Genomic DNA, 112,618 nt, shown 5'->3' on the forward strand with positions numbered 1-112,618 from the left:
GGTTTCGCCCAGCGCACGGGTCAACAGCTGCAGCAGGCGCAGGTGTTCGTCGGAGCGGGCGGCAATACCAATGGCCAGGTAGACCATTTGCCCGTCACCCCAGTCTACCCCCTCGGGAAACTGCAGCAGCCGCACGCCGGTGGCATACACCAGATCGCGTGTTTGCGGCGTACCATGAGGAATGGCGATGCCCTGGCCAAGGAACGTGGAGCCTTGTGCCTCCCGGGCCTGCAGCCCTTGCAGGTAACCCTCGGCGACCAGGCCGTCCGCAACCAGTCGATCCGCCAGAAGGCGCAATGCCTCGTCCTTGTCGGCGGCCTTCTGGCCCATGGCTATCTGCTCATTGGCGAGCTCGAGCATGACCTTCTCCTTTTGCAGTTCCCGTTCGGGTACTGGAGTATTGTTGTGAAATTCACATAAAGGGCCAGTTCAGCAGCCTTGCACGGGTGGCAGCCGAGGCAGAAAAATCGGCGGCTGAAACGTTTAATCTGACCAGACGGCCACGTTACTCGATAATCTGCCCAGTAAAAAGCCCCATCCTGTCGGACAATTGCGACAATGGTCGTCTGCGCGTGATGCCTGTACCGGGTCAAACTACCCGGTCCGGCCTTACAGCCAGCCCCGGTAATAACAAGGAAAATTCGGTGAAACTCAGCGATATCGCCCGTCTGGCCGGTGTGTCCGTGACCACTGCCAGCTACGTCATCAATGGCAAGGCAGAACAGCAGCGCATCAGTAACAGTACTGTCGAGCGGGTACGCGCGGTGGTCGAAGCCCACGGCTTCACCCCCAACCCGCAGGCAGCTGGGCTGCGCAGCCGGCATACCCGCACCCTGGGCTTCATTCTCCCGGATCTGGAGAACCCCAGCTACGCCCGCATTGCCAAGCAACTGGAGCAAGGCGCCCGCGCTCGCGGCTACCAGCTGCTGATCGCCAGCAGCGACGACCAGCCAGACAGCGAGCGCCAACTGCAGCAGCTGTTCCGTGCGCGCCGCTGCGATGCGCTGTTCGTTGCCAGTTGCCTGCCGCCAGAAGATGACAGCTACCGCGAGCTGCAGGACAAAGGCCTGCCGGTGATAGCCATCGACCGCCGTCTGGACCCCGCACACTTCTGCTCGGTGATCAGCGACGACCGCGATGCCAGCCGCCAGCTGGCCGCCAGCCTGCTCAGCGCGGCACCACGTAGCATAGCCCTGATAGGCGCGCGCCCCGAGCTGTCGGTTAGCCAGGCGCGTGCCGGCGGATTCGACGAAGCCCTGCAAGGCTATACCGGCGAAGTGCGCCGCTATCAGGGCGAAGCGTTCAGCCGCGAGTGCGGCCAACGCCTGATGCAGCAACTGATCGACGACCTGGGTGGCCTGCCTGATGCTCTGGTGACCACGTCGTACGTGCTGTTGCAGGGCGTGTTCGACACCCTACAGGCACGCCCGGTCGACTCGCGCCAATTGCAACTGGGTACCTTTGGCGACAACCAGTTGCTCGATTTCCTGCCGCTGCCAGTCAATGCCATGGCCCAGCAGCACGGCCAGATTGCCGCCACCGCGCTTGAACTGGCACTGGCCGCCATCGAGGAAAAACGCTATGAACCCGGCGTGCATGCTGTTGGCCGCACCTTCAAGCAACGCATCTCAGCGGCCTGAACATGCGCCTGATCGACACCCACACCCACCTGGACTTCCCCGACTTCGACGCCGACCGCCCGCGCCTGCTGGCCAACGCGGCGGCGCGTGGGCTGGAGCGGATGGTGGTGCTGGGGGTGTACCAGGCGAATTTCCAACGGGTGTGGGAACTGGCCTGCACCGAGCCGCGCCTGTTCGCCGCGCTTGGCCTGCACCCGGTCTACCTCGACCAGCATCGACCTGAGCACCTGCTGCAACTGCGCGAGTGGCTGGAGCGCCTGCGCGACAACCCGCGGCTATGTGCCGTGGGTGAGTTTGGCCTGGACTATTACCTCACAGACCTGGACAAGCCCCGCCAGCAGGTGCTGTTCGAAGCGCAACTGCAGATGGCTTGCGACTTCGAACTACCGGCCCTGTTGCACGTGCGCCGCAGCCATGCTCAGGTGATTGCCACGCTCAAGCGCTACAAGCCTGCGCGGGCGGGGGTGATTCATGCGTTTGCCGGCAGCTACGAAGAGGCCCGCGAGTACATCAAGCTGGGGTTCATGCTGGGGTTGGGCGGTGCGGCTACCTGGCCGCAGGCACTGCGGCTGCGCAAGACCCTGGCGCGGCTGCCACTGGACAGCGTGGTGCTGGAGACTGATGCACCGGACATGGCACCGGTGATGTACCCGGGGGTACGCAACAGCCCGGAGCATCTGCCGGACATTGCCGCGGCACTGGCGCAAGTGATGGGACTGGATGTCGAGGTGCTGGCACAGGCCAGCACCCGCAATGCTTGCGCGTTGTTTGGCTGGTGAAACTCAGGTGAACGGGATTCCCGTGGGATGCGCCTGGTCCCGATTCAGACCAGCACGGTCCACAGCGCGAACCCTGCATACCACAGCACTGCACAGCGCAACAGCAGTTCCCACAGGCTGTCCAACCGCCCCAGCCCGCGCTGGCTGTCCTCTTCCTCGGGAATGTCATCGGCAATGCGCCCGACCCGAGCCACCAGGTGCCCGGCACTGATGTGCCAGTTGAGCACCTCGTGCAGCATCACCCTTGTAACCGCAAGGAAGTTGCCCACCAGGGCAAAGCTCAACGCCAGCCCCCGCACCGGCAACCAGTCCATGATGTGCCGCAACTGCTCGGCACGCACCTTCAGCGCCGGCTGCCTGCTGTGTTCACCACACAGCGCCAACAGTCGATAAGCCAGCGCAGCGCCAGGGCCCAGTACGAAATACCAGAAGATCACCGCGAAAAAGCCCTGGTACACCTGCCACAGCAAATTACCCTGCACCCGCACCAGCAGGGTGTGCGGTTCATCGGCCACCAGGCCCAGGTCGCGCTCGGCCACGTGCAGCGCCGCCTGATCGTCCCCCCGCCGCCAGGCGTCACGAAACGGCCCCAGCGATGCCTTGGCATCGCCGCGGCCCAGGCTGTAGATCAGCACAAGCAGGTGCACCGGCAAAGCCAGCAAGCCATAGGCCACTGGCTCCAGCACATGCAGCAACAACACAAGCAACGCTACCGGTGCCAACACCAGGATGGCCAACGTCCACCATGGGTGCACCTTGCCGCTGCGCTCCAGACGCACCAATTCGCCAATAAAGAACCCGTCGCGCTGCACCTGATGACGCAGCGCCGAAAACTTCTCGACCCACAGCGCCAGCACCAACACCAGAAAACTCATGCCTTGTCCTCGTTGTGCTGCAGCGCCTGGCGGTAGCGCGGCCAGTCGAAGGCCGGGCCGGGGTCGGTCTTGCGCTGCGGGGCAATGTCGCTGTGGCCCTGAATGCGGTTCAGGTCGATGGCCGGCCAGGCACTGCGGATGTGCCGGGTGAGTTGCTCCAGCACCGCATACTGGGCATCGGTATAGGGCAGGTCGTCGGTGCCTTCCAGTTCGATGCCGATGGAAAAGTCGTTACAGCCTTCGCGCCCGTCAAAGCTCGACACCCCCGCATGCCAGGCACGGTCATGCAACGACACGAACTGAGTCACCGCGCCGTCACGCTCGACGAACAGGTGCGCTGACACGGTCAGGTGGTTGATGCTGGCAAAATACGGATGTTCATCAGGGGCCAGGCGGTTCTGGAAGAATTGCTGCACCTTGCCCGTGCCGAAACAGGCCGGGGGCAGGCTGATGTTGTGAATCACCAGCAGGGAAATCGATTCGCCTTCGGGGCGCGCATTGAAGTTCGGCGAGGGGCAATGGGTGATTCCGATTCCGTGGAACCAGCCAGTGGCACGGTCCAATTGCATGGGGCAGATCCTGAAAAACGCCGTGAACATGCCCACAGTATGCCCTGCGGCCAACGCCGTGTGCATGTGAATGATTGTAATGCGTCAGCCTATTGCGCCTGCCCTTGCCGCAAGCTCTCAAGAACCGCCTCCAGCGCCCGTTCGAATAACAGGCGGTCATCCAGCACGCGCACTTCATGCCGCTGCAGTGCCTGGGCCAGGCTGGCGCTGCTCCACTCGCGCACTTTCATGCCGGTGCGGTTGGCAAACACCAGCCTATCGCTGCTTTCAATGCGCGCGACCAGCTTGCAGCGCAGTGGCCCATCCTCATCGAGAACCTCGACCCAGGTGCCGATACGCAAGCGTTGCGCCTGGCGCAGCGCTGCAGCCTGCTCATCGGCAGCGTGCAGGGGCACGCAGGCGGGCTCTTCGGCAATCGCCAGCACAATCTCTTCGGCCACCCGCACATCGCCCAAGAATTGACCTTCCCCTCCCGGCATTTCGTCTTTACCTGCGCAGGCGCGCAGGTGCAACTGTTCCAGTTGCAGGAAGAACTCGCGGGTCGCCACCGCGTCCAGGGCTACGCTGGCCAGGCCATCGCGCAGCGCCTTGAGCAGGGCTGGCACCTGCTGCAGCAAGGCTTGCGGCTCATGTGGCGGGGTAATGCTGGCCAGCAGCATGTCCATCGTCTGCAATGCGCCGCGCCAGGCCGCAGAGGCCTCGCCCTGTTTCAACCAAGCCAGCAGCAGTACCTGGCTCCAGGCCTGCACCAGCATTTGTACCACCACCTGCGGCAACACCCGGCCTCGCAGGCGCTGGTTGAGCACGTGCTGCACCTGCTGTCTGGCCTGCAGTGCCCGGGCACGGCCTTCTTCGGCGTCGCGAGTGCGTTGTTCGAGCAACTCGTTGCGTCGCCGTTCGTCCTGATTGAATGCGAGGAAGTCGTCGAGCAACTCGGCGAACAGGCTTGCATCGTCGGCAAAATCATTGAGCAGGCGCTGAACGACACGCTCTACCCGCAAATGCAAGCTGTCACGCCGGCCTTCGCTGCCGCACTCCCAGCCAATCGCGGCGCCGGCGATTTCGTTGAGCAGCCGACGCGCCGGGTGGTTACCTCGGCTGAACAGCCCCTTGTCCAGTAATGCCACCTTGAGCAGGGGAATATGAAGGCGCGTAATCAACGACCGCAGGCTGGCCGGCAGGTTGTCGTCGTTGTGGATGAACGCGAACAGCAGGCCAACCAGGTTGATCATGTCTTCGTCATCCACTTCAAGACGCCGACGCGTGCCGCTGCGCACACTCACCCGCAACAGCAGTTGCTCAAGCTGCTGGCCGAGCTCGAAGTCATCGGCCTCGTGGGTGGCGGGCACGTAGCGCTGCAAATGCGAAAGTAGCCGGAGCAGGTCGGCGGTACTGATCGGCTGGGCGGCAGCCACCGCGTGCAAGCGCGGCGCGAACTGCCCGCGCACCGGCGCTAGCAGTACCTGTAACGAGGCAAACAACGCCTGCCCTGCGGCATCCGCCCCCACGTCCTGGCCGAGATTCGCCGGTCCTGGGCGCGCACGCATGCGCCGGTCTTCGGCACGCCGGCGCGGCGCCGGTTGCAGTTCGGGCAGTACGCCGGCAGCGGCCAGCAACTGGTTGGCTTCGCCATAGATCACATCGACATCGCGCAGCACATAACGCTCGAACAGCTTCAGCAGCACCAGCTTGACCCGCAGGCCAACGCCCAGATTACGCCCGGCATCGAGGAAGTAACGACACAGCGCGGCTGGCCCCAACGGGTTGTGCTGCTCGTACAGGGGGCGGTCGAGCAGCGCCTGCAGGCGCAAACCCAGTTGCTGCAGGGCAATGCCATCGCGTGACAGCACCCGCGCCACCATGCCCTCGATGGCGGCGGCCCGCTCCATTTGAGCCTTGCTACGCGGGGGGCCCGGCTGGGCCAGGTTTGCCAGCAAGTCGACCTGGCCGGTTCGGAGGAAAGCATCCTGGAACGTATCCAGAAAACCACGCTCAATGCTCTTGCGCTTCAGGCGCAGGTCACGCATGGCCTCGAAGTACAGGTTCTGGTCACCGCGGTCCAAGGCCTTGTCGGCCATTTCGAAGAGCGTGTCATCGGCATTGTCGAACAGATCCTGCAGGCCCTGACGCAACTGCAACGCGGCCTTGTCGCGCACCTGCAGCAGCACGACCGGAAGGCAAGGCAGAGGCGTAAGCCCCCCTCGGTCGATGGCTGCCGCCAGGGGCACCACCTTGCCTTCCTTTTGCATCCTGGACTCCTTGCAGGGTGTCTTGCCCGAAAGGGCTGAAAATCGTCAAAGCCATGGCGCCAAATACCAGTCGCCATTATCGGTAAAAAACCGTATGCCTGCCAGCGCCGTTTCGCTGACTGGCTAATGACCCTGATCTGCTCGGATTACTCATGACGCCCGACCAAAGGTCAGCACCACGGCGGCTGTACACACCGGCCCCCTGCCCTATAATCGCGGGCACCTAGCTTGTGGAGCCGACCATGCCGAACCTACGCCTTGCCGACCTGACCGCTGAAATTGAAGCCAACGTGCGCCGCGCGCTGTTGGAGGACATCGGCAGTGGCGATATCACCGCGCAACTGATCCCGGCCGAGCGCCTGGCCAAGGCGACCATCATCACCCGCGAAGACTGCGTGGTCGCCGGTACCGCCTGGGTCGATGCCGTGTTCCGCCAGCTCGACCCGCGCGTTGCAGTGCACTGGCAGGTGGCCGACGGAGAGCAGGCTACTGCCAATCAGCCGTTGTTCCACCTGGAAGGCCCGGCCCGTTCGCTGCTCAGTGGTGAGCGCAGCGCACTGAACTTCCTGCAGATGCTTTCGGGGGTTGCTACCCGTGCGCGCTTCCTTGCCGACCTGGTAGCAGGCACCCAGGTGCGCCTGCTGGACACCCGCAAAACCCTGCCCGGCCTTCGCCTGGCGCAAAAGTACGCGGTTACCTGCGGTGGATGCGACAACCACCGCATAGGCCTGTACGACGCCTTCCTGATCAAGGAAAACCACATCGCCGCCAGCGGCGGCGTAGCCGAGGCCGTGGCCGCAGCGCACCGCATTGCGCCGGGCAAGCCGGTTGAAATCGAGGTCGAAAGCCTGGATGAACTGCGCCAGGCGCTGGCCGCTGGCGCGGACATCATCATGCTCGACGAGTTGAACCTGGACGAGATGCGCGAAGCCGTGCGCATTACCGCTGGCAAAGCCAAGCTTGAAGCCAGCGGCGGCGTAAACGAAACGACCTTGCGGATGATTGCCGAGACAGGGGTGGACTACATCTCGATTGGCGCCATGACCAAGGATGTGAAAGCGGTGGACCTGTCGATGCGACTGAGCCTGTGAACTGATTGCAGGCAATAAAAAACCGGCGCTTGGCCGGTTTTTTATTGGGGGCGCTTTGCACCCCACTCACAGTTGCAACAGGCTGCATATCCTTGCAGGCGCAACCTTGTGCTGCGAATGAGCCGCAAAGCAGCCCCGGTTTTCAGATCAGAACGAGGCGTTGGCCAAACCGTCCAGGTAGCGCTCGACATCCAGCGCCGCCATGCAGCCCGCACCGGCCGAAGTGATGGCTTGGCGGTAAACGTGGTCAGCCACGTCGCCAGCGGCAAACACACCCTCGACGTTGGTCGCGGTGGCATTGCCTTCGCGGCCGCCGTTGACCACCAGGTAGCCGTCTTTCAAGGTCAGCTGGCCTTCGAACAGCGAAGTGTTCGGGGTGTGGCCAATGGCGATGAACACGCCGTCGACCTTGATTTCGTCGCTGCTGCCGTCGTTGTTCTTCAGACGCGCACCGGTTACGCCCATGTTGTCACCCAGCACTTCGTCCAGGGTGGCGTTGAGCTTGAGCTCGATCTTGCCTTCGGCCACACGGGCGTTCAGCTTGTCGACCAGGATCTTCTCGGCGCGGAAGGTTTCGCGACGGTGTACCAGGGTCACTTTGCTGGCGATGTTGGCCAGGTAGAGTGCCTCTTCCACAGCCGTGTTGCCACCACCGACCACGGCGACCGGCTTGTTGCGGTAGAAGAAACCGTCACAGGTGGCACAGGCCGAAACACCCTTGCCCATGAAGGTCTCTTCCGACGGCAGGCCCAGGTAGCGAGCGCTGGCTCCGGTGGCGATGATCAACGCATCACAGGTGTACTTGCCGCTGTCACCCTGCAGGGTGAACGGCTTGTTGGCCAGGTCGACCGCGTTGATGTGGTCGAAGACGATTTCGGTTTCAAAACGCTCGGCGTGCTCTTGCATACGCTGCATCAGGGCCGGGCCGGTCAGGCCGTGGGGGTCGCCCGGCCAGTTGTCGACTTCGGTGGTGGTGGTCAGCTGGCCACCAGCCTGCATGCCGGTGATCAGCAGCGGCTTGAGGTTGGCACGGGCGGCATACACCGCAGCGCTGTAACCGGCAGGGCCGGAACCGAGAATGATGACGCGCGAATGACGTACTTCAGACATGTCGAACTCCTGTCGAGCGGGCTGCAGGGCCGGCATCGGTGTACCGGCTGCGCCAGCCAAGAAATTAAAAAGGACCCACGCAGCGCTTGGGGAAGGCTAAAACGCGCAGGTCCGCAAAGCGAAAAGTTGAGCGCACTGTAGCGAGGTCGCAAAGATTAAGGAAATATCCTTAGACAATCCACCTCATAGGCATCGCCTATGCTGCGATTTCATCGATAAACACGCGCCGGGCGCTTTTGTTACATCCCGTTTCCCGCCCACTGCGTGCCTTTCGTCGGCGCGGCAAACTCGGTAAGGTCAGCGCGTTTTCCTTCTCTGCGGAGTATCTAGATGCAAGCCCCTGTCCTCTCTGGCCCCCAATACTTGCGCGAAGGCCTGAAACTGGTGCTGAGCCCCAACCTGCGGTTGTTCGTGCTGCTGCCACTGGCGGTCAACCTGTTGCTGTTCGGTGGCCTGATCTACTTCGCCGGCCACCAGTTCGGCCTGTGGCTCGATGCCCTGATGCCCACGCTGCCTGACTGGCTGAGCTTCCTCAGCTACATCCTCTGGCCGCTGTTCGTTGCCTTGCTGGTGCTGATGGTGTTCTTCACCTTCACCCTGGTGGCCAATATCATTGCCGCGCCGTTCAACGGCTTTCTGGCGGAAAAGGTCGAGGTGGTAGTGCGTGGCGAAGACACCTTCCCAGCCTTCAGCTGGGGCGAGCTGGCAGCCATGGTACCGCGCACCCTCAGCCGCGAAATGCGCAAGCTGGGCTACTTCCTGCCACGCGCCATCGGCCTGTTCGTCCTGTCGCTGATCCCGGTGGTCAACGTGGTGGCTGCGCCGCTGTGGCTGATCTTCGGCGTGTGGATGATGGCCATCCAGTACATCGACTACCCGGCGGACAACAACAAGATGAGCTGGCAGGACATGCTTGCCTGGTTGCGGCAGAAGCGCTGGCAGAGCCTGGGCTTCGGCGGCATAACCTACCTGGCGCTGATGATTCCAGGCGTGAACGTGCTGATGATGCCGGCGGCGGTGGCCGGGGCTACGTTGTTCTGGGTGCGGGAGCGGAGCTGATTCCTGGGCCGTGTGCGATCTGTGCATTGGCGCTGAAATCTGGGGCCGCTCTGCGGCCCTATCGCGACAGAAGGCCCACACAAAAAAGCAGAACGTGCCTGGCCTGGGTTTCACCGCCCCAACCGGCTGAAAAACTGCCCCACCACATCCACAACCGGCTGCGCCCCGTCCTGAATCCCTATAATCACGCTACCCGTCTCGTCGGCCAGCACCAGCCCTTGCTCAGCCTGGCGGTTGACTGCGGCATTAATCTGGCTGCTCGGAGAAGGAGTAAGGTTGAAGATCTGTCAATTGCGCCAGAAAGATCAAGTGTTCAACAGCGCTGACCTTTTTAAGATGTTGCAGGGAGTCAGCCCCGCCCAGCATGAGCGCGGGGAAAAAGCCGTACATCTCGTCATGTTTAAGTCTACCCAGTTTTTCCTTGGCGGGATTGAAGAGACCATTGAAATCCATTGCCTCCACTTCTCTTGACAAAATAAAGCCTTGAAGCTCAGTAATTAGTTGTTCCTTTGTGAATTCAGTTCGATAAAATATGTACTGAGAGCCAACGCTTGTTATCTCCAATGAAAAGCCAGTTTTCTCTCCCCAAAGATACAAGTCTCCGAAGGCACTTCTCGCAACCAAATGATAGTTGTCGTGCGAAGCAAGTGCCGTGCCTGCAATCCAGCAGGAAACTACGGCGTCATATTCTTGCGGATCGACTAGCCAGAATATGCCCTCACCGTAGCCCCCCCACCCATGCTCGGACCAATATTCCAAAAGCTTGGGAGGAAGCTTGTCTCTGTATCTTTCGATTGTGGAGCCAGGTACTTCCCGGCGGTCAATCGGCGGACCGAAATTCTCAATCAAATTGGCAAATACTTTATCCATTTCAACCTTCTCACCTTAGCACTTATGTAATTTGACATTCATGCGGATTGAGCCTCTGGACTCCAGGGGTACCCTTTCGGCCGCTTTCTTTAAGTTGGGTATCCTGGTTTTCCATTGGGCGCCTATCACTGAGTTTACCTGGCGATCCCCAAAGTCCGATATGACGTCTCTACCTCCGGCGACGAGATCCGGATTGTGCAGTGCCGCTGTAATTGACATCCGGTTTCTGGCTTTTTCTATTGCAACCCGTTGCGCTTCAAATGGGCCCATGGTTTTCCTGAGCTCTTTTTCAATTTTTTCCTTGATAAATTCTTGCTCCTTTTTTCTCGCTCTCTGGGCGAGCCCTTTATTGCGCTGATTTGGGTTTTCAACTTTCTCCAAAAATGCTTCAACGGTCATCCAGTTGAGCCCGTCTTCCTGGCCATTCAACTGTCGTTTGAATTCGCCTATTTTGTATTCCGGTACCTTATCAGCTTTGAAACATTCAACGTTATGCAATGCCATCGCGCCCGGATGGGGCTTCGTTGGTGCTTTCCTGGGCTGATTCGGGCTAACGGGCTGCGGATCATCCATCGCCCCCTTGCGCCGCTCCGGCACCTGCAGATCCGGCCGTTTCTTCAACCCCTCTTCATGCTGGAGCATCCATTGCCCCAGCCGCGCGCCTTTGCGGCTGGCCGCCATTTCCTGGGCCAGCACCCGGGCATCGCCGCGCCCGCGGGTGAGGTACGACACGATTGCCCCCAACAACAGCACCACGACTTCCACATGGCCTTGGGCAATCTGATGCGTGGCCCGGGATATCGCATAGGGGTCGTCCCGGCAGAACGGGCCGGTGCCTTCATGGCCGCAGGTGCCTTCCCAGGCGAAGCGGATGCCATCGACGTAGTACTCGCCGATCCGCGGCAAGCCGTCGATGAAGAATTCGGCAATGGAAGCCAGCCCCAGCGCACCGAGGATCCAGCCGCTGACCTTGAGGCCCATGGCCGCGCCTGCGCCGGCGAACGGAATGGTTCCGGCGCCGCCGGCGAATGCGCCTACCCCCGCGCCAAGCAGGCCACCGGTAATGGTGCTGCCGGCGACGATCATCGCCATCTGCTGCACGACCCTCAGCAGTTCGTCGACGATGCTGTTGATGTCGAGGTCGGCGAAGCGCTGGCGCAGCATGTGCGCCGCCTGCCATTCGGCGTGGTAGAAGGCTGTGCGGACAGCTTCGATCCGGCGCAGGTTGAGGCCCAGTGAGGCGACCTCTTCATTGAGGCTGGTGCGGAGCTGGCCACCGCTTTGGTAGCCCACCATGGCGATGACACGTGACTCGATCTCGTGCCAGGAGGGCACGAGGTAATCCAGGTACATGAGGTGTCTCCCTGACAACGTGTGCAGGGGGAAATCCCATCATGGATTCGGATCGGAGGTTTCTGAGTCAGTTGTAGGAAAATGCGACTTCGTTTCCGGCATGCTCGGCGAAGTTCAGCTGTTCAGTTGTTGCTGTGGGTAAGGCTGGAAATTTTTATCGTTCTTGAGATCGAGCGCCGCGCAGGCGAAGCTCGATCCCAAGGCCATTACAAACCCCAAGCCATATCAAAGACTCAGCCGGCTGGAAAACTGCCCCACTACGTCCACTACCCGCTTCGCCCCGTCCTGGATCTCGACAATCACGCTGCCCGTCTCATCCGCCAGCGCCAGCCCCTGTTCGGCCTGGCGCTTGCTGGTGTCGATGATCGACACCGCCGCCTGCGCCAGTTGTTCGTTCTGCTGTACCACCCGGGCGATTTCTTCGGTGGCGGTGCTGGTGCGGGAGGCCAGTTGGCGCACTTCGTCGGCAACGACGGCAAAGCCCCGCCCTTGCTCCCCCGCGCGGGCAGCTTCGATGGCCGCGTTAAGGGCCAGCAGGTTGGTCTGCCCGGCAATGTCGCTGATGGTCTTGATGATCGAACCGATCACCCGCGACTGGGTATCCAGCGCCTGGATGCCGTCGGCGGCCTCTTGCATCGAAGCCTCCAGGCCACGCATTACGGTGACAGTCTGGGTGACCACTTCGGTGGCCTTGCGAGCACTGACATCGGTACCCAGCGAGGTGTTGTAGGCGACATCTGCCGCCTCAGCCACTGCCAGTTCCTGATTGACCTGATCGGTGATCACGGTGGCGAACTTGACCACCTTGTACAGCACATCGTGGGCATCGAAGATCGGGTTGTACGAGGCCTCCAGCCAGATCACCCGGCCATGGGCATCGATGCGCTTGAAGCGCTCGGCAACATATTCGCCACGGCGCAGCCTGTCCCAGAACGCTTGGTAGCCGGCCGAGTTGACCTCCTGCGGTTCGCAGAACATGCGGTGGTGCTTACCGCGAATCTGCTCCAGGCGATAGCCGACAGTGGCCAGGAAACGTTCGTTGGCAGTGAGAATGATGCCGTCAAGGTCGAACTCGATCACCGCAGTAGAGCGCATCAGCGCCTTGATCAGGCTTTCGTGCTCGCGTGAGGTCTCGATGGTTCGGGTGAGGTCGCTGGAATGCAGGGTGAAGTACTTGATGCGCCCCTCGCTGTTCTTCACCGGCTGCAGGATCGAGCGCAGCCAGGCTTCCTGACCATTGCCGCGCATAAGACGAAACGCACCGTTCAGGTGTTCGCCACGGCTGATCGCACTTTTCATGCGCTGGTAGAAGTCCAGCGACTTTACGTGGGCGGGGACGATGTCCTCGATATTGCGTCCAAGCAATTGTTCGGCACGGTAGAGCATCTCGCTCTCGAAGTTGCCGTTGACCATCTCGATCCGTCCCTGAGGGTCGAGCTGCAGCACCAGCATCTCGCTGTCGAGACTACTCTTGACCTGTTCGATGGACATCAGGTCTTCGCGCAGTTGCCGGATTTCTTGCTTGAGCTTGTTGTTGAACATCACCGCTCTCCTGGAGCGCATCACGTAGTCGAATGCATCTTCATCGGCTGCCGGCGACACCTTCTTGAGTGCTGTGCGAGGAAATATTCATAGCGGCAAAAATGCCGGCGATCAGGCGTCACATTTACGTCATAAGGCAGTCACATTAGCGCAACCCGGTAGGCGGAAACTTTTTGTCATGAATACACCCGCCCTACGCATCACCTTGGTCAGCGAAACCTTCCCACCCGAGATCAACGGCGTGGCCAACACCCTTGGCCGCCTCAGCGAAGGGTTGCGCCAGCGCGGCCATGAGGTCGAGGTGGTGCGCCCGCGCCAGGCCGGCGAAGGGCACGTGCACAACGACCCGCAGCTGATGCTGTGCCGTGGCTGGGCGCTGCCTGGCTACCCGGGTTTGCAGTGGGGCGAGGTGTCGATGCACAAGCTGTTGCGCCGCTGGCGCCGGCAGCGCCCGGATGTACTGTATATCGCCACCGAGGGGCCGCTGGGGCTCAGCGCCCTACGCGCGGCCCGACGCCTGGGGGTGGCAGTGGTCAGTGGCTTTCACACCAACTTCCCGCAGTATTCCGGCCAGTACGGCCTTGGCCTGCTGGCGCGCCTGCTCACCCACTACTTGCGCTGGTTCCATCGGCGCACGGCAATCACCTTGGTGCCGAGTGCCAGCCAGCGCCTGGAGCTTGAGCGTCGCGGTTTCGAACGCTTGGAGCTGCTGGCCCGAGGGGTCGATGCCTGCCTGTTCAATCCGGCCCGACGCAGCCAGGCCTTGCGCGAAAGCTGGGGGTTAGGCCCGGAGGATATCGCCGTATTGCATGTCGGGCGGCTGGCGGCGGAAAAGAACCTTGGCTTGCTACGGCCTTGCCTTGAGGCGTTACGCAAGACGTATCCACAGAAGCGCCTGCGCCTGATCATGGTCGGCGACGGGCCTCAGCGCGCCAGTCTTGAACACCAGGTTGCAGACGCCGTGTTTTGCGGGGTCCAGCGCGGTGAACGACTGGCCGAGCACTATGCCAGCGGCGACCTGTTCCTGTTCCCGAGCCTGACCGAGACCTTTGGCAATGTAGTGCTCGAAGCCATGGCCTCAGGGTTGGCGGTGGTTGCTTATGACCAGGCAGCCGCAGCGCAGCATATTCGCCATGGCCACAATGGCGCGCTGGCCATGCCAGGGGACCAGGCGGCGTTTGTCGATGCAGCGTGCTGGTTGCTGGAAGAAGTGGAGACGTTGCGCAGGGTGCGCCTGAATGCGCGACAGCATGCCAGCCGCCAGGGCTGGCCTGCGATTGTCGAGCAGTTCGAGGGGTATCTGAACAGCGCCTGCCGGCAACCTGGTGCTGCGGCTGGGCGTTCTGCGCAATTTTTGCAGCGCCTGTGAGATCGAGCGCCGCCCGCGCGGCGCTCGATCTCACAGGCGCTGCAAAAACATCGCGACAGGCACCCTTCAGGCCAGGGCTTTCTCGATGGCCTGCACCACCGCTGGGTCATCCGGCGCAGTGCGCGGCGAGAAACGCGCCAGCACACGGCCATCCTTGCCCACCAGAAACTTCTCGAAATTCCAGGTAATGTCACCGGGGAACTCGGCCCCCTCACCTGCCAGCAGGCGGTACAACGAATGGCGCTGCGGCCCGTTGACCTCTAGCTTGCCCCCCAGCGGGAAACTCACCCCGTAGTTGAGGCTGCAGAAGTCCTGGATTTCCTTTTCGGTGCCCGGCTCCTGCCCGGCAAACTGGTTGCACGGCAGGCCAAGCACATTGAAGCCCTTGTCCTTGTAGATCTGGTAGAGGTTTTCCAGAGCCTTGTATTGCGGCGTCAGGCCACATTTGGAGGCAACGTTGACCACTAGCACCACTTGGCCCTTGAAGGGTGCGAGGGGCAGCTCTCCGCCGTTCAGCGCTTCCAGTTTCAGGTCGTGAAATGCACTCATGTTGAAATCCCCTCTCAGGTTCCCGGTTGCCGTGCAGGCGAATTTCGCCCACTAAAAAGGCGCTCGTCCAAACCGTTCACCTCCCGTAGGAAGGCAAATCGGCTTGCCCGAGCGCCTGGCGACTTTCTGAGCTTAGCGCAGAAAATCAGTGGTGATGGCCACCTTCACCGTGGATGTGACGGTGAGCGATTTCTTCGTCGCTGGCGTCACGCACGTTCACAACCTTGACCTGGAAGGTCAGGCGCTGACCGGCCAGCGGGTGGTTGCCATCAACGGTAACGTCGTCGCCGTCGATGTCGCGGATGGTGACGATCTGCATCTGGCCGTCCGGTGCCGAAGCGTGGAACTGCATGCCCACTTCCAGCTCGTCGACACCTTCGAACAGGCTACGGTTCAGGGTGCTGACCAGTTCGGCCAGGTACTCGCCGTAGGCCTCTTCAGGTTCGATGGAAACGTTCAGCTCGTCACCAGCCTGCTTGCCTTCCAGGGCTTTTTCCAGGCCCGGGATGATGTTGCCGGCACCGTGCAGGTAAACCAGCGGCGCGCCACCGGCGGAGCTGTCGATGGTCTCCCCGGCGTCGTTGGTCAGGGTATAGTCGATGGAGACAGCCTTGTTGGCGGCGATCAGCATGGGGCAAGACCTTTTGCAAAAGAATGTAGAGCGTACAAGTGTAACCAAGCCATCGCCCGATTGCGAACGAACTGCAGACGAGCAACGGCCCACCAGTCGGATCGATGGCTTTCATCAAGACGCAGAAGGCCACTGGGTGGTGCAACTTTCGTGCGGCCATACCCAGCACCTTCGCCACCAGCCGCCGTGGCAGGCACGCCCTTGGGTGCTCGACCCGGCACAACGTGCGCAACACATCGGCCAGCCTTTCGCTTGCGGCTGGTGCGCACAAGGGGCCGATAGCGCTACCCTTGACCGTTAATTTCTTGCACCGCTTATTTCGAGAAGCACGCATGCAGACATTTTTCATTGCGCCGACCGACTTCGGTGTCGGCCTGACTTCAATCAGCCTGGGCCTGGTGCGCACCCTGGAGCGTGCCGGCCTGAAGGTCGGCTTCTTCAAGCCTATCGCTCAGCCCCACCCGGGTGACACCGGCCCCGAGCGCTCCACCGAACTGGTTGCCCGCACCCACGGCATCAAGCCACCGGTCCCACTGAGCCTGGCCCACGTCGAGCGCATGCTCGGCGATGGCCAACTGGACGAGTTGCTTGAAGAAATCATCCGCCTCTACCAGCAAGCCTGCGTCGGCAACGACGTGGTCGTGGTCGAGGGAATGGTGCCCACACGCCACGCCAGCTATGCAGCGCGGGTCAACCTGCACCTGGCCAAGAGCCTGGATGCCGAGGTGATCCTGGTATCGGCCCCGGAAAACGAAGTGCTCAGCGAGCTGTCTGGGCGGGTCGAACTGCAGGCCCAACTGTTCGGCGGCCCACGCGACCCGAAAGTGCTCGGGGTCATCCTCAACAAGGTACGTACCGACGAGAGCATGGCGGACTTCGCCACCCGCCTGCGCGAGCACTCGCCATTGCTGCGCGGTAATGACTTCCGCCTGCTTGGCTGCATACCCTACCAACCCGAGCTGAACGCACCGCGAACCCGCGATGTGGCCGAGCTGCTTGGCGCCCAGGTGCTCAATGCCGGCGACTACGAGCAGCGGCGCATGAGCAAGATCATCATCTGTGCACGCACGGTGGCCAACACGGTCCCGCTACTGACCTCGGGTACCCTGGTGGTAACCCCGGGCGACCGCGACGACATCATCCTCGCTGTCAGCCTGGCAGCGATCAATGGCGTGCCACTGGCCGGTTTGCTGCTGACCAGCGACAGCAAGCCTGACGAGCGTATCCTTGGCCTGTGCCGCGGTGCACTGCAGGCCGGCCTGCCGATCCTATCGGTCAGCACCGGCTCGTACGACACCGCCAACCAGCTCAACTCGCTGAACCGCGAAATCCCGGTGGACGACCGCGAGCGTGCCGAGTTCATCACTGACTTCGTCGCCAGCCACCTCGACGCGGCCTGGCTGCACCAACGCTGCGGCACGCCGCGTGAACTGCGCCTGTCGCCGGCGGTGTTCCGCTACCAGCTGATCCAGCGTGCGCAGCAAGCCAACAAACGCATCGTCCTGCCAGAAGGCGCCGAGCCACTGCTGGTGCAGGCTGCAGCCATCTGCCAGGCCCGCGGCATCGCCCGCTGCGTGCTGCTGGCCAAACCCGAAGACGTCGACGCCGTGGCCCGCGCCCAGGGCATCACGTTACCGCCGGGGCTGGAGATTCTCGACCCCGAACTGATTCGCGGGCGCTACGTGGAACCCATGGTCGAGCTGCGCAAAAGCAAGAACCTCAACGCGCCGATGGCCGAGCAGCAACTGGAAGACCCCGTGGTGATCGGCACCATGATGCTGGCCCTGGACGAAGTGGACGGCCTGGTCTCGGGCCTGGTGCACTCCACGGCCAACACCATCCGCCCGGCCCTGCAACTGATCAAGACCGCACCCGGCTCGAGCCTGGTATCTTCAGTGTTCTTCATGCTGTTCCCCGAGCAGGTGCTGGTGTACGGCGACTGCGTGATGAACCCGCACCCAAGCGCTGCCGAGCTGGCGGAGATTGCCCAACAGAGTGCTGCCTCGGCGCAGGCCTTCGGCATCGCGCCACGGGTGGCGATGATCAGTTATTCAAGCGATTCGGCCAGCGATGAAGAAGTCGAGAAAGTGCGCGAAGCGACACGCCTGGCACAGGACGCGGCGCAGGAGCTACTGATCGATGGGCCGTTGCAGTATGACGCAGCGGCCAACCCGGCGATCGCTCGAGAGCTGGCGCCGGCTAGCCCGGTGGCCGGGCGCGCCACGGTGTTCGTGTTCCCCGATTTGAATACCGGCAATACCACGCACAAGGCGGTACAGCGCAGTGCCGACGGGGTCAGCCTGGGGCCGATGCTGCAGGGTTTGCGCAAGCCGGTGAACGACTTGCCGCGAGGGGCGCAGGTTGACGACATCGTGCATACCATTGCCCTGACGGCGATTCAGGCCAGCGTGGCGCGCTAAAAGCAGAGGCTTCTTTGCAAGCCTTGTGGGAGCGGGACTACCCGCCCCCACAGCGCCGCAAAGCGGCCCTTAAGGTCGATCAGGGATACTGCTGAACCTGACCTTGCTGCTCATACTGCTGACCCGGAATCGGCTTCAGGTTCACTTCCACACGGCGGTTCTGCGCACGACCATTGGCGTCAGCGTTGCTGGCGATCGGCTGGTCCGGGCCCATGCCACGAACAGAGATACGCGAAGCATCCACACCCTGCGAAGTCAGGTAGGTGCTGACCGCCTGCGCACGGCGCTGGGACAGGTCCATGTTGTGCTGGCGGCTGCCCGTGCTGTCGGTGAAGCCGACCACTTCGATGGTGTTCTGGTTGAACTGCTTGAACGAGCCAGCCAGGTTGTTCAGCGGCGAGTAGAAGCTTGGGGCGATGTTGGCCGAGTCGGTGGCGAAGGTGATGTTGCCCGGCATGATCAGCTTGATCTGGTCACCCTGACGCTGCACTTCCACACCCGTGTTGGCCATCTGCGCGCGCAGCTCGGCTTCCTGCTTGTCGGCGTAGTAGCCATAACCGGCTGCAGCAGCACCCACTGCGGCAGCACCGATCAGTGCACCCTTGCCACGGTTGTTGTGGTCGATCGCAGCACCGGCGATGGCACCGGCCAGCGCCCCCAGGCCGCCGTACTTGGCGGTCTTGCTCATCCCTGTGGAGCCCTGCGCCTGACCCTGGTTGTCGTAAGGATTCTGGCCGGCGCAGCCGGTCATCAGTGCTGCGGCGGTTGCGACGATAATCAGACGACGCATGGTGAACATGGACAAGCTCCTACTGAAATTCATAAATGCGGCAGATCTCGAAGGGATCTATGCCAGCCTTGGATTGCATCGGCAACGAAAAATTCCATGAAAGTGCCTTCATGTGCCATCAGGCACGCACGAACGGGTTTTCGCGCATCTCGTCGCCCAGACGGGTGTCGGGCCCGTGGCCGGTCACCACGATGGCCTCTTCGTCCAGCCGGTACAGCCGCTCCTTGATGGAGCGCACGATTGCCCGCTGGTCGCCCCCCCACAAATCAGTGCGGCCAATACCCCGACGGAACAGGGTGTCACCGGCAATCAACAATTTGGCATCGGCAAACCAGAAGCTCATCGAGCCCGGGGTATGGCCAGGCGTATGCAGCGCCACACCGCAGCCGCAGGCGAGTTCTTCGTCATCGCCCAACCAGCGGTCCGGTGCCGGTACCGGGGTGTAAGGTACACCGAACGTCTGGCACTGCATCTCGAGGTTGTCCCACAGCACCTGGTCGTCCTTGTGCAGGTGCAGCGTAGCACCCGTCAGCTCCTTGAGCTTGCCTGACGCGAGGAAGTGGTCGAAGTGCGCATGGGTGTGGATGATGCTCACCAGCGTCAGGCCGTGGGCCTGCAGGCGGGCAAGGATCTTGTCCACATCACCACCCGGGTCGACGACAATGGCTTTCTTGGTCAGAGGGTCGCCGATCAGCGTGCAGTTGCACTGCAAGGGGCCGACGGGGAAGGTTTCGCGGATGAGAGCTGACGATGGGATCTGCATTGTGAATACGGGAACCGGTTAATCGAATAGGGTTTGCACACGCGCCAGTGCATCCAGGATGACAACTTCAGGCACCGACTCTATGCGCTTGGCAAATCGTGCTTCAAGGTCGACTGTGCGCACCTGGTTGCAAAGCATCACCCCCTGAGTCTGCGTGCCCGCACCGCTGAGCGTGACAGCGAAACCCGCATGCCTCGCGAAATCCCCACCTTGAGTGATCGGGATGATTACAGCCAGGCCTGAAGCATTGAACGCAGCCGGAGTAAGTACCAGTGCAGGCGGCCGGAGCCCTGCTGTTCCCGGCCGACTGTTGGGTCCAGGTTGACGCGAACAATATCACCCCTGGCGAATTTCAACCGTTTCACACTTCACGTCCCACTGAACGCATGGTATTCCAGTCGGCCATGTCCTCTGGCTCCGGTGCACTCAGGTCACATTGGGCCATCAGTTCCTCAAGCGTGTATTTGGGTTTCGACCTGACGGGTTTGAGCACCATCGTCTCACCCGTTGTGTCAAGGCTCAGGGTGGAGCCGACACCGAGACGCATCTGCTTGAGTACTGCGGCGGGCAGGCGGATCGCGGCGCTGTTACCCCACTGTTGAATCTTGATCTGCATGAGTATCTCCCAAGGTAGATACATAGTAGAAACCCTCCAAATGATTGCAAGCGAAATGTAGAAACGTCGTATCTACACTGTCATCTGCCCTGACCGGACAAAAGCCCTGCAATCTCAAGAAGGAAATGCCCTACATCACCTTGGGAAGCCACTCTCCAACTGCAAAAATTTCAAACGTAGATTCAGCCGGACCTCAAGGCAAAAACAACCTGAACAACCCACCCCCAAGCGCCCCGCCGTTGGAGATCTCGATCCGCCCGCGCACCCCGCCGCTTTCATGCAACGCGGCGATCCGCGCCGCAAAATACAGCCCAAGGCCGGTACTGCCGCTGGTCGAGTCGATGCCCTGGATATACTCCTCCTGGCGCTCGAGCATGTGCTTTGGATAACCCGGGCCGTCATCGTTGACGCAAATGGCCAACTGGTTATCGGCCTCTTCGATGGTGATCAGCAAGGCGTGCCCGGCAAAGCGGGTGGCGTTGGTGATGACGTTGGAGATCACCGAGGCCACCAGTTCGCGGTCGAAGAAACCCAGCGGGTTATCGGTGTCGATACGCCAGGTGGCGAGAATGTCGTTGTGCTTGAGCACTTCCTCGTGCGCCGCCAGCTGGGCTTCGATGAAATCATCCAGCTCATGGTAGTCCGGGCATACCGGCAACTGGTTCACACCCAGTTTGTACAAGCCCAGCAACTGCACGAGCATGCCGTTGAGGTGACGAAACTCATGCTCCATGATCCCCTGTTCGGCACCGCCACGCAGTTCCTCTGGCAAGCGCTCAACCCACTGGCTGTGGGACTGGATCAGCGCCGACAACGAACTTTTGAGGTCGTGCACGGTGGAGGCGATCACCGTGGAAAAATCCAGCCCCTGATTGTCTTGATTCATGCGCCGAACACTCGGATGTGCAGTTTGCGGTAACGGTCATAGCGATTATCGCTGGCAGGGATACCGGCCACGCTGGTCAAGGCATCGCGGCACTCCTGCATGATCGCAGGCTGAGGGTTGTCACCGCCAATGCGCAGCAGCGCCTGGGCGGTGTTGAGGGCGATGCTGATGTTCTTCGGCTGTAAACCCAATGCCTTTCGGAACAGCTGCAATGCCTCGCCAAGCTGCCCTCCCTGGTAACTGCGCACACCCTGACGATTGAGGGTGACCGCTTCGGTAATGGCGTTGAGCACGCTGGGGTCATCCGTCAGCTTGCCCACTTTCTCCATGACCTTGGGGTCATCGCCATAACTTTCCACACAGTTCTTCAGCACGCCGATGGCGGCGGCTTCCTGCCCCATCGCCTGCAGTTGCGCAGCGACAGTAAGGGCCGAATCGACCGAGAAGAACTGGTTCATCTTGTCCAGGCGCTGAATCGCCTGTTCTGTCAGCTTGCCGGCCGTTTCCGGGTCGCCGGCCTGCTGCAGGCTGGCAGCCTTCATCATCCGCGCACGCACCTGCAGGCCTTGGTCCTCGGGGTTCTCCTTGGCCACTTCACTGAGCGTGGTGTTGATCTCGACCCGGGTACGGGCGTCCAGGCCGAAGCCTGCATTCTTGCTCATCAACGCCTGCACCAGGCCAAGGTTGTTTTCGGCATCCTTGTAACGCGAACTCTGCCCCTGGTTCACCGCATGACGGAACGCTTTCGATGCGCTCTCGAAGTCTTCGTTCTCCAGCGCCAGCTTGCCCAGCGTCGACTGCCGACGCACCGACAATGGCGACAAGCGTACGGCTTCTTCAAGCAAATTCTGCGCGCGCCGGGTATCGCCCTGAGCCACCAGCACCTCGGCCATGCCATCGTAAAGGCCTGGCATGATCGGGAACGCCTTGAGCGCCTGCTCGTATACACCCTGGGCCTGGGCATTCTGACCACGCTTGTGCATCAGTGCGCCCAATGCAGCGTACACCCACGGCTGCGGGCGGCTGGCCAGGATGGCCTTGAGGAATTTTTCCAGTTCCTCGAAACGGTTGAGGTTGCGCAGGGCATCGGCCCGGTAGCGCAAGCACAATGGCGCCAGGCGCGGATCCTTCTTGCACAGCTCGGCGCAGGCCGCCAGTACTTCGGCCGGGCGGTTGCGGTCCAGCGCCTGCAGGATCGGTTTTAGCAGCGTCTTGCGCTGGAACAGTTTCTCGACGCGCTGGGCCAGGCCAACCCGGTTGAACGGTTTGGTCAGGTAGGCATCGGGCTCGTGCTCGATGGCGCTGAGAACAATCGCCTGACTGCTCTCGGCGGTGACCATGATGAACACGCACTCATGGCTGATGTGCTTGTCGATGATCAGGTCTTCAAGCACCTGTTGCCCGTTCTTCTTGCCATCGCCCAGGTGGAAGTCCTGCAGGATGAAGTCATAGCGCTTCTGCGCGCACATGCGCAGCGCCTGCTCGCCGCTGTCAGCGGTGTCCACGTCGCGCACGCCCAACTCGCGCAGCATGGAACGGGTCGACGTACGAAAGTCGGTAAAGTCGTCGACGATCAGAAAGCTCTTTTGCCCGTACTGCAGCATCAACACGACCTGCCTTGGAATGATTGAAAAATCGCGCGAGGCGATGCCACCGATAGCTGTATCGGCAGCTGGTCGGGAAAGATGAGGGTAGAGCATTGCCGGCCACGAATCATGGCGTCAGGCCATCACTTTAACGAGCAATGACCTACAGGGCCAGTATCACGCCAGCAACCCCAGGGATTTGGCCTTGGCCACCGCCTGGGTGCGCCGCTCCACGCCCAACTTGCTGTTGATGTGGCTGGCGTGGGTCTTCACCGTGTGCAGGGAAATGAACAGCCGCTCGCTGATCTGCTGATTGGAACAGCCCTGGGCAATCAGTTCGAGCACGGCCAACTCGCGACCACTCAGCGCTTCGCCATTGCCCGTACTGGCGATTGGCACTGGCGGCAGCTGCTTGAGCAGTTCAGCCTGAACCGGGCAAGTGGCACCTGCCTGCAGTTGTTCATGAAGCCATTGCGGGTGCTTTTCCAGAAGTGGCTGCATCGGCTGTATCACGCCGCCGTGAGCCGCCTCCAGCAAGCCAGGCAACAACTGCGCGGCCTGCCCTTCCTTGCCTTCGTCCAGCAACAGGGAAAGCCATTGGCACAGAGCGCTGACGGCGAGCATCATGCCGCCACTGGCCCGGCCGCGCTCTACCAGGCAGGCCAGGCGTTGCACGGCATCGTCACTACGCAACTGGATGCGATCGAGCAATGCCTGCTGCAGCGCAATGTGCAACGGCAGCAGCGGATGGAATTCCGGTGGCATCGCCGGCTGCTCGCCGCCATAGGTCTGACCCAGGCGCTGCAGCCAGGACTCCGCGAGGTCGATCCGCCCCTGGGCCAGCCACAGTTCGCATTTGACCAGGGTAATCATGGCCAGGTAGTAGACCGGGGGCACATCCCAGATATGCATCAAGCGTTCGGCCTCGGCCAGTTCGGCAAAGGCCTCGGCAAAGTGACCCTCCCGGCCATCGAGCGTGGCAATCACGCAATGGCCGATGAGCACACTGATGTCCCGGCACGCTCGCGCCTCGCCCAGCCCCGCGCGCAAACGCGCCCGGCCCTGAGCCGGCTGCAGGCGCGAGACCAGCAGGTAACCTTCGTAAAGCGTCAGCCGCGCACGCACGGCATACAGCCGCTGCGCCGAAAGCCCTTGCAGACGTTGCAACCCTTGTCGCACTTCGTCCAGTGCGCGCAGCACCTCGCCACGGGCATGCAGCACCCGCGCCCGGTCGTAATGAGCCAGCGCCTCGAACAAGGGGTTGCCAACCCGTTGGGCCAGCTCCAGGGCTTCACGGTTCCAGCCCCGGGCACGCCAGAAGTCACCATCGGCAATGGCCAGGTTGGACAGGGTCGACAAGCACACCAGGCGTTGGCCATATCGCTTGCTCGGCAGGCTCTGTAGTGCTTCGCCGCAATAGGCCAAGGTGCGCTCGCGGTCGCCACGGCCGCGGGCAATGACCCCACTGAGTGCCAACCATTGGGCCAGCATCGACTTCTGCGCAGTCGCCGAAGGCGCGGGCAGAAAGCGACTGAGGTAGCCGGCCAGTTCTTCGGCAGCATCCAGCTGGCAAGCCAGGCCCAACGCCCAGCTGTACAGCACGATAAGCCGCGGCGTACTGATCAACAGACTGTCGGGCAGGTCCATCTTCCAGCGCAGCAACATGCCGACGTTCTGCTCGGCCAGCAATTGCTCCTCGGACAGGCTCTGCACGAGGTCGGCGGCAACATCGAGGTGGCCTGCACGCAAAGCCTGCTCCACCGCCTCGTCCAGCAGGTCTTGGGCTTCAAACCAGCGGCAGGCCCGCAAATGCAGAGCGACCTGCGATTCGCTGGCCTGACGACTGCGCAGCAGGTCGGAGAACAAATGGTGATAGCGGAACCAGTGCCCATGCTCGTCCAGCGGCACAAGGAACACCTGATGCGCCTGCAGGAAGCTCAGGACGGCGGCACTGTCGTGGCAGCCACGCATCGCATCGCAAAGCGGAGCGCAGAAACGCTCCTGGCAGGCGGTTTCGTACAAGAAAGCCTGCACGTCTGCGGGTAGCCTGTCGATGACTTCTTCAAGCAGGTAGTCGCGGATCAGGCCCTCGCCACCATGCAGCGCCTGGGGCAAGGCTTGCTCGTCAGCGCTGTCGCTGGCAGCCAGCTGCCAGAAACGCAACCCGGCCACCCAGCCGTCGCTGCGCTGGATCAGGTTGTCCAGCGCCTGGCCGCGCAGGCCGGTAGGCTGGCGACCGATCACTGCCAGTGCCTCATCCGCGGTGAGGCGCAGGTCCTGTTCGTTAAGCTCGACCAACTGCCGGGACAGGCGCAGGCGCGCCAGGTGCCAGTCTGGCCGTTGGCGGCTGGTCACCAGCAACACCAGGCCGGGGGGCAGGTGATTGAGGAAGAACTGCAGGCAACGGTCGAGCACCGGCCCCTGGGCCAGGTGATAGTCGTCCAGCACCAGCAGCAGCGGCGTATCAGCTTGCAGGTACAGCGCCAGCTCGTCGAGCAGGCCGTCGAGCCACTCTTCAAAGGCAAACGGCTGATGGCGCTGGCGCATTTTCAGCAGGCCCATGGCCTGGCCGCCCAGTGCCGGACAGTATTGCTGCAGGCCTTCAAGCAAGCGCTCAAGGAAGCGGCCGGGGTCGGCATCCCGCTGGCTCAGGCCCAGCCACAGGCTGCGCCAGTGCTCGGGCAGCGTTTCGCAAAACTCGATGGCCAGGGAGCTTTTGCCGAAACCCGCCGGCGCATTGACCAGCAGCAGCCGCCCGCCCAAGCCGGCCTCCAGCCGCTGGCACAAACGCAGGCGCGGTACATGGCCGTCCGGCAGCGGCGGCCGGAAGAAACGCCCGTCCCGCAGGCCAAGGGCCTGACTTGCGAATCCATGGGTACGGGACAGATCTGTCATGGCCGGCTCATTCTGGTTGGAAGACAACGGCGGTATGGATGTTTGCGAGACTAGCCGTTAACGCTGCGCATTTGAAGATAATGGGCGCAATTGGCGTGGAAAAGACTGCGACAAAAAGCAACATGACTGATGGACAGGGGCTGGGACGGGGGGTTTGGGGAGGTATTCAGGAGGTTTATTGCCTTGTCCGGCCTCTTCGCGGGTAAACCCGCTCCTACAGGGCGGAACCTGTAGGAGCGGGTTTACCCGCGAAGAGGCCGCTTCAGGAAATAGAAACGCCCCGGCGAGCCGGGGCGTTCTGGGGATCACACGGCGTTCAGTGATCTCAGCTTAGCGAATACCCGACTGACGCAGCGCCGCTGGCTGGAAGTCGGCCTTGCTGGCACTGAAGCCGAAGTCGTAGGCGCGTTTCTCTTCGTTCTTCATGCCCAGGGCCAGGTAACGACCGGACTGCAGGTCGTAAATGGCTTCCAGGGTGTACCAAGGTACTTCCACATTGTAATAAGGCTGGGCGTGAGCCTCGGACACACGCCACAGTTGGCCACGGCCGTCGTACTGGTCGATCACTGCAGCCTGCCAGGTGTCCTCATCGATATAGAAGTCACGCTTGGCGTAGATGTGCCGCTGGCCCGGCTTGAGGGTTGCAACTACGTGCCAGACGCGGCGCAGCTCGTAACGGGCCAAGTCCTGGTTGATGTGCCCGGCCTTGATGATGTCGGCGTACTTGAGCTTCGGATCATCCAGTTTGAAGGCGTTCGATGCGATGTACAGCTCCTTCTTGCCTTCCAGTTTCCAGTCATAACGATCGGGTGCACCGTTGAACATGTCCAGGTTGTCCGACGTACGCAGGCCGTCGGCGGCGGTGCCCGGGCCGTCATACGACACTTGCGGTGCCATGCGCACACGGCGTTGGCCTGCGTTGTAGATCCACGCCTTGCGCGGCTCCTTCACCTGGTCAAGGGTTTCGTGCACCAGCAGCACAGTCCCGGCCAGGCGCGCAGGCGCAGTAACTTCCTGCTTGAAGTAGAACAGGATGTTGCCTGGGTTGTTCGGGTCGTAGTCCTTCATCTTGTCGCGGAAGACGAACTGGTCGGAGAAGTACACGGGGTTGAACGAGCCGCTCTGCTGCGGCGTGGCCTGGGTCACCAGGCGGCTGACACTGCCGCCGCGGTAGCGGGTGATGTGGTTCCAGATCACCTCCAGGCCGCTTTTCGGGATAGGGAACGGCACTGCCGTGCGGAAGTTGCTCAGGCCGTTGCCGCCTTCCACCAGGGTGGTTTTGGTGGCGTTTTCCTTGATGGCTGCGAACACATCGGCAGGGACGGTTGCGCCGCGATGGGTCTTGAACACCGGGATCTTGTAGGTGTTCGGGTAGCGCTTGAACATGGCCAACTGGCCGGGAGAGAGCTTGTCCTTGTACTGGTCGGCATTCTGCGCAGTGATGGTGAACAGCGGCTTTTCGCTGCCGTACGGGTCGGACAGGAAGCCCTTGCCGTCGACGCTGCCTGCCGTCTTCGACAGCGGCTCCCAAGGGCCGATGGAGCCGTCGGCGTTGCCGGCCTTCTCGGCACCCATCGGGGTCAGGGTGCTGCCCAGCTTGGCCGCCTCGTCGGCGGATACCGCAGCCATGACGCTGGTCGCCAGCAGGGACAGGCCCAGTACACCGGCTTGCAGCAGACTTCTGGTCTTGTTCATGTCGTGTCGTCCTGGATCTGTATGCTTAGAAGTTCACGCCGAAGCTGAGGGCGACGAAGTCGCGGTCATCCACGGTGCTGTACTTGCCATCGAAGAAGTTGGTGTACGAGAGGCTCGCCGTGTAGGTTTGCTGATACTCGGCATCCAGGCCCAGGCTGACAGCCTTGCGGCCTTCCTCGAAGTTGGCGCCAGGGCCCGGCGAGTAACCGGACACGTCATGCGACCAGGCCACGCTCGGCTTCAGGTTGATACCTGCGAAAACGTCGTTGTAGTCCCAGATGACACGGGCGCGGTAACCCCAGGAAGTGCTGGTGGTGTAGCCGTCGTTCTCGCATTTGCGGTTCAGGTTGGCGGTGGACGCCCCCGCACCGGCGCCGGCGATGGTGCTGCCATTGAGCGCCTGGCAGGTATCGGCGCCACCGGTGGATGGCAACGGACCTGGGCCGAACACCGGGTCGCGACCGTAGCGGGTATCGTGGGCATTCTCCAGGCCGCCGACATGGGTAACACCCACTTCACCGACGACAGTCATCCGGCTGGCACCCATCACCTGATCGAAGAAGTGGGTCAGGGTGGTCTGGAACTGAGTGATCTCCTTGCGGCGATACCCGTGAAGGTCCTGCCCTGGCGTACCGGTCAGCAGCGATGCGTTGCTCAACGCGCCGCCAATTGGACGGACACCGGCGAACAGGATATCCGTGGTATTGAGCTGCACTGGCGCATTGGGGCGGTAGCTGACTTCGCCGCTCCAGGCGGTGCCAGTGGGTAACGTGGTGGAGAAGCTCAAGCCATAAAGGCGGATATCCTCGGGGTATTCCACAAAGTACTCGGAATTACCCGCCACGATCAAAGGTGCCAATGCGCGCAACTGTGCAGGCAGGGCGCTCAGCCCGGCGAACACGGACGGCGGGGCCCCTGTGGCACTGAAGATGGGAGCACGGCTGTGGTAATTCATGAAGTAGGCGCCGAACTCGGTGTCCAACGGTTCGAACATATAGCGCAAGGCCACACCGAACTGGCCGCTGTCACGCGCATCACGGTCGGCACCACGGCGCACCATCACACCCTCTTCGTTGATGTTCACGCCCTGCGTGGCGAGGAACTGCTGCGCAGCGCCCGGCACCGTGCGGCTGCTATTGAGCACACGCAAGTTGTCGGTACAGCCGTCGGCAATGATGTCCGGCTGGGAGAAGAAGGTACCGCAGTTGTCGACGACCGTCTGGTCCCACTCGAGCTGGTAAAAGGCCTCGGCCGACAGGTTGTCGGTCAGGCTCTGCGAGATGTAGAACATGTTGACGGGAATCAGGCCTTCCTTGATCTCGGCCCCGGGACGGCGGAACGCCGACACGTCGATGGGGTTGATCGCGTTGATGCCGCCGCCGATGAAGGTACTTTCGCCCCAGCTCACCACCTGCTTGCCGAAACGCACCGAGCCAGGCTGATCGCCGATGGCGTAGTTGTGATAGACAAAGGCGTCGAGCAGCTCGGCGCCGGACGACTTGGCGCCTTCCTTGCGGTTGGAGTCGCTGATGTCCTTGAACTCGCGGTTTTCGTCCTTCAGTTCGAAGTCGTACCAGTACTTGCCGCGGACGAACACACCGGTGTCGCCGTACTTGAGCTCCAGGTCATGAATGCCTTTGAAGATCTTGGAGAAGGTTTCGCCCTTCTTGAAGTTCAGGTGGCCATCGTCGGATGTCTGTGACAGGCCCTTGCCGCCGTTGTTCACCCCTATCAGGTTCTTGTTGGGGTTGGCCGTCGACCAGCTGGCGCCGATGGAGAGCGACGAGTCGAACTGGCCTTCGATTTCACCAATGTTGAAACTGACAGCGAAAGCAGGACTTGCGAGCGTGGAAGCAAGGCTGACGGCCAAGGGCAGCTTGGCCCGGCGCCAGAACAGGTTTGCAGATTTCATCGACGCTACTCCATGTACTTTTTTGTTATGGCAGTGAGTCCTTTCAAGAACGGCCCGAGCGACCGGATGACAGGTTTTCACCTGCCGGCGACACAGCTTGCGCATGTCGCCCTCCCCCATTCCTGAAAATCCCCTGGCCCCGACTATAGCCAGCAGGCACAGGCGCTTGATCCCTCTAAAGTGTGATTTGCGCTCCATGCCACCATCACGCTGCAGTTTTGTCTCGGTTGCGGGCTGGCACTGCTCAAGGATGGCGCATTTCTGTCGTTTGGCAAGACGGCGGGCTCTCTAACATGCGGGTCGCGCTCTTACGTACGCGACCCGCACAACGATTACAACGTGGAAAGAAACGTGCTGTTGCTGGCCTGCCACTGGACGATGTCCTGGCGGATGCGTTTCTTGTCGAGCTTGCCGACACTGGTCTTGGGAATTTCAGTAACAACGGCGATCTGGCTTGGAATCGCCCACTTGTTGATATGACCTTGTTCCACGAACGGCTTGAGGTGTTCCTTCAGCGCCTTGGCGTCAATCTCGTGGCCGTCACGTACCACCAGCAGGGCAAACGGGCGCTCCCCCCACTGCGGGTCGGCCACCCCCACCACCGCCACTTCGCGCACGGCCGGGTGGCGGCTGATCAGGTCTTCCAGGTCGAGCGAGGAAACCCACTCGCCACCGGTCTTGATCACATCCTTGATGCGGTCGCGGATGTCGATGTAACCCATACCGTCTAGGGTGGCGACGTCACCGGTGTGCAGCCAGCCGCCCTGCCACAGCTCCTCGCTCTTCTCCGGCTCCTTGAAGTAGCCCATGGTCAGCCAAGGCGCTCGCAGTACCAGCTCGCCCTGGGTTTCACCATCGGCGGGCAGGAAGTTGCCTTCACCGTCGACGATGGCCGCTTCGACCAACGGCACCGGCACACCGGCCTTGATACGGTAGGTGACGCGCTCATCCTCGCTGCCGGCCTGCAGTTCATCGTTCAGGTGTGCGGCGGAGATCAGCGGGCAGGTTTCCGACATGCCATACGCGGCGGTCAGCTGGATGCCGCGCGCCAGGGCGGCCTGGTACAGCGAACGGTTGAGCGAGCTGCCGCCGATGATGATCTTCCAGCCGCCGAAGTTCTGCCCCTGGGCGTTCGGGCAGTTGAGCAGCATCTGCAGGATGGTCGGTACGCAGTGGGAGAAGGTGACCTTCTCTTCATGCCAAAGCTTGACCAGCATGTCCGGCTCGTAGCGCCCCGGGTACACCTGCTTCATACCGAGCATGGTGGCAGCGTAGGGGATGCCCCAGGCATGCACGTGGAACATCGGGGTGATGGGCATGTACACATCGTTGCTGCCCAGCAGGCGCACGCTATCGATACTGCCGGTGACCGAGGCCTCGGCCAGTGTGTGCAGTACCAATTGGCGGTGGGTGAAGTACACGCCCTTCGGGTTGCCGGTGGTGCCAGTGGTGTAGAAGGTAGTGGCCACCGAGTTCTCGTCGAAGTCCGGGAAGTCGTAGCGCGGGCTGGCAGCAGCCAGCAGTTGCTCATACTCGCCGACCAGGTCGGGCAGTTCGGCAGTCTTGTCCGGGCCATCGGTCAGCAGCAAGGTCTTGTCGACAGTGGTCAGCTGCCCGGCGATGGCCTGGTACAGGCCGACGAAGTCGCTGTTGACCAGCACCACGCGGTCTTCGGCATGGTTCATGGTGTAGAGGATCTGCTCGGGCGACAGGCGCACGTTGATGGTGTGCACCACAGCGCCGATCATCGGAATGGCGAACATGCATTCCAGGTAGCGATGGCTGTCCCAGTCCATCACCGCCACGGTGTCACCGGCCTTCACCCCAGCCTCGGTCAGCACATTGGCCAGGCGGGCAATGCGCTCGTTGAGCTGTGGATATGTCAGCCGCAACTGATCGCGGTAGACGATTTCGCGGGTCTTTTCATAGCGGCTGCCGGACATCAACAGGCGCTTGATCAGCAATGGATAGGCATAGGCGCCCTCGGCGGGCTTGATGATGCGTGTCTGCAACATGGGGATCCCTTTTCTGAAAAGCGGGCCGGACAAGTCTGGGTTTACTGTAGTTCGCCAATGTGACGGCCAAATCAGCCGAAGGAATGATTTGCGTGGCAGAGGTATGAGTGGCGGGCGTTGACGGGCGGCAAGGTTGAGCTAGACACTGCGGCGGCGGCTTCAGGTTTGCGCCGAAGCTGAGGGCCTCTTCGCGGGTAAGCCCGCTCCTGCAAGGGTTGTGGTGACCTTGTGGGCGCGGGCGTGCCCGCGAATGGCCACAACGCCCTTATCCCTCCCTGCCACCGGAGATCTTCATGTCCAGCCCGCGTCGCGCCGTGTTTCTCGATCACCAGTCCCTGGACCTTGGCGACCTCGACCTTTCGCCCCTGAAGCAGCAGTTCGACGCGTTCGAACTGTTCGCCGCCACCCGCCCGGAACAGGTTGCGGAACGCCTGCAGGGCGCCATGGCAGTGGTTAGCAACAAGGTCATGCTCGACGCCGCAACCCTGGCCGCCAACCCGCAACTGAAGCTGATCCTGGTGGCCGCCACCGGCACCAACAATGTCGACCTGGCTGCCGCCCGCGCCCAGGGCATCACGGTGTGCAACTGCCAGGGCTACGGCACGCCGTCTGTCGCCCAGCATACCCTGGCCCTGCTGTTGGCCCTGGCCACCCGGCTGTGCGACTACAACCAGGCGGTGGCCGATGGCCAGTGGGCCAAGGCCAGCCAGTTCTGCCTGCTGGACTTTCCTATCGTCGAACTGGAGGGCAAAACCCTCGGCCTGCTCGGCCACGGCGAACTGGGCGGCGCAGTGGCGAGGCTGGCCGAAGCCTTCGGTATGCGGGTACTGAGCGGGCAGATCCCTGGCCGACCGGAGCGCGCCGACCGGTTGCCGCTGGACGAGTTGCTGCCGCAAGTCGACGCCCTGACCCTGCACTGCCCGCTGAACGAGCACACCCGGCATATGCTCGGTGCCCGCGAACTGGCCCTGCTCAAGCCCAACGCGCTGGTGGTCAACACCGCCCGTGGTGGCCTGATCGACGAACAGGCGTTGGCCGATGCCCTGCGCGGTGGTCACCTGGGCGGCGCGGCCACCGACGTGCTGAGCGTGGAGCCGCCGGTCAACGGCAACCCGCTGCTGGAGCCCGGCATCCCGTGCCTGATCATCACCCCGCACAGCGCCTGGGGTGCCGTGGAGTCGCGCCAGCGCATCGTCGGCCAGCTCAGCGAGAACGCCCAGGCTTTCTTCGCCGGGCAGCCACGCCGTGTGGTCAGCTGAGCCTGGCGCCCGCCTCTGCTACACTGCGCCACTTTTTTCCAGGAGACGTCGTCCATGGACCCGCGCAGTGAAGTGTTGCTCCGTCAGGCTGAGCTGTTTCAGGGGCCGCTGCTGGTCGCCGGCGCCCCCGCCGACGACCTGCTCGGCCAGTTGCCTCAGGCCCAGGCCTGGACCTGGCATGCCGGTGATCAGGCCATGCTCGAAAGCCGCTTCGCAGGCCGCAGCCATTACGGCGTCGAGGCCCCTGAAGCAGCATTCGACAGCGCCGTGCTGTTCCTGCCCAAATCCCGCGAGCTGGCCGCCTACCTGCTCAACGCCCTGGCGTCGCGACTGGCTGGCCGCGAGCTGTACCTGGTCGGCGAGAAGCGCGGTGGCATCGAGGGCGCGGCCAAGCAGCTGCAGGCCTTTGGCAAGCCACGCAAACTCGACAGCGCCCGGCACTGCCAGCTGTGGCAAGTGACCATCGACCAGGCGCCGCAGGCAAAACCGCTGGAAAGCCTGGCCGAGCGCTTCGAGCTGGCCCTGGAAGACGGCCCGCTGCAGGTGGTCAGCCTGCCTGGGGTATTCAGCCATGGCCGACTCGACCGAGGTACCGCCCTGCTCCTGAAGCATCTTGACGGCCTGCCCGGTGGCCACATGCTGGACTTTGGCTGCGGTGCCGGGGTACTGGGTGCCACGCTCAAACGCCGTTACCCACAAAGCCGGGTGACCTTGCTGGACGTGGATGCCTTCGCCGTGGCCGCCAGCCGCCTGACGCTGGCGGCCAACGGCCTGGAAGGCGAAGTGATCAGCGGCGATGGCATCGACGCAGCCCCTACTGAACTGAGCCTTATCCTGAGCAACCCACCGTTCCACACCGGCGTACATACCAACTACCAGGCTTCGGAAAACTTGCTGAAAAAATCCGCCATTCATCTGCGAAAAGGTGGCGAAATGCGCTTGGTCGCCAACAGTTTCCTGCGCTACCAGCCACTCATCGAAGGGGCATTGGGCAACTGCCAGGTACGTGACGAGGCCGATGGTTTCCGCATCTACCAGGCAACTCGCGGATAAAAAACAGCGCTTGCCGAAAACGTTTTGCCTAGGCAGAATCCGCACCGTCCTAGGGGAGTAGTCTCCCGCGAGCACCCAGCTCGCCCGGTACGCGTCAACATACTTGGTCCACAGACCATGGCGCGTGCGACCCACCATGCACGCCTGCATGGCGAGATCCGCATAGACGGATCGAGGGTTTGACAAGACCTATGACACGCACACCTTACCCGGGGCGGGGAGGCTGTACGTGTCATAGCCGTGTCGACCCGCCCCCGTAGGAATCCTGATGCTGGAATCACTGCTGGTCCCCACCGCTATCGTTGCCCTGGCCGAGATCGGTGACAAGACGCAACTACTCGCACTCATTCTCGCTGCCCGCTTCCGCAAACCCTGGCCGATCATCGCCGGCATCATCGCCGCCACCCTGGCCAACCATGCCGCAGCCGGTGCCGTGGGGGCGTGGGTCGGCAGCTTCTTCAGCGATTCGGCCCTGCACTGGATCCTGGCTGCGAGCTTTACCGCCACCGCACTGTGGACGCTGGTACCGGACAAGATGGATGACGACGAGAACCCGGCTCGCCGTTTCGGGCCGTTCCTGACGACGCTGATTGCGTTCTTCCTGGCCGAAATCGGTGACAAGACCCAGGTCGCCACCGTGATGCTGGCTGCACAGTACCCGCACCTGATCATGGTCATTATCGGCACTACCCTGGGCATGCTGATTGCCAACGTGCCGGTGGTACTGGCGGGTAACTTCGCGGCTGACAAACTGCCGTTGACGCTGATTCGTCGCCTGGCGGCAACGGCGTTCTTCGTGCTGGCGATCGTGGCCGTCTATTCGGCGATGAAGGCCAGTGGCTGGATTGGGTAAAGGGAAAAGCTGGGGCTGCCATGCAGCCCCAGGATTCAGGCATTCACGGCTTGGCTGCAGCCTGATACAGCGGCATCACCTTCGGAATCGCCGCCTGCAGCGAAGCAATGCGGCTCTCGGACGCCGGGTGAGTACTCATGAACTCAGGCGGTGCACCTTCGGAAGCCTTGCTCATCTTGTTCCACAAGGTGATCGCGGCATTCGGGTCGTAGCCTGCACGGGCCGACAGCTCCAGGCCAATCAGGTCGGCCTCGTTCTCGTTGGCCCGGCTGTTGGGCAAGGTCATGGCGTAGTTCACCACCGTGTCGGCCATGGCCATGCTGCCCTGGCCGAGGCCGAAGATGGCACCGGCACCCTGGCGGGCCATTTCCACACCGTATGCCTTGGACATGGCCTCGCGGCTGTGCTCGCGCAAGGCGTGGGCAATCTCGTGCCCCACCACTGCGGCAATTTCCGCATCGGTGAGCTTGAGCTGATCGATCAGCCCGGTGTAGACGATGATCTTGCCGCCCGGACCGCAGTTGGCGTTCAGTTCGTCACTCTTGATCACGTTGACTTGCCAGTCCCACTGCGCGGCATCCGGGCGGAATTTGGGTGCCTGGGCGATCAGGCGGCTGGCAATTGCCTGCACACGCCTGGCATCGGCACTGGACTTGTCGAGCACACCCTTGCTCGATGCTTCACCCAGGGTCTGCTGATACGACTGGGCGTACATCTTGTTGACCTCATCGGTCGAGAGCATGCTGAACATGTATTGCTGGCGCTCGACGCCAACAGCACCACCGCTGGTGGTATTCACCGCCTGGCAGCCGGCCAGCAGAATGCCAGCGCTCAGCAGGCTGACGACAAAAGACTTACGCATGAAAACACTCCCTTTTTACATGCGCCGTATCCTAGGCCGAGTCGCCAGTGGCTGCCATAGCCGCAGGGAAGATTTTCGTCGCTGTAACGGCCTCTTCGCGGGCAAGCCCGCTCCTACACGGGTAACACGACCGTTGGTAGGAGCGGGCTTGCCCGCGAAAGGGCCGGCGCAGGCACCCCATCAATCCCGCTTCGGCTCATTGCCGAAAATGGCCGCCTTGGCCGCTGGGAAGATTTTCGTCGCCTGTACCGCTCCCTTCGCGGGCAAGCCCGCCCGTACAGGGGAACACGACCGTTGTAGGAGCGGGCTTGCCCGCGAAAGGGCCGGCGCAGACAATCAAGCCGGGGTCAGGCACTCCGGCGCATCCAGCTTCGGGTCATTGACGAAATTGGCCAAGGCCCGCTCACGCAACGTCGCCGGCGGGCTGGCCAGCAGCTCGTGCAAGCGGGTTACCGGCGTGTCCGGGTCAAGCCAGGCCGCCTGCCCCGCCTCGTCGAGGATGAGCGGCCGACGCTGGTTCATGGCGGCCTGGGTCACCACCGCGCAACTCAGCCAAACCTGATCCTGCACCGGATAGGCCTCCCACACCGCCGCAAAGTAGAGCGCCGCGCCCTCCCCCGGGGTCAACCAGTACGGGCGTTTGCGCACGCTGCCACGCCATTCGTAAAAGCCGTTGGCCGGCATCAGGCAGCGGCGCTGGCGAAATGCATCGCGAAACATCGGCTGCTCGGCAAGCGTTTCGGCGCGGGCATGGGCAGGGGTACGGGACAGGTCGGTGAGCCAGGCCGGGGTCAACCCCCAGCGCGCCTTGGCCAGTTGCTGCTGGCCGTCAAGCTGACGCTGGATCAGCACCGACGCCCCAGGCGATATATTCCATTGGGCCGGCTGGCCGACGGGAAAACCTGGCAGACTGGCAAGGGCCTGGGGCCAGCGAAACAGGGCATAACGTCCACACATGGGCGAATTCAGAACCTAGCAGATCAAGGTACCGGGGACATTCTCCGGTTCGTCGCCAACCAGTGGCTGGGCGTCATTGTACGCATCGATCAGCTGTCGTGCGCATTCGGCCTGCTCATCAGACACGACGAGCCCCAGCAGTCCCTGCAAGGGCAGCTCGCCGGCGGCACCGACCAGGTCACGGCCGACCACATGTACCTCGATCCCCTCGCTGGCAAGCATGCCTGCCAGCATTTCCGCTTCGAGCAGGCCTTCCGGTTCGTAGATGCGCTGCATCAGGTATCGTCCTCGCGTCGGACTTCGAGCATCCATTCGTCACCGTGCACCTGCAGAATGCACACCACAGGCTGGCAGCACACCTGGCAATCCTCGGTATAAACCTGATCACCAGCAGACAGATCGACGGTAGTTTCCACACGTTCGCCACAATAAGGGCAATCATAGAAGTCGGTTTCCAGCATCGCGGCCTCCGCAGTGACTTATGCGTATAATTGCCGGTCTGTTTACAGGGTCTGTGTGCGTCCGAGCCGTTTTTCGGAGCCCGTCCCTACCTTATTACCCTAGCCGTTTCCAACAAGAGAGCATGATGGGCGAATTCGATGCCATCCGACCGTATGACGACGCTGAGGTCCCTGCCGTTCTGGCACGCCTGCTCAGCGACCCGGCATTCCTCGATATCCTCACCCACTTCCGCTTTCCGCGTGCGGCCGGTGCTCTCGGCTGGTTGCTCAAGCCCTTGATCGCACGCCGCCTGCGCAAGGAATTCGCCGGCGTTACCTGTGTCTCGACCTTGCAGGACAAAGTCGAGTACTACGTCGACCAGACCATCGATCGCGCCACCGACGGCGTCACCTACTCGGGTGTGGAACAGCTAAAGGCCGGCACCGCCTACCTGTTCCTGGCCAACCACCGTGACATCGTCATGGACCCGGCCTTCGTCAACTACGCGGTGTACCACGCCGGCCTGCCCACGCCGCGTATCGCCATTGGCGACAACCTGCTGCAGAAACCCTTTGTCAGCGACATGATGCGCCTGAACAAGAGCTTCATCGTGCACCGTTCGATCAGCGGGCGGCGTGAAAAACTGGCTGCTTACCAACTGCTGTCGGCCTACATCAACCACTCGATCCGCAACGATGCCACCTCGATCTGGATCGCCCAGGCCGAAGGTCGGGCCAAGGACGGTGACGACCGTACCGACTCGGCGATTCTCAAGATGTTCCACATGAGCCGCAAGGACGAACCGTTCGGTGCAGTGATCCAGAGCCTGAACCTGACCCCGGTATCGATCAGCTACGAATACGACCCGTGCGACCAGGCCAAGGCCCGCGAGCTGTACATCCGCGCCACCACCGGCACCTACCAGAAGGCGCCCGGCGAAGATGACAACAGCATCGCCAAAGGCATCACCGGCTACAAGGGCCGCGTGCACATCAACTTTGCGCCGCCGGTAACCGAGTACCACGAAGACACCAAGCAGCTGGCGGCGGAGATCGACCGGCAGATCCTGGGGGGCTACCGACTGTTTCCGGTGCATTACCTGGCGTATGCGATGTGGGAGGGCAAGGACGAAGCCCTGCAGGTGCCAAGCGCCGAGAAGGTGTTCCCCGCGGATGAACTGGCCAAGGCCAAGGAAGAATGGCAACGGCGTCTGGATGCCTGCCCGCAAGAGCAGCGGCCGTACCTGGTGTTGCAGTATGCGACGCCAGTGCGCAACCAGTATCAGGTCAGGCAGCAGGCACCTGTAGCCTGATCAGGTTTGGGGCTGCGTTGCAGCCCCGATGCTTCTCAGATCCAGGTGCTGAACCAGGACAGCAGCAGTGCCATCGCCAGGCACGAAAAGCCAAGAATGTAGAAGTATTTCGGCACACGAAGGTCGAAAGCGTTCACTACCCCCTCGTCTGCCGCCATGTACTCGCGGGTTTCGGCCTCGCGCCGTCGCGCGCTGTGCAGCAGCAAACCGCCCGGGCAGGTCAGCAGCAGCGCTAGCAGGTTGATCAGCTTGGTGGGATGGGCGGCCAGGAACCCCCAGAGCACTTGCAAGGACATCACGCAACCTCGATGTGAGCAATGGCAAACGCCAGCATTCTACCCAAGTCGCACCTTGGCACCCGGTCTTGGCGACAAACTGTCATTAAATTTCATCTGTCATCCGCTCGTCATCAATACAGGCGACCCTGTCGGCCTTTTGATGACCCGGAGCTTTTTCATGTTGCACGCCGAAAACCAGGACCGCCTTTACCTCGTTGCCCAGAGTGATGAGCAACAGGCGCTGATCGATGGTTTTGCGATCAATGTGCAGGACCGCCAGTGGCTGGTCTACTGTGCGCTTGGCGGGCATGTACATGAGGACTTGCCCGAAGTGGATGCAGGCACAGGGTTCAGCTTGCTGGATTTCCACATAGAAGCTGCGTGAATCTGTGCTGACCAGACAGCAGAAACCCGCTGCCTGTCACTCAGGCAGCGGGTTTCTGGCATAACCTGAAGCTTACTGACCCAGCACCTGCCCGATGCTCGGGTCCTTGAACAGGCGGGTCAGGGCATCGCTCAGCACATCCCCCACCAGCTGGTTATTGGTGTCCTGATTCGGCGCCATGCCGAAACGCTGGTCCAGCGAAGCGCCATAACGGCCGCTGTAACGGCGGCCACCATTGGTCACATCAGCACGGAAAGTGACGCCGATGGTGGCCTCGGTCACGTAAAGGTTGTCTTTCGGCGACTGGTACTTCAGCTCGGCCAGGGTCACGGTCAGCTGCGGTGCATTGCCGGCGTTCGGGGTCGGGGTGAAGCCGAGCAGGCGCACAGCGGCTTCAGCCTGGGCCTGCAGCTTGGGTACCACGTCATTACCGCTGACGCTGATGGTGCTGGTCTCGGGGTACATGCCACCGCGGGTACCCAGAGACTGCGAAGGCCGGCCATCGACTACCCGGACCACCACCGGCTGGCCATGGCCGACCGGGGCCAGTTGGGCCTTGAGCGTGGGTTGCGGGTTGAGTTGTTGCGGGCTGTGGGCACAACCGACAAGGCTAAGGCTGGCCACGGCGATCAAACCGAACAACAGACGTTGCAACATGCGCGTTTCTCCAGAAAATGCGGCAAAGGCCCACAGTATACCTAGCCAGGCACAGACCAGTCATCGGCCCGGCCCGCTTGTCACAATCGTTTCATGGCCACTCCCTTATCCTTGCGCCAAGCCCTAACGCAAAGGACTCGCCGCCATGACCTCGCTCTGGACTCAGCTCTTCCAACGGCCGCGCCACAACGCTTATGCCCGCCTTGACGCTGATGGCAAATGCCTGGCGTTCAAGCAATGCAGCCAGGCACCAAGCGGCCTCGACTGGGTGCAGATCCGCGAAATTCAGCTGGCCTGGCTGGGCCGCGAGCTGCCCATCGAAGCCCGGGTTTGCGCCCGCGCAAACCGCCGTTGGCACCAGCGCCTCCTCGCTGCCTGACAAACGCTGCAATAAAAACCACGAATGGCGACATTTCTGCCCGCGACATCGCTATAATCTCCCCCCGATTATAAGGACGTCTCCTGATCGGGCCCCGCACTCGCCGATTGACCCCGGCAACTTCACCGCTTCGCCCACAGAGAGCCTTCCACTCAGGTCTTGCATCGGCTGTCGTGCCTGTTTTTCCGGCCCTTCACACTGCATGAACCTGCGGGTTGCCATCGCGCAGTCCCCTTTTGAGGTTCACGTCTCCAAAAGAGCGTGAAAAAACGGTTTTCACAACTTCACAAGAGTGTGGCGAGCAAATGAACAGTCTGGCATGTGCAAAAGCGGCAGATGTGTCCCGAACAGCCCTGAACAGGCGGCAGATGCGCTCATCCCGTATGAGTGTCTGAACCGTTCCATAACGCACGCACGACACCTTGACCATAAGTCGAATTGCCGCACCTGTGGCAAACGGCGTTCAATACACGAACCCGAAGACTGATTGGCGGTGTCCGCGGAAGTTGCAAGAACTGCGAAAAGTCGGACATGGCGACCCTGGCAACCCCAGGTCCTATGCTGTCAATTAGGTAGCTGTAGATTGTGGAGACGCGTTAAATGGCGCAGAACGAATCGGTTGATGTGGTACTGGTAGGCGCGGGCATCATGAGTGCCACCCTGGCCGTACTGCTCAAGGAGCTTGACCCGACCCTGAAGCTTGAGGTCGTCGAGGCGATGGACTCCGGGGCCGCGGAAAGCTCCAACCCCTGGAACAACGCAGGCACCGGCCACGCCGGCCTGTGCGAGCTGAACTACACGCCGCAGGCCGCCGATGGCAGCATCGACATCAAGAAGGCCGTGCACATCAACACCCAGTTCGAGGTTTCGCGCCAGTTCTGGGCCTACCTGAGCAAGAAGGGCAACTTCGGCTCGGCGCGTGCCTTCATCAACCCTGTCCCACACCTGAGTTATGTCGAGGGTGACAAGGGTGTTTCCTTCCTCAAGAAGCGCTTCGAGCTGCTCAAGCAGCACCACGCCTTCGCCGAGATGGAATACACCGAAGACAAGGCCGTGATGAACGACTGGATGCCGCTGATGATGCCTGGCCGCCCGGCCGACCAGCACATCGCTGCTACCCGCGTGGCCAAAGGCACCGACGTGAACTTCGGCGCACTGACCAACAAGCTGCTCAAGCTGCTGGGCGACTCGCCGGACGCGCAAGTCAAGTACAGCAAGAAGGTTGTCGGCCTGCGCCGTAACGGCAGCGGCTGGACCGTGAGCATCAAGGACGTCAACAGCGGCGGCAGCCGTGAAGTCGACGCCCGCTTCGTCTTCCTCGGCGCCGGCGGCGCGGCCCTGCCGCTGCTGCAGTTGTCCGGCATCCCGGAAAGCAAAGGTTTCGGCGGCTTCCCTGTCAGCGGCCAGTGGCTGCGTTGCGACAACCCGGAAATCGTCAAGCAGCACCAGGCCAAGGTCTACAGCCAGGCCGCTGTCGGCGCCCCGCCGATGTCGGTACCGCACCTGGACACCCGCGTCGTGGACGGCAAGACTTCACTGCTGTTCGGCCCGTATGCCGGTTTCACTACCAAGTTCCTCAAGCACGGCTCGCTGATGGACCTGCCGCTGTCGGTGCGCATGGGCAACATCGGCCCGATGCTGGCTGTGGCCCGCGACAACATGGACCTGACCAAGTATCTGGTCAGCGAAGTGATGCAGTCGATGGAGCAGCGTCTGGAAGCCCTGCGTCGTTTCTATCCGCAGGCCAAGGCCGAAGACTGGCGCCTGGAAGTGGCTGGTCAGCGCGTGCAGATCATCAAGAAAGACCCGAAAAAAGGCGGCGTACTGCAGTTCGGTACCGAGCTGGTCTCGGCCCAGGACGGCAGCCTGGCAGCACTGCTCGGCGCATCGCCGGGTGCCTCGGTGACCGTGTCGATCATGCTGGAACTGATCGAGCGCTGCTTCCCCGAGCAGGCCAAGGGTGCCTGGGCTGCCAAGCTCAAGGAAATCTTCCCGGCTCGCGAGAAGACCCTGGCAACCGATGCTGCGCTGTACCACAAGATCAGTGCCGATAACGACGCGGCCCTGGACCTGGCAGAAAGCAGCCCGGCGGCCAAGCATTACGCCTGAACCACCTGCTAACGAAAAAACGCCCCTCGGGGCGTTTTTTTGTGCCTGGAGACCTATCAGCCTGTGCCGGCCTCTTCGCGGGCTTGCCCGCTCCCACAGGTTCGGCGCTGCCCTCATCCCTGTGGGAGCGGGCGAGCCCGCGAAAGGGCCAGCACAGGTTGAAGATCAACCGCGGGCTTTATCGATGATCTCGATGTACTCAGGTGCATTGCGCTGGTCGGCAATCTGCTCGACGAAGGTTTTGCCGTGCTCGTCCTTGCCATCCAGGTCCAGGCCAGCTTCGACGAAGAAACCTACAAAGCGCTCGAAGTCGTCGACACGCAGGCCGCGGTAGGCCTTGACCAGCTTGTGCAGTGACGGCGAAGTCACACCATCGGCCGGCTCGAACTGAAGGAACGACTTGATGTAGTCGTCGCTGATTTCGTCACCGATTACCTGTTTCTTGTCTTTACGCATTGCCGACTCCAACTGGACCATCACGGAATTTCGAAGGCCGGCAGTTTACCCCCCGCAGGCTGCGTGCCTCAACGCGTACGTACCGTCCCGGTGTGCAGGTCGGCCCAGATGTGGCCGTTGCCGTAAGTCAGAAACTGCACGTACAAGGTTTCGTTACGCAGCAGGTCCATGACCACCCGGTAGTTGCTGATCGGGTAATTAAGGCTCAAGGTGCGGGTTTTAGCGTCATACACAGGCTTTTTCAGGCTTTTGGCCGCTTCACCATCGAACGTCAGCAGCACCTGGGCAATGGTCGCCCCCTTGCTCAGCGGCTTGCCCTTCAGGCGCACCTGCAACGACGATGTGATCGGGATCGGCTGCTGATCGGACTGGCGCTGAGCCCCTACGACCACGGAATAGTCAGTCACTTGCAGCAATTGCTGGCTGGTCGGCGCTTCCTGGCGCAGGGACTGGTCATCAGGAGGCAGGAACTGGCTGTGCAGCGGTGCGGCAGCGAGCGGCAGGCTGACCGCCAGCAGGAGGGGAAGAATCGCACGCATGTGAGGCTCCTTGTATGAAGGAGCACTCTAGCACGCCGGGTACAGCCGATATCAATCGAACTGCGCGCGCATCCAGGCCTGGTAATCGGCCACACCAGCTTCACCCTCGCGCGGCGCCCAGTGTGCGTGTTCGCCCTCGCCCACCGGTCGGTATGGCCCAGCCTTGCACTCGAACAGCATACTGTCCGGCTCCAGCACCACCAAACCATGGTAGGTACCAGGCGCCAGATCTACACCCAAGCAGTCACCACCGGCCTGCAGCACCCGCGTGTCAGTTACCGCGCCCTGTTCATCGAAGATCAGCAGGCCAAGGCGCCCCTTGAGCACTATCAAGGTTTCAGCCTTGTCGGCGCTCAAATGGCGATGCGGCGGAATGTAGGTGCTCGGTTGCAGCCCGACGACCATGCGGTGGCAGGGCTCTTCCATTTCGTGAAAGTTATGGTGCTGCCGCCCACGCGGGTTGCCAGCAGCCTTTTCGGCCAGCCCGGCGAACAGCGATTGGTCGATGAACGCAGGCTGGCGCACGGTTACAGCCCCTTTACGGCGAAGATGCCGTTAGCGTTGCGCCAGTAACCTTTGTAGTCCATGCCGTAACCGAAGATATAGCGATCAACACAAGGCAGGCCCACGTAGTTGGCCTTGAGGTCAGGGCTTGCCTTGCGGTCGTGGTCCTTGTCGATCAGCACAGCGGTGTACACCGAGCGGGCGCCGGCATGCTTGCAAAACTCGATGATGGCGCTGAGGGTGTGCCCTTCGTCGAGGATATCGTCGACGATCAACACGTCACGGTCGATGAACGACACTTCCGGCTTGGCCTTCCAGAAAAGCTCGCCGCCGCTGGTCTGATTGCGGTAGCGGGTAGCGTGCAGGTACGAGGCTTCCAGCGGGAACTGCAGGTGGGTCAGCAGTTTGCCGGAGAAGATCAGGCCGCCGTTCATCACGCAGAACACAACCGGGTTCTTGTCATGCAGGTCCTTGCAGATCTGCTCGCCGACTTTGGCGATGGCCGCTTCGACTTCGGCTTCGGTGTACAGGCAGTCAGCTTCACGCATGACTTGACGGATATGCTCGAGATCGGCGGACATGGCGCTCTCCGGGGGGGCATTTTGGAAAAGCGGGCAAAGGTACGCATCCGCTCGTCACAGATCAAGCATTTATGGACTAACGTCCAGAATGACCAGACGACAGCACAGGCTGAATAGATTAATCTAGCGCGGTTTTTTTGCCCGCCTTTCGGAGCCCCCCTATGCCCACTCGTGAGATCCGCCATCCGCTGATCCGCCACAAGCTCGGCCTGATGCGCCGTGCCGATATCAGCACCAAAAATTTTCGCGAACTCGCCCAGGAAGTCGGCGCGCTCCTGACGTATGAAGCCACCCAGGACCTGCCCCTCGAAACCTACGAGATCGACGGCTGGTGTGGCAAGGTCTCGGTTGAAAAAATCGCCGGCAAGAAGATCACTGTAGTACCGATCCTGCGCGCCGGCATCGGCATGCTCGACGGCGTGCTCAGCCTGATCCCGGGTGCCAAGGTCAGCGCCGTCGGCGTTGCCCGTAACGAAGAAACCCTCGAAGCCCACACCTACCTGGAAAAGCTCGCGCCGGACATCAACCAGCGCCTGGCCCTGATCATCGATCCGATGCTGGCCACCGGCGGCTCGATGGTTGCCACCATCGACCTGCTGAAAAAGGCCGGCTGTAAAGAGATTCGCGCCATGGTCCTGGTCGCCGCGCCAGAAGGCATCGAGGTGGTGGAAAAAGCCCACCCGGACGTGAAGATCTACACCGCCTCGATCGACCAGCGCCTGAACGAACACGGCTACATCGTGCCTGGCCTGGGCGATGCCGGTGACAAGATCTTCGGCACCAAGCAAAAGGACGCCTGACCATGCAGGACGGCTTCAACGACCCGCTCTGGCGCCAGGTCGTTTCGGGCGCGCAGATGCTCTTCGTGGCATTCGGCGCGCTGGTGCTGATGCCCCTGATCACCGGCCTCGACCCGAACGTCGCGCTGTTCACCGCCGGCATCGGCACGCTGCTATTCCAGCTGGTCACCGGTCGTCAGGTACCGGTGTTCCTGGCCTCGAGCTTTGCCTTCATCACGCCGATCATCCTCGCCAAAGGCCAGTTCGGCCTTGCCGAGACGATGGGTGGCGTAATGGCTGCCGGCTTCGTGTACACCTTCATGGGGCTGATGGTCAAAGTCAAAGGCACCGGTTTCATCGACCGCATGCTGCCGCCGGTGGTGATCGGCCCGGTGATCATCTCCATCGGCCTGGCCATGGCACCGATCGCCGCCAACATGGCGATGGGCAAAGGTGGGGACGGTACAGCGCTGATGCCGTACAAGACGGCCATGCTGATCTCGATGCCTGCGCTGCTGACAACCCTGATCGTTGCCGTATTTGGCAAGGGCATTTTCCGCCTGGTTCCCATCATTTCCGGTGTGTTGGTGGGCTTTGCCCTGTCGTTCGCCTTTGGCGTGGTCGACACCGCCAGGATCGCTGCCGCACCGTGGCTGGAAATCCCCAATTTCACCGCCCCTGCGTTCAACTGGCAGGCCATTCTGTTCATCGTCCCGGTTGCGCTGGCGCCGGCGATCGAGCATATCGGCGGGGTGATCGCAGTGGGCAGCGTGACCGGCCGTGACTACCTGAAAAAGCCTGGCCTGCATCGGACGTTGCTGGGCGACGGCCTGGCTACCACTGCAGCCGGCCTGTTCGGCGGCCCGCCCAACACCACCTACGCCGAAGTGACCGGCGCGGTGATGCTGACCAAGAACTACAACCCGAAGATCATGACCTGGGCGGCGGTCTTCGCCATTACCCTGGCGTTCATCGGCAAGTTCGGCGCGCTGCTGCAAAGCATCCCGGTGCCGGTGATGGGCGGCATCTTGTGCCTGCTGTTCGGCTCGATTGCAGCGGTGGGCATGAACACCATGATCCGCCACCAGATCGACCTGGCCGAAGCACGCAACCTGGTGATCGTCTCGGTGACACTGGTGTTCGGTATCGGCGGCGTGCTGATCGGCAGCGGTGACGGCCCGGATGACTGGGGCCTGAAGGGCATCGCCCTGTGCGCCATTGTAGCTATTGCCCTGAACCTGATTCTGCCGGGCAATGATGGCTGGAAGCACAAGAAGCTGGATGTATAACCGGTCGGAAGGGGCCGCAACACGGCCCCTTCGATTCAGGCCTTTTCACACATATCAGCCAACACCCTGACCCACGCCGGGTGATCATTCAGGCACGGCACCAGCACCAGTTCCTGGCCACCAGCCTCGACAAACTGCTCGCTGCCACGCATGCCAATCTCTTCCAGTGTCTCGATGCAATCCGCCACAAACGCCGGGCACATCACCAGCAGCTTCTTCACACCGGCCTTGGCCAGCTCATCCAACCGCGTCTCGGTGTAGGGTTCGATCCACTTGTCCCGCCCCAGCCGCGACTGGAACGATACCGACCATTTGCCATCAGGAATGCCCATGCTCTGCGCAAAGGCCTTGGCCGTAGCCAGGCATTGCCCGCGATAGCAAACCGAACGTACTTCGGCGGGTGCACCGTGGCAGCAATCGGCAGCACGCAGGTCGTGCTTGACCCCCTTCGGAAACAGCTTCTTCAGGTGCCGTTCCGGCAAGCCATGGAAGCTCAGTAGCAGGTGGTCGTAACCCTGCTCCAGGTACGGCCGGGCGCTGGCTGCCAGCGCCTCGATGTACGCCGGGTGCTCGTAGAACGGCTGCAGCACGCGCATCTGCAACGGTAACTGGCGCTCGCTGACCGTCTGTTTCGCCTGCTCGACCACAGTGGTTACCGTACTGTCGGCGAACTGCGGATAAAGCGGTGCCAAAGTCACCTTGCGCACACCTTGGGCGGCCAGCCGCGCCAACACCTCAGGCAAGGCCGGCTGGCCGTAGCGCATGGCAATTTCCACCGGGCCATGGGGCCAGTGCTCGACCATCGCTGCCTGCAGGCGACGGGTCAGCACAACCAGAGGCGAGCCCTCCTCCCACCAGATCGAAGCGTAGGCGTGTGCCGACTGCTCCGGGCGCTTGACCAGGATCAGTGACACCAGCAAGCGCCGCACCGGCCACGGCAGGTCGACCACGTACGGGTCCATGAGGAACTGGTTGAGGTAGCGGCGCACATCGGCCACCGAGGTGGAGGCCGGGGAACCCAGGTTGACCAGCAGCAGGGCGTGATCGGTCATGCAGCGTCCTATGTCAGAGGCGACTGGACAGGTTGTCCAGCGCCGATTGCAGATCGTTGAAGCGGAAGGTGAAGCCGGCTTCCAGCAAGCGTACCGGGCGCGCCCGCTGGCCTCCCAGCAGCAAGGTCGACATCTCGCCAAGGCCCGCCTTGAGCAACAATGCCGGCACTGGCAACAGCGCCGGCCGATGCAGGGCGCGGCCCAGTCGCCTGGCAAACTCACGGTTGCGCACAGGCTCCGGGGCACAGGCATTATAAGGACCGCTGGCATCCTTGTGCTGCAAGAGAAAATCAATCAGGGCGACCTGGTCATCTATATGAACCCAGGGCATCCACTGCCGCCCGTTGCCCAAAGGTCCGCCCAGCCCCAGCTTGAAAGGCATGCGCAGGCGCGACAAAAAGCCGCCGTCGCTGGCCAGCACCAGGCCGGTACGTACCAGTACCACGCGGATCCCCTGTGCTTGCGAACGCTGGGCGGTCTCTTCCCAGGCAATACACAACTGGCTGGCGAAATCTGCGCGCACTGGGGGTGAAGCCTCGGTCAGTTCACGCTCGCCACCGTCTCCGTACCAACCTACCGCAGAGCCGGAGATCAACACGTGCGGGCGCTGCTCACGGGTGCCCAGCCAAGCCAGTAATTGCTCGGTAAGGGTGACACGGCTGGCCCACAACAAGTTGCGCCGGGCGGCTGTCCAGGGCCTGTCGGCAATTGGCGCACCCGCAAGGTTGACCACCGCATCAAGATGATCGTTGGCCTCCAGCTGCTCCAGGCGCGCGATACCACGTACGCCGCTACCGCAGATTTTCGCCACCTGTTCAGGACGCCTGCTCCAAACCGTAAGCCGATGCCCTTGGCCCAGCCAGTACTGGCACAGATGCTTGCCAATCAAACCGGTGCCACCTGTCAGCAATATATGCATGGCTGTGTCCTCGCAGAATGCGGCGGTGGTCTATTTTTAACATCAAGGCACTTTTTTGACCCGACGCTCTCGTATAAACATAGGCCAACCTGCCCGCCAACACGGAATAACCTTATACAGAATTATTGCATTGTACAGGTTTGCCTGACAGCGTAGTCTGCTCACAGCAAGGTTTGAAGAGGCCATCATGACAGTACCTATCGCCATCATCGGGGCCGGCATTGCCGGTTTGTCAGCCGCCCAGGCCTTGCAGAAGGCCGGGCAATCCGTGCACTTGTTCGACAAAGGCCACGGCAGTGGCGGGCGCATGGCCAGCAAGCGCAGCGAGGCCGGCGCGCTCGACCTGGGCGCACAGTACTTTACTGCCCGTGACCGACGTTTTGTCGATCAGGTGCAGCAATGGGTGGCTGCCGGCTGGGCCGAGCAGTGGAAGCCCCAACTGTACAACTACCGTGATGACGAACTCACGCCCTCCCCCGATGAGCAAACGCGCTGGGTAGGCGTGCCACGCATGAGCGCCATCACCCGAGGCTTGCTCAAGGACGTCACCGTCAACTTCGGCTGCCGCATAGCGGAAGTGTTTCGCGGCAAGCAGTACTGGCACCTGCAGGACACCGAAGGTTGCAGCCACGGCCCCTACAGCCGTGTGGTCATCGCCGTCCCGGCACCGCAGGCCACGCCACTTCTGGCCGCTACACCAAAGCTGGCTGCGGTGGCCGCTGGGGTGCAAATGGAACCTACCTGGGCCGTCGCCCTCGCCTTCGAGGCACCACTGGATACACCGATGCAAGGCTGCTTCGTGCAGGACAGCCCGCTGGGCTGGCTGGCCCGCAATCGCAGCAAGCCTGGCCGCGACGAGCACCTGGACACCTGGGTACTCCACGCCACGTCAGACTGGAGCCGGCAGCACATCGACCTGCCGAAGGAAGAAGTCATCGAGCAGTTGTGGGGCGAATTCGCCGAACTGGTCGGCTGCGTGGTACCGCCGCCTACCTTCGCCCTCGCCCACCGCTGGCTCTATGCCCGCCCCAGCAGCAACCATGAGTGGGGGGCACTGGCCGATGCTGACCAGGGCTTGTACGCCTGTGGGGACTGGTGCCTGTCCGGGCGTGTCGAGGGCGCATGGCTCAGTGGCCAGGAAGCAGCGCGGCGCTTGCTCGAACACCTTGAGTGATGCAGAACTGTACAAAAATACTAGTTTGCATAACTTCAGCGCTGTGCTGAAATAAACCTGTACAAGTTTTTAGTCGCGTACAGGTTTATTTTCGGAGGCAGCCATGCACGACCCTTCAGCCCACAGCAAGCCGCGTATCGCCATCAGCGCCTGCCTGACCGGGCACAGCGTGCGCTATAACGGCGGCCACAAGGCCTCCGACCTGTGCCGTAAACAGCTGGAGCATCACTTCGACTGGTTACCCGTGTGTCCGGAAGTGGCAATCGGCCTGGGCGTTCCGCGCGACCCGATTCGGCTGGTCGGCAACCCCGAGCAGCCCGAAGTGGTCGGCACCCGTGACCCCGGCAAAGACCTGACCGACCCGCTGCGCACCTATGGCGAGCAGATGGCCGACGAACTTGACGACATCTGTGGCTACATCTTCATGCAGAAGTCTCCTTCTTGCGGCCTGGAACGGGTAAAGGTTTATCAGGACAATGGCCACCCGGCCGTGCATGGCGGCCGTGGTGTCTATGCCCAGGCCTTCTGCGCGCTGCGCCCGGACCTGCCAGTAGAGGAAGAAGGCCGCCTGCATGACCCCGTGCTGCGCGAAAACTTCATAAGCCGCGTTTACGCCTACGCCGACTGGCAGCGCCTGCTGGCCGAAGGCCTGAACCGTGGTGCTCTGGTGCGCTTTCATTCGCGCTACAAGTATTTGCTGATGGCCAACAACCCTCAGGCCTATCGCACCCTCGGCCGCCTGCTTGGCAGCATGAGCAAGGATGACGAACCACAGAGCATCGGCCCGCGCTATTTCAGCCAGCTGATGCAGGCTCTGCGCCGCTGCGCCAGCCGCGGCACCCACAGCAACGTGCTGCAGCACCTGAGCGGTTACTTCAAGGATGCCCTGACGCAGCAGGACAAGGCTGAGTTGCAGGCAGTCATCGGCCAATACCAACAAGGCGTGGTACCACTGGTAGTGCCACTGACCTTGCTCAAACACCATTTGCGCAAGCACCCAGACCCCTACCTGCAGCAACAAGCCTACCTGCAGCCTCACCCCGAGAGCCTGGGCTTGCGCAATGCGGTCTGAGGACTTGCTGCCCATCGGCGAACTGGCTCGTCGCACTGGCGTGAACCCGGTCACCCTGCGCGCCTGGGAACGGCGTTATGGGTTGCTCAAACCACAGCGCACCGCCAAGGGGCATCGCCTGTACCCACTTGAGCAGGTCGAACGCGTCGAGGCCGTCCTGGCCTGGCTGCAGCGTGGCGCGTCGGTCGGCCAAGTCCGCGAGTTGCTCGACAAACCCACCAGCACCCCACCGAAGGGTGACTGGCAAGCCCGGCAATTCCAGCTGATCGAAGCCATCGCCAGCCTTTCACAGCGCGCCCTCGACCAGCAACTCAACCAGGCCATGGCGCTGTACCCGGCAGTCACCCTGTGCGAGCAATTGCTGCTGCCGCTACTCGACATGCTCGACCTGCGCTGGCGCAATTACTTCAACGCTCGGCTGGAGCAGGTGTTTTTTCACAGTTGGCTGCGCAGCAAGCTCGGTGCCCGCGTGTACCACGACAACCAGCTGCTGCAAGGTCCTGCAGTATTGCTGGCCGAAGACAGCGAACGCACCTTCAGCCCAGGCCTATGGTTGTGCGCCTGGCTGCTTACCAGCAACGGCTTCCCGGTGGAGGTGCTCGAGCAGCCCGTCGCAGGCTCGCAATTGCTAAGCGCCGTCAATGCCCTGAAACCACGCGCCTTGCTCCTGCACCTGGGGCCACGCATCGACGACAAGGCGTTGCAGCGCACCCTGCAAGGCTTGCCGGTCCCCAAACTACTGGGCGGTACCACGCTAGCGCTGCATGAAGCCCGCCTGAAGGCTTTTGAGCTGCCCGACCTTTTCCTGTTCGACACCCCGCAGGCGGCATTGCACGCGCTTCAAGCCCATGATCGACAGCCTGTAGAGATAAATCCCCCATGCACCTGACCTGGCTGCGCAGCGACCTGCGTATCGATGACAACACTGCACTCAGCGCCTCCACCGAGCGCGGCCCGACCATCGCCCTGTGGCTGGTCAGCCCCGGACAATGGCAAGCCCATGATGATGCCGACTGCAAAGTCGACTTCTGGCTGCGTAACCTGCATGACCTGCGCCAATCACTGGAAAAGCTGAACATACCCCTGCTGATCCGTAGAATTGAGACTTGGGACCAGGCGCCACAGGCGGTGCTCGATGTCTGCCGCCAACATCAGGTGCAAAGCGTGCACTGGAACGAGGAGTACGGCATCAATGAGCAGCGCCGGGATGATGCCACCCGGGCACTGCTGGAAAAGTCGAGCATCCAGGCGCACAGTTACCTCGACCAGCTGTTCTTCCGTCCGGGCACCCTACTGACTCGCAGTGGCGATTACTTCCAGGTGTTCAGCCAGTTCAAGAAAACCTGCCTGGAGCATCTGCACCGCAGCCTGCCGGCCCTGGCACGACGGGTGAAGCGCCAGGCACCGTTGAACATCGACAGCGACCCGGTCCCGCAATATGTAGAGGGCTTCGGAAAAACCACGCACGCACTGCGCGACCACTGGCCAGCCGGTGAAGCTGAGGCACAGTCCCGTCTGTCACGCTTCCTCGACGAAACCATCGACGACTACCACCACTTGCGCGACATACCTGCCAAGCCCGGCACCAGCCAGCTTTCCCCCTACCTGGCCGCCGGCGTGATTTCGCCCCGCCAATGCTTGCACGGTGCACTGGCCGGCAACCGGGGCGAGTTCGACAGTGGCAGCACGGGCGTGCAAACCTGGATCAACGAGCTACTCTGGCGCGAGTTCTACAAGCACATCCTGAGCGGTTATCCACAGGTCTCGCGCCATCGTGCCTTCCGCGCCCAGACCGAAGCCCTGCCCTGGCGTGACGCTCCGGCAGACCTGGAGGCCTGGGAGCAGGGCCGCACCGGCTTCCCGATCATCGATGCCGCCATGCGCCAACTGCTGCACACCGGGTGGATGCACAACCGCTTGCGCATGGTCGTGGCCATGTTCCTCAGCAAGAACTTGCTGATTGACTGGCGCAAAGGCGAGCGGCACTTCATGCGCCACCTGATAGACGGCGACCTGGCCGCCAACAACGGGGGTTGGCAGTGGAGTGCGTCCACCGGCACCGACGCGGTGCCCTATTTCCGCATCTTCAATCCGGTTTCACAGTCGCAGCGCTTCGATCCACAGGGGCAGTTCATTCGGCACTGGGTACCGGAACTACGGGAGCTCGATGAAAAAGCCATCCATCACCCCATTAAATCGACGGACCTTTTCGGTAATACTTCGTACCTAAGTCCAATCGTAGATCTCAGCAGCAGTCGCCAGCGGGCCCTGGAAGCATTCAAAGGGCTGCCACGCCGGCAGAATCAGGGGATAACGTCTTGATTAACTCGCGTAGTTTTTGGGTTACAGGCGCAAGCAACGGACTTGGCTTGGCTTTGGTGGAGCGGATGCTCGATGAAGGACATCGCGTTGCCGCGAGTGGCAAGGATAGCGATGCACTGGATGATTTGGGGTCACGCTACGGCAGCCGATTGTTGCGTTTGCCGTGGCAGTTGCATGAAGAACAACACGTCACCGATGCGTGCCAACAGATTTGCCATGCCTGGTGTTCGCTGGACGGGCTGATCCTCAACACCGGCACCACCGATTACCTGCCAGACAATGTCAGTGACAGTGAGCTGATCGAAGCGATCGTCACCACCAACCAGCTGGCCGCAGAGCATTGCCTGAGCAAAGCGCTGCCGTTGCTGGCAAAGGGGCAGTCGCCCCAGGTGATGGCGCTTTTCAATCGCTATTCGGCATTGCAACTGTTTGCACCGACACAGGTGACTGCGGGCTGGAACAACTTGCCGCAATGGCTGCGTGAGCAGCGCAAGGCCCTTGAGGAGCAAGGGGTAGCACTGACCATTGTTGGGCCACAATCGCTGAAGGTAACGGTAACGTCGGCACAGGCGATACCGGAGGCGTGGACGCCCGGCAGTGCCGCTGAGGAGTTATTGCGGCGGTGGCCTCAGCGAGAGCCGGAACTGATTCTGGAGACTCTGGACGTCAGTAGCCTGTGGCCGCTGACGCGCTAACACCTGAAATCAGCACTACCGTCTTCGCGGGCATTGCCCGCGAAGGGGTGAATGCTGGTGAACTCAGAGCGCCATTCGGTAATGCAGGCTGTAGCTTTCTACGCCATCATTGGGCTCTTTGATGCCGGCGTTCGAGTAGTGAATCGCCCGCACCCCAATCTCATGCCCGCCGGCAAAGCGCAAACCAAAGCCGATGCGGTCCTCGAACTGGAAAGCCGAACCCAGCTCGTTGCTTTCCAGCTCGGTGCTGGAGAATGCCGCCACCCCGATCCCCGCTTCGATGTAAGGCTTCACCGACTCCCCGGCAAATTCATAGACGAACACTGGTGCGAAGGACAGGCTGTGATTGCTCGCGGTCTCGTCGCCATCCCAGTAGGTGTAGGCCCCATCCCAATAGCCGGTCAGCCGACCAACGCTGGTCTGCCACCAGCTCGCGTCCCAGTTCGATTGCAACCCCAGACGATATACCATGGTCGAATCACCGGTCTGCCCCACCGAAAACGAAGCGTCGGCAGCTTGTGCCGACATCGCTTGCCCCATAACAAAGGCAGCAGCCGCTGCCAAACCGAGCAGTTTCCTCATAAGAAACATCCTTCCTGATGCTGTTGTTAGTGTCCGCCTCATCTCAGGCAAAGCGGTAGAAAGCAGAAGTGGAACGATAGTTCAGCCGTTCTTCACGTTTTTTTCACAACGCAAAGCTTTGCACATCGTCGGACTTATGCCACAGCACAGGTAGGATTTTTCTTAAGGTTTCGGGATCAGCGCTTGTCCAGAAGCGTGCAGCGCCGGCTGGGCCTTCGGCCAACAGATCATTGCCACCCAGCAGTCGTCGCAATTGACGCGCCACGGCCGCACCGGTGTCGATAATCGCCACGTCGTCCGGCACCATGCCGGACAGCAATGGGCGAAGGAAAGGGTAATGGGTGCAGCCGAGAATCAGCGTATCGCACCCTGCTGCCAGCAGCGGCTGCACGTAACCTTGCAGCATCTGGCGCAACGCCGGACTTGCAAGGTCACCGGTTTCGATCAGCTCGACCAGCCCCGGGCAAGGCTGGGTAATAACCTGTACGTCGTTGGCGAAGCGGTCGAGCAAGGCTGCGAACTTGGCACTCTGCAGGGTACCGGTAGTGGCCAGCACACCGACCACGCCCGAGCGGGTGGCGGCCGCAGCAGGCTTCACGGCCGGCTCCATGCCCACCAACGGCCAGGTCGGATACAGCTCACGCAGGTCGGCCACTGCCGCAACCGTGGCGGTGTTGCAGGCCAACACCATGGCCTTTGCGCCTTGCTCATGGAAGAACCCGGCAATGTGCCGGCAGCGCTCGCGGATATAGTCCGGCGACTTCTCACCGTAGGGTATATGCCCGCAATCGGCCACATACAGTAACGTCTCATTTGGCAGCAGGCGCTGGATCTCGGCGAGCACCGACAAACCGCCAACCCCCGAGTCCATGACGCCGACCGGCGCCGAGCGCTCAGCCATCGCGCTTGCCACAAACTGTGCAAGCCGGGTCGCGCTTGACACGAAGCTCGCGGATACGGGTACCTAGGGCATCAATCAACAGCAAGCGGCCGACCAACGGTTCACCGAAGCCCGCCAGCAGCTTCATCGCCTCCAGCGCCTGCAGGCTACCCACCAGTCCAACCAGCGGGCCAATGACGCCTGCTTCGCTGCAAGTCAGTTCAGCTTCGCTACCATGCCCGTAAAGGCAGTGATAGCACGGGCTGTAGTCGCGCCGCGGGTCGAACACCGACAGTTGACCTTCCAGACGGATTGCCGCACCGCTGACCAGTGGCTTGCTGGCGGCGACACAGGCAGCGTTGACCGCTTCGCGGGTAGAGAAATTGTCGGAGCAGTCCAGCACCAGGTCGACCGCCGCCACCGCAGCCGCCAGCGAGTCCTCGTCCAATGCCTGGCGGTGAGCAACCAGGCTGACTTCCGGGTTGATTGCCTGCAAGCGCTGCAAGGCCGAGTCGACCTTGCTCATGCCGACGCTGGCACTGTCGTGGATTACCTGGCGTTGCAGGTTGGTCAGGTCGACGGTGTCGAAGTCGGCCAGGTGCAGCTCACCCACTCCGGCCGCAGCCAGATAAAGAGCAACTGGCGAGCCCAGGCCACCTAGCCCGACAATCAGCGCTTTGCTCTGCTTGAGCCGCAGCTGGCCATCAATGTCGATCTGAGCCAGCAGCACCTGGCGGCTGTAACGTAGCAGTTCCTGATCACTCAGCATGGCAGTCGCCCCAGGGTAATGCGTTCATGGCCGCCCAGGTCCGTGCGGCTGGCCACCTCGATAAAGCCATGTTCAGCCAGCAGAGCGCGTACCGCTGCCGCCTGATCGTAGCCATGTTCCAGCAGTAGCCAGCCACCAGGCAACAGGTGCGCTGGGGCCTGGGTAGCGATCACACGAAGGTCGTCCAGGCCATCGGCACCGGCCACCAGTGCACTGCTGGGTTCGAAGCGCACGTCTCCGGTCGCCAGGTGCGGGTCTTCAGCAGCGATGTAGGGCGGGTTGCTGACGATGAGGTCGAAACGCTCCCCGGCCAGGCTGTCGAACCAGTGGCTTAGCCGTACCCGAGCGTTGTCCAGACCCAACCGCTGGCGGTTGCGCTCGGCGAGGGCAGCAGCCTCCTCCACACGGTCAACCGCTGTCACCTGCCAGGCCGGGCGCTCGCTGGCCAGCGCCAGAGCGATGGCACCCGTTCCCGTACCCAGGTCGAGAACCTTGGCTGGCGAAGCGGGTTGCAGCTCAAGAGCCGTCTCGACCAGTAGCTCGGTATCCGGCCGCGGGATCAGGGTATGCGGCGCAACCTCCAGGTCGATCTTCCAGAAGCCCTGCAGCCCAAGGATATAGGCCACTGGCTCGCCGCCACGGCGGCGCTGCAGGTAGCTGGCATAGGTCTCGGCATCTTCGCTGCTGACGATACGCTCAGGCCAGGTGCGCAGGTAGCTGCGCGACTTACCGATGGCCGCAGCCAGCAGCAACTCGGCATCCAGGCGCTCAGTGGGCGATTCGGGCAACTGCGCGTTGCGCAACAGGCTGGCGATGACAGTCATCAGTCCCCCAAGGCGGCCAGTTGATCGGCCTGGTATTCGGCCAGCAGCGGTTCGATCACCGCGTCTACGCCACCGCTGAGGATGTCGTCCAGCGAATACAAGGTCAGGTTGATGCGGTGATCGGTCACCCGGCCCTGTGGGTAATTGTAGGTGCGGATGCGCTCGGAGCGGTCACCGGAGCCCACCAGCAACTTGCGCTCACTGGCAATGGCGTTCTGCGCGGCGCTGGTCTGCATGTCGTTCAGCTTGGCCGACAGCCAGGACATGGCACGGGCGCGGTTCTTGTGCTGCGAGCGCTCCTCCTGGCATTCGACCACGATACCGGTGGGCAAGTGGGTGATGCGGATTGCCGAGTCGGTCTTGTTGACGTGCTGGCCGCCAGCACCGGAGGCACGGTAGGTATCCACGCGCAGGTCGGCCGGGTTGATTTCGATGGCAGCCTGCTCGTCCGGCTCGGGTAGCACCGCCACCGTGCACGCGGAAGTGTGGACACGGCCTTGGGACTCGGTCTCGGGCACACGCTGAACCCGGTGTGCACCGGACTCGAACTTGAGCTTGCCGTAGACGTTCTCGCCCTCGACGCGGGCAATGATCTCCTTGTAGCCGCCGTGCTCGCCTTCGTTCTCGGACAAGATCTCCAGGCGCCAGCCGCGCTTTTCGGCGTAGCGCGAGTACATGCGGAACAGGTCACCAGAGAAGATGGCTGCCTCGTCGCCACCCGTACCGGCGCGGATTTCGAGAAACACGTTGCGGCCGTCGTTGGGGTCTTTGGGCAGCAGCATGAGCTGCAGTTGCGCCTCCAGCGTCAGCAGTTGCTCCTTGGCTTCACGCACCTCTTCCACGGCCATTTCACGCAGGTCCGGGTCACTGTCCTTGAGCAGCGCCTGGGCGCCTTCGAGATCGTCCTGGACTTTGCGCCACTCTTTATAGGCAGCGTAGACCGGCTCGACCTCGGCATACTCACGGGAGTAGGCGCGAAAACGCGTCTGGTCGGAAATAACCTCGGCGTCACCGAGCAGGGCGGTGAGTTCTTCAAAACGGTCCTGGAGGATTTCCAGTTTGTTCAGCAGCGACGCTTTCATTGCGGGGATTTGTCCGTGGAGCCCTCGTTGAGGGCAAAGAGTTCCTGGGCCATGGCCAGCGCATCGAGGCGGCCCTCGGCCGAGAGCTTTTTCAACTGCACGCTGGGCGCATGCAGGAGTTTGTTGGTCAGGCCCCGGGCCAGTTGGGCCAGCACGTCTTCGGGGTTGCCGCCATTGGCCAGCAGGCGCAGGGCCTTTTGCAGTTCTTCGTCGCGAAGGCGCTCACTTTGCTGGCGATAGGCCCTGAGCACGTCCACCGCAGCCAGTTCGCGCAGGCGCAGCATGAAGTCTTCGGCGCCCACGGATACCAGCTCTTCGGCCGCCTGGGCCGCGCCCTGGCGGCTCTTGAGGTTTTCCGCCACCACATCGTGCAGGTCGTCGACGGTGTACAGGTAGACATCGTCCAGCTCGCCGACTTCGGTTTCGATATCGCGAGGTACAGCGATGTCGACCATGAAGATCGGCTTGTGTCGGCGCTGTTTCAGAGCACTCTCGACCGCGCCCTTGCCCAGGATTGGCAACTGACTGGCGGTGGAGCTGATCACGATGTCGCTGTTGGCCAGTTCCTGGGGGATGTCTGCCAGCAGCACGGCATGCGCACCGAACTGCTCGGCCAGGATGCTGGCGCGTTCCAGAGTACGGTTGGCCACCACGATACGGCGTACGCCCTGCTCGTGCAGGTGGCGGGCGACCAGGGTGATGGTTTCGCCGGCACCGATCAGCAGGGCCTGGCTACGGCCCAGGTCGGCAAAAATCTGCTTGGCCAGGCTGACTGCGGCGAACGCAACCGAAACCGGGTTTTCACCGATGGCGGTGTCGGTACGCACCTGCTTGGCGGCGCTGAAGGTGGCCTGGAACAGGCGCCCGAGCAACGGCCCGACGGTACCGGCTTCGCGGGCCACGGCGTAGGCGGACTTCATCTGGCCCAGGATCTGAGGCTCGCCGAGAACCAGCGAGTCCAGGCCCGAGGCCACGCGCATCATGTGCTTCACGGCCTCGTGCTCTTCATGCACGTAGGCGCTGGCGCGCAGCTCGTCGATGCTGAGGCGGTGATAGTCGGCCAGCCACTGCAGCACGGCGTCGGCGGACAGGTGGTCCTGCTCTATATAGAGCTCACTGCGGTTGCAGGTCGACAGGATCGCCGCCTCGCGGCTGGACGTCAGTCGGCAGAGCTGCTGCAGGGCGTCTACCAGCTGCTCTGGGGTAAACGCCACGCGCTCGCGTACGTCTACCGAGGCAGTCTTATGGTTGATACCAAGTGCAAGAAAGGCCATGCAAGGTCGCTGGTTGTGACGGGAAGCCGATAATTGTCCTCTTTCGCAGGTTTTTGGACAACCACCGTTCGCTATTGTGCTGATAGTCCTGCGGCTATCGCCTTTTCGTAGCCTGCCCTAGCGGCGTTTTCAGGTCTTGCCGGCTTTTGATCTGGCTTTTGATCCTGATCTTGATCTTCGCGACTTCAGGAGGCCGAACGCAGGCCTTGCGCAGGGAGGTGACGGGCATGGATGCCCGTCAAGCGCTGTGCCCCAGGATGGGGCCTGCAGCGCGGTCCTCCCGGGAGCAAGCCCTACGCTCGGCCTCCTGAAGTCGCAATCTGCAGCGCCTGATCAACCGCGCGCTTAGAAGCGACAGTAAGAGCAAAAGCCAGAGCCATCGGCTCGACATCGCCCTAGCCAACTACGCCGACCGGCGTCGAGAAGACTTTTGACATATTTCCAAAAGATTTATCCACAGTCTTGTAGTCCATTTCCCAAATACATGCCCAACTGTTGCCCTACCCTCCTTCGGGACCTAGTCTTGACGCCGCTACATCGATATTCCTCACTGAGACAGCGATACGAGTTGGATAGCATCGAGCTATCAGTCAGTCGGTTTATTTCCAGCTATTAATTTTGCCGATGATTAGAAGTTTTATTGATGAGGATTAGTAGCGGTAATGATGAACTGGAATGATGCACATTACTTGGTGACACACCAACAACTAGCATTTTTATATTTCAGTTTTGTTAGACTCATCTTAAAAACGATTTCCGATGCAGGGTATGCTTCGTGCATGGCGGGAAGCTATATAATAGGCGCGAGTAATGGAAGAATTTGCAGCATCTCGTAGACAATCAGTGCTTCTTTGGGGCGTTAACTTGTGTGCTATTTCGGCCTCTACGCTGAGCTATATTTATTTTTCCTACTATATTTATGCTCATACTGCTAGCCTAATACTTTCCCAAGTGGTGCTGTTTGCACCAATGGTTCTGCCGGTAATTCTTGTCGCTCCAATCTACCGACTGGCTGACTATCTAGCGCCACGCACCTTGCTGTGGAGTGCCAACTTGCTGTCGCTGGGCTGCGCGGCGGTCACCTACAAGATCCTGCCACATCATGTGGAAGTCGCCGTGTTAGGCGCGGTAGTCATTGGCACCCTGGATGCGCTGCAACGGGTAGGGCGTATTGTTGCCATCAAGTGTTATTTCCCGGGTGCGCAAATCGCCAGCTCAGTGCCTCTGACACTCACCGCACAATTCATTGCCGGCGGCTTGGCAGGCATCAGTCTGCTACTGTTCAAAGCCAACATGACGCCTGGGTTAGCCCTGCTCATTACTGTCAGTCTTTTTTCCATCGCGGCTTTGGCGGCCTATCTACTACCTGCGCCAACAAAGCCTCCGATCACCGTGCAGGTCGCACCAAGACTATTGACTGCCCTTGGTTCGCTTTTGCAGGAGTATCCCGCGCTACGCCTCAGCCTCTATCAGTTCATCGTCTTCGTCAGTCTTTTTCAGGGCTTCTTCAATGTGTCCAGGGTGCTGTTACCGGCCCATGTGCTGGGCTTGGGAGAGGTGTATGTCGGTTTGTTGCAGGCCGTCAATAGTGGGGCAGCTTTGGTTGGCGCAGTACTGTTCTATCGTTTGGGCAAGTGTAATGTGCAACCGCTACCTATGCCGATGGCTGTAGTCAGCGGCCTGTTCATGATGCTCGCAGCGTTCGGCCATGATATTCAGTCCAGTTACATCGCGTATTTTCTCTACATATTCTTTTTCGAACTGGCATTTTTCAAGTTGCAAGCCGATCTTGTCAGGAGCACACCTACCAGCGCCATGCCGTTGATGGCATCTGTCCAGTATGCGGGGGTCTACTTAGGCATGATAATCACCATCTTCGCCGGTTCAATACTGGTTAAGTATGTTGGCCTGTTCAGCACGAGCATTATTTTCGTTGCTTTTTATTTCGTAGCATCCAACGCCCTGCGAACGACAGTTGCGATCAAGGAAAAACAACCTGTCTAAATAATTTCTTCAAGGTGAACAGTATGCCCACATTGGCGCGTGTATTTCCGTTCGTCCGTCTTTTGGATTTGGCGAACATATTAACAATGTTCAATATCGGCCTGGCCTTCGGTACTGTTTATTTTGCGTTGCAAAGACGGTTTGTTCTGGCGGCGACGGTGATTTGCCTGGCCGCGATGCTCGATTTCCTTGACGGCCACATAGCCCGGCGCTACCTGGCTGCGAACAGCGCGCAACGGGCCTTCGGCAAGCATCTAGACAGTTTTGCCGACTTGCTCAATTTCAGCATCACGCCAGCCCTTGTCATCCTAATCCTCGACCAGTCTCTTTCGGCCACGCTGGCCGCAGTAACTCTGGTTTTCACGGCCATTTTGCGGCTATCGCTGTTTGGCATGCCCGGCACATCGGCTGGCGGGGGATATCAGGGGCTACCCACCACATATTCAGGATTTGTCTTTGCGCTGGCGCTGATGGGGTTATCGGCCGGGCATTACGGTGCCGGAGTGATCATCGGCCTAATGGCCCTGGTCGGCATCCTCCAGGTCACCAGCTTGAGAATTCCCAAGTATGGCGCACCTTCGACGGTCGCTTGCTTCGCAATGCTGTTCGGGCTCAGCACTATTTACTTTCATCCCTGGTAATCCGAGGCTCCAATGAAACACGTGGTTTTCGTCGACAGCACCGTAAGCGGCCTGCTGGCTTTTGAGGCAGCCAAACGGCTTGGCTGCCACGTCACCTTCATTCATCAGCGCGACGCCTCGTTCCTGACGATCTCGATCAAGGACGACACCTCCCGTCTCGAGCCTTACCTGCGATATGTGGATGCTTATTTGCGTATCGATAATCTGGAAGGCGGTGAATTCAGCCAGTTGTTGGCCAACCTGCACGCAGAGCGCCCTATTGACGCCCTGATCTCTACCTCTGAAGCAGCCATAGTACCGGTGGCGCGTGAGGCCCAGCGCATCGGCACCCTCTACCCGAGGTACGAAGCTCTGTGCGGGGCGGTATACAAGAGTCGACTGCGCGAAACGCTGCGGGCACACGGACTACGCTCTCCTGATTTTGAAGTACTAAGCGAGGAGCAACTGATCAATGGGGTCGTTCCGAGTTTGTCGCTGCCATTCGTTGTCAAGCCGACCCGAGGATTCGCCAAGCAGTTTTCCGCCATTTGCCATAGCCAGACCGACTTTGACGCCTTTCTCGCCGAGCTGCGCCAGAGTCGCAAGGGTGCTGATCCTATGATCGACCACTTGGTAAGCCGCGACTATCTGGTCGAGCAATACATCGACGGTACATTGCATTCAGCGGAAGTCATCGTCCAGGACACCAAGGTCTCCTGCTTTGCGACCACCATCCGTTTCCGCGCCGACTATAGCGAAATATTAGAAATGACCGCGACCATGCCGTCAGGCCTTGACGCAGCACAGCGCGACGAGATCAAAGCATATGTGCAGGCAGTGTTCAGCGCTCTGGGGCTGGATGTTGGCCTTTATCATGTTGAACTGTTGCGCGATGCCAAAGGGCCCTGTCTAGTGGAGATCAACGCTCGCATGATGGGTAGCGTAGCGCCGCAGATGTACCGGATGCTGACCGGCATCGACCCGTTCGAACTGCTAGTCCGTCTGCACCTGGGCGAGCCCATTCTAATTGACGACTCAGTGCTTCAGCGCGCAGGCAGCGTCGTAACTGTCGCCTCCCGCAATGGCGGTCATATCGCCCACGACTACGACCCCGACACCCTACAGCCATTACTGGACAAGTACGCCATCCGGTTTTGCACCGCCCACGTTGCGCCTGGCCAGGCGGTAAACGTCTATAGCGGCAACATCGGCACAATTGGCCACGTCATCGTTGAGGACGACTGCCCCCACTCTGCGGCGAAAAAGGGCAATCGCTTCCTGCGCGAGCTGTCCTCACTTTACGGCCTTGAACTCGCGACTTATACCGGCGCCGAATTGGCTTAAACCTGACATGAACTGACAGCCCCCTGCAACGGACTGATTCGACTGATTAGGGAAGACATATGCACTCAGTAAATCCTTCTCCCGTGTTCGCTTTTTCCGGCAAGGCCGATACCCTGCAGCAACTGGCACCACTTCTGAGCACCGGGCAAGTGTTGCCCCTTCATCGATTCACCGTGGCACAGTGGCGGGAGGACTGGCAGGCAGTGATCGCGCACTGTCAGGCGTTCTTTGGCGATGAGCCGCTGATTGTACGATCCAGCTGCCTAGCCGAAGACCGCGACGGCCATTCCGGTGCAGGAATGTACGCGTCAGTTCTAGATGTGTGTGGCGGCCAGGCACTCGGCGAAGCCATCAAGACGGTGATCGCCTCCTACGGCCTAGCTCGCGAGCGCGATGAGGTGCTGGTGCAGCAGATGGCGAGAGGAGTATTGGCCAGCGGAGTGGCGATGACCCGTGATCCAGAGACGGGTTTGCCATATTACGTAGTTGACTATGTACCAGGTGCCAGTACTGACGGTGTCACTACCGGCAACGAGACTGTGCATGCTTTCGTCTCCCTTGGCAGCGAAGCGGCAAGCGAGCCTGCGGAATTACCAGGGCTGTTTGCTTTGCTCGAAGAGGTACAAGTTCTAACCGGGCGCGATGCCTTGGACATAGAGTTCGCGATCACTGTCGATGGCCCTCTGCTATTCCAAGTACGTCCCATGACCGCAGATGGGCCCCGTAATGCCAGCGCACTTGCCGACGCCCAACTACGCAAAGTTTTGGAGCACGAGGTTTCCCAGCTCGAAGAGCTGATCTGCAAGCAACACCATCTGCGTCCTACGTCGACCGCCTTCCTTGGCCTTATGCCGGACTGGAACCCGGCGGAAATGATCGGTACCAAGCCGCGGGCGCTAGCCTACTCGCTATATAAGGAGCTGATCACTGACCTTAATTGGGCCTCTGCCAGATTCCGATACGGCTACCGGGATCTGCGGCGCAAACCGCTGATGTACCAGGTGGGTGGCTCTCCTTACATCTGCATTGCCCACAGCATCGAGTCATTCATCCCGGCCTCGGTACCTCAAGATGTTGCCGAGCGCGTAGTCGAACAGTGCGGCGAGTACTTGGCCATGCATCCTCATCTGCATGACAAGATCGAGTTCGCGATCATTCCTACTTGCTTCACGCCAGAGCTTACTAGCCCCGATGCCGCTGCCGCGCTGCCGGCGCTCCGGACTCTTAGTACCAAGCAGCACGAATGCTACTTGAACGAGCTACGCCAGTTGACCGAGCACATTATTTCCCCCAGCGGCCCGTTCTTCTCCGACCTGACACGTCTACCGAGTATTACTGACAAGGTGCAGAGTTTAATGGCGAGGCAACCTCGGGGCGAGTCCTTGCAACGTATGAGGAATGCTCTATCGGCGGCCAACGTGGTCGCTGAAGTATTCGCTGGCGCTGCCCGTGCAGCGTTCGTAGGTACCGCAATAATTAAATCGCTGGAAACAGCGGGGGTAGTATCTGCCGGTTTCATCGATCATGTGACCGGAGGGATCAATAGTATCGGTCGCGAGATGGCCAGCGATTTCCAGACGTTGCATAAGGACGATTTCCTAAAGCTCCACGGTCATGTCCGGCCGGGGACCTACGATATACGTGTGGCGCGCTACGACGAGACTCCGGAGAGTTATTTTGACTGGCAGCGCCCATTACAACGCCCCCCAAAATCTACGAACGGGCTAACTGTATCTCGGGCCCAGGTCAACGCCATGCAGCAAGCTTTCGACCAGTGCGGTCTTAACGTTTCCGCCGAGCAGTTCCTCCAATTTGCTCAAGCCGCTATTGCATCGCGCGAGAAGCTCAAATACCTCTATGCAGCGTTTGTTTCGGATGTGTTGCGCTCACTATGCGATTGGGGTGAGGTACATGGTCTTGACCGCGACCAACTCAGCTTTGCGCAAATCACCGACTTTACCCGCGGTTACGCCGACATTGATCGCAAACGTTTGCACCAAGCGATTGTCCACAACCGCTGCCGCTGGTATGAAACGCAGTTAGTCCGTACGCCAAGCATCATCTGTCAGCCGCAAGATCTATTCGGCCATCGAGTGCACTGGTGCAATCCCAACTTCATCACTCGAAGTGCCACTCATGCGCGGGTGGCCCATGTGCTTCCAGGGCAATTGGCACCGGACATAGAGGGTTGCATTGTCTTAATCGAAAACGCTGATCCGGGTTTTGATTGGATTTTTACCCACCGCATTGCTGGTTTCATCACCGCCTACGGAGGCGAGAACTCGCATATGTCGATCCGAGCGCGAGAGTTCGCCATTCCCGCAGCTATCGGCGTGGGCGATACTCGATTCAAAACCCTATTGGCGGCGACAAGCCTGCTGCTCGACTGCGCCGAGCGGCGTATACAGGTGCTGGCATGATTTTGGTTGGGCTGACCATGCTCAGGCAGTTCAACGCCGAACGCCAGGAATGGCGGGACGCGCTCGACCAGCGCTGGGTTGAATTTTTAGGCCAATGTGGGCTGACCCCGCTGTACCTTCCAAACGATCCGAGAGTCAGCATGGCGTTAGTCCAATCATTGCGCCCTCAGGGCCTCCTGCTTACTGGTGGAGGGAGTTGCCAGGCCCTCAGTGGGACAGCCGACACACGCGACGTCACTGAGAGGGTCTTGCTTGATCTTGCGGAAAATCTACGGCTTCCGGTGCTCGGTGTATGCCGCGGCATGCAGGTAATGTTGACGCGAGCTGGCGGCACTTTGGAACGCTTGGCCGGCCATGTAGGTGAGCACATGATCAACATGCAAGAACAACGGCGGCGAGTGAATTCCTATCATGAATACGGCTTTCGCGAGGCGCCCGACGGCTACCGCGTACTAGCCCTGGCCGACGACGGCGTGATCGAGGCTGTGTATGACGACCACCGTCGGCATACCGGGATCATGTGGCACCCCGAGCGAGAACTACCTGCCGATCCATTGGATATTCAACGTGTGCGACATGCCTTTGGAGCTTTTTCATGAAAGCCATCATTCTTGCTGCTGGTCGCGGGAGCCGCTTACAAGCCCTGACCGATGAACGCCCCAAGGCCTTGGTACCCTTTAACGGTGTGCCACTGCTACAGCGCGCGATTGAAACGCTCCGTCGATGCGATGTCAGCGAGGTTGGCATCGTTGCAGGCTATCGAAGCGAAATGCTTACACCATTCGCCGACACTTTGTTTCACAACCACCGCTGGCACAGCTCCGGTATTTTCAGCTCTCTAAATTGCGCCAGCGATTGGTTGAGCGCAGAGCCTTGCCTTGTTAGCTACGGTGACATCTTCTACGACAGCACCCTAGTATCCGAGCTAATTAACCATCCAGCCGATATTGTCCTGGGCTACGATCCCGCTGCAGTGCGTCTCTGGCAGCAACGCTTCAACGATCCGCTAGCAGATCTGGAGAACTTCCGCTTAGTCGATGGATGGGTGAGCGCTATTGGACAGACCGCTACCAGTCTTGAAGTCATTCAGGGCCAGTACATGGGCTTGTTCAAAGTCACGCCAGCGGGTTGGCAGGCGTTGACAAAGCAATTGCAAGGGCTCACGCCTCAGGCACGCGACCAAACTGACATGACATCGCTTTTAGGGACACTAGTCAGCGAAGGTTTTCCAGTCGCCGGCGTGGCGACGCACGCTCCCTGGGGAGAAATTGACTGCCCCAGCGACGTGGCACTATACGAGCGGATCTATCCTGACCGGTGATCTCGACAAAATTGTCGGTGCGACTAACCCTGACGGTAGATTCGAGGATCGCGGCGGGTAAATGGCTCAAGGTTTTTCAGGCTGCACCTGGTTGAAAACGCCTTCGCCCGGTTGAAGCACTAGCGGGCGGCCGCATCGCGCTTCGACAAGCTCAAGCGGAATTATGAAAGCGCAGTGGCCATGGCCTGCGCCTTTCTTTGGCTACCCATGTGAAACGGGAACAGCCCCTAACTCCGCACTTTACGCTTCTCATGGCGCTTGTGCTCTCCCATTTCCTGCTTCCAGGGACGTAAAATATACAGGCAGGGGCTGGGTCATTGCGTCAGAAGCCCCCTCGAACCTCTCCCCCACCCCGCTGTCCTACTCAGCACCACCCAGCCTGTAAACCACGACCTTCGCAGGTGGGTTTGCCTCCACGCTTGTGTCATCATGCTCCGACCGCCGGTGAGTCCTCCTATAAGCCTTTCTATGAACAAACCATACGCATTGCTGCTTGCATTCGCCCTGCTCCAGGGCTGCCAGAGCCTGGCCCCGCAAAAGGCCGAGCCTCCCGTTGCCGAAGCTGGCAAGGGGGAGGCGGAAAAGCCCGTGGTGTATGGCTCGTTCAAGCAGGACACACTCTATAGCCTGTTGGTGGCAGAGCTGGCCGGCCAGCGCAACCGTTTCGACATCGCCCTGGCCAACTACACCGATCAGGCGGCAAAAACCCAGGATCCTGGGGTTTCCGAGCGCGCCTACCGCATTGCCGAGTACCTCGGCGCCGACGAGCCGTCACTGGAGAATGCGCTGGTCTGGGCGCGCAACGACCCGCAGAACCTCGACGCACAGCGCGCCGCCGCCATCCAGCTGGCCCGCGCCGGTCGCTATGACGAGTCCATGACCTACATGGAAAAGGTACTGCAGGGCAAGGGCGACACCCACTTCGACTTCCTCGCCCTTTCCGCAGCCGAAACCGACCAGAGCACCCGCGACGGCCTGCTACACAGTTTCGAACGCCTGCTGGTGAAATACCCCGACAACGGCCAGCTGATATTCGGCAAGGCCCTGTTGCTGAACCAGGACGGCAAGACAGAAGAAGCCTTGGAACTGCTCGAGTCGCACCCGCCACAAAACGGCGAAGTCGCTCCGATCCTGCTGCGCGCCCGACTGCTGCAGGCCCTGGACCGTGGTCCGGAAGCCCTGCCACTGCTGCGTGGGGCAATTCGCGACAACCCGGACGACAAACGCCTGCGCCTGACCTACGCTCGCACCCTGGTCGAACAGGATCGTATCGCCGATGCCAAAGGCGAATTCATCAGCCTGGTCCAGCAATACCCCGATGATGACGAGTTGCGCTACTCGCTGGCGCTGGTGTGCCTTGAGAACAAAGACTGGGATGAAGCCGAAGGCTACTTGCAGGAACTGGTCGAGCGAGACAGCAACGTCGACGCCGCGCACCTGAACCTGGGCCGCATCCAAGAGGAGCGCCACGACCCTGCAGGCGCTCTGCGTGAATACGCCCTGGTCGGCCCAGGCCCAGACTACCTGCCGGCACAGCTGCGCCAGGCCGACATCCTGATCGCCAACGGCCGCGGCAGTGATGCCTCGCGCCTGCTCGCCGAAGCACGCGAAGCCCAGCCAGACTACGCCATCCAGCTATTCCTGATCGAATCGGAAAGCTATAGCAACAACAATAAGGACGCCCAGGCCAACCAGGTGCTGCAGCAAGCCATCCAGCGCTACCCGGACGACCTCAACCTGCTTTACACCCGCGCCATGCTGGCCGAAAAGCGCAACGATCTGGCGCAGATGGAAAAAGACCTGCGCGCCATCATCGCCCGCGAGCCAGAAAACGCCATGGCCTTGAACGCCCTGGGCTACACCCTGGCCGACCGAACCACCCGCTATGCCGAAGCCAAGGTGCTGATCGACAAGGCCCACCAACTGACCCCCGATGACCCGGCAGTGCTCGACAGCCTGGGTTGGGTCAACTATCGCTTGGGCAACCTCGACGTCGCTGAAACCTACCTGCGCCAGGCCTTTGCCAACTTCCCCGACCACGAAGTGGCCGCCCACCTGGGCGAAGTGCTGTGGGCCAACGGCAAGCGCCGCGAAGCTCGCCATGTATGGGCCAAGGGCTTCGAAGCCCAGGCCGACAGCCCTATCCTGCGCAAGACCCTTTTGCGCCTGACCGGATCCGAGACTCTTTAACGCCATGTTCCTGCGCCATTGCATCACCTTTACCTTGATCGCCCTGCTGGCCGGCTGTGCCGGCTTCGGTAGCCGAGAAGCCCTGCAGGGCCACGGCGACCCGCAACAGTGGCGCGCCCATAAAGAGCAACTGAGCAACCTTGATGGCTGGCAGATCAGCGGCAAGGTAGGCATCCGTGCCCCGCGCGACTCTGGCAGCGGCACGCTGTTCTGGCTGCAACGCCAGGACTACTATGACATTCGCCTGGCCGGCCCACTGGGTCGTGGCGCCGCACGCCTGACCGGCCGCCCGGGTGGCGTCGTGCTGGAGGTGGCCAACCAGGGCCGCTACGAAGCTGCCAGCCCTGAAGCGCTGCTGGAAGAGCAACTGGGCTGGCAACTGCCGGTGTCGCACCTGGTCTGGTGGGTTCGCGGCCTGCCCGCTCCCGACAGCAAGAGCAAGCTGACCCTGGACGGCGACAGCCGCCTGGCCAGCCTGGACCAGGATGGCTGGCAGGTGCAGTACCTGAGCTACACCGAACAGAACGGCTACTGGTTGCCCGAGCGCCTGAAGCTGCACGGCAAGGACCTGGACGTAACCCTGGTGGTCAAGGACTGGCAGCCACGCCAGCTGGGGCACTGATCCCATGCACAAGCTCACCCTGCCCGCCCCGGCCAAGCTCAACCTGTGGCTGCACATCATCGGCCGCCGCGCGGACGGTTACCACGAGCTGGAAACGGTGTTCCAGTTTCTCGACCACGGCGACGAACTGAGCTTCGCCCTGCGTGACGATGGCGTGATCCACTTGCACACCGAGATCGAGGCAGTCCCCCACGACAGCAACCTGATCGTGCGGGCCGCGCGTATGTTGCAGGCGCAATCGGGTACCACCCTAGGTGCCGACATCTGGCTGACCAAGTTACTGCCCATGGGCGGTGGTATCGGCGGCGGTAGCTCGGACGCCGCGACCACCCTGCTGGCCCTCGCCCACCTGTGGCAACTGGACTGGGACGAAGACCGCCTGGCCGCACTGGGCCTGAGCCTGGGCGCCGATGTGCCGGTGTTCGTACGCGGCCACGCAGCATTCGCGCAAGGCGTAGGCGAACAACTGACCCCGGTCGACCCGATCGAACCCTGGTATGTCGTGCTGGTGCCGCAAGTGTCTGTCAGCACAGTAGAAATTTTTTCACATCCACAGTTGACACGTGATTCTCTCCCCCTTAAGATGCGCCCCGTTCCCGAGGGAAACAGTCGAAATGACTGCCAACCGGTGGTAGAGCAGAATTACCCTGAAGTTCGCAATGCGTTGAATTCACTGGGAAAATTCACTGAGGCTCGACTAACCGGCACTGGAAGTTGTGTGTTTGGGGCCTTCCCAAGCAAAGCCGAAGCTGATAAAGTTCTGGCCCTTCTTTCAGCGACCCAAACAGGGTTTGTGGCGAAAGGAAGCAATATTTCGATGTTGCATCGCAAGCTGCAAAGTCTGGTCAAGAAGTCGAGCGCATGAGCGTTCGCAGCAACAGATACAGGGGCGTCGCCAAGCGGTAAGGCAGCAGGTTTTGATCCTGCCATGCGTTGGTTCGAATCCAGCCGCCCCTGCCATTTTCCTTATACTCATCCAGGTATACCCTCAGCCTTCAGGTACTGCGCGTGTCCAAGATGATGGTCTTTACGGGGAACGCTAACCCCGATCTGGCTCGGCGTGTCGTACGTCAGCTGCATATCCCTCTCGGTGACGTCTCTGTCGGTAAATTCTCCGACGGCGAGATCAGTACTGAGATCAATGAAAATGTTCGCGGTAAAGACGTTTTCATTATTCAGCCGACCTGCGCTCCGACCAACGATAACCTGATGGAACTGGTAGTGATGGCCGACGCCTTCCGCCGCTCCTCAGCATCCCGAATCACCGCCGTGATTCCTTACTTCGGATATGCCCGCCAGGACCGCCGTCCGCGTTCGGCACGTGTAGCCATCAGCGCCAAAGTCGTTGCTGACATGCTCACTGTCGTAGGTATCGACCGTGTACTCACCGTCGACCTGCACGCTGACCAGATCCAAGGCTTCTTCGATATCCCCGTCGACAACATCTACGGCTCGCCCGTACTGGTTGACGACATCGAAGACCAGCGTTTCGAGAACCTCATGATCGTTTCCCCGGACATCGGTGGTGTCGTGCGCGCACGCGCTGTCGCCAAGTCCCTGGGCGTCGATCTGGGTATCATCGACAAACGCCGCGAGAAGGCTAACCACTCCGAGGTTATGCACATCATCGGCGACGTCGAAGGGCGCACTTGCATCCTGGTAGACGACATGGTCGACACCGCCGGCACCCTGTGCCACGCGGCCAAAGCCCTGAAAGAGCACGGCGCTGCCAAGGTTTACGCCTACTGCACGCACCCTGTTTTGTCGGGCCGCGCGATCGAGAACATCGAGAAGTCGGTACTGGACGAGCTGGTGGTGACCAACACCGTTCCGCTGTCCGCCGCTGCTCAAGCCTGTGACCGTATCCGCCAGCTGGATATCGCACCGGTTGTCGCTGAAGCGGTACGCCGCATCAGCAACGAAGAATCGATCAGCGCGATGTTCCGCTAAGCGGGACACGTGTTGATGTGAAGCGCCCCGCCCCAACCTGTGTTGGGGCGGGGCTTTTTTGCCATCCCCGTTGGCGCTGGTCGCAAACGCCCTCGGGGGGCTATTTTGGAGAAACAAAATGACTGATTTTATTCTGAACGCCCAAGCGCGTACTGACCTGGGGAAAGGTGCGAGCCGCCGCCTGCGTCACTCGCTGAGCATCCCAGCCGTTGTCTACGGTGGTGATAAAGAAGCTCAATCCCTGACCATTCTGGCCAAGGAAATCACCAAGCTGTTCGAAAACGAAGCTGCCTTCAGCCACGTTATCGAGCTGAACGTTGACGGTGTTAAGCAGAACGTCATCATCAAGGCCATGCAGCGCCACCCAGCCAAGCAGTTCATCATGCACGCTGACTTCGTCCGCGTCGTTGCTGGCCAGAAACTGACCGCCAAGGTTCCGGTTCACTTCATCAACGAAGAAGCCCCGGCCAAGAAAGGCGGCGAGATCTCCCACGTTGAGTCCGAGATCGAAGTTTCCTGCGAAGCCAAAGACCTGCCTGAGTTCATCGAAGTTGACCTGGCCAACGCCGAAGTCGGCACCATCATCCACCTGTCGGACCTGAAAGCTCCGAAAGGCGTAGAGTTCGTCGCTCTGGCCCACGGTGATGACAAAGCTGTTGCCAACGTTCACGCTCCACGCGTTGCTCCAGAAGCAGAAGGCGCTGCCGAGTAATCCACTCGCACGCCGGCGTTGATCGGGTTACAGTGCCGCGCGCACTGTAACCCACCAACTCCAAGGAAGAGCCCCTGACGTGACCGCCATCCAGTTGATCGTCGGCCTGGGTAACCCCGGCCCCGAATACGAACAGACCCGGCATAACGCAGGGGCTCTTTTCGTTGAACGCATTGCCAGCGCCCAGCGTGTTTCGCTGACCGCTGACAAAAAGTATTTCGGCCTGACGGCTAAATTCAGCCATCAGGGCAACGACGTTCGTTTGTTGATCCCCACCACCTACATGAACCGCAGCGGCCAGTCCGTAGCGGCCTTGGCCAATTTCTTCCGCATCAAGCCGGAAGCGATACTGGTGGCACACGACGAACTCGATCTGCCCCCGGGCGTTGCCAAGCTCAAGCGCGGCGGCGGCCATGGTGGGCACAACGGCCTGCGCGACATCATCGCGCAGCTCGGTAACCAGAACGACTTCCACCGCCTGCGGCTTGGCATCGGCCACCCGGGTGACGCCAAACTGGTATCCAACTTCGTCCTGGGCCGCGCGCCGCGCGCCGAGCAGGAGAAGCTCGACGCCAGCATCGATTTTGCCCTCGGCGTGCTGCCGGACGTGCTCGCCGGCGATTTCGCCAAGGCGATGCGCGAGCTGCACAGCCAGAAGGCCTGATTTCCTTTAGAGAGGGGAATACCCATGGGTTTCAATTGCGGCATCGTCGGCCTGCCCAACGTCGGCAAGTCCACCCTGTTCAACGCCCTGACCAAGTCTGGCATCGCGGCGGAGAATTTCCCTTTCTGCACCATCGAGCCAAACAGCGGCATCGTACCTATGCCCGACGCTCGCCTGGCTGCGCTGGCTGAGATCGTCAAGCCAAACCGCATCCTGCCGACCACCATGGAGTTCGTCGACATCGCCGGCCTGGTTGCCGGTGCCTCGAAAGGCGAAGGCCTGGGCAACAAGTTCCTCGCCAACATCCGCGAGACCGACGCCATTGCCCACGTGGTGCGCTGCTTCGAAGACGAGAACGTGATCCACGTTTCCAACAGCGTCGACCCCAAGCGTGACATCGAGATCATCGACCTCGAACTGATCTTCGCCGACCTCGACAGCTGCGAAAAGCAACTGCAGAAGGTAGCCCGCAACGCCAAGGGCGGCGACAAGGAAGCCTTGGCGCAAAAGGCCATTCTGGAAAAGCTGATCCCGCACTTCACCGAAGGCAAGCCCGCGCGCAGCCTGATGAAGCACATGGCTGACGACGAAAAGGCCGTCATCCGTGGCTTCCACCTGCTGACCAGCAAGCCGGTGATGTACATCGCCAACGTGGCCGAAGACGGCTTCGACAACAACCCGCACCTGGACGTGGTCAAGGCCATTGCCGAGGAAGAAGGCGCGGTAGTGGTGCCGGTGTGCAACAAGATCGAAGCAGAAATCGCCGAGCTGGAAGACGGTGAAGAGAAGGACATGTTCCTCGAGGCCCTGGGCCTGGAAGAGCCTGGCCTGAACCGCGTGATCCGCGCCGGTTACGAGCTGCTGAACCTGCAGACCTACTTCACTGCCGGCGTGCAGGAAGTACGCGCCTGGACCGTTCGCGTCGGTGCCACTGCCCCGCAGGCAGCCGGCGTTATCCACACCGACTTCGAAAAAGGCTTCATCCGCGCTGAAGTGGTGGCCTATGACGACTTCATCCAGTTCAAGGGTGAAGCCGGTGCCAAGGAAGCCGGTAAGTGGCGTCTGGAAGGCAAGGATTACATCGTCAAAGACGGCGACGTGATGCACTTCCGCTTCAACGTCTAAGCAGTAGCCTGCAGCACACACAAACCCCTTGAGGCTTGCGCTTCAAGGGGTTTTGTTTTGCCCTGGCATGCGCGCCCTTTGCAGGGGCGGCCTTGTGTCGCGCTGGGCCGCAAAGCGGCCCCCGCCCCCAGCATCTAAGCTGAGGTTCAGCGCCCTTCTCGCCCAGAGCCGACACCATGCCCCAACCCACTCGTTTCGACTGGCAACGCTGGTTACCCGGCCTGGTCACCCTGCTCCACTACAAGGCAGCCTGGCTACCCAAGGACATCGCCGCCGGCCTGGTGCTCACCACCATGCTGGTACCTGTGGGCATCGCCTACGCCGAGGCTTCCGGCGTCCCCGGCATCTATGGCCTGTACGCCACCATCATCCCCCTGCTGGCCTACGCCCTGTTCGGTCCCAGCCGCATCCTCGTGCTGGGCCCGGACTCGGCGCTGGCCGCGCCTATCCTGGCTGTGGTGGTGCAGTACGCCGCCAGCGACCCGCAGCGGGCGATCGCCATCGCCAGCATGATGGCACTGGTCGCCGGGGCGTTCTGTGTGATTGCCGGGCTGCTGCGCCTGGGCTTTATCACCGAGTTGCTGTCCAAGCCCATCCGCTATGGATACATGAACGGCATCGCCCTGACCGTATTGATCAGCCAGTTGCCCAAGCTGTTCGGCATCAAAGTCGACAGCGAAGGGCCCTTGCGCGACCTTTGGTACTTGGGCCAGGCGCTGTTCGCCGGCCAAGGGCACTGGCCAAGCTTCATCGTGGGTGCCGGTAGCCTGGGGCTGATTCTGCTGCTCAAACCGTTCAAGCGCCTACCGGGCATCCTGATCGCCGTGGTACTGGCGACGCTGGCAGTGAGCCTGTTCAACCTTGATCAGGTGGGCGTCAAGGTACTCGGGCAATTGCCCCAGGGCCTGCCCAGCTTCGTCTTCCCCTGGGTAAGCGACATCGACCTGATAGAAGTGTTACTGGGCGGGATTGCAGTAGCGCTGGTGTCGTTCGCCGACACCAGTGTGCTGTCACGCTCCTATGCTGCACGCCTCAAGATGCGGGTAAACCCCAACCAGGAAATGTTCGGCCTGGGCGTCGCCAACCTAGCCTCGGGGCTGTTTCAGGGAATCCCGATCAGCAGCAGTTCATCGCGCACCCCCGTGGCTGAAGCCGCCGGCTCGCAAACCCAGCTCACCGGCATCATCGGCGCGCTGGCGGTGACCCTGTTGCTGCTGGTAGCCCCCGATCTGATGCAACACCTGCCCAACAGTGCTTTGGCTGCGGTGGTCATTGCCGCAGCACTGGGGCTGTTCGAATTTGCTGACCTCAAGCGTATCTTCCGCATGCAGCAGTGGGAGTTCTGGCTGTCGTTCACCTGCTTTGTCGGCGTGGCGGTGTTCGGCGCCATTCCCGGTATCGGCATTGCTGTGGCGGTGTCGGTAATCGAGTTCCTGTGGGACGGCTGGCGGCCGCACTACGCGGTGCTCGGCCGGGCCGATGGGCTGCGCGGATACCATGACATACAGCGTTATCCACAAGCCCGGCGTATTCCAGGGCTGGTGCTGCTGCGCTGGGACGCGCCGTTGTTCTTTGCCAACGCCGAACAATTCCAGAACACGGTGATGGCGGCGGTGGACGCGTCGCCAACGCCTGTGCAGCGGGTAGTGATTGCCGCTGAGCCCGTGACCAGCATCGATATCACTTCAGCGGACATGCTGGCCGAGCTGGACCGGGCACTGGAAGCGCGAGGGGTGGAGCTGCAGTTTGCCGAAATGAAGGACCCGGTGAAGGACAAGATGCGGCAGTTCGAGTTGTTCGAGCCTATAGGGGAGAAGGCCTTTCATCCGACGGTGGGCGCAGCGGTGGATGCCTATCTGGAAGAGAGTGGGGTTGATTGGCAACCCTGAGTTTCCTGGGAGATCACCCAGCCCTTCCGGGCTGCGCTGTCGCGCAGCAAACATGAGGTGTACGGCTTTAGATCCGCAGCGACGCTGACATGTTGAAAAAGAAAAGGCGGTTGGCCCGGTAGGGCCAGCCGCCTTTTGCTTTGTTAGGGTTCGTGTGCGCGGGACAGAGATCGTAGCCAGCACTGGTGTGTGTGCGCACACCCGCGTGGGAGAGTGATCCGCACGGTATCGGCGTGAAGTCCCTGTAGGCATCAGCTGATTCAGCTGTGACCACGTATGAGAGAGTGAACCCTTTCGCCACCGTGTGCCCCGCGCGCCCTTTATCCTGCGAGGATTCATCATGGCGCGCAAGCCTTCCAAGCAACGCTTTACCGTCGTCCATCCCGATTGCGCGGCGATCGATGTCGGTGGTCGAGAGCATTTCGTGGCGGTCGATCCCCGGCACGAAAATCCCGTCCAGTCGTTCACGTCCTTTACTGACGACCTGCTCAAGATGGCTAACTGGCTTGAAAGCCTGGGGATCAAGGTCGTTGCCATGGAATCTACGGGAGTTTATTGGATTCCAATTTACGAGATTCTCAGCGAGCGCGGTTTTGAGGTTTATCTCGTCAATGCCAGAGCAACTCGACAAATCACGGGCCGTAAATCAGATGTGCTGGATTGCCAGTGGATTTGGCAACTGATGACTCATGGACTGCTCAGAGGCGCATTCCGCCCCGATGATCTGACCTGCTGCGTCCGGTCATTGGTCAGGCAGCGTGCTTCCAAAGTGAAAGACCAGGCGCAGACGCTGAACCGGATGCAAAAGGCCATGAGCCAAATGAACATCCAGCTGGCCAATGTCATCAGTGATATTTCCGGCGTAACTGGCATGAAGATTTTGCGAGCCATCTGCGCAGGTGAACGGGACCCAGTGCAACTGGCTGAACTGACCGACCGCCGCATCAAGGCAGGCAAGGAGGCTGTCGCTCGGAGTCTTCATGGCAATTGGCGGCGCGAGCATTTGCATGCGCTAACTCAGGAATTGGCTGCCTATGACTTCCTGGAGCAGCAAATTGCTGATTGTGACGACGCCATAAAAGCCGCGTTAGAGCAGTTGCCGGTGCTGCAAAACAAGCCAGAGCCATCCAATAAGCCTTTACGGAGCCCGCACCGAAACGGTGCCCGACAGACTGAATTGCATCAGACATTGTGGAAGGTTCTTGGCGTGGACCTAACCGCAATTCCAACCATTGGGGTGGACACTGCATTAGTGCTGGCAGGGGAGATCGGTACAGATCTATCACGCTTCCCGTCCTCACAGCACTTCTGCTCTTGGTTGGGACTGTCTCCCCCTACCCGAATTTCCGGCGGTCATCGACTGGCAGGTGGCGGGCCAAAAATAGTCAATCGAGCAGCTCAAGCACTCAAGCAGGCTGCATCCAATGCCCGTAACGACAAGGGTTTCATTGGTGCATCGCACCGAGCCAGGCTGACTCGAATGGATACCAGCTGCGCCATCAAGGCCACTGCGCATCAGTTGGCACGTCTGGTGTACAACCTTTTAACCAAGAAGCAGGCTTATGTTGAAAAAGGTCTTGAGGAGTTCGAAACCAGAAGCCAAGACCGGCAGGTCCGGGCTTTGCTCCGCAAAGCCCGGAAACTGGGGTATCAGCTGGTGGCCGCTTGAGTGCTTAGAAAACAGTGGGTTGCATTTTGTTTGATGAGAGCCGGGCTTAACCGCTAAGAAGCCCGCGCCGACTCCGAAGCCGGTCAATCCAGATCAACATGCCGCTGGCGTACACCGATACCGCCAGAAACAGCGCCATACGCACCGCAAACGCCTTGTACACATCCTGCCCAGCAGCACTGTCCTGCACCGACTGCCCCAGCAAGATCAGCATGGTCGTCAGGCAACTGACCCAGTATGCCGGGCTCTGCCGGCTCAGCACCGCCTGGTACAGGCGCCGCGCCTGCCAGAGGGCGAACAGCAGTACCCACAAGAAGAACATCCACAGGTGAACGAACAGGCTCAGCGCTACCCATAGCGCTATTGCCAACACCCCGGCAAGCAAGGTTGAACCGATCAGCTCTCGGCTCGCGTGCCGCGCGCGGGTTTCGCCTGCTTGTTGCCCCACACTCACGGCCTTCATGATCAACGGCATGTACTGGTCAGGGGCGATCAATGCCAGCAGAAAGGCTGGCATCACGATCAACGTGGCACGCAGCGCCACCCAACTGACATGCTCGCTGCCCAGCAGCGGCGGCACCGGCTGTGCTGGCGCATTGGCAGGTTCGGGGAACAACGAATGCGCCACTGACGTGCCCAGCACTGCCAGCAGCATGCCTTTGGCCAGCGCTTCGACCACCGACAGTGCCAGGGTGAAGTCACTGGTACCGGCAGCGGCGATCATGGTCAGGCCGATCACCAGCAGGTTGGCCAGCAAGCCGTTGCCGCCCTTCAGCGCATAGCGCAAGGTCAGGAAAACACCCACCCCGACCAGTAACACCCCGGCCAACGGAGCATGGCGCAACAGCGGAATCAGCAGCAAACCGCTGCCGCATGCGAGCAGCACCAGTAACGCCAGGGCCGGTGCTGCACGCAGGGGCAATGGCTGACTGCGCATGGCCAGCAACAGCACCGCAAACACCGGCGCCAGGATCGGCACCGGCAAGCCGATACCAAAGCTCACCGCCAGGCACAGCGCCACGCCCCAGGCCAGGCGCAGTGCGCGCAGGCGGCGCAATTCAATAGGCATACGACAGCCAGCTCATCAGCCACATGAACAACCGGCCCAGCAGGTTCATTGGGTTACCTTCGCTAGGCAGGGCCATGACCTCGGCCTGACCACCGACCCGCAGCACGGTCTTGTCCTGAAGCTGGTCGCGCTCCAGCTCGACAATCACCGGGAAGCGCTGCGCCGAACGCAGCCACTCGCGGCTGTTCTTCACGGTCGGCAGCGTACCCGGCGGCGTGCTCTGGCCCACGCTAACGCCGTAGCCAATGCTGCGTATGCGCCCCTTCAACACGGTGCCAGGCAGCGCATCGAGCACTACCAGCACCGGGGTATCAGGGCGCAAGCGACCGAGGTTGTTCTCGGTCATGTCGGCACTTATCCACACGTCATGGATACTGATCAGGGTCATCATCGGGCTGCCCGCCCCGACATAATGGCCAACGTCTGTGCGCAGATCGGTGATCAGCCCGTTCGCGTCAGCCCGCACCACGGTACGGGCAAGGTCCAGGCGCGCCTTTTCCACATTGGCCGCAGCGCTGCGCAGTTGGGCGTTGTCATCCTGTGCCCCGCCCTGCTGCTCACGGGCGCGCTCTACCTCGGCGCGGGCCGCCGCCACTTGGCTGATGGCCTGGTCGCGGTTGGCCTGGGCGCCTTCCAGGCGGCGCACCGACACCGTACCGGGGTCTTCGTCAATCAGCCGTTTAAGGCGCTCGGCGTCCTGCCGCGCCTTGCGCTCATTGGCCTGGGCTGCCACCAGCGCTGCCTGTGCCGAATCGATGCCGGCGGTACTGGCGCCGATCTGCCGGCGCACGGCATCGAGGTCGGCTTCGGCTCGGGCCAGGGCAATGCGGTACTGCTCCTGATCGAGTTCGAACAGCACATCACCCTGGCGCACCTCCTGGTTATTGCCTACGGCCACACGCTTGATCTGCCCGGCCACTTCGGCGGCCACCGGGACTACGTAAGCCTGCAGGCGAGCTTGCTGGGTGTACGGCGTATAGCGGTCAGCCAGCAAGTACCAGAGCAGGCTGACGGCAATCAGCAGCAGCACCCAGCGCATGCCGCGATCCGGGGCTGACGGGGGCGGCGTTGGCGTGGCGTCGCTCATTCGGTTTCACCCTGTGAATGCGCGGTGGGGGCTGGCTCGTCGAGCAACTCGCCCCAGTCGGTGCGTTGCTGCATTTGCCGGCGGATGGCCGGGTCGATCGGCGCGCGGCTGGCATCCCAACCACCACCCAGAGCCTTGTACAAAGTCACCAGGCTGCTGACCGCGTTGCCACGGCTGACCAGGTAACCGTCCTGTTGCTGCAACAGCAGTTGCTGAGCATCGAGCACCCGCTGAAAATCGGCGAAGCCTTCGCGATACTGCGAGCTGGCCAGATTCAGCGAGCGCTGCGCAGCCTGAGAGGCCTGCTCGCGAATGGTTGCACTCTGCAGCGAGCGCACCAGCCCGCTGGCAGCATCGTCGGCCTCACGGGCGGCTTCGCGCACGCCCTGCTGGTACAGCTCGATCAGTTGCTGCAAGCGGGCATCCTCCACGCGTACGGTGTTCTTGCGCCGGCCATAGTCGAACGGGTTCCAGATCAGGCTTGGGCCAGCAGCCAGGTCGAAGGTGTCGGGCAGATGATTGGCCGATAAAAAGGTCCAGCCGATACTGCCGAGCAAGCTCAGCTGTGGATAAAGATCGGCCTCGGCCACCCCGACCAGTGCCGACTGCGCTGCTACTGCCTGCTCGGCGGCGCGGATGTCCGGGCGGCGCTGCAGCAGGCTGGCAGGTACATCCTGCAACACTGCCCGGTCAGGCAAGGGCAGCTGGCCATGGCCGACCGCCAGCTGCGGCAGCGGCCCGGGCGGGCGGCCGAGCAGCGAGCACAGCACATTGCGCAGGGCATTGAGCTGGTTCTCGAACTCGGGAATGGTGGCCAGGGTCGCCAGATATTGAGTACGCGCCTGCTGCCAGTCGAGCTCGTCATTTTCGCCGTGGCGGAACAACCGCTCAGTGATCTCCAGGCTACGCGCCTGACGCTTGGCGTTCTCTTGCGCGATAGCCAGCCGCGCTTCGGCGGTACGCAGGGCAAAGTAGGTGTCGGCCACTTGCGCACGCAGCAGCAGCATGGCGTCGGCGTAGTTGGCCTGGGAGGCGAAGTAGGCGGCGTCGGCGCTTTCGATGGCGCGACTGAAGCGGCCCCAGAAGTCAATTTCCCAGCCGATGTCGAAGCCCACGCTGGATTGCCAGAACACTGAATCACGGGCCGAAGGCGTACCAGACTGATTCTGCTTCAGGTACAGGCTCTGCGCACTCAGTTGCTGCAGCTGCGGATAACGCCCGGTCTGCACGATGGCCAACTGGGCACGGGCTTCAGCGATACGCAGGCCAGCCACGCGCAGGTTGGTGTTGTTGGTATCGGCTTCGGCTATCAGCGCATCCAGCGTCGGGTCGGCAAACACCGCCCACCACTGGCGCAGGTCGGGGGCCGCCGCGCTGTGCCCTGCCTGCTCCAGCATTGGCGTGCTCCAGCCGTCCAGCCACGGCGCTTGGGGCTTCTCGAAATCCGGACCAACCTGAGTGCAACCAGCCAGCACCATCAGCAGCCCCAGGCCATAGCAGCGGTTGGGCATGGCTCAAGCGGCGGGTGGTGCCGGTTGCTCCGGCACCTGCAGCGCAACCCATTGCCAGAACAGCACGTACGCCACGCCGAGGATTACCGGGCCGATGAACAAGCCGATGATGCCTTTGACCACCATGCCGCCCAATGCCCCGATCAGTACCACCGGCATCGGTACATCAACCCCGCGCCCCAGCAGCAGCGGCTTGAGCACATTGTCGGCAAGGCCGGCGACGAAGGTGTAGATGGCAAAAATGATGGTCGCCACGGTAAAACCTTCGACGTTGAACATATAGATGATCACCGGCACGGTAACCAGCGTCGCCGGGGCCTGTGCAATGCCCAGCATGAGGATGGCGATGGCCAGCATCCCGGCACCGGGAACTCCTTTGACGACAAAACCGACACCGATCAGCAACATCTGGATGAAGGCAATGCCGATCACCCCTTGCGCCACCGCGCGAATGGTGGCGGTGCACAGCTTGGCCAAGGGTTTACCGCGCTCTTCGCCTGATACCCGCATGGCGATACGCTGCGCAGCGATTTCACCGCGATCACCGAAGGCCATGATGACCCCGGAAATAATGATTGCGCCGATGAACAGCAGGAAGGCCCCACCGGCGCTGGCAGCAGCGCCCAGCACCGTTAGCCCGGCCCCCTTGATCTGGGGCATCCACTGGTTCAGCACACTGGCCATGTTTTCGGAGGCCGCCAACCACAGCGCATGCACCTTCGGCCCGATCAGTGGCCAGGTCGCCACCGAATCAGGCGGGACCGGCACGCTCCAGGCGCCGCTCTTGAGTAGCGTCACCAGGCTGTCCACCGATTCGCCGATGGACATCACCACCAGGTAGATAGGCACCAGCAGCACTACCAGAACCAATAGCACCAACAGCGTCGCCGCATAACCTTGCCTGAACCCGGTGCGGCGCTGGATGCGGCAATGCAATGGGTACAAGGTGACCGCCAGAATCACCGCCCACAGCATCAACTCCAGGAACGGCTGGAACACCTGAAAGGCGAAGGTCACCAAGACTGCCACCAGGCCTGCCTTGATGAGCACATCGAGCAAGCCCCGCGAAAGGGCGCTGTCCAGCCTGGAACTCGACTGCATGATTCACCTCCCGATATTCAATGCGCCAGCAAGGCGCAATTCACTGGCCCGTTTCAGGGGATGCCTGAGCAGGGCTGTCATCGCGCATCTGCCGCGCCAGGGCCATCATGACCAAGGGCACCACCGCCATCGACAGGGTGATGGCCAGCACCAGCAGGTCGTGTACCTGCGGGGTGAGTACCTGGTGCTCCAGCGCCAGCTTGAACACCACGAAGGCGAACTCGCCCCCCGAAGCCAGCACCACGCCCAGGCAGAGCGCCTGGGCCTTGTTGAGCCCACCCATCGTGCGCCCCAGGCCATACAACAAGGGCAGCTTGATAGCGACCAGCAGCAACGTCAGGCCCAACACCATCAGCGGCATGCCGAACAGCAAGCGCAGGTCGGCACTCATACCTACGCCAACGAAGAACAATCCCAGCAGCAGGCCTTTGATAGGCTCGATCTGGGTTTCCAGTTCGTGGCGAAACGGCGACTCAGCCATCAGTACGCCGGCCAGGAAGGCCCCCAGCGCCATTGACACACCCACATGCTCCATCAACCAAGCGGTGCCGAGCACGACCAGCAAGGCCGTGGCGGTCGACAGTTCAGGCAGGCCCGAACCCACCGTCCACTTGAATATCGGGGTCAGCAGATAGCGGCCAAAAACAATCAGCACACCAATGCCGACAACCACAGCCAACAAGGGCCAGGCACCTTCGTCAGCGGTGCTGACATCGCCACCGAGCAACGGCACCACTGCAATCAAGGGAATGGCGGCAATGTCCTGGAACAGCAGGATGGCCACGGCCAGGCGGCCATGAGGTTTGCCCAGGTCCTTGCGCTCGGCCAGTACCTGCAAGCCAAAGGCGGTGGACGACAGCGCCAGGCCCAGGCCCAGCACGATGGCGGCAGGTTTCGATTGGTCGAACAGCCAGAATGCCAGTAGCCCAAGCAGTACGGCGGTCAGCCCCACTTGCAGACTGCCGACGCCAAATAGCGCCCGGCGCATGGTCCACAGACGCTTTGGGGACAGCTCCAGGCCAATCACGAACAACAGCATGACCACGCCCATTTCCGACAGCCGCGCCACGTTGTCCGGATTGCCAAGCAGGCCAAACACCGACGGACCAATCAGGATACCCGCCAACAGGTATCCCGGTACTGCGCCCATTTTCAGACGCTGCGCCAGCGGTACCAGAAGCACCACAGCCAAAAGGAATACCACCGTCGCCTGCAACAGGCTGCCGTCATGTGGCATGAACTCGTACCTTCGCAGCTCCCGGCAGGGAGGGGTTCAGAAGCGTTCTTCGACGAACTTGAACGGGTAGGCGACAGCCGTGTACTTGCCGATCTTGCCGCGTTTGGGCAGCTTCACGTGCTGGTCGCGGGTTATGTCTTTGTAAGGAATACGGCTGAGCAGATGGCTGATGATATTCAGCCGGGCGCGACGTTTGTCGTTGGAATTGGCCACGAACCAAGGTGCCCAAGCGGTATCCGATGCCTGGAACATATCGTCACGCGCTTGGGTGTAGTCATCCCAGCGGGTATACGACTTGAGGTCCATCGGCGATAACTTCCACAGCTTGCGGCCGTCGTTGATGCGGTCCTGCAGGCGCCGGGTCTGCTCATCGGCGCTGACTTCAAGCCAGTACTTGATGAGGATGATCCCCGAATCGACCATGACCCTCTCGAACACAGGTACACCGGTCAGAAACTTGTCCACTTGCTCGCCAGAGCAAAAGCCCATTACCCGCTCAACGCCCGCACGGTTGTACCAACTGCGATCAAAGATCACCACTTCACCCGCCGCTGGCAGATGGCCCAGGTAGCGCTGCAGGTACATCTGTGTCTTTTCCCGCTCGGTCGGTGCGGGCAGCGCCACTACACGAAACACCCGCGGGCTGACACGCTCGGTAATGGCCTTGATGGTGCCACCCTTGCCGGCGCCATCGCGGCCTTCGAAGACAATGCATACCTTCAGGCCCTTAGCGACCACCCACTCCTGTAGCTTCACCAACTCTACATGCAGGTTCTTGAGCGCTTTTTCGTACGCCTTACCGCCCAGCTTTTCTGGCTGTTTTTTTGGGGGCTTCCTGGACGGCTTCGACATGACACGCTCCTGAAGGCGAATGAAGAGTCAGTATGGTCGATTAATGCCAGTTTGCCGCTTCGCTTGCAGATTGATATGGGGGCTGTCATGCAGCCCCCAGGAGGCACTATTTGGCCAGCTTGTTATAGCTGGTCATCAGGTTGCGGTAGTCCGGGATATGGTTGGAGAACAGGGTACCCAGCCCTTCGATGTCGTTGCGCCAGTCACGGTGCAGTTCGCAGGCCACGCCGAACCAGGTCATCAGTTGCGCCCCGGCAGCCTCCATGCGTCGCCAGGCCGAGTCACGGGTCAGTTCGTTGAACGTGCCGGAGGCGTCGGTGACGACGAATACCTCGAAGCCCTCCTCCAATGCCGACAGGGCCGGGAAGGCCACGCATACTTCAGTGACCACACCAGCAATCAGCAGCTGCTTCTTGCCGGTGGCTTTTACCGCTTTGACGAAATCTTCGTTGTCCCAGGCGTTGATATTGCCCGGGCGCGCAATGTAGGGGGCATCAGGGAACTGCTCTTTCAGTTCCGGCACCAGCGGGCCGTTGGGGCCCGTCTCGAAACTGGTGGTGAGGATGGTCGGCAGCTTGAAGTATTTGGCCAGGTCAGACAGGGCCAACACGTTGTTCTTGAAGCGGTCGGGGTCGATGTCCCTTACCAGCGAGAGCAAGCCGGTTTGGTGGTCGACCAGCAGTACGGCTGCGTTGTTCTTGTCCAGACGCGTGTATTGGAAGGCCACGGTGGATCTCCTTGCTTCAGCGGGTTGGGAGTATCAGCGTAGGCAAGGATGGAGGGTGGGAGAGACCGTCAGTCGGCTTGCCTGTTGTGGCGTGCCCTCCATCACTTCACAAATTTCTGAACTGATTATTTGCCGCCAGCGATTTTTCCCCTCGCCAACCGCCACCAGAATCGCTTCACCACAATCACAATAAACCGTGAGGCCACTCCCGTGGACCAGACACTTCAAGTGCGGCAAGCCGCCGCCGACCTCGTCGCGGCGTTCGCCAGCAACGACACCGCCCGCTATTTCGCCTGCTTCAGCGAAGACGCCACCTTTCTATTCCACACCTTGGCGCATCCGCTGCTGTCGCGTCGCGCCTATGAAGAGCTCTGGGCCCAGTGGCAGGCCGAGGACTTTGCCGTGCTTGCCTGCGAGTCGGGGAACGCCCACGTAAGCCTGCACGGCGACGTGGCTATTTTCATGCACGATGTGGCCACGCGTATCCGCATCAGCGGTGAAGAGCACCCATTGAGCGAGCGCGAGACCATTGTCTTCCGCCGCCATGGTGACCAGTGGCTGGCCTGCCACGAGCACCTGTCGGTCGTAACACCGGCCTGATCACACTTTACGCGGCGCTGCCGCCCTGCCATCGCACCCACAAAAAGGCCCGCGCACTGCGCTGGCTACAACAACCGCGCTGGAGCATCACCATGAGCCATTCGACCGGTATCGAGACCAACGGCGTCGAACAGATCCCCGCCGATCAACGCGACGCCTCCCCGCTAGACCTGTTCCGCCTGATCTTCGGCGGTGCCAATACCTTCGCTACCGCCGTACTGGGCAGCTTCCCGGTGCTTTTCGGGTTGTCATTCCAGGCCGGTGTATGGGCGATTCTGCTCGGCGTTGGCATCGGCGCGCTGATCCTTGCACCGATGGGGCTGTTCGGCGCGCTTAACGGCACCAACAACGCCGTCTCATCGGGTGCGCACTTTGGTGTACACGGGCGCATCGTCGGCTCGTTCCTGTCGCTGCTCACGGCGGTGGCGTTTTTCTCGCTCTCGGTGTGGAGCTCGGGCGATGCATTGGTCGGTGGTGCCAAGCGCCTGGCCGGCCTGCCAGAGACCGACCTGACCCTGGGCCTGGCCTACGGCTTGTTCGCGGTGCTGGTATTGGTGGTATGCATCTTTGGCTTCCGCTTCATGCTGTGGGTCAACAAGATTGCCGTTTGGGCCTCGAGCCTGCTGTTCCTGCTGGGCATCGTCGCGTTTGCCGGGCCCTTCGATGCGGGCTACGCAGGCAGCGTCAACCTTGGCCAGGCGGGTTTCTGGGCTGCGTTCGTGGGCGCGGCGATCCTGGCCATGAGCAACCCTGTGTCGTTCGGTGCGTTTTTGGGTGACTGGTCACGCTATATCCCGCGTGAAACACCCAAGGCGCGCATCATGCTGGCCGTGATCGCGGCACAGGGGGCGACGCTGATTCCGTTCCTGTTCGGCCTGTGTACGGCCACCCTGGTAGCCACCCAGGCACCGGACTACATTGCCGCCAACAACTATGTCGGCGGCCTGCTGGCAGTTGCACCTAGCTGGTTCTTCCTGCCGGTGTGCCTGATTGCGGTGATTGGCGGCATGTCCACCGGCACCACTGCGCTGTATGGCACCGGCCTGGACATGTCCAGCGTGTTCCCCCGCTTGCTCAGCCGTGCCGGCGCCACGCTGCTGATTGGCGTGCTGGCGATCGGCTTCATCTTCATTGGCCGCTTCACCTTCAACCTCGTGCAGAGCGTATCGACCTTTGCCGTACTGATCATTACCTGCACCAGCCCGTGGATGGTGATCATGATCCTTGGCCTGATTACCCGCCGCGGCTTCTACCACGCTGACGACCTGCAGGTATTCACCCGTGGCCAGCGTGGTGGCCACTACTGGTTCCTGCACGGCTGGAACTGGCGCGGCATGGGGGCGTGGATCCCCAGCGCGGCGGTTGGCCTGTGCTTCGTCAACCTGCCGGGGCAGTTCGTCGGCCCACTGGGTGACCTGGCGGGCGGCATCGACCTGAGCCTGCCGGTCACGCTGGGGCTGGCTGGCGTGCTGTACCTGCTGTTGCTCAACCTGTTCCCTGAACCTGCTGGCGTGTATGGCCCCCTGGGCCCGCGATGGGTGCGTTGCAAAAGCACCGCGCATACGCCTGTGACCACTGCCGAAATGGCCTGACTGGAAACCGACCATGACCACTTCCCACTATATCGCCGGCCATTGGGTCGAAGGCCAAGGCAGCGACTGCATCAGCGTCAACGACCCTGCGCTGGGGCAACCGTTCGCCGAGCTGATGGCCGCCAGCGTGAGCCAGGTCGACCAGGCCGTCGCCGCTGCCCGCAGCGCCCTGCCCGCCTGGAAAAGCACCTGCGCCAGTGAACGTGCCGCCTTCCTGCGTGGTTTTGCCGAACAGCTCGGGCAGCGCCGTGAAGCGCTTGTCAGCGTGCAGATGCGCAATAACGGCAAACCGCGTCACGAAGCGGAAATCGACCTGGATGACGCCATCGCCACCTTTGGCTATTACGCCGAGCTGGCCGAGCAGCTGCCATCGAAAAACCGCACTGTGCCGCTGGCTGCGCCGGGTTTCACCGCCCGCACCCGCCTTGAACCGGTGGGCGTGGTCGGCCTGATCGTGCCGTGGAACTTCCCGTTGGTGACCAGCGCCTGGAAACTTGCCCCGGCCCTGGCCGCCGGGTGCACCGTGGTGCTCAAGCCTTCAGAGGTCACGCCGCTGATCGAGCAGGCCTACGGCCAGATCGCCGACGCCTTGGGCCTGCCGGCCGGGGTACTGAACATCATCAACGGCAAGGCCGAGACCGGCGCCGCGCTAAGCAACCACAACGGCCTGGACAAGTTGTCGTTCACAGGTAGCAACAGCGTCGGCAGCCAGGTGATGCGCAGCGCTTCGGCGCAGTGCCGACCGGTGACGCTGGAACTGGGCGGCAAGTCGGCCATCGTTGTGTTCGAGGATTGCGATGTCGACCAAGCGGTGGAATGGATTGTTGCCGGCATCAGCTGGAACGCCGGCCAGATGTGTTCGGCCACATCGCGGCTGCTGGTACAGGACGGCATTGCCGATGCTCTGCTGCCGCGCTTGCAGGCGGCACTGGAAAACTTGCGGGTGGGTAATCCTTTGACCGAAGAGGTCGACATGGGCCCGCTGACCAGCCAGGCGCAGTGGCTGAAGGTGGCCAGTTACTTTGCCACGGCGCGCGAAGAAGGTTTGCAGTGCCTGGCTGGCGGCCATGCACTGGACCGTGAAGGCTGGTTCGTCAGCCCGACGCTGTATACCGATGTGCCGAAAGACAGCCGCCTATGGACCGAGGAAATCTTTGGCCCAGTGCTCTGCGCACGGCGCTTTACCACCGAGGAGCAGGCCATTGCCGAAGCCAATGACAGCCGCTTTGGGCTGGTCGCCACGGTGTGCTCCGCCGACCTGGAGCGCGCCGAGCGCGTGGCCGATGCGCTGGAGGTTGGCCATGTGTGGATCAACTCGGTGCAGGCGGTGTTCGTCGAAACGTCATGGGGTGGCACCAAGGGCAGCGGGATCGGCCGTGAGCTGGGGCCTTGGGGGTTGTCAGCCTATCAGTCGGTCAAGCATGTGACGCGCTGCCTGGGCTGATATCGCAAGGGACCGCGTTATGGCACCGGCTCTGCCGGTGTTCGCGGGTAAACCCGCTCCTACAGCGGCCTGTGTCCAACCCCCGGTGTGTGTCCACCACCAATCGCTGGTAGGAGCGGGTTTACCCGCGAATACGGTGGCGGCGGCAACAGTGAACGGCGGGGGGAAATTGGCCAGCAGGGCCGGCCTCTTCGCGGGTGAACCCGCTCCTACACGACGGCCTGTGTCCAACCCCCGAGGTGTGTCCACCACCAATCTGCGTAGGAGCGGGTTTACCCGCGAATACGGTGGCGGCGGCAACGGTGAACGGCGGGTGGAGATTGGCCAGCAGGGCCGGCCTCTTCGCGGGTAAACCCGCTCCTACACGACGGCTTGTGTCCAACCCCCGAGGTGTGTCCACCACCAATCTGCGTAGGAGCGGGTTTACCCGCGAATACGGTGGCGGCGGCAACGGTGAACGGCGGGTGGAGATTGGCCAGCAGGGCCGGCCTCTTCGCGGGTGAACCCGCTCCTACACGGCGGCCTGTGTCCCCCCCCGAGGTGTGTCCACCACCAATCTGCGTAGGAGCGGGTTTACCCGCGAATACGGTGGCGGCGGCAACGGTGAACGGCGGGTGGAGATTGGCCAGCAGGGCCGGCCTCTTCGCGGGTGAACCCGCTCCTACACGGCCTGTGTCCCCCCCCGAGGTGTGTCCACCACCAATCCGCGTAGGAGCGGGTTTACCCGCGAATACGGTGGCGGCGGCAACAGTGAACGGCGGGGGGAAATTGGCCAGCAGGGCCGGCCTCTTCGCGGGTAAACCCGCTCCTACACGACGGCTTGTGTCCAACCCCCGAGGTGTGTCCACCACCAATCTGCGTAGGAGCGGGTTTACCCGCGAATACGGTGGCGGCGGCAACGGTGAACGGCGGGTGGAGATTGGCCAGCAGGGCCGGCCTCTTCGCGGGTGAACCCGCTCCTACACGGCGGCCTGTGTCCAATCCCCGGTGCGTGTCCACCACCAATCTATGGTAGGAGCGGGTTTACCCGCGAATACGGTGGCGGCGGCAACGGTGAAAGGCGGGTGGGGATTGGCCAGCAGGGTCGGCCCTTTCGCGGGTGAACCCGCTCCTACAAGCTGGACAGCCCCCCGATGCCTACACCGACTCGTCCGCCGACCGCGCACCTTCCTGCACCAGCACCATGCTCTGCGGCGAAGACAGTGGAATACCTTCATCACGCAACCGGCCAAGAATGGTGAACAAAAGATCGCTGCGGGTGCCCGACACCTGCCGCGGCCCGGCCACGTAGCCACTCACACCGATCACCATACCGCTGGCCGTCAGGTCCTTGAATGATACCGAGGCAGCGGGCGCGTCCAGAATCGCCTCATGCTCATGGTAAGCCGCCAGCAGCAGCTCCCGCACACGGTTGGCATCAGTCTCCAGCGGCAGTGTCAGGGTAATGCTGACCACACCCAGCGCATTGCCCATGGTCACGTTGCGCACGTTCTGCGAGATGAACTGCGAGTTGGGCACGATCACCGTGGAACGGTCAGACATCTGGATCTCGGTGGCGCGTACATTGATGCGGCGGATATCGCCCTCGACACCCGCCAGGCTGACCCAGTCGCCTACCTTGACCGGGCGCTCGGTCAGCAGGATCAGGCCGGAAATGAAGTTCTGCACGATCTGCTGCAAACCGAAACCGATACCGACCGACAGGGCACTGACCACCCAGGTCAGGCTGGTGAGGTTGATGCGCAGGGTCGACATCACCAGCATGACCAGGAACAGGAAACCCAGGTAACCTACCAGGGTTACCAACGAGGCGCGCATGCCGGCGTCCATGTCGGTTTCCGGCAGCAGGCGATCGCTTAGCCAGCGCTTGACCACACGGATGGCGAACAGGCCGCCGAGGAAGATCGCCAGGGCCAGCAGGATGTCCTGCGGCACGATGTTAAGGTTGCCGAGTAGCTTGCCCCCGGTCCCATCCCAGTCGCCAAGGCTCAGCAGCAATTCGCTGGGGCTGGTGCCTGACGGCATCAACACCAGCAACAGCGCCAGGAACAGCACGATGGTGCGGCCGACACCGGCCAGTATGGTGCTGACCTGCGCCTGGTGACGAGGCGCCAGGCCCAGGGTCGAGGCCAGTGCCAGGCCACCGGGCTGGCGGGGCGACAGCAGGGTTTCGCACAGGTCGCCGAGGAAGGTGGTCAGCAAGTAGGCACAGGTGATCACCAGGCTGACCCACAACAGCTTGGCGGTGAGGAAATAGGCGAGTGTCAGGTAGCCAGTGAACAGTGCCAGCAGGATCAACGTCAGCCAGATGACCATCACGAACGGGATCAGCCCGGCCAGGCCCGTCGGGCGCTGCAGGTCATGCTTGCGCAGGGTGCGGCGGTAACACAGCAGCGCGCCGGCAAAGGTGGACGCCACCACCAGTGCGGTCAGCCCGTTGACGGCCACCGTCAGCGCCAGACTGACGCCGATCACGCTGTTCATGCGCTCCATGGTCATCATGAACATCAGTGCCAATGCCAGCACCTTCGGGAACCAGCCCAACGCACTGGCGACTTGGTCGTGGATCGCCGGCAGCCGCCAGGACGGGCGCTGCAACATCAGCATGGCGCGGCCCAGGCCGGTGATGAAGGCACTGAACACTACCAGAGTGAGAATGTGGTTGGTCAGGCTGGCGATGTCCGAACCCAATTGCGCATTGCTTTCCAGCCCCCAGCGCAGCAACGAAACCGAGCCGGCGATGGTGCCCAGGGTTGCCAGGCTAACGCCCAGAGCCAAGGCGCTGCGGCGCAGGCGGCCGTCTGGCAACCAGCGGACCATGGCACTGGCCAGCATGCGTTCAAGCACGCGCCGCACCAACGTCCACACCAGAATCGCTGCCACCAGGCTGGCAACGAACTGCCAGCGGTTTTCGGCGCTGAAGGCGCTGCCGATGGCATCGGCCGCCTCGCCGCGCAGGTCACGCAGGCGCGCCACGTCGTCCTGGGTGGGGCGGATGATGCTCTGCCAGAACGCCGGGCTCAGCGGCGAGGCCGCACGGCTGGTGATTTGCGAGTTGAACTGGCTGCGGCGCAGGTTGACGATTTGCGTGGACAGGTCGCGGGCCGACTGGGTCAGCTTGGTGGCCTGATCCTGCTGAGCTACCAGCGCCTTTTTATCGGCCTCCAGCGCTTTGCGCTGCTGCGTCAGGGTAGCGGCCTCGTCCGGCTGGGCTGGGCCGATGACCTTCAGTTGGTCGTCGAGCTTTCCCACATCGGCAGTGCGCTGCGCACTCAATGCATCAGCTTGACGCTGAACCTGCATCGCAGCCAGCCGCAGTTGCGACAGCACGTCGTCGTTGGCCTCGCTGGTGACGCCCTGGCGGATGAGGTCCAAGCGGTCGCTCAGCTGTTCGAGGCTGGCGTTTTCGTCCAGTGCTGGCGCTTCGGCAGCCGCCAGGTTGGACAATGGCGTGGCCGGGGCCGACCAGGCCGGGCTGGCAAGTACCAGCATCAGGGCCAGCAGGACAAGCAGACCCGGGCAATAACGGTCAAGGCTGACACGCCTCATCGAATATTCCTCTTAGCAATTCGATTTGGCGGGGGATTCTACGCGGCTTGGGGCAGTCAGGAGAGTGCCGTTTCTCGCTTCAGCAATTGCTGTTTGCGCTCCACGCCCCAGCGGTAGCCGCTGATGTCGCCATCCCGGCGCACCACGCGGTGGCAAGGGATGGCCACGGCAATAGGGTTGGCCGCGCAGGCCATGGCTACCGCCCGCACAGCCTTGGGGGCGCCAATGCGCTCGGCGATGTCGGTGTAGCTGACCCGGCTGCCGGCCGGCACCTCACGCAGCGCCTGCCACACCCGCTCCTGAAACGCGGTGCCTTGCACATCCAGCGGCAAGGCCAGGCCCAAGGCCGGCGCTTCGACGAAACCGATCACTTCGGCGACCAGCTGTTCGTAGGCGCTGTCACCGCCAATCAGGTGGGCCTTGGGGAACTGGTCCTGCAGGTCGTGCAACAAGGCCTCGGGGTCGTCGCCCAGCAGAATCGCGCAGATGCCCTTGTCGCTCTGGGCTACCAGTATTGCACCCAGCGAGCACTGCCCAAGAGCGAAGTGAATGGTTGCCCCGGCGCCGCCGGCGCGGTATTGCCGGGGGCGCATGCCCAGGCGCTGGTCGGCGCTTTCGTAGAAGCGGCTGTTGGAGTTGTAGCCGGCGTCGTAGATAGCATCGGTGACCGAACGCTGGCCGTCTTCCAGGTGCGCACGCAGCCGCCGGGCACGGAAGGCCGTGGCGTAGGCTTTGGGGGTGACCCCGGTTTCAGCCTTGAACAGCCGATGCAGGTGGAAAGGGCTGACGGCCAGCCGTGCACCGAGTTGGTCGAGGCTTGGCGCGGGGTCGCTGGCTTCGATCAAGCGGCAGGCGTGGGTGACAAGCTGGCTATGTCGGGTGGTACTGGCCTTGCTGATACAGCGTTTGCAGGCACGGTAGCCGGCAGCCTCGGCGGCCGCAGCGGAGTCGTAGAACTCGACGTTCATGCGCTTGGCCTGGCGTGATTTGCAGCCGGGGTGGCAGTAGACGCCGGTGGTACGTACGGCATAGACAAAGTGGCCCGTTGCGGCAGTGTCTCGGCACGCTACGGCTTGCCAGCGTTGGTCGGGGGTGGTGTACAGGTTCATCTATGATTCCCGGATATGTTGTTGCCTGTACAGGCGATGCAAAAACCTCAGGCCCGCCACAGGTACCAGGCCGCCACGGTACGAAACGGCCGCCAGGCGCCGCCCAGAGAGCGCATTTGCGCCGGTGTTGGCGCCTTCTCCAGCCCCTTGAGCCGCCGATACCCCTCGCGCACGCCAAAATCGTCCACTGGCAGAATGTCAGACCTCCCCAGGCTATAGATCAGCAGCATATCCACCGTCCACCGCCCTACCCCCCGCAGCGCTACCAGGCGTTCGATCAACGCCTCGTCAGCCAAGGCTAACGCCTGCTCCCGCGTCGGCACCAGGCCCTCCAGGGTGGCTTGAGCAATGCCCTGGACCGTCACCAGCTTGCTCGCCGAAAAGCCGCAGGCACGCAGGGTTTCCGGGGTTACCGCCAGCAACTGCTCTGGCTGCGGAAAATCATCCGCCGGGAACAGCGCCAGCAACCGCCCGAGGATCGCCTCGGCGGCACGGGCGTGCAACTGCTGGTAGGCAATCGCCCGCACCAACGCCTCATAAGGCTCACGTCCCGGCGTAGCCTGATGCAGGCAGGGCCCGATCGCTGCGATATGCCGCGACCAATCCGGGTCAAGTGCAGCCAGGTGTTGCGTGGCCTCGCGATAGGCCTCAGGCGAAAGGTCGGCCAGCATCATGGCACCTCCATCAAGTCGAGTGCAGGCCCAGCTTAGCGCAGCCGTTCATCGGGCAAACGCCGGTTCTTGCGCAGCTAATCTTTGGCATGCCATTGCTCCGCGCCATCTTCCCCGCATAGAATTGAGAACTATTCACAATCGCACATATCACTGGACTGGGCCTTCTCTACGATGCAGATCAACGACACGCTCAAGCCCACCGACGTCGCTCTGCTCTACCAGTCTCACCACGCCTGGTTGCGTGGCTGGTTACGCAGCCGGGTCGGTTGCAGTGAACATGCCGCAGACCTGGCCCAGGATACCTTCGTGCGGTTGCTGCGCGCCCGCCAGGTGTCGCCGCTTAAAGAACCGCGCGCCTACCTCAGCAGCATCGCCCGTGGCTTGATGATCGACCAGTTTCGCCGCCGCGCGCTGGAGCGGGCCTACCAGGAAAGCCTGGCTCACCTGCCCGAAGCAGAAGTGCCCAGCGAAGAGCATAAGCTTGTCATCCTCGATAGCCTGGAACGCCTCGACCGCGCCTTGCAGCAGTTGAAACCGCGCGTCCGCCAAGCGTTCCTGCTGGCCCAGTTAGACGGTTTGAGCATCGTACAGGTTGCCCAACGTCTGGAGGTGTCCAGGGCCACCGTTGAGCGCGACCTGGCCAAAGCCCTGGGCGCCTGCTACCGGTTGCGCTATGCCGATGCCTGAGGGTACACCCGCACAGGTGCAGGTCGATCAGGCCATCGACTGGCTGGTGAAGCTGCGTTTCGACAGCCCCAGCCCGCGCACCGAGCAGCAGTTCCAGCACTGGCTGGCCAGCCACCCACACAACCGCCTGGCCTGGCAGCGGGTCAGTAATCTGGGCGATGAACTGGCCGGGCTGCCCAAGGACCTGAGCCGACGCACCCTGGACGCTAGCCAGCGCCCAAAAGCCAGCCGCAGGGACCACCTGAAATTGCTGGGGCTGTTGGCCGTGGGCGGCAGCCTGGGCTGGGCCGCGCGCGAACCGCTAGGCCTGCCACAGCTGCTGGCCGACACCAGCACCGCCACAGGCGAACGGCGCCAATGGCAAGGCAGTGACGGCAGCCGTCTCCAGCTCAACACCGCCAGTGCCATCGATTTGCGCTACAGCGCGGTGCAACGCCAGCTGAAACTGATCCATGGCGAAGTCAGCCTGGACAGCAACCCCAACGACAACCGCCCGTTCCACGTCGCCACCCATGTCGGCCCGCTGACCACCTTCGATGGTCAGCTGTTGCTACGCGATAACAGCCATGGACTGCTGCTGTCGGTGCGTCGTGGTGAAGTCACGCTGTTCCCTGCCTCGGCCTCAGCGAGGCAAGTGCTGCCGGGTGAAACCCTGCAAGTCGGAACCAACGGCAGCATTCAGGCCAGAACGCTGCAGAACGACCCCTGGGGCTGGACCGAAGGTGTACTCAGCGTGCAGCAGATGCCACTTGCCGAGTTTGTCAGCGAACTCGGCCGCTACCGACCGGGGCTGTTGCGCTGCGCTCCAGAAGTGGCGGGCTTGAAGGTTTCAGGCACCTATCAGCTGGCTGACACCGGGCAAATCCTGCAACTGCTCACCCGCAGCCTGCCCGTACGGGTCGAGTACAGGACGCGCTACTGGGTAAGCATCGGCGCGGCGTAAAGGAATACTACTGCGCCACAGCCCGTATCCGCCCACGGCGCCGGTATGACTGCCTGGCAAAGCACACGAACAGCCCGGCCATCAGTGCCAGCGCCATGGGCAAACCATGCGGCGCGACATTCATGGCCGCCCCACTGATCAGCGGCCCGACCAGGCTGCCCACGCCCCACAGCAAGCCCACACTGGCATTGGCAGTGACCAGGTCCTGGCCCTTGAAGCGCTGCCCGATAAGCACCAGCGCCAGGGTATAGATGCCCCCCGCCACCGCGCCCAGCACCACCAGCAATGGCCACAGCAGCCAGGTAAGATTCAGCAGCCAGGGCAAACCGATGCCGATCACCATCGCCACCAGCCCGCACGCCAGGTGCAGCCCTGTGCGCTCAACCCGGTCGGCCAACCAGCCCAGCGGCAGCTGGAACAGCATGTCACCGGCAAACACCACCGTCACCATCAACGCCGCCACGCCAACGGCAAAGCCATGGCTGGTGGCGTACACCGGCAGCAGCGACAGCACCACGGCATCGAAGAACGAGAAGAACAGCACCGCCATGCACAACGCCGGTGCCACCCGGAAGAACCCGGCCAAACCGAAGCTTTTTTCGCCCTCTTCGTGCGCGACATGGTCGTTGGGCACGGTCAGCACGATGCACAGCAGCGCCAGCCCATAACAGACCGTGACGACACCCGTGATCCACGGGCTGTCGGCGCCCAGCACTGCCAGCATGGCCGGGCCGAGCACCTGAAAGCCCGTAAAGCTGGTGGCGTACAGGGCCATGATCTTGCCGCGGTTATGTTCGGGGCACAATTCGTTGACCCACGACTCGCCGAGGATGATGGCGATCCCCATGCCAAGCCCCAGGCCCAAGCGCAGCAGCGCCAGCAGCCACAACGAGCCGAACGCCGACTCGAGCAAGGCGATGCTGACCGTGCACAGGCTGAAACACAGCAGATAGATGGTACGCCGGGTGAGATGGCGGCAGCAGACGTCGACCAGAAAAGCCGAGAGCATCATGCCGGCGGCAGGGATGGCCGAGATGATGCCGATTTCGAGTGTGCTCGCCCCCGCCTCATGCAGACGCAACGACACCAGCGGCAAGCTGGCCCCCAAACTGAAACCCACGACAGAAACGGCGAACAACAAGCCCGCCAATAAACGCATGTTCATGTACCACTCCTGGCAAACCGAAAAGACGTGCAGAAACAGGCGCGCACGCCAGAATGGCGAGCGACGCGAAAGCGCAGATCAGTTCAGGCGAGGTGTGGCGAGAAGGTGAAGGCAAACAGCACGCTGCGGCGGCGCTTGAGCACCGTGTCACTCGGCCATGCACGACGCAGTGCCTGGAAGGCAGGCTGACGGGTGTGTGGGAGGGACTGGGTACGGCGCATTGCTTTGGCTACTACGCAGGTGATTGAAAAAGAGGCGGCACTCTAGCCACCTCCAGGGGGCTCGTCAATTGCCCAGGGGCCTCTGCCAGGCCCCCGGTGCATTCAGCGTTTACCTGTACTTGGCAGGAACACCGCCAACAATCCGAACAATGGCAGGAACGAGCACAACCCGTATACATATTCGATACCCCGCAGGTCCGCTACGTACCCCAGCAGCGCAGCGCCAATGCCACCAAAACCGAACATCAGGCCAAAGAAGATACCGGCAATCATGCCCACGCTGCCCGGCACCAGTTCTTGCGCATACACCACGATCGCGGAAAACGCCGAAGCCAGGATAAAGCCGATCACCACGCTCAGTACTGTGGTCCAGAACAAATCGGCATACGGCAGCGCCAGCGTGAACGGCGTCACGCCCAGTATCGAAAACCAGATCACAGCCTTGCGCCCGATACGGTCACCGATAGGCCCGCCAAAGAAGGTGCCCGCCGCCACCGCGCCGAGGAACAGGAACAGGTGCAGCTGCGAACTGGCCACCGACACACCGAACTTCTCGATCAGATAGAAGGTAAAGTAGCTGGTGAAGCTGGCCATGTAGAAGTACTTGGAAAACACCAGCAGGCCCAGCACGATCAACGCCGCAATTACCCGATTGCGCGAAATGCCGTGGGTAGCCTGAACCGCCTTGCGCGCCTTGGCCTGATTGAGGTGCTCCTTGTACCAGCCGCGCAGCATCAGGGTGACGCCGAGGAAGAACAGCCCTGCCACACCGAACCACGCCACATGGGTCTGGCCGAACGGAATGACGATGGCCGCTGCCAGTAGCGGGCCCAGAGCGGAGCCGGTGTTGCCACCGACCTGAAAGGTCGATTGGGCCAGGCCGAAGCGCCCGCCCGACGCCAGCCTTGCAATGCGCGAGGTTTCCGGGTGGAAGGTCGACGAGCCGATGCCCACCAGCGCCGACGCCAGCAGGATCATCGGGAAGCTGCCAACGAAGGCCAGCATCACGATCCCGACCAACGTGCACAGGGTGCCTAGCGGCAGCAGATCTGGCGTGGGCCGGCGGTCGGTAAAGAAGCCGACCCAAGGCTGCAACAGCGAGGCGGTGATCTGGAACGTCAGGGTGATCATGCCGATCTGGGCGAAGCTCAGGTCGTAGTTGGCCTTGAGCATCGGGTAGATTGCCGGCAGCACCGCCTGGATCAGGTCGTTGATCAAGTGCGCCAAGGCGCAGAAGCCGATGATACGCATCACCAACGGCGTGGCTTGGCTTGCCGCTGCCGGGGGGGATGCGGTGGAGGCACTACTGGTGGCCATTTGCCTAAATCTCCGTCCTCAGGTTTGGGATCCGATTATCGGGAAACAAATAGATACATAGCTACCTTTTTTATCCCCCTGTCACCACGCACTTGAAAATGGTTCTCAATATAATTAGCATCCTCTGCTAAACACTCCTGTCATCGTTGGGCGAAACGGCCCCTGTCGTGAGCAGACTTAACCCATGAGCCCGATGCCCGCCAAGCAGCTGCAGCCCGACCCACAGCAGGACGCGCTGGAGTGGTTTTCGTTGCTGCGCCAACCCGGTTGCGACGAAACCCAGCGCCAAGCATTCGCGGCCTGGTGCCAGGTACAAGAGAACGCCCACGCCTACGCCGAGCTCGAGACGTTCTGGCAACAGCTGCAACCAGCACCTGCCCGCCCTCGCCCACGGCATGTCACTGTCCGTCGCAGTCACTTGGGTAAATGGTTGGCGCTTGCGTTCTTGCTAGGGTTGGGTGCTGCTGCTTACCTGTACTGGCCGCTGATGCAGCGTCTGACCAGCGAGCTGCACACCGATGAGGGAGAACGCCGCAGCATACGCTTGGCAGATGGCACGACCTTGAACCTGGACAGCGCCAGCGCGATGAACATCGACCTGCGCGGCCGCACCCGCCAACTGCACCTGGTGCAGGGCCAGGTGCATATGGAAGTGATGCTCGACGGGCGGGCCATGGAAGTGGAAGTTGGCAACGCACGCATCCAGGTATACGGCACGCGCTTGCAGATAGCCCGCCATGCAGGGCGTGACGAACTCGTGGTATTCAGTGGCAAGGCCATGGTCACCCAGGGGGGTGATCAGCGAATGGTCTCGGCAGGTGAGCGGGTAACCTTCGATGACACACGCATCGGCCGGGTGCAGAAGGCTGATCTGAAAACCGCTGACAGTTGGCGCAATGGCCGCCTGAAAGCCACAGACATGCCATTGAGGCAGGTGCTGGAGCGCCTCGCCGGTTACCAAGGGCAGCGCCTGTGGATGATGGATGAACAAGTGGCCCATCGCCGTGTGAGCGGCGACTTCAACCTGGACCGGCCTGGCCAAAGCCTGCAATCCCTGGCTGCAGCCCAGCAGTTGCAGTTGCTGGACGTGCTCGGGTACTGGCTTGTGGTGCGCTGAAACCGGGGCTGGCCGCTAAGTTTTTGAAAGCGTGCAAATTTTTTTTGAATTGAGTGTTGACAGGGGGGGCGTTCAAGAGAATAATGCGCGCCATCGGCTACATAGCTCAGTTGGTTAGAGCATAGCATTCATAATGCTGGGGTCCGGGGTTCAAGTCCCTGTGTAGCCACCAAACAAGACAAAGGGCTTACCGCAAGGTAAGCCCTTTTTCTTTGCCTGCGAAAAAGTTACTGATGCCCGCGCTAACCAATCCAGCAGCAGCCGGGCGCCGAATCACAGGTTTCGGCGCTGCTATCGTCGCCTCAACGTATTCCGGTCACCGCCACAGCCAGGCCAAGCCCGATCAATGCCAGACCAATGGCTCGGTCCACCAGCACTTGCCGCTCGATCATCGCCCTGCGCAATGCCGTACTGGAGAAAAATACCGCCACCAGGCTAAACCACAGCCAATGGGCAACGGACATGAACGCACCGTAGGCGAAGTTCAGCGCCAGCGAGCTACCAGGCTGAACCACTTGGGTGAAGGCGCTGATGACAAACAACATGGTCTTGGGGTTGAGGGCGTTGGTCAAAAAGCCGGTGCGCAGCGCTTGCAGTACGCTGGCAGCAGACTGGCCAACTCCGTCCAGGCTGATACGTTGCATGTTGGTCAATGACTTGTACCCGAGGTAGATCAGGTAGCCCGCACCCAGCACCTTCATGACGAAGAACAGCGTCGGGCTCTGGCTGATGATCACGGCAATGCCCAACACCGTGTACAACACATGCACCTGCACCCCCAGGGCGATACCTATGGCGGCAGCCAGCCCGGCCTTGCGGCCCTGCGCATAGCTGCTGCGGGTGACCATGGCGAAGTCTGCGCCGGGGCTGATGACGGCGAGCAGGGTGAACAGGGCGACGGCGATGAGTTCGGTCATGCTGAGGGCTCTCGATAGGCGATGGAAATGCACAGACCGCCGATTATCGAGCGCTTACAGATGCGGAAAAATCGATTTATGCTGAGATGAATCTGATAGTTTTATTCACAGATATGTACAGCCTGCCTTGGCCTCTTCGCGGGTAAACCCGCTCCTACAGGGAAATATGTGGCCATGTAGGAGCGGGTTTACCCGCGAAGAGCCCGACACAGCTGCACAGGGATATCATGAAACTGCCGCCACTCAACGCCTTCCGCTACTTCGACATCGCCGCCCAGACCGAGAGCTTCGTGCGTGCCGCCGAGCACTTGCATGTCACTCACGGCGCGATCAGCCGCCAAGTTCGCCTGCTTGAAGAAAGCCTTGGCGTGGAACTGTTCGAGCGCCGAAACCGGGCCATTTTCCTCACCCCCGCCGGCCGTGCCCTGCAAGGCACCACCCAGGCGATCTTCGAACAACTCGAAGGCGCCGTGCAGCGCCTGCAGCAACAAGCTCGCGACAATGTGCTGGTGCTGTCTTGCGAACCGACCATCGCCATGCGCTGGCTGATTCCGCGCCTGCCGCGCTTCCATGCCACCCACCCCGACCTTCAGTTGCACCTGGTAGCCGCAGGCGGCCCGCTGGACTTCGCGCGCAGCGGTGTCGACCTGGCAATTCGCCGCGACGACTTCCACTGGGACAACCAGCTGTACAGCCAGAAAATCTGTGATGAATGGATCGGCCCGGTGTGCCACTCCGCCGCCAGCGCCATACTCGATGGCCAACGGCTGCTGCACAGCACCACACGCCCTGCTGCCTGGCCCACTTGGCTGCGCCTGAGCGGCCAGCAGGCGCGGCACTGCGAACGCAGCGACTACGAACATTTCTACCTGTCGATTCAGGCCGCCAGCGCCGGACTGGGCCTGGCCATTGCCTCAGCCCTGATGGTGCGCGACGAACTCGACAGCGGGCAGTTGCAGGCGCCGTTCGGTTTTATGCGCGATGGCTCGGCCTACCACCTGCTCAGCCCACAGCCTCTGGCCGACAGCAGCAAGCGCCAGCGCTTCGCCGAGTGGGTAATGGACGAAAGCCGAGGCTGCCTGGCTCATTTGGGTTTGATGCAGAACGACACCCCTGCGCTGCCATCGCCACCCCAGGTGCGATAGCCGGCGGTATCCAAATGGATACGGCCTGATGGGTAGCGGCCCAGCCCCATGTTCCAGGTTTGCCCATGCTGCTGCCAGAAACGGCACAGCGGATTGGGATCGGCCCAGGCCGGCAGCAGTATATCGACGGCGAAAGCGCGGGTATGCGCACTGTTGGCCGCCCCGCCCGCACAGGCGTTCAGGCGCGGCTCACGGTAAGCCGAAACCACCTCGAACTGGCGCAGGATGCCTTGATCGTCAAGGGCCTTGATCAACGCGAGGGTCGAGCGTACAGCCGCCCAATTGCCGGGGGGCGGCACGGCGAAAGGCGATGCATGGCACAACTTCCAGTCCGATGCCGAGCGCAGCAACTGGTGGATTGGCACTACACCGTAAAGCCGGGCATCTACCAGCATTTCACGGAAGGGGCGGGTTTGATGATCGCCCGCCCACTGGGCGAACATCCACACGTCGCGCTCGTCCGCGTGGGCAGCGCTTGCGATACACAGGCCCGCTGCCAAAAGCAGTTGTCTCATTCTTTATCCGTCCCTGCCGAGAACAAAGCCTGCGCGCCCAGGTACGCCCCTGCAAGATCAGTCTTCGAACAGGGTACAGGCCATTACCAGAGCGTCTTCACGGCCGCCGGCGATCGGGTAATAGTCGCGGCGGCGGCCAATTTCGTTGAAACCGTAACGTTCGTATAAACGATAGGCCGACTGGTTGCTGGCGCGCACTTCCAGAAAACACTCGCGGCCATTGAGCTGATAGGCCCGGGCCATCAGGTGCTCGAGCAGGCGCAGGCCCAGGCCGCACCCTTGGTTTTCCGGTTTTACGGTGATGTTGAGCAGGTGCGCTTCATCGATGATCACGTTGATCACGCCATGGCCCACTTGCTGCTGGCCGTCGAACATCAGCCAGACTTCGTACGATTTGAGCGCATCCTGAAAAATTCCACGTGTCCAGGGATGACTGAATGCGGCATATTCGATCTTGAGTACGGCATCCAGATCCGCCTCGGTCATCGGGCGGAAGCTGATCGAGTCACTCATTCAACGCTCTTCCAGCGCGCCATCAGCTGGCGCATGGCTTTCCAGACGTCCGCCTTGCGTTGCGGCTCGTCCATCAACAGTTCAAGGCCCGGCAATGCCCAGGCGTCGCCCAGGCCGTCGAGCGTCAGGGTTTGGTAATAGGCGTCGGCATCGGCATTGGCGGCAAAACGCAGTGCCGGCAGGCCGACCAGCCACAGACAGGTACACGGGGCGTCTTCCAGGCGCGCCTGAACGAAGCCCTGGACGAAATCGCGCGCAGCCTCCGGCCCCTGGTCCATGTTGCCGCGCACCAGCAGTGGCCAGCGCACCGGCTCGCCGATGATCTGCGGGGCGTCGGGCAGGCCGGCAGCGCGCAGCATGTCCTTAAGCAGCAGATAGGAGGGATCGCGGCTCTGGAACGGCTGACCGGTGGCCAGTTCCACCAGCAGCAGGCAACTGCCGGCGCGCAACAACTGCAGCGAAAAGCGCGGTGGCGGCACCGGCGCCGGGCGCGGAGCAGCGGGCTGCTCTTGTGCCTCGGTGGGCTTGACGGCGGGTTTTGCCACACTGCCCGGGCGCGGGATCTCGATTTTAGGCCGCTCGCCGGAGCGGGCCTGGGGGATGACGGGCGTTTCGTTGGTTGCCGATGCCGGCCTGACCTCGAAATCGATGTCCTCGACCGGCACAACCGGCAGCAGCAGCTCGGGCCGCGACGGTGCGGCGAACGGCAGTTCGGCACGCGGCAGCCAGTGCACCACTTGCATGGCGGAAAGGTAGGCGCGGCGACGGGGTTCGGTCAGCAAGGGGCGGATATCCGAGGGCGTGAAGGCAATTGGGCATTCTAACGTGTACGCCGTGGTTTTTGCAGCGCCTATCAGACCGAGCGCCACCGCATCAACAACGCCCTACACCTACACATCCCATGGTTATCTCTCATTACAGACCAAGGGGTAAAAACCACCCCCGCGAATGCAGTACAATCGCCCCCTTTTTCTTGGCAACGAGTCGAAGCCAATGATCGAACCCAAGCGCGTCCTGCGCGCCCTAGCCGAACACTGGGCCCTGATCGAGCCGCTGTGCGAGCGTTTCGACCAGGGCACCCTGAGCCTGGTCGAACTGCGCCAGCATGTGGCCCGCCAGCAGCTCGAAAGCACCCCGCAGGACATCACCCAGCTACTCGACGTGTGGATCCGCCTGGATATCCTGGTCCCGGTGGCCAAAAGCCCGAACCGTTTCGAGCTCAACGCGCAGATCCACGATTTCCTCGCCTACCTGCGCCGCGAACACCGGCTGGGCCTGTGCCTGGAGATCGAAGCCTACTTGCGTCACCTGGAGCGCCTGGCCGGGCACATCCAGGATGCCTTCGACAACCGCGACAGCGACGACCTGGCACGCCAGCTGCGCCTGCTCGACATGCGTGTGCGCGATGTGCTGAAGAAGCTCGACAACGACGAGCAGGCGCTGGTGGCCGTGGCCGAACGGGCCAAGACCAGCAACCGCCAGATTCCGCTGCGCCAGCGTTATGCCGAAGTACTGGCCACCTGGGACGAATACGTCGAGCCGATGATCCAGCTGGTCAACGCCGACGGCGCCTTCGAGCAGGGCGTACGCAAGGTCGAGACCGTGCTGCTGAAACTGTTGGGCGAACAAGCGCGCCTGGGCCACCTGGTCGACGACGACATGCTGCTGCGCACCCACGCGCGCATCCTTGAAATGCAGACCAGCGCCCAGTTGACCCTGCGCCACGCCCGCGAACTGCTGCTGCCGCTGCGCGAAGAAGCCCGCCGGCACAACGCCGTGACTCGCGGCGCCGCACTGGCCCTGTCGGTGATCCGGCGCAAGGGCATCGATGCCGTGCCGCAAGCGGCCATGCCGATGTTCACCCGCCCGCAAAGCACCTTCCTTGGCAGTGCCAGCCAGGTCGAGGCCTACGTTTACGCCCTGGCCCGCTTCGAGCCCAAGCCGGCGCGCTTCCCCAAAGCCCACAAGACCCAGTCCGGCGCCCTGCCCCGTGCCCCGCGCACGGTCAAGGAAATGGCCGAACGCTGCGAACAGGCCCTGCCATTGCCCGACCTGATGGTCTGGCTACTGGAGCAGGAGCCCGAAGGCGCCACCGACGAGCTGCTGTACTGGTTCTCGCGCCTGTCGCGGGAAAAGCGCTTCAAGCGCGAACGCCTCGACCGCCGCGAATACACCACTCAGGAACATTTGGTCAGCCTGCATTCGTTCGCACTGACCTCCAGCCGCGAAGACGCCCCCAGCGCGCCTACCGAACCCAACGCGAGCCCAGCCCATGCATCTTGATCTTTCCGAACTGTCCCAGCTCGCGCCGATCTTCCGCGAGCTGTTCAAAGGCTTCCACGTCAGCCGGCGCGACCCTGAGCTGTACGCCCAGCTGTCGAACTTCCAGGACCAGTACCGCACCCTGTTCAAGGCCCTGGGCTTCGAACTGGTATGCGACACCCGTGGTTTCTACTACTTCGTCCCGGACATGACCGCCGCGCAGGTCAACAAGACCGCGCAGCGCCTGTCGCTGTTCACCTTCATCCTGGTCGAGCACCTTGCTGACCAGGGCCGCGACCCGATGGCCGTGCTAGATGGCGGCAGCATCGGCCGCGACGAACTGCCCTCGCTGCTGGACAAGTACCGCGACCTGTTCCTGCAGGCCGAAGTGCAGACCGTGGACGAGCTGGAAGAAAAAATCCTGCGCCGCATGACCCAGCTCGGCTTCGCCCATGAAGAAGGCGGCATCTACCGCTTCCTGCCGCCCATGCACCGCTTCCTCGATGTGTGCCTTTCGGTGCAGCAGGACCGCGACCTGGCCGCCACCCTGCACAGCGCCCTGCCGCTGCCGACCCCAGTACTGGTCGAGGAAGAAAGCGCCGAAGAACTCAACCGTACCGACGACCCGCTCGACCTCACGCCTTTCCAGGGCGAGGAAAGCGAAGAGGACGCCCTGGCCCGGGCCATCCGCGAAGAGCAACAGGAGATTGACGCATGAGCCAGGAACGCTACGGCATCCGCCGCTTCGCATTGCTCAACACCGCCGGCTACAGCCTTGGCCTGTTCCCGCTGGAGCACCCGCTGTCGGTATACGGTGCCAACAACCTGGGTAAATCGGCGTCGATCAACGCCCTGCAGTTCCCGATCCTGGCACGCATGTCGGACATGAGCTTCGGCAAGTACAGCCTTGAGCAGTCGCGCCGCTTCTACTTCGCCAGCGATACCTCGTACATTCTCTGCGAACTGAGCCTGCCTCACGGCCCGCACGTGATCGGCGTGGTCGGGCGCGGCCCGGGTGGCGGTTTCGGCCACCAGTTCTTCGCCTACAAGGGCGAACTGGACCTGGCCCACTACCAGAAGAACGACACCTGCCTGCGTCAGAAAGAGCTGTTCACCAACCTTGAGCGCTTGGGGATCAAGGCTTACGAACTGAAGCCGGACGAACTGCGCCGACTACTGGTGGGCGGGCATACCTCGGTGCCGCTGGACCTGACCATGATCCCGCTGCGCTCCACCAGCGAGCAAAGCCTGAAAACTTTCCGCGCGCTGTTCATCAACCTGCTGCACATGCGTGAGATCACCGCCGCCAAACTCAAGCAGCTGTTCCTCGACGCCTTCGAGCACAGCCTGCGCTCGGGCAGCGTCGACTACATCGCTGCATGCGAGGAAGCCTTCCGCGACGTACGCCGCATGGAGCAGGACTACAACGCCCTGGTCGCTGCCGGTCCGCTGGTCGAGGCCCTGGCCGGTGGCGTGGCCCAGCGCGACATCCTGCGTGGCAAGCTGCACCGCATTTCGCCTGTGCTCGACACCCTGCTGGGCACCTGGCAGGAATACGCCATGGCGCGCAAGGAAGAGTTGGTCATCCAGTCCGAGCATTACCGTGGCGAGCAGGACCGCCTGCAGAACGACCAGCGCGGCGGCACACAGGAGCTGATGCGCCTGGAGCGTGAAATTACCGGTATCCAGCGCTGGCTAGGCGAGCTGTCGGTGCTCAAGCACCGCTTTGCGCTGGTTGATGACGTCAAGGTGCTGGAACAGCAACTGCTGGCGGCCAAGGACGCCCACGACGAGTTGGCCGGCGCGCTGGCCCAGTCACGCCAGTTCAGTGCCGAAGACCTCGACGAGCGCGTACGCGACCTGGAAAAACGCCTGAAGCAGGTCAAGCAGCAGCTGGATCACGCTGACAACAATAGCTATGCCCGCCTGCGCGAAGAGTTCTCGCAGCAGGACGTCGACCGCCTGATGCGCCTGTTCAACGGCGCGCTGTTCAGCCTGCCGCTGGGCGATCGCGGTATCGAGCTGGACGACAGCGACCTGTGGGTAAAATCGCTGGAAGCGGTGCTCGACGGCTTCAAGGGCGAACGCTTCGAGGCCCCGGGCCTGGCCATTGACCTGACCCACATCGACCCGCCGGCACTGCAGGCCCTGGCCGACCGCGCCGCCCTGCGCGACCAGAAAGAGCGCCTGGAAAAAGAGCTCAAGCAGCTCAAGACCCAGCAGGCCGTGGCCGCCGACCGCTCCGCCTCCAAAGCGCAGACCGAAACCCTGTACCAGGAAGTGCTGGACGCGCAGAAGGCGCTGGAAGACTTCCGCCGCAGCCAGACCCTCGCCGCCGAAGAGCCCGAGAAACTGGAACAGCTTTCGCAACTGGAAGCGGCCCAGGACGAACTCAAGCGCTCCAGCGACGCCTTCACCGAGCGCGTCCAGCAGCTGTCAGCCAAGTTGCAACTGGTCGGCCGCCAGCTCGGCGACCTCGAGTCCAAGCAGCGCACCCTGGAAGACGCCCTGCGCCGTCGCCAGCTGCTGCCGGCCGACCTGCCCTACGGCACGCCATACATGGAAGCCATCGACGACTCGATGGACAACCTGCTGCCGCTGCTCAATGACTACCAGGACAGCTGGCAAAGCCTGCAGCGAGTGGACAACCAGATCGAGGCGCTGTACGCCCAGGTGCGCCTGAAAGGCGTTGCCAAGTTCGACAGCGAAGACGACATGGAACGCCGCCTGCAACTGCTGGTGAACGCCTACGCGCACCGTACCGACGAAGCCCTGACCTTGGCCAAGGCACGCCGCGCCGCGGTCACCGATATCGCCCGAACCCTGCGCAACATCCGCAGCGACTACGACAGCCTCGAGCACCAGCTGGCCCTGTTCAACCGCGAGATCAACAAGCGCCAGGTGTCCAACCTGGAAAGCTTCCGCGTGGTACTGGCGCCGAACAAGGAAGCGCTCAAGCACATCGACCAGATTATCCACAGTGCCGGCCAGTACGAAGAAGGCGAAACCCTGTCGGTCTTCGACCTGACCCAAAGCGCAGACCAGGACAACAAGAACGAAGAGGCCAAGGAGTACCTGGCACGGCTGGTGGCGGCCAACCACAACCAGCTGGGCCTGAAGGACCTGTTCGAGCTGGCGTTCGAGATCACCAAGGTCAATGGCCAGCCGATCATCCACGCCGACATTGACGGCGCGGCGTCCAACGGCACCACCATGACCATCAAGGCGCTGACCAACATGTACCTGTTGCTGCACCTGATGGACCGAGACCTGGCCGGGCGCATTCGCCTGCCGTACTACCTGGACGAAGCGGCAGACATCGACGAACGCAACCAGGCGGCACTGCTGGAGACCAGCCAGCAACTGGGCTTCGTGCCGATCCTGGCGAGTGTGAAACCACAGGTCTCGGCGCACGTTGCGATCGACCTGGAAGGTGGCAGCGGGCCGAACGGCATCTACATCGACGAGGCGGACTGGAAGTTCATCAGCCGGCTGGATGAAGTGAAAGCGGTTGTGCGTGAGGATCAGACCGAGGAACTGGCCTGAGATAGCCGGGGCCGCGTTGCGGCCCATTCGCGGGTGAACCCGCTCCTACGACGGCCTGCGCGATGCTATGTAGGAGCGGGTTTACCCGCGAATACGGTGGCGACTGCAACGGTGAACGGCGGGTGGAAATTGGCCAGCAGGTCCGGCCCTTTCGCGGGTGAACCCGCTCCTACGACGGCCTGCGCGATGCGTATGTAGGAGCGGGTTTACCCGCGAATACGGTGGCGACTGCAACGGTGAACGGCGGGTGGAAATTGGCCAGCAGGTCCGGCCCTTTCGCGGGTGAACCCGCTCCTACGACAGCCTGCGCGATGCGTATGTAGGAGCGGGTTTACCCGCGAATACGGTGGCGACTGCAACGGTGAACGGCGGGTGGAAATTGGCCAGCAGGTCCGGCCCTTTCGCGGGTGAACCCGCTCCTACGACGACCTGCGTCCAACCACCGATGCTTATGCAGGAGCGGGCTATCAATGAGCCCAAGGCAGGATCGGAATGGCAGTCACCGCATTCTGCGGGCTGCCTTCGATCATGCGGTCGCTGTAGACCAGGTACACCAGCGTGTTGCGCTTCTTGTCGAGAAAGCGCACCACCTGCATGGTCTTGAACACCAGCGAGGTGCGTTCCTTGAACACTTCCTCGCCATCCTTGAGCTCACCCTTGAAGTTGATCGGCCCGACCTGACGACAGGCAATCGATGCCTCCGCCCGGTCCTCGGCAAGCCCCAAGCCCCCCTTTACCCCGCCAGTCTTGGCACGCGACAGATAGCACGTCACGCCCTCTACCTTCGGGTCGTCGAACGCCTCGACCACAATGCGGTCGTTCGGCCCGAGGAACTTGAACACGGTGGACACCTGGCCGACCTCTTCGGCGCCGGCCAACATCGGCAGCACGCACGCTGCCACAGCGATTACGTTCTTCAGCAGGCTCATACCAGCACCAGATTGTCGCGGTGTACAAGTTCCGGCTCGGCGCTGTAGCCAAGGATCGACTCGATGGCGTCGGACGACTGACCAATGATCTTCTGCGCCTCCAGGGCGCTGTAGTTGGCCAGGCCGCGAGCCACTTCAACACCGTCCGGGCCGACGCACACCACCATCTCGCCACGACGGAAACTGCCCTGCACAGTCTTCACGCCAACCGGCAACAAGCTCTTGTTGGCCTGGCGCAGCGCTTGCACGGCACCGGCATCCAGCACCAGGGTGCCACGGGTTTGCAGGTGACCGGCCAGCCACTGCTTGCGCGCAGCGAGCATGCCGCGCTCAGGGGACAGCAAGGTACCCAGGCGCTCGCCCGCCTTCAGGCGGTCCAGTACGCGTTCGATGCGGCCACCGATAATGATGGTGTGGGCACCGGAACGGGCAGCCAGGCGCGCCGCACGCAGCTTGGTCTGCATGCCGCCACGGCCCAGGGCACCACCGGTACTACCGGCCACGGCATCCAGTGAGGGGTCGTCGGCACGGGCTTCGTAGATCAACTGGGCTTCGGGGTTGTTGCGCGGGTCGGCATCGAACATACCATCGCGGTCGGTGAGGATCACCAGCAGGTCGGCCTCGACCAGGTTGGCCACCAGCGCCGCCAGGGTGTCGTTGTCGCCGAAGCGGATCTCGTCGGTGACCACGGTGTCGTTTTCGTTGATCACCGGCACCACGCCCAGATCGACCAAGGTGCGAAGGGTGCTGCGGGCATTCAGGTAACGCTTGCGGTCGGACAGGTCGTCATGGGTCAGCAGGATCTGCGCGGTGTGCTTCCCGTGCTCCCCAAAGCTCGACTCCCAGGCCTGCACCAGGCGCATCTGGCCGAGCGAGGCAGCCGCCTGCAGCTCGTTCATCGCGCTCGGTCGCTTGGTCCAGCCCAGCTGGCTCATGCCGGCGGCCACGGCCCCGGAGGAGACCAGTACCAACTCCACGCCTGCCTCACGCAGCGCGACCATCTGCTCGACCCAAACGGCCATTGCACCGCGGTCGAGGCCCTTGCCATCGGCGGTCAGCAGAGCACTGCCAATCTTAACGACCCAGCGCTTGGCGCCCGTCACCTTGCTTCGCATCTTCTTCCAACCTATGTCGAATCTGTAGATACCGTGGATACAAAAACGCCGCTCCAGAGAGCGGCGTTTAGTGTACTGCAACCGATCAGTCGCGCACGTAAATGATTTCCGGACCGTCTTCGTCGTCCTCGAAATCATCGTCCCAACCGTCATCGTCGCCGATGTCGTGCACGCTCTTGACGCCGGTACGACGCAGGGTGCGGGCGTCGTCCAGGGCCTGCAGCTGGGCACGGGCTTCGTCTTCGATGCGCTGGTCGAGGTCGGCCAGCTCTTCGGCGTAGGCCGGGTCGTTGGCCAGGCGGTCGGCGCGGTCTTCGAGGTAGCGCATCAGGTCGTGGCTGAGCTTGTCGGTGCCCTGCTTGGAAATAGCCGAGATCACGTAGACCGGGCCTTCCCACTCCAGACGATCGATCACTTCCTGCACACGTTCGTCACGCTCGTCGTCCATGACCATATCGGCCTTGTTCAGCACCAGCCAGCGCTCACGCTCGGCCAGCGACGGGCTGAAGCGGGTCAGCTCGTTGACGATGACTTCGGCGGCATCGGCCGGGCTGCTTTCGTCCAGCGGCGCGATGTCCACCAGATGCAGCAGCACCCGCGTACGCGCCAGGTGCTTGAGGAAGCGGATACCCAGGCCGGCACCTTCAGAGGCGCCTTCGATCAGGCCGGGGATGTCGGCGATGACGAAGCTCTTCCAGCGGTCGACGCTGACCACGCCCAGGTTTGGCACCAGGGTAGTGAACGGGTAGTCGGCGACTTTCGGCTTGGCGGCCGAGACCGAACGGATGAAGGTACTCTTGCCGGCGTTGGGCAAGCCCAGCAAGCCGACGTCGGCCAACACCTTCATTTCCATCTTCAGGTCACGCTGCTCACCCGGTTTGCCTGGGGTGGTCTGGCGCGGCGCACGGTTGGTGCTCGACTTGAAACGGGTGTTGCCCAGCCCGTGCCAGCCACCTTGCGCGACCATCAGCTTCTGGCCGGGGGTAACCAGGTCACCGATCACTTCCTGGGTGGAAGCGTCAATCACGGTAGTGCCGACCGGCACGCGCAGGAACAGGTCTTCACCCTTCTTGCCGGTGCAGTCGGTGCTACCGCCGTTGGAGCCACGCTGGGCTTCATGGTGACGGGTGTAGCGGTAGTCGACCAGGGTGTTCAGGTTATCGTCGGCAATCATGTACACCGAGCCGCCGTCACCGCCGTCACCGCCGTTAGGGCCGCCGTTCTCGATGAACTTCTCGCGACGGAAGCTCATGCAACCGTTGCCACCGTCACCGGCCTTGACCCGAATGGATACTTCGTCAACAAACTTCATTAAAACCGCCTCTCGTCGGTAGACGAGCTGAATGACTCAAAAACATGAGGCTCTTGCAAAAATGAGCGCGGCGGCCCCGTACGACCGTAGAAACCAACGCCGGCAACCCAGACAAACAGCTTTGCAAGAGGCTCACCACAAACGAAAAAGCCCCGTCGCATGACGGGGCTTCTGGAGCGACGTCGCGATTAAGCGGCGACGATGCTCACGTAACGGCGCATGAACTCGCCTTTCTTCTCGAACTTGATCACGCCTTCGATCTTGGCGAACAAGGTGTGGTCCTTGCCCATGCCAACGCCGTAGCCAGCGTGGAATTCGGTACCGCGCTGACGGACGATGATGTTGCCTGGCTTGATAACCTGGCCGCCATACATCTTCACGCCAAGGCGTTTCGATTCTGAGTCGCGACCGTTACGAGTACTACCACCAGCCTTCTTGTGAGCCATGGTTCAATTCTCCAAATAAATTCAGGGGATCTAGGGGATTAAGCCTGGATGCCGGTGATTTTGATCTCGGTGAACCACTGGCGGTGGCCCATACGCTTCATGTGGTGCTTACGACGACGGAACTTGATGATGCGAACCTTGTCGTGGCGGCCTTGCGAAACGACTTCGGCCACTACTTTAGCGCCAGCAACAACTGGAGCACCGATGGTGACTTCTTCACCGTTGGCGACCAGCAGAACGCGATCGAAGGTCACGGATTCGCCAGTGGCGACTTCCAGTTTTTCGATCTTGAGGAATTCACCTTCAGCGACTTTGTACTGCTTGCCGCCGGTAACGATTACTGCGTAAGACATGGTATTTCTCCGATAATCCTGCTCACCCAGCGCTTTATATGATGAGTATTGGCTGGCATGGCTGCACAGGGCTGGAACGGCCCGGCGCAATTGCGTAAGGCAGGTGCTGCCCAGGAAGTTAGGGTGCGCGATTGTACGCAACCGCGGTTTTGCTTGCAAGTGCCGCCCCCGGCCAGCTGGCACCGCGCCTTGACACACCGGGACCCGCGACCTAGCATGCCGCGCAACCTCACTGGAGCAGCCGATGCAACCCCAAACCTTCTACCGCGCGGTGGCTGATGATTTCAGCGCCGTCGACGAGATCATCAAGAAGCAGCTGACCTCGCGCGTGCCGCTGGTATCGAAGATCGGCGACTATATCACGTCCGCCGGTGGCAAGCGCCTGCGTCCCCTGCTGGTACTGCTGTGTGGCAAGGCCCTGGGCCGCGAAG

Annotated in this window: 106 protein-coding genes, 2 tRNA genes, 2 pseudogenes and 1 riboswitch (2 of these 111 running past the window's edge); of the genes and pseudogenes, 50 read left to right on the plus strand and 60 right to left on the minus strand. The window is 61.8% G+C overall.

Annotated elements, in window-relative coordinates:
• Nucleotides 1–360: the 5' end (the start) of a phosphoenolpyruvate--protein phosphotransferase gene (gene ptsP / locus J3A98_RS20120; protein WP_209967978.1), read on the minus strand. It extends 2,493 nt beyond the left edge of the window; the window shows 360 of its 2,853 coding nt (coding positions 1–360); its start codon is at nt 358–360; its stop codon lies off the left edge, out of view.
• A gap of 284 nt (nt 361–644) precedes the next feature.
• Between ptsP and cra the strand changes: the two genes are divergently transcribed.
• Both cra and J3A98_RS20130 read left to right on the plus strand, forming a co-directional pair.
• Nucleotides 645–1,640: a catabolite repressor/activator gene (gene cra / locus J3A98_RS20125; protein WP_209967980.1), complete on the plus strand. Its 996-nt coding sequence runs from the start codon at nt 645–647 to the stop codon at nt 1,638–1,640.
• Nucleotides 1,641–1,642: 2 nt separating this feature from the next.
• Nucleotides 1,643–2,419, plus strand: coding sequence for a TatD family hydrolase (locus J3A98_RS20130; RefSeq protein ID WP_209967982.1), 777 nt, complete (start codon nt 1,643–1,645; stop codon nt 2,417–2,419).
• A 44-nt stretch (nt 2,420–2,463) separates the two neighbouring features.
• On the opposite strand, the gene ampE is transcribed toward J3A98_RS20130, so the two are convergent.
• The 3 genes from ampE to J3A98_RS20145 all read right to left on the minus strand — a co-directional run bounded on the left by ampE (nt 2,464) and on the right by J3A98_RS20145 (nt 6,112).
• Nucleotides 2,464–3,294 (minus strand): regulatory signaling modulator protein AmpE, encoded by an 831-nt coding sequence (gene ampE, locus J3A98_RS20135; protein ID WP_176685000.1) that lies wholly within the window; start codon nt 3,292–3,294, stop codon nt 2,464–2,466.
• On the minus strand, nt 3,291–3,863 hold the full coding sequence (ampD, locus tag J3A98_RS20140) for a 1,6-anhydro-N-acetylmuramyl-L-alanine amidase AmpD (RefSeq protein WP_004575862.1): 573 nt from the start codon (nt 3,861–3,863) through the stop codon (nt 3,291–3,293). Before ampD ends, ampE begins: the two co-directional genes overlap by 4 nt.
• An 89-nt stretch (nt 3,864–3,952) precedes the next feature.
• A complete protein-coding gene (locus tag J3A98_RS20145; RefSeq protein WP_209967985.1) occupies nt 3,953–6,112 on the minus strand; it encodes a DUF1631 domain-containing protein in 2,160 nt (719 codons plus the stop codon).
• Nucleotides 6,113–6,354: 242 nt separating this feature from the next.
• On the opposite strand from J3A98_RS20145, the gene nadC reads away from it, so the two are divergent.
• Complete coding sequence (gene nadC / locus J3A98_RS20150) at nt 6,355–7,203, plus strand: carboxylating nicotinate-nucleotide diphosphorylase (RefSeq protein ID WP_209967988.1); 849 nt, start codon at nt 6,355–6,357, stop codon at nt 7,201–7,203.
• A 147-nt stretch (nt 7,204–7,350) separates the two neighbouring features.
• Here the strand turns inward: nadC and trxB are convergent, their stop codons facing one another.
• Nucleotides 7,351–8,313: a thioredoxin-disulfide reductase gene (gene trxB / locus J3A98_RS20155; RefSeq protein ID WP_003247318.1), complete on the minus strand. Its 963-nt coding sequence runs from the start codon at nt 8,311–8,313 to the stop codon at nt 7,351–7,353.
• Nucleotides 8,314–8,643: 330 nt separating this feature from the next.
• Between trxB and cysZ the strand changes: the two genes are divergently transcribed.
• Nucleotides 8,644–9,372 carry a sulfate transporter CysZ gene (cysZ, locus tag J3A98_RS20160; protein WP_209967990.1) on the plus strand — a complete coding sequence of 243 codons (729 nt, stop codon included), beginning with the start codon at nt 8,644–8,646 and terminating at the stop codon, nt 9,370–9,372.
• Nucleotides 9,373–9,618: 246 nt separating this feature from the next.
• On the opposite strand, the gene J3A98_RS20165 is transcribed toward cysZ, so the two are convergent.
• The 3 genes from J3A98_RS20165 to J3A98_RS20175 all read right to left on the minus strand — a co-directional run bounded on the left by J3A98_RS20165 (nt 9,619) and on the right by J3A98_RS20175 (nt 13,137).
• Nucleotides 9,619–10,242 (minus strand): GAD-like domain-containing protein, encoded by a 624-nt coding sequence (locus J3A98_RS20165; protein ID WP_209967993.1) that lies wholly within the window; start codon nt 10,240–10,242, stop codon nt 9,619–9,621.
• A gap of 15 nt (nt 10,243–10,257) precedes the next feature.
• Nucleotides 10,258–11,595, minus strand: a complete 1,338-nt coding sequence (locus J3A98_RS20170) for a DUF6861 domain-containing protein (RefSeq protein ID WP_209967996.1) — start codon at nt 11,593–11,595, stop codon at nt 10,258–10,260.
• A gap of 225 nt (nt 11,596–11,820) precedes the next feature.
• The gene (locus J3A98_RS20175; RefSeq protein WP_209967998.1) at nt 11,821–13,137 is read right to left on the minus strand and encodes a PAS domain-containing methyl-accepting chemotaxis protein; all 1,317 of its coding nucleotides are present in this window, start codon (nt 13,135–13,137) and stop codon (nt 11,821–11,823) included.
• Nucleotides 13,138–13,315: 178 nt separating this feature from the next.
• Between J3A98_RS20175 and J3A98_RS20180 the strand changes: the two genes are divergently transcribed.
• Nucleotides 13,316–14,506 (plus strand): glycosyltransferase family 1 protein, encoded by a 1,191-nt coding sequence (locus tag J3A98_RS20180; protein ID WP_209968000.1) that lies wholly within the window; start codon nt 13,316–13,318, stop codon nt 14,504–14,506.
• Between the two features lie 66 nt (nt 14,507–14,572).
• Here the strand turns inward: J3A98_RS20180 and J3A98_RS20185 are convergent, their stop codons facing one another.
• Both J3A98_RS20185 and J3A98_RS20190 read right to left on the minus strand, forming a co-directional pair.
• Nucleotides 14,573–15,055 (minus strand): glutathione peroxidase, encoded by a 483-nt coding sequence (locus J3A98_RS20185; RefSeq protein ID WP_176684994.1) that lies wholly within the window; start codon nt 15,053–15,055, stop codon nt 14,573–14,575.
• Between the two features lie 145 nt (nt 15,056–15,200).
• The gene (locus tag J3A98_RS20190) at nt 15,201–15,686 is read right to left on the minus strand and encodes a peptidylprolyl isomerase (protein ID WP_003247325.1); all 486 of its coding nucleotides are present in this window, start codon (nt 15,684–15,686) and stop codon (nt 15,201–15,203) included.
• On the opposite strand from J3A98_RS20190, the gene J3A98_RS20195 reads away from it, so the two are divergent.
• Entirely contained in the window at nt 15,685–15,987 is a 303-nt protein-coding gene (locus J3A98_RS20195) for a DUF3565 domain-containing protein (RefSeq protein ID WP_176684993.1), read from the plus strand. The two genes, J3A98_RS20190 and J3A98_RS20195, sit on opposite strands and share 2 nt — an antisense overlap.
• A gap of 31 nt (nt 15,988–16,018) precedes the next feature.
• Nucleotides 16,019–18,106: a phosphate acetyltransferase gene (gene pta / locus J3A98_RS20200; RefSeq protein WP_176684992.1), complete on the plus strand. Its 2,088-nt coding sequence runs from the start codon at nt 16,019–16,021 to the stop codon at nt 18,104–18,106.
• A 79-nt stretch (nt 18,107–18,185) separates the two neighbouring features.
• Here the strand turns inward: pta and J3A98_RS20205 are convergent, their stop codons facing one another.
• The 10 genes and pseudogenes from J3A98_RS20205 to J3A98_RS20250 all read right to left on the minus strand — a co-directional run bounded on the left by J3A98_RS20205 (nt 18,186) and on the right by J3A98_RS20250 (nt 31,264).
• Entirely contained in the window at nt 18,186–18,905 is a 720-nt protein-coding gene (locus J3A98_RS20205) for an OmpA family protein (RefSeq protein WP_003247328.1), read from the minus strand.
• 109 nt (nt 18,906–19,014) lie between these two features.
• On the minus strand, nt 19,015–19,659 hold the full coding sequence (locus tag J3A98_RS20210; RefSeq protein WP_209968003.1) for an MBL fold metallo-hydrolase: 645 nt from the start codon (nt 19,657–19,659) through the stop codon (nt 19,015–19,017).
• Between the two features lie 18 nt (nt 19,660–19,677).
• Nucleotides 19,678–20,024: pseudogene (locus tag J3A98_RS27210) on the minus strand (type II toxin-antitoxin system ChpB family toxin).
• Nucleotides 20,021–20,299, minus strand: a complete 279-nt coding sequence (locus tag J3A98_RS20220) for an AbrB/MazE/SpoVT family DNA-binding domain-containing protein (RefSeq protein ID WP_209968005.1) — start codon at nt 20,297–20,299, stop codon at nt 20,021–20,023. Before J3A98_RS20220 ends, J3A98_RS27210 begins: the two are co-directional and overlap by 4 nt.
• Nucleotides 20,300–20,468: 169 nt before the next feature.
• Complete coding sequence (locus J3A98_RS20225; protein WP_003247329.1) at nt 20,469–21,161, minus strand: HAMP domain-containing sensor histidine kinase; 693 nt, start codon at nt 21,159–21,161, stop codon at nt 20,469–20,471.
• Complete coding sequence (locus J3A98_RS20230) at nt 21,158–22,765, minus strand: tetratricopeptide repeat-containing response regulator (RefSeq protein ID WP_003247330.1); 1,608 nt, start codon at nt 22,763–22,765, stop codon at nt 21,158–21,160. The genes J3A98_RS20225 and J3A98_RS20230 overlap by 4 nt, the downstream gene beginning before the upstream one ends.
• Nucleotides 22,766–22,924: 159 nt before the next feature.
• Nucleotides 22,925–25,642, minus strand: a complete 2,718-nt coding sequence (locus tag J3A98_RS20235; protein WP_176684990.1) for a LuxR C-terminal-related transcriptional regulator — start codon at nt 25,640–25,642, stop codon at nt 22,925–22,927.
• Nucleotides 25,643–25,972: 330 nt separating this feature from the next.
• On the minus strand, nt 25,973–27,337 hold the full coding sequence (locus J3A98_RS20240) for a DUF1329 domain-containing protein (protein ID WP_176684989.1): 1,365 nt from the start codon (nt 27,335–27,337) through the stop codon (nt 25,973–25,975).
• A 25-nt stretch (nt 27,338–27,362) separates the two neighbouring features.
• Nucleotides 27,363–29,249 (minus strand): DUF1302 domain-containing protein, encoded by a 1,887-nt coding sequence (locus tag J3A98_RS20245; RefSeq protein ID WP_176684988.1) that lies wholly within the window; start codon nt 29,247–29,249, stop codon nt 27,363–27,365.
• Between the two features lie 332 nt (nt 29,250–29,581).
• Entirely contained in the window at nt 29,582–31,264 is a 1,683-nt protein-coding gene (locus tag J3A98_RS20250) for a fatty acid--CoA ligase (RefSeq protein ID WP_176684987.1), read from the minus strand.
• A 293-nt stretch (nt 31,265–31,557) separates the two neighbouring features.
• On the opposite strand from J3A98_RS20250, the gene J3A98_RS20255 reads away from it, so the two are divergent.
• From J3A98_RS20255 to J3A98_RS20265, 3 genes are all read left to right on the plus strand, one after another.
• On the plus strand, nt 31,558–32,523 hold the full coding sequence (locus tag J3A98_RS20255; RefSeq protein ID WP_209968007.1) for a 2-hydroxyacid dehydrogenase: 966 nt from the start codon (nt 31,558–31,560) through the stop codon (nt 32,521–32,523).
• A gap of 54 nt (nt 32,524–32,577) precedes the next feature.
• Nucleotides 32,578–33,576 (plus strand): class I SAM-dependent methyltransferase, encoded by a 999-nt coding sequence (locus J3A98_RS20260; protein ID WP_176684985.1) that lies wholly within the window; start codon nt 32,578–32,580, stop codon nt 33,574–33,576.
• Between the two features lie 40 nt (nt 33,577–33,616).
• Nucleotides 33,617–33,756, plus strand: a riboswitch (yybP-ykoY riboswitch).
• Between the two features lie 88 nt (nt 33,757–33,844).
• On the plus strand, nt 33,845–34,429 hold the full coding sequence (locus J3A98_RS20265; protein ID WP_003247342.1) for a TMEM165/GDT1 family protein: 585 nt from the start codon (nt 33,845–33,847) through the stop codon (nt 34,427–34,429).
• A gap of 43 nt (nt 34,430–34,472) precedes the next feature.
• Here J3A98_RS20265 and J3A98_RS20270 read toward each other — a convergent pair whose 3' ends face one another.
• The 4 genes from J3A98_RS20270 to J3A98_RS20285 all read right to left on the minus strand — a co-directional run bounded on the left by J3A98_RS20270 (nt 34,473) and on the right by J3A98_RS20285 (nt 36,709).
• Complete coding sequence (locus J3A98_RS20270) at nt 34,473–35,291, minus strand: M48 family metallopeptidase (protein ID WP_209968009.1); 819 nt, start codon at nt 35,289–35,291, stop codon at nt 34,473–34,475.
• Between the two features lie 336 nt (nt 35,292–35,627).
• Nucleotides 35,628–36,248, minus strand: a complete 621-nt coding sequence (locus J3A98_RS20275) for an SOS response-associated peptidase (protein ID WP_176684983.1) — start codon at nt 36,246–36,248, stop codon at nt 35,628–35,630.
• A gap of 15 nt (nt 36,249–36,263) precedes the next feature.
• Entirely contained in the window at nt 36,264–36,524 is a 261-nt protein-coding gene (locus J3A98_RS20280) for a DUF2007 domain-containing protein (RefSeq protein WP_176684982.1), read from the minus strand.
• Nucleotides 36,524–36,709: a CPXCG motif-containing cysteine-rich protein gene (locus J3A98_RS20285; RefSeq protein ID WP_010951999.1), complete on the minus strand. Its 186-nt coding sequence runs from the start codon at nt 36,707–36,709 to the stop codon at nt 36,524–36,526. Before J3A98_RS20285 ends, J3A98_RS20280 begins: the two co-directional genes overlap by 1 nt.
• Nucleotides 36,710–36,831: 122 nt before the next feature.
• On the opposite strand from J3A98_RS20285, the gene J3A98_RS20290 reads away from it, so the two are divergent.
• Complete coding sequence (locus tag J3A98_RS20290) at nt 36,832–38,001, plus strand: 1-acyl-sn-glycerol-3-phosphate acyltransferase (protein ID WP_176684981.1); 1,170 nt, start codon at nt 36,832–36,834, stop codon at nt 37,999–38,001.
• A 35-nt stretch (nt 38,002–38,036) separates the two neighbouring features.
• Here J3A98_RS20290 and J3A98_RS20295 read toward each other — a convergent pair whose 3' ends face one another.
• Nucleotides 38,037–38,297 carry a hypothetical protein gene (locus J3A98_RS20295; RefSeq protein ID WP_176684980.1) on the minus strand — a complete coding sequence of 87 codons (261 nt, stop codon included), beginning with the start codon at nt 38,295–38,297 and terminating at the stop codon, nt 38,037–38,039.
• Between the two features lie 160 nt (nt 38,298–38,457).
• Between J3A98_RS20295 and J3A98_RS20300 the strand changes: the two genes are divergently transcribed.
• Nucleotides 38,458–38,664 carry a hypothetical protein gene (locus tag J3A98_RS20300; RefSeq protein WP_003247353.1) on the plus strand — a complete coding sequence of 69 codons (207 nt, stop codon included), beginning with the start codon at nt 38,458–38,460 and terminating at the stop codon, nt 38,662–38,664.
• 72 nt (nt 38,665–38,736) lie between these two features.
• On the opposite strand, the gene J3A98_RS20305 is transcribed toward J3A98_RS20300, so the two are convergent.
• A complete protein-coding gene (locus tag J3A98_RS20305; RefSeq protein ID WP_209968011.1) occupies nt 38,737–39,321 on the minus strand; it encodes a YajG family lipoprotein in 585 nt (194 codons plus the stop codon).
• A gap of 145 nt (nt 39,322–39,466) precedes the next feature.
• On the opposite strand from J3A98_RS20305, the gene J3A98_RS20310 reads away from it, so the two are divergent.
• Nucleotides 39,467–39,700, plus strand: coding sequence for a hypothetical protein (locus tag J3A98_RS20310; RefSeq protein ID WP_176684978.1), 234 nt, complete (start codon nt 39,467–39,469; stop codon nt 39,698–39,700).
• Between the two features lie 600 nt (nt 39,701–40,300).
• Nucleotides 40,301–41,809, plus strand: coding sequence for a malate dehydrogenase (quinone) (gene mqo, locus J3A98_RS20315; protein ID WP_003247357.1), 1,509 nt, complete (start codon nt 40,301–40,303; stop codon nt 41,807–41,809).
• Nucleotides 41,810–41,974: 165 nt separating this feature from the next.
• On the opposite strand, the gene J3A98_RS20320 is transcribed toward mqo, so the two are convergent.
• From J3A98_RS20320 to J3A98_RS20335, 4 genes are all read right to left on the minus strand, one after another.
• Nucleotides 41,975–42,265 (minus strand): PA4642 family protein, encoded by a 291-nt coding sequence (locus J3A98_RS20320; protein ID WP_003247360.1) that lies wholly within the window; start codon nt 42,263–42,265, stop codon nt 41,975–41,977.
• 68 nt (nt 42,266–42,333) lie between these two features.
• Entirely contained in the window at nt 42,334–42,804 is a 471-nt protein-coding gene (locus J3A98_RS20325; RefSeq protein ID WP_176684977.1) for a hypothetical protein, read from the minus strand.
• Nucleotides 42,805–42,855: 51 nt separating this feature from the next.
• Complete coding sequence (locus J3A98_RS20330) at nt 42,856–43,329, minus strand: WbuC family cupin fold metalloprotein (protein WP_209968013.1); 474 nt, start codon at nt 43,327–43,329, stop codon at nt 42,856–42,858.
• Nucleotides 43,330–43,331: 2 nt separating this feature from the next.
• Nucleotides 43,332–43,889, minus strand: coding sequence for a hypoxanthine-guanine phosphoribosyltransferase (locus J3A98_RS20335; RefSeq protein WP_003247364.1), 558 nt, complete (start codon nt 43,887–43,889; stop codon nt 43,332–43,334).
• Nucleotides 43,890–44,050: 161 nt separating this feature from the next.
• On the opposite strand from J3A98_RS20335, the gene upp reads away from it, so the two are divergent.
• Together upp and J3A98_RS20345 are read left to right on the plus strand one after the other, a co-directional pair.
• Nucleotides 44,051–44,689, plus strand: coding sequence for a uracil phosphoribosyltransferase (upp, locus tag J3A98_RS20340; protein ID WP_003247366.1), 639 nt, complete (start codon nt 44,051–44,053; stop codon nt 44,687–44,689).
• 2 nt (nt 44,690–44,691) lie between these two features.
• A complete protein-coding gene (locus tag J3A98_RS20345; protein ID WP_103443485.1) occupies nt 44,692–45,957 on the plus strand; it encodes a uracil-xanthine permease family protein in 1,266 nt (421 codons plus the stop codon).
• 35 nt (nt 45,958–45,992) lie between these two features.
• Here the strand turns inward: J3A98_RS20345 and hemH are convergent, their stop codons facing one another.
• Together hemH and J3A98_RS20355 are read right to left on the minus strand one after the other, a co-directional pair.
• Nucleotides 45,993–47,009: a ferrochelatase gene (gene hemH, locus J3A98_RS20350; RefSeq protein ID WP_176684975.1), complete on the minus strand. Its 1,017-nt coding sequence runs from the start codon at nt 47,007–47,009 to the stop codon at nt 45,993–45,995.
• A 13-nt stretch (nt 47,010–47,022) separates the two neighbouring features.
• Nucleotides 47,023–47,928, minus strand: a complete 906-nt coding sequence (locus J3A98_RS20355) for a TIGR01777 family oxidoreductase (RefSeq protein WP_176684974.1) — start codon at nt 47,926–47,928, stop codon at nt 47,023–47,025.
• 187 nt (nt 47,929–48,115) lie between these two features.
• On the opposite strand from J3A98_RS20355, the gene J3A98_RS20360 reads away from it, so the two are divergent.
• From J3A98_RS20360 to J3A98_RS20380, 5 genes are all read left to right on the plus strand, one after another.
• The gene (locus J3A98_RS20360) at nt 48,116–49,102 is read left to right on the plus strand and encodes an NAD(P)/FAD-dependent oxidoreductase (RefSeq protein WP_176684973.1); all 987 of its coding nucleotides are present in this window, start codon (nt 48,116–48,118) and stop codon (nt 49,100–49,102) included.
• A 103-nt stretch (nt 49,103–49,205) separates the two neighbouring features.
• A complete protein-coding gene (locus J3A98_RS20365) occupies nt 49,206–50,174 on the plus strand; it encodes a DUF523 and DUF1722 domain-containing protein (protein WP_209968015.1) in 969 nt (322 codons plus the stop codon).
• A complete protein-coding gene (locus J3A98_RS20370) occupies nt 50,164–51,063 on the plus strand; it encodes a MerR family transcriptional regulator (RefSeq protein ID WP_209968017.1) in 900 nt (299 codons plus the stop codon). The genes J3A98_RS20365 and J3A98_RS20370 overlap by 11 nt, the downstream gene beginning before the upstream one ends.
• Entirely contained in the window at nt 51,054–52,496 is a 1,443-nt protein-coding gene (gene phrB / locus J3A98_RS20375; protein ID WP_209968019.1) for a deoxyribodipyrimidine photo-lyase, read from the plus strand. Before J3A98_RS20370 ends, phrB begins: the two co-directional genes overlap by 10 nt.
• Nucleotides 52,493–53,191: an SDR family NAD(P)-dependent oxidoreductase gene (locus tag J3A98_RS20380; RefSeq protein ID WP_209968021.1), complete on the plus strand. Its 699-nt coding sequence runs from the start codon at nt 52,493–52,495 to the stop codon at nt 53,189–53,191. Before phrB ends, J3A98_RS20380 begins: the two co-directional genes overlap by 4 nt.
• A gap of 63 nt (nt 53,192–53,254) precedes the next feature.
• Here the strand turns inward: J3A98_RS20380 and J3A98_RS20385 are convergent, their stop codons facing one another.
• From J3A98_RS20385 to hemA, 6 genes are all read right to left on the minus strand, one after another.
• Nucleotides 53,255–53,773: an acyloxyacyl hydrolase gene (locus tag J3A98_RS20385; RefSeq protein WP_176684968.1), complete on the minus strand. Its 519-nt coding sequence runs from the start codon at nt 53,771–53,773 to the stop codon at nt 53,255–53,257.
• A gap of 103 nt (nt 53,774–53,876) precedes the next feature.
• Nucleotides 53,877–54,674 (minus strand): glutamate racemase, encoded by a 798-nt coding sequence (gene murI, locus J3A98_RS20390; protein ID WP_209968023.1) that lies wholly within the window; start codon nt 54,672–54,674, stop codon nt 53,877–53,879.
• Nucleotides 54,667–55,422, minus strand: a complete 756-nt coding sequence (locus J3A98_RS20395; RefSeq protein ID WP_028698055.1) for a molybdopterin-synthase adenylyltransferase MoeB — start codon at nt 55,420–55,422, stop codon at nt 54,667–54,669. The genes murI and J3A98_RS20395 overlap by 8 nt, the downstream gene beginning before the upstream one ends.
• Nucleotides 55,416–56,246 (minus strand): peptide chain release factor N(5)-glutamine methyltransferase, encoded by an 831-nt coding sequence (prmC, locus tag J3A98_RS20400; RefSeq protein WP_209968025.1) that lies wholly within the window; start codon nt 56,244–56,246, stop codon nt 55,416–55,418. The genes J3A98_RS20395 and prmC overlap by 7 nt, the downstream gene beginning before the upstream one ends.
• Nucleotides 56,246–57,328 carry a peptide chain release factor 1 gene (prfA, locus tag J3A98_RS20405; protein ID WP_209968028.1) on the minus strand — a complete coding sequence of 361 codons (1,083 nt, stop codon included), beginning with the start codon at nt 57,326–57,328 and terminating at the stop codon, nt 56,246–56,248. Before prfA ends, prmC begins: the two co-directional genes overlap by 1 nt.
• A complete protein-coding gene (gene hemA / locus J3A98_RS20410; protein WP_209968031.1) occupies nt 57,325–58,602 on the minus strand; it encodes a glutamyl-tRNA reductase in 1,278 nt (425 codons plus the stop codon). The genes prfA and hemA overlap by 4 nt, the downstream gene beginning before the upstream one ends.
• 810 nt (nt 58,603–59,412) lie before the next feature.
• Between hemA and J3A98_RS20415 the strand changes: the two genes are divergently transcribed.
• The 17 genes and pseudogenes from J3A98_RS20415 (at nt 59,413) to J3A98_RS20495 (ending at nt 77,132) form a co-directional block, all read left to right on the plus strand.
• A complete protein-coding gene (locus tag J3A98_RS20415; protein WP_245354981.1) occupies nt 59,413–60,606 on the plus strand; it encodes a hypothetical protein in 1,194 nt (397 codons plus the stop codon).
• Between the two features lie 23 nt (nt 60,607–60,629).
• Complete coding sequence (locus tag J3A98_RS20420) at nt 60,630–61,247, plus strand: CDP-alcohol phosphatidyltransferase family protein (protein WP_209968033.1); 618 nt, start codon at nt 60,630–60,632, stop codon at nt 61,245–61,247.
• A 12-nt stretch (nt 61,248–61,259) separates the two neighbouring features.
• A complete protein-coding gene (locus J3A98_RS20425; protein WP_209968035.1) occupies nt 61,260–62,570 on the plus strand; it encodes an ATP-grasp domain-containing protein in 1,311 nt (436 codons plus the stop codon).
• A gap of 59 nt (nt 62,571–62,629) precedes the next feature.
• Complete coding sequence (locus tag J3A98_RS20430) at nt 62,630–64,990, plus strand: PEP/pyruvate-binding domain-containing protein (RefSeq protein ID WP_209968037.1); 2,361 nt, start codon at nt 62,630–62,632, stop codon at nt 64,988–64,990.
• Nucleotides 64,987–65,589: a type 1 glutamine amidotransferase gene (locus J3A98_RS27005; protein WP_245354980.1), complete on the plus strand. Its 603-nt coding sequence runs from the start codon at nt 64,987–64,989 to the stop codon at nt 65,587–65,589. The genes J3A98_RS20430 and J3A98_RS27005 overlap by 4 nt, the downstream gene beginning before the upstream one ends.
• On the plus strand, nt 65,586–66,311 hold the full coding sequence (locus J3A98_RS20440; protein WP_209968039.1) for a phosphocholine cytidylyltransferase family protein: 726 nt from the start codon (nt 65,586–65,588) through the stop codon (nt 66,309–66,311). The genes J3A98_RS27005 and J3A98_RS20440 overlap by 4 nt, the downstream gene beginning before the upstream one ends.
• Nucleotides 66,312–66,395: 84 nt before the next feature.
• Nucleotides 66,396–66,524, plus strand: a pseudogene (locus tag J3A98_RS20445) (IS5/IS1182 family transposase); the annotation flags it as partial.
• Nucleotides 66,525–66,779: 255 nt separating this feature from the next.
• Complete coding sequence (locus J3A98_RS20450) at nt 66,780–68,501, plus strand: tetratricopeptide repeat protein (RefSeq protein ID WP_209968041.1); 1,722 nt, start codon at nt 66,780–66,782, stop codon at nt 68,499–68,501.
• A gap of 4 nt (nt 68,502–68,505) precedes the next feature.
• Complete coding sequence (gene lolB, locus J3A98_RS20455; RefSeq protein WP_209968043.1) at nt 68,506–69,123, plus strand: lipoprotein insertase outer membrane protein LolB; 618 nt, start codon at nt 68,506–68,508, stop codon at nt 69,121–69,123.
• 4 nt (nt 69,124–69,127) lie between these two features.
• Nucleotides 69,128–69,988 (plus strand): 4-(cytidine 5'-diphospho)-2-C-methyl-D-erythritol kinase, encoded by an 861-nt coding sequence (ispE, locus tag J3A98_RS20460; RefSeq protein WP_209968045.1) that lies wholly within the window; start codon nt 69,128–69,130, stop codon nt 69,986–69,988.
• 20 nt (nt 69,989–70,008) lie between these two features.
• Nucleotides 70,009–70,083, plus strand: a tRNA-Gln gene (locus tag J3A98_RS20465).
• A gap of 48 nt (nt 70,084–70,131) precedes the next feature.
• The gene (locus J3A98_RS20470; protein WP_003247410.1) at nt 70,132–71,073 is read left to right on the plus strand and encodes a ribose-phosphate pyrophosphokinase; all 942 of its coding nucleotides are present in this window, start codon (nt 70,132–70,134) and stop codon (nt 71,071–71,073) included.
• A 118-nt stretch (nt 71,074–71,191) separates the two neighbouring features.
• Entirely contained in the window at nt 71,192–71,785 is a 594-nt protein-coding gene (locus J3A98_RS20475) for a 50S ribosomal protein L25/general stress protein Ctc (protein ID WP_209968047.1), read from the plus strand.
• Nucleotides 71,786–71,864: 79 nt separating this feature from the next.
• On the plus strand, nt 71,865–72,449 hold the full coding sequence (gene pth, locus J3A98_RS20480) for an aminoacyl-tRNA hydrolase (protein WP_012270476.1): 585 nt from the start codon (nt 71,865–71,867) through the stop codon (nt 72,447–72,449).
• A gap of 24 nt (nt 72,450–72,473) precedes the next feature.
• Nucleotides 72,474–73,574 carry a redox-regulated ATPase YchF gene (ychF, locus tag J3A98_RS20485; RefSeq protein ID WP_021784760.1) on the plus strand — a complete coding sequence of 367 codons (1,101 nt, stop codon included), beginning with the start codon at nt 72,474–72,476 and terminating at the stop codon, nt 73,572–73,574.
• Nucleotides 73,575–73,750: 176 nt separating this feature from the next.
• A complete protein-coding gene (gene sulP / locus J3A98_RS20490) occupies nt 73,751–75,463 on the plus strand; it encodes a sulfate permease (RefSeq protein WP_209968048.1) in 1,713 nt (570 codons plus the stop codon).
• A gap of 340 nt (nt 75,464–75,803) precedes the next feature.
• A complete protein-coding gene (locus tag J3A98_RS20495) occupies nt 75,804–77,132 on the plus strand; it encodes an IS110-like element ISPpu9 family transposase (RefSeq protein WP_209963902.1) in 1,329 nt (442 codons plus the stop codon).
• 46 nt (nt 77,133–77,178) lie between these two features.
• On the opposite strand, the gene J3A98_RS20500 is transcribed toward J3A98_RS20495, so the two are convergent.
• The 7 genes from J3A98_RS20500 to ycaC form a co-directional block, all read right to left on the minus strand.
• Nucleotides 77,179–78,201, minus strand: a complete 1,023-nt coding sequence (locus J3A98_RS20500; protein ID WP_176684955.1) for a DUF2955 domain-containing protein — start codon at nt 78,199–78,201, stop codon at nt 77,179–77,181.
• Entirely contained in the window at nt 78,191–79,288 is a 1,098-nt protein-coding gene (locus tag J3A98_RS20505; protein WP_209968050.1) for an HlyD family secretion protein, read from the minus strand. Before J3A98_RS20505 ends, J3A98_RS20500 begins: the two co-directional genes overlap by 11 nt.
• On the minus strand, nt 79,285–80,799 hold the full coding sequence (locus J3A98_RS20510; protein WP_209968052.1) for a TolC family protein: 1,515 nt from the start codon (nt 80,797–80,799) through the stop codon (nt 79,285–79,287). The genes J3A98_RS20505 and J3A98_RS20510 overlap by 4 nt, the downstream gene beginning before the upstream one ends.
• A gap of 3 nt (nt 80,800–80,802) precedes the next feature.
• On the minus strand, nt 80,803–81,900 hold the full coding sequence (locus J3A98_RS20515) for an AI-2E family transporter (RefSeq protein ID WP_176684952.1): 1,098 nt from the start codon (nt 81,898–81,900) through the stop codon (nt 80,803–80,805).
• A 40-nt stretch (nt 81,901–81,940) separates the two neighbouring features.
• Nucleotides 81,941–83,137 (minus strand): monovalent cation:proton antiporter-2 (CPA2) family protein, encoded by a 1,197-nt coding sequence (locus J3A98_RS20520; RefSeq protein WP_209968054.1) that lies wholly within the window; start codon nt 83,135–83,137, stop codon nt 81,941–81,943.
• Between the two features lie 36 nt (nt 83,138–83,173).
• Nucleotides 83,174–83,989, minus strand: coding sequence for a polyphosphate kinase 2 (gene ppk2 / locus J3A98_RS20525; protein ID WP_209968056.1), 816 nt, complete (start codon nt 83,987–83,989; stop codon nt 83,174–83,176).
• A gap of 106 nt (nt 83,990–84,095) precedes the next feature.
• Nucleotides 84,096–84,716: an isochorismate family cysteine hydrolase YcaC gene (gene ycaC, locus J3A98_RS20530; protein WP_209968059.1), complete on the minus strand. Its 621-nt coding sequence runs from the start codon at nt 84,714–84,716 to the stop codon at nt 84,096–84,098.
• 210 nt (nt 84,717–84,926) lie between these two features.
• Here ycaC and J3A98_RS20535 point away from each other — a divergent pair, with 210 nt between their 5' ends.
• The 3 genes from J3A98_RS20535 (at nt 84,927) to J3A98_RS20545 (ending at nt 88,352) form a co-directional block, all read left to right on the plus strand.
• Nucleotides 84,927–85,316 carry a nuclear transport factor 2 family protein gene (locus tag J3A98_RS20535; RefSeq protein WP_176684949.1) on the plus strand — a complete coding sequence of 130 codons (390 nt, stop codon included), beginning with the start codon at nt 84,927–84,929 and terminating at the stop codon, nt 85,314–85,316.
• Nucleotides 85,317–85,408: 92 nt separating this feature from the next.
• Entirely contained in the window at nt 85,409–86,908 is a 1,500-nt protein-coding gene (locus tag J3A98_RS20540) for a cytosine permease (RefSeq protein WP_010951957.1), read from the plus strand.
• Between the two features lie 13 nt (nt 86,909–86,921).
• Nucleotides 86,922–88,352: an aldehyde dehydrogenase family protein gene (locus J3A98_RS20545; protein WP_209968061.1), complete on the plus strand. Its 1,431-nt coding sequence runs from the start codon at nt 86,922–86,924 to the stop codon at nt 88,350–88,352.
• A 1,137-nt stretch (nt 88,353–89,489) separates the two neighbouring features.
• Here the strand turns inward: J3A98_RS20545 and J3A98_RS20550 are convergent.
• Genes J3A98_RS20550 through J3A98_RS20560 form a run of 3 tightly spaced genes read right to left on the minus strand, consistent with a single transcriptional unit; the run spans nt 89,490 to nt 93,684 of the window.
• Complete coding sequence (locus tag J3A98_RS20550; RefSeq protein ID WP_209968063.1) at nt 89,490–91,901, minus strand: DUF3772 domain-containing protein; 2,412 nt, start codon at nt 91,899–91,901, stop codon at nt 89,490–89,492.
• A 56-nt stretch (nt 91,902–91,957) separates the two neighbouring features.
• Entirely contained in the window at nt 91,958–93,010 is a 1,053-nt protein-coding gene (gene ada, locus J3A98_RS20555) for a bifunctional DNA-binding transcriptional regulator/O6-methylguanine-DNA methyltransferase Ada (RefSeq protein ID WP_176684946.1), read from the minus strand.
• Nucleotides 93,011–93,057: 47 nt separating this feature from the next.
• Nucleotides 93,058–93,684 carry a DNA-3-methyladenine glycosylase gene (locus J3A98_RS20560; protein WP_209968065.1) on the minus strand — a complete coding sequence of 209 codons (627 nt, stop codon included), beginning with the start codon at nt 93,682–93,684 and terminating at the stop codon, nt 93,058–93,060.
• A gap of 171 nt (nt 93,685–93,855) precedes the next feature.
• Here J3A98_RS20560 and J3A98_RS20565 point away from each other — a divergent pair, with 171 nt between their 5' ends.
• Both J3A98_RS20565 and J3A98_RS20570 read left to right on the plus strand, forming a co-directional pair.
• Nucleotides 93,856–94,371 (plus strand): sigma-70 family RNA polymerase sigma factor, encoded by a 516-nt coding sequence (locus tag J3A98_RS20565; protein ID WP_176684944.1) that lies wholly within the window; start codon nt 93,856–93,858, stop codon nt 94,369–94,371.
• Nucleotides 94,358–95,314: a FecR domain-containing protein gene (locus J3A98_RS20570; protein ID WP_209968066.1), complete on the plus strand. Its 957-nt coding sequence runs from the start codon at nt 94,358–94,360 to the stop codon at nt 95,312–95,314. Before J3A98_RS20565 ends, J3A98_RS20570 begins: the two co-directional genes overlap by 14 nt.
• Before the next feature lie 7 nt (nt 95,315–95,321).
• Here J3A98_RS20570 and J3A98_RS20575 read toward each other — a convergent pair whose 3' ends face one another.
• The 3 genes from J3A98_RS20575 to J3A98_RS20585 form a co-directional block, all read right to left on the minus strand.
• Entirely contained in the window at nt 95,322–96,479 is a 1,158-nt protein-coding gene (locus tag J3A98_RS20575) for an MFS transporter (protein ID WP_176684942.1), read from the minus strand.
• An 83-nt stretch (nt 96,480–96,562) separates the two neighbouring features.
• Nucleotides 96,563–96,700 carry a hypothetical protein gene (locus J3A98_RS20580; RefSeq protein ID WP_209968068.1) on the minus strand — a complete coding sequence of 46 codons (138 nt, stop codon included), beginning with the start codon at nt 96,698–96,700 and terminating at the stop codon, nt 96,563–96,565.
• A gap of 102 nt (nt 96,701–96,802) precedes the next feature.
• Entirely contained in the window at nt 96,803–98,017 is a 1,215-nt protein-coding gene (locus J3A98_RS20585; protein WP_176684940.1) for an MFS transporter, read from the minus strand.
• A gap of 193 nt (nt 98,018–98,210) precedes the next feature.
• On the opposite strand from J3A98_RS20585, the gene J3A98_RS20590 reads away from it, so the two are divergent.
• Together J3A98_RS20590 and J3A98_RS20595 are read left to right on the plus strand one after the other, a co-directional pair.
• Complete coding sequence (locus tag J3A98_RS20590) at nt 98,211–99,134, plus strand: FecR domain-containing protein (RefSeq protein WP_176685008.1); 924 nt, start codon at nt 98,211–98,213, stop codon at nt 99,132–99,134.
• A 95-nt stretch (nt 99,135–99,229) separates the two neighbouring features.
• Nucleotides 99,230–99,306: transfer RNA gene (locus J3A98_RS20595), tRNA-Met, on the plus strand.
• A gap of 130 nt (nt 99,307–99,436) precedes the next feature.
• Here the strand turns inward: J3A98_RS20595 and J3A98_RS20600 are convergent.
• Complete coding sequence (locus J3A98_RS20600) at nt 99,437–100,051, minus strand: LysE family translocator (protein WP_209968070.1); 615 nt, start codon at nt 100,049–100,051, stop codon at nt 99,437–99,439.
• Between the two features lie 227 nt (nt 100,052–100,278).
• On the opposite strand from J3A98_RS20600, the gene J3A98_RS20605 reads away from it, so the two are divergent.
• Nucleotides 100,279–101,196: a LysR substrate-binding domain-containing protein gene (locus J3A98_RS20605; RefSeq protein WP_209968072.1), complete on the plus strand. Its 918-nt coding sequence runs from the start codon at nt 100,279–100,281 to the stop codon at nt 101,194–101,196.
• Here the strand turns inward: J3A98_RS20605 and J3A98_RS20610 are convergent.
• Genes J3A98_RS20610 through J3A98_RS20620 form a run of 3 tightly spaced genes read right to left on the minus strand, consistent with a single transcriptional unit; the run spans nt 101,136 to nt 103,006 of the window.
• On the minus strand, nt 101,136–101,711 hold the full coding sequence (locus J3A98_RS20610; protein WP_209968074.1) for a D-Ala-D-Ala carboxypeptidase family metallohydrolase: 576 nt from the start codon (nt 101,709–101,711) through the stop codon (nt 101,136–101,138). The genes J3A98_RS20605 and J3A98_RS20610 overlap by 61 nt on opposite strands.
• A 57-nt stretch (nt 101,712–101,768) precedes the next feature.
• Nucleotides 101,769–102,224 carry a ribosomal protein S18-alanine N-acetyltransferase gene (gene rimI / locus J3A98_RS20615; RefSeq protein ID WP_004575708.1) on the minus strand — a complete coding sequence of 152 codons (456 nt, stop codon included), beginning with the start codon at nt 102,222–102,224 and terminating at the stop codon, nt 101,769–101,771.
• Nucleotides 102,221–103,006: an energy transducer TonB gene (locus J3A98_RS20620; protein ID WP_209968076.1), complete on the minus strand. Its 786-nt coding sequence runs from the start codon at nt 103,004–103,006 to the stop codon at nt 102,221–102,223. Before J3A98_RS20620 ends, rimI begins: the two co-directional genes overlap by 4 nt.
• 211 nt (nt 103,007–103,217) lie before the next feature.
• Between J3A98_RS20620 and mksB the strand changes: the two genes are divergently transcribed.
• From mksB to mksF, 3 genes are read left to right on the plus strand one after another with little or no spacing between them, the layout of a single operon-like run.
• Nucleotides 103,218–104,507 (plus strand): Mks condensin complex protein MksB, encoded by a 1,290-nt coding sequence (gene mksB / locus J3A98_RS20625; protein ID WP_003247449.1) that lies wholly within the window; start codon nt 103,218–103,220, stop codon nt 104,505–104,507.
• Nucleotides 104,497–105,204: an Mks condensin complex protein MksE gene (mksE, locus tag J3A98_RS20630; RefSeq protein ID WP_003247452.1), complete on the plus strand. Its 708-nt coding sequence runs from the start codon at nt 104,497–104,499 to the stop codon at nt 105,202–105,204. Before mksB ends, mksE begins: the two co-directional genes overlap by 11 nt.
• Nucleotides 105,201–108,032, plus strand: a complete 2,832-nt coding sequence (gene mksF, locus J3A98_RS20635) for an Mks condensin complex protein MksF (RefSeq protein WP_176684935.1) — start codon at nt 105,201–105,203, stop codon at nt 108,030–108,032. Before mksE ends, mksF begins: the two co-directional genes overlap by 4 nt.
• Before the next feature lie 467 nt (nt 108,033–108,499).
• Here mksF and J3A98_RS20640 read toward each other — a convergent pair whose 3' ends face one another.
• From J3A98_RS20640 to rplU, 5 genes are all read right to left on the minus strand, one after another.
• Nucleotides 108,500–108,961: a CreA family protein gene (locus J3A98_RS20640; protein WP_176685627.1), complete on the minus strand. Its 462-nt coding sequence runs from the start codon at nt 108,959–108,961 to the stop codon at nt 108,500–108,502.
• Entirely contained in the window at nt 108,958–110,076 is a 1,119-nt protein-coding gene (gene proB, locus J3A98_RS20645) for a glutamate 5-kinase (protein ID WP_209968078.1), read from the minus strand. Before proB ends, J3A98_RS20640 begins: the two co-directional genes overlap by 4 nt.
• 85 nt (nt 110,077–110,161) lie before the next feature.
• The gene (gene cgtA / locus J3A98_RS20650; RefSeq protein WP_176685625.1) at nt 110,162–111,388 is read right to left on the minus strand and encodes an Obg family GTPase CgtA; all 1,227 of its coding nucleotides are present in this window, start codon (nt 111,386–111,388) and stop codon (nt 110,162–110,164) included.
• A gap of 188 nt (nt 111,389–111,576) precedes the next feature.
• A complete protein-coding gene (rpmA, locus tag J3A98_RS20655; RefSeq protein ID WP_003247464.1) occupies nt 111,577–111,834 on the minus strand; it encodes a 50S ribosomal protein L27 in 258 nt (85 codons plus the stop codon).
• Nucleotides 111,835–111,872: 38 nt separating this feature from the next.
• Entirely contained in the window at nt 111,873–112,187 is a 315-nt protein-coding gene (gene rplU / locus J3A98_RS20660) for a 50S ribosomal protein L21 (protein WP_003247466.1), read from the minus strand.
• Between the two features lie 244 nt (nt 112,188–112,431).
• On the opposite strand from rplU, the gene J3A98_RS20665 reads away from it, so the two are divergent.
• Nucleotides 112,432–112,618 carry the start of a polyprenyl synthetase family protein gene (locus tag J3A98_RS20665; protein WP_209968080.1) on the plus strand. It continues 782 nt past the right edge of the window, so only the first 187 of its 969 coding nucleotides appear in the window; its start codon is at nt 112,432–112,434; its stop codon lies off the right edge, out of view.

Origin of the sequence: Pseudomonas sp. BP6, from assembly GCF_017875935.1 — a bacterium.
GTDB lineage: Bacteria > Pseudomonadota > Gammaproteobacteria > Pseudomonadales > Pseudomonadaceae > Aquipseudomonas > Aquipseudomonas putida_Y.

Bases quoted from the DNA above. Each gene is read 5' to 3' on its own strand.
- J3A98_RS20130 (WP_209967982.1), top strand. From the start codon at position 1,643: ATGCGCCTGATCGACACCCACACCCACCTGGACTTCCCCGACTTCGAC.
- ampE (WP_176685000.1), bottom strand. From the start codon at position 3,294: ATGAGTTTTCTGGTGTTGGTGCTGGCGCTGTGGGTCGAGAAGTTTTCG.
- ampD (WP_004575862.1), bottom strand. From the start codon at position 3,863: ATGCAATTGGACCGTGCCACTGGCTGGTTCCACGGAATCGGAATCACC.
- J3A98_RS20145 (WP_209967985.1), bottom strand. From the start codon at position 6,112: ATGCAAAAGGAAGGCAAGGTGGTGCCCCTGGCGGCAGCCATCGACCGA.
- nadC (WP_209967988.1), top strand. From the start codon at position 6,355: ATGCCGAACCTACGCCTTGCCGACCTGACCGCTGAAATTGAAGCCAAC.
- trxB (WP_003247318.1), bottom strand. From the start codon at position 8,313: ATGTCTGAAGTACGTCATTCGCGCGTCATCATTCTCGGTTCCGGCCCT.
- cysZ (WP_209967990.1), top strand. From the start codon at position 8,644: ATGCAAGCCCCTGTCCTCTCTGGCCCCCAATACTTGCGCGAAGGCCTG.
- J3A98_RS20165 (WP_209967993.1), bottom strand. From the start codon at position 10,242: ATGGATAAAGTATTTGCCAATTTGATTGAGAATTTCGGTCCGCCGATT.
- J3A98_RS20170 (WP_209967996.1), bottom strand. From the start codon at position 11,595: ATGTACCTGGATTACCTCGTGCCCTCCTGGCACGAGATCGAGTCACGT.
- J3A98_RS20175 (WP_209967998.1), bottom strand. From the start codon at position 13,137: ATGTTCAACAACAAGCTCAAGCAAGAAATCCGGCAACTGCGCGAAGAC.
- J3A98_RS20180 (WP_209968000.1), top strand. From the start codon at position 13,316: ATGAATACACCCGCCCTACGCATCACCTTGGTCAGCGAAACCTTCCCA.
- J3A98_RS20185 (WP_176684994.1), bottom strand. From the start codon at position 15,055: ATGAGTGCATTTCACGACCTGAAACTGGAAGCGCTGAACGGCGGAGAG.
- J3A98_RS20195 (WP_176684993.1), top strand. From the start codon at position 15,685: ATGGGGCAAGACCTTTTGCAAAAGAATGTAGAGCGTACAAGTGTAACC.
- J3A98_RS20190 (WP_003247325.1), bottom strand. From the start codon at position 15,686: ATGCTGATCGCCGCCAACAAGGCTGTCTCCATCGACTATACCCTGACC.
- pta (WP_176684992.1), top strand. From the start codon at position 16,019: ATGCAGACATTTTTCATTGCGCCGACCGACTTCGGTGTCGGCCTGACT.
- J3A98_RS20205 (WP_003247328.1), bottom strand. From the start codon at position 18,905: ATGTTCACCATGCGTCGTCTGATTATCGTCGCAACCGCCGCAGCACTG.
- J3A98_RS20210 (WP_209968003.1), bottom strand. From the start codon at position 19,659: ATGCAGATCCCATCGTCAGCTCTCATCCGCGAAACCTTCCCCGTCGGC.
- J3A98_RS20220 (WP_209968005.1), bottom strand. From the start codon at position 20,299: ATGTATCTACCTTGGGAGATACTCATGCAGATCAAGATTCAACAGTGG.
- J3A98_RS20225 (WP_003247329.1), bottom strand. From the start codon at position 21,161: ATGAATCAAGACAATCAGGGGCTGGATTTTTCCACGGTGATCGCCTCC.
- J3A98_RS20230 (WP_003247330.1), bottom strand. From the start codon at position 22,765: ATGCTGCAGTACGGGCAAAAGAGCTTTCTGATCGTCGACGACTTTACC.
- J3A98_RS20235 (WP_176684990.1), bottom strand. From the start codon at position 25,642: ATGACAGATCTGTCCCGTACCCATGGATTCGCAAGTCAGGCCCTTGGC.
- J3A98_RS20240 (WP_176684989.1), bottom strand. From the start codon at position 27,337: ATGAACAAGACCAGAAGTCTGCTGCAAGCCGGTGTACTGGGCCTGTCC.
- J3A98_RS20245 (WP_176684988.1), bottom strand. From the start codon at position 29,249: ATGAAATCTGCAAACCTGTTCTGGCGCCGGGCCAAGCTGCCCTTGGCC.
- J3A98_RS20250 (WP_176684987.1), bottom strand. From the start codon at position 31,264: ATGTTGCAGACACGCATCATCAAGCCCGCCGAGGGCGCCTATGCCTAT.
- J3A98_RS20255 (WP_209968007.1), top strand. From the start codon at position 31,558: ATGTCCAGCCCGCGTCGCGCCGTGTTTCTCGATCACCAGTCCCTGGAC.
- J3A98_RS20260 (WP_176684985.1), top strand. From the start codon at position 32,578: ATGGACCCGCGCAGTGAAGTGTTGCTCCGTCAGGCTGAGCTGTTTCAG.
- J3A98_RS20265 (WP_003247342.1), top strand. From the start codon at position 33,845: ATGCTGGAATCACTGCTGGTCCCCACCGCTATCGTTGCCCTGGCCGAG.
- J3A98_RS20270 (WP_209968009.1), bottom strand. From the start codon at position 35,291: ATGCGTAAGTCTTTTGTCGTCAGCCTGCTGAGCGCTGGCATTCTGCTG.
- J3A98_RS20275 (WP_176684983.1), bottom strand. From the start codon at position 36,248: ATGTGTGGACGTTATGCCCTGTTTCGCTGGCCCCAGGCCCTTGCCAGT.
- J3A98_RS20280 (WP_176684982.1), bottom strand. From the start codon at position 36,524: ATGCAGCGCATCTACGAACCGGAAGGCCTGCTCGAAGCGGAAATGCTG.
- J3A98_RS20285 (WP_010951999.1), bottom strand. From the start codon at position 36,709: ATGCTGGAAACCGACTTCTATGATTGCCCTTATTGTGGCGAACGTGTG.
- J3A98_RS20290 (WP_176684981.1), top strand. From the start codon at position 36,832: ATGATGGGCGAATTCGATGCCATCCGACCGTATGACGACGCTGAGGTC.
- J3A98_RS20295 (WP_176684980.1), bottom strand. From the start codon at position 38,297: ATGTCCTTGCAAGTGCTCTGGGGGTTCCTGGCCGCCCATCCCACCAAG.
- J3A98_RS20300 (WP_003247353.1), top strand. From the start codon at position 38,458: ATGTTGCACGCCGAAAACCAGGACCGCCTTTACCTCGTTGCCCAGAGT.
- J3A98_RS20305 (WP_209968011.1), bottom strand. From the start codon at position 39,321: ATGTTGCAACGTCTGTTGTTCGGTTTGATCGCCGTGGCCAGCCTTAGC.
- J3A98_RS20310 (WP_176684978.1), top strand. From the start codon at position 39,467: ATGACCTCGCTCTGGACTCAGCTCTTCCAACGGCCGCGCCACAACGCT.
- mqo (WP_003247357.1), top strand. From the start codon at position 40,301: ATGGCGCAGAACGAATCGGTTGATGTGGTACTGGTAGGCGCGGGCATC.
- J3A98_RS20320 (WP_003247360.1), bottom strand. From the start codon at position 42,265: ATGCGTAAAGACAAGAAACAGGTAATCGGTGACGAAATCAGCGACGAC.
- J3A98_RS20325 (WP_176684977.1), bottom strand. From the start codon at position 42,804: ATGCGTGCGATTCTTCCCCTCCTGCTGGCGGTCAGCCTGCCGCTCGCT.
- J3A98_RS20335 (WP_003247364.1), bottom strand. From the start codon at position 43,889: ATGTCCGCCGATCTCGAGCATATCCGTCAAGTCATGCGTGAAGCTGAC.
- upp (WP_003247366.1), top strand. From the start codon at position 44,051: ATGCCCACTCGTGAGATCCGCCATCCGCTGATCCGCCACAAGCTCGGC.
- J3A98_RS20345 (WP_103443485.1), top strand. From the start codon at position 44,692: ATGCAGGACGGCTTCAACGACCCGCTCTGGCGCCAGGTCGTTTCGGGC.
- hemH (WP_176684975.1), bottom strand. From the start codon at position 47,009: ATGACCGATCACGCCCTGCTGCTGGTCAACCTGGGTTCCCCGGCCTCC.
- J3A98_RS20355 (WP_176684974.1), bottom strand. From the start codon at position 47,928: ATGCATATATTGCTGACAGGTGGCACCGGTTTGATTGGCAAGCATCTG.
- J3A98_RS20360 (WP_176684973.1), top strand. From the start codon at position 48,116: ATGACAGTACCTATCGCCATCATCGGGGCCGGCATTGCCGGTTTGTCA.
- J3A98_RS20365 (WP_209968015.1), top strand. From the start codon at position 49,206: ATGCACGACCCTTCAGCCCACAGCAAGCCGCGTATCGCCATCAGCGCC.
- J3A98_RS20370 (WP_209968017.1), top strand. From the start codon at position 50,164: ATGCGGTCTGAGGACTTGCTGCCCATCGGCGAACTGGCTCGTCGCACT.
- phrB (WP_209968019.1), top strand. From the start codon at position 51,054: ATGCACCTGACCTGGCTGCGCAGCGACCTGCGTATCGATGACAACACT.
- J3A98_RS20385 (WP_176684968.1), bottom strand. From the start codon at position 53,773: ATGAGGAAACTGCTCGGTTTGGCAGCGGCTGCTGCCTTTGTTATGGGG.
- murI (WP_209968023.1), bottom strand. From the start codon at position 54,674: ATGGCTGAGCGCTCGGCGCCGGTCGGCGTCATGGACTCGGGGGTTGGC.
- J3A98_RS20395 (WP_028698055.1), bottom strand. From the start codon at position 55,422: ATGCTGAGTGATCAGGAACTGCTACGTTACAGCCGCCAGGTGCTGCTG.
- prmC (WP_209968025.1), bottom strand. From the start codon at position 56,246: ATGACTGTCATCGCCAGCCTGTTGCGCAACGCGCAGTTGCCCGAATCG.
- prfA (WP_209968028.1), bottom strand. From the start codon at position 57,328: ATGAAAGCGTCGCTGCTGAACAAACTGGAAATCCTCCAGGACCGTTTT.
- hemA (WP_209968031.1), bottom strand. From the start codon at position 58,602: ATGGCCTTTCTTGCACTTGGTATCAACCATAAGACTGCCTCGGTAGAC.
- J3A98_RS20415 (WP_245354981.1), top strand. From the start codon at position 59,413: ATGGAAGAATTTGCAGCATCTCGTAGACAATCAGTGCTTCTTTGGGGC.
- J3A98_RS20420 (WP_209968033.1), top strand. From the start codon at position 60,630: ATGCCCACATTGGCGCGTGTATTTCCGTTCGTCCGTCTTTTGGATTTG.
- J3A98_RS20425 (WP_209968035.1), top strand. From the start codon at position 61,260: ATGAAACACGTGGTTTTCGTCGACAGCACCGTAAGCGGCCTGCTGGCT.
- J3A98_RS20430 (WP_209968037.1), top strand. From the start codon at position 62,630: ATGCACTCAGTAAATCCTTCTCCCGTGTTCGCTTTTTCCGGCAAGGCC.
- J3A98_RS27005 (WP_245354980.1), top strand. From the start codon at position 64,987: ATGATTTTGGTTGGGCTGACCATGCTCAGGCAGTTCAACGCCGAACGC.
- J3A98_RS20440 (WP_209968039.1), top strand. From the start codon at position 65,586: ATGAAAGCCATCATTCTTGCTGCTGGTCGCGGGAGCCGCTTACAAGCC.
- J3A98_RS20450 (WP_209968041.1), top strand. From the start codon at position 66,780: ATGAACAAACCATACGCATTGCTGCTTGCATTCGCCCTGCTCCAGGGC.
- lolB (WP_209968043.1), top strand. From the start codon at position 68,506: ATGTTCCTGCGCCATTGCATCACCTTTACCTTGATCGCCCTGCTGGCC.
- ispE (WP_209968045.1), top strand. From the start codon at position 69,128: ATGCACAAGCTCACCCTGCCCGCCCCGGCCAAGCTCAACCTGTGGCTG.
- J3A98_RS20475 (WP_209968047.1), top strand. From the start codon at position 71,192: ATGACTGATTTTATTCTGAACGCCCAAGCGCGTACTGACCTGGGGAAA.
- ychF (WP_021784760.1), top strand. From the start codon at position 72,474: ATGGGTTTCAATTGCGGCATCGTCGGCCTGCCCAACGTCGGCAAGTCC.
- sulP (WP_209968048.1), top strand. From the start codon at position 73,751: ATGCCCCAACCCACTCGTTTCGACTGGCAACGCTGGTTACCCGGCCTG.
- J3A98_RS20495 (WP_209963902.1), top strand. From the start codon at position 75,804: ATGGCGCGCAAGCCTTCCAAGCAACGCTTTACCGTCGTCCATCCCGAT.
- J3A98_RS20500 (WP_176684955.1), bottom strand. From the start codon at position 78,201: ATGCCTATTGAATTGCGCCGCCTGCGCGCACTGCGCCTGGCCTGGGGC.
- J3A98_RS20505 (WP_209968050.1), bottom strand. From the start codon at position 79,288: ATGAGCGACGCCACGCCAACGCCGCCCCCGTCAGCCCCGGATCGCGGC.
- J3A98_RS20510 (WP_209968052.1), bottom strand. From the start codon at position 80,799: ATGCCCAACCGCTGCTATGGCCTGGGGCTGCTGATGGTGCTGGCTGGT.
- J3A98_RS20515 (WP_176684952.1), bottom strand. From the start codon at position 81,900: ATGCAGTCGAGTTCCAGGCTGGACAGCGCCCTTTCGCGGGGCTTGCTC.
- J3A98_RS20520 (WP_209968054.1), bottom strand. From the start codon at position 83,137: ATGCCACATGACGGCAGCCTGTTGCAGGCGACGGTGGTATTCCTTTTG.
- ppk2 (WP_209968056.1), bottom strand. From the start codon at position 83,989: ATGTCGAAGCCGTCCAGGAAGCCCCCAAAAAAACAGCCAGAAAAGCTG.
- J3A98_RS20540 (WP_010951957.1), top strand. From the start codon at position 85,409: ATGAGCCATTCGACCGGTATCGAGACCAACGGCGTCGAACAGATCCCC.
- J3A98_RS20545 (WP_209968061.1), top strand. From the start codon at position 86,922: ATGACCACTTCCCACTATATCGCCGGCCATTGGGTCGAAGGCCAAGGC.
- J3A98_RS20550 (WP_209968063.1), bottom strand. From the start codon at position 91,901: ATGAGGCGTGTCAGCCTTGACCGTTATTGCCCGGGTCTGCTTGTCCTG.
- ada (WP_176684946.1), bottom strand. From the start codon at position 93,010: ATGAACCTGTACACCACCCCCGACCAACGCTGGCAAGCCGTAGCGTGC.
- J3A98_RS20560 (WP_209968065.1), bottom strand. From the start codon at position 93,684: ATGATGCTGGCCGACCTTTCGCCTGAGGCCTATCGCGAGGCCACGCAA.
- J3A98_RS20565 (WP_176684944.1), top strand. From the start codon at position 93,856: ATGCAGATCAACGACACGCTCAAGCCCACCGACGTCGCTCTGCTCTAC.
- J3A98_RS20570 (WP_209968066.1), top strand. From the start codon at position 94,358: ATGCCGATGCCTGAGGGTACACCCGCACAGGTGCAGGTCGATCAGGCC.
- J3A98_RS20575 (WP_176684942.1), bottom strand. From the start codon at position 96,479: ATGAACATGCGTTTATTGGCGGGCTTGTTGTTCGCCGTTTCTGTCGTG.
- J3A98_RS20580 (WP_209968068.1), bottom strand. From the start codon at position 96,700: ATGCGCCGTACCCAGTCCCTCCCACACACCCGTCAGCCTGCCTTCCAG.
- J3A98_RS20585 (WP_176684940.1), bottom strand. From the start codon at position 98,017: ATGGCCACCAGTAGTGCCTCCACCGCATCCCCCCCGGCAGCGGCAAGC.
- J3A98_RS20590 (WP_176685008.1), top strand. From the start codon at position 98,211: ATGCCCGCCAAGCAGCTGCAGCCCGACCCACAGCAGGACGCGCTGGAG.
- J3A98_RS20600 (WP_209968070.1), bottom strand. From the start codon at position 100,051: ATGACCGAACTCATCGCCGTCGCCCTGTTCACCCTGCTCGCCGTCATC.
- J3A98_RS20605 (WP_209968072.1), top strand. From the start codon at position 100,279: ATGAAACTGCCGCCACTCAACGCCTTCCGCTACTTCGACATCGCCGCC.
- J3A98_RS20610 (WP_209968074.1), bottom strand. From the start codon at position 101,711: ATGAGACAACTGCTTTTGGCAGCGGGCCTGTGTATCGCAAGCGCTGCC.
- rimI (WP_004575708.1), bottom strand. From the start codon at position 102,224: ATGAGTGACTCGATCAGCTTCCGCCCGATGACCGAGGCGGATCTGGAT.
- mksB (WP_003247449.1), top strand. From the start codon at position 103,218: ATGATCGAACCCAAGCGCGTCCTGCGCGCCCTAGCCGAACACTGGGCC.
- mksE (WP_003247452.1), top strand. From the start codon at position 104,497: ATGCATCTTGATCTTTCCGAACTGTCCCAGCTCGCGCCGATCTTCCGC.
- mksF (WP_176684935.1), top strand. From the start codon at position 105,201: ATGAGCCAGGAACGCTACGGCATCCGCCGCTTCGCATTGCTCAACACC.
- J3A98_RS20640 (WP_176685627.1), bottom strand. From the start codon at position 108,961: ATGAGCCTGCTGAAGAACGTAATCGCTGTGGCAGCGTGCGTGCTGCCG.
- proB (WP_209968078.1), bottom strand. From the start codon at position 110,076: ATGCGAAGCAAGGTGACGGGCGCCAAGCGCTGGGTCGTTAAGATTGGC.
- cgtA (WP_176685625.1), bottom strand. From the start codon at position 111,388: ATGAAGTTTGTTGACGAAGTATCCATTCGGGTCAAGGCCGGTGACGGT.
- rpmA (WP_003247464.1), bottom strand. From the start codon at position 111,834: ATGGCTCACAAGAAGGCTGGTGGTAGTACTCGTAACGGTCGCGACTCA.
- rplU (WP_003247466.1), bottom strand. From the start codon at position 112,187: ATGTCTTACGCAGTAATCGTTACCGGCGGCAAGCAGTACAAAGTCGCT.